Source organism: Citrobacter sp. Cpo100, assembly GCF_030332595.1.
GTDB classification, from domain to species: Bacteria; Pseudomonadota; Gammaproteobacteria; order Enterobacterales; family Enterobacteriaceae; genus Citrobacter; species Citrobacter portucalensis.
Map to the genome: position 1 here is coordinate 345755 of NZ_JAOWHM010000035.1, position 115343 is coordinate 461097.

The following is a 115343-nucleotide window of genomic DNA, read 5'->3' on the forward strand; positions in this document are numbered from 1 at the left end:
CCTTGCAATAAATGCCCGTCAAATCCGTGACGGGCATTTTTCTGAGTTAGTTTATCTTTTCTTTAACAACAAGAGATGTCTTACCAGGTATATTTAACACCAACATTTGCAGACCAGTCTTGATCAACATCGCCACCACCGAGGTAGTTAGCATCGGTGTATGCGCTGAAGTTTTTGGTAAAGCTGAACTGAGTACCCAGTCCAACACGTACCGCAGAACCTTCTACACCGTTGTCGATAGAGTCGCCGTTTACGTCAGAATCGTTGTTAGAGTCGTCGTAAACGTAGGCCAGTTTGAAGTACGGGGTCAGCGCCTGGTCGTCGCTATAAGCGAAGGTATAACCTGCATCGACACCGAGTTCGTAACGCATGCTGTCATAAGACTGGCTATCAACTTTCATGTCGTTGCTCAGCTTATAGTCATCACCAGACTGGAACAGACCGGATACGCTGCCGTATGGCGTTACGTAACCTGCATCACCCAGCTTCAGGTCATAACCCAGTTTCAAGCCAAAGCCCCAGGCGTCAGATGAGGTGCTGCCATCAACATACTCACCGTTGCTCATGTTGGCAGACAGATCGTTGTTGAAGTGAGAGTAGCTTAAGTTACCGTCAACAAAGATGTTGTTGGCAAAGTGAGCAGAAGAGTAGATGTAGGCAGTCTGGCTATCCTGATCCACCTGACCGGTACGGTCGCTCATATCACCTTTCGCGAAGCCTGCTGCAGCACCGACAATCCACTTAGCGTTGTTACCATCAATTTTGGAATCAACACCGACCATGATGCCGTTAACATCCTGATCGTAGTTAATGGTGCCGTTATCTGCATCGAAGCTACCACCGAAGTAGCTTACCCATGCGCCACCGTTATCAACCAGACCATGACGCGCGTTAGTCAGACGAGTACCAACGGTATCTTGTTCCAGGTTCCAGATATTGGTGTTAGCAGACGGAATGCTCAGTGCCATGTTCGCGTAGTCTGTCAGTTCCATCTGCTGCAGAACAACGGTGTTACCCTGCTGCTGTGCCTGATAGGTGTAAGCACCCAGATCAGCTTTGTTAGCTGCAGAGAAGGTCGCAGTGCTGTTCGCGTCGTTAACGTAGACCAGCTCGTTACCTTTGTAATCTGCAACAGAACCTGCGCCAGTCGCGTTGTCGATACGGACTTTATAGTTACCGGTTGCCGCCGCTACATGGTCACCATAGTTATCAACTTCAGACTGATCGCCTGAGGTGTCGGAATCGCCGTTACCGTTGATAGTCAGATGACCATCAGAGTTCATCGCGATCACGCCATAACCGTAGTTAGACTGAGATTTATCGTTAGTGCGATCGTTGTTCAGATCAGCATTCAGCACATAGTCAGTGCTGTTGATGTCGAAAACACCCGCGTTAACATGGTTATAAGCGTCGGTGTAGCTAGTCAGGTTCAGGGTATCAACCTGCAGTGCATTACCGGTACTGTTACCCACATCCAGAACGCCGTTGTTAGTGACGTTAATGGTGTTTGCATATAGCGCAGCATCAAGCACATTCCAGCCTGCCGAAACATCATCGGCGATTGTGACAGTACTGTTGTCGATAGACAGCGTATCAGTTGCAACATGACCATCTTCGTTGATGTTCAGTGCAGAAGCACCGGTCAGAGAGATGGAGTCAGCAACCAGCTCAGAATCACCCACGTTGACGACAGAACCGCTGTTGATGCTCAGGGTATCAATCAGGGAAGTTTTGGTGGTATCCCACTGTGAAGCACCGTTCAGCGTGACGTTGAACAGGCCGCTCTGGTAGACAGCGTTGCCAACTACATGACCATTTTCGTCATAAGAAGTTGTGTCGCTATCAATACCGTAGGTTGAATAAGGCCACAGGCTGTTAGCGGTGATGTCAATCAGCGTAGCGGTGGCTTCAGTACCTACACCGTAAGTAGTGATATCACCAACACCATCACCGTCCAAATCAATGGATCCGGTTTGATGAACTGATTGTGCAGCACCAACCCATTTACTACCATTATTTAAGGTCAAATTCAGACTATCAGTACCATCCCAACCGTTGGTGTCTACATCACTATCAGTGTCACGATAGCTATCCGCTCCATTCGGGAAGAAGTTTTCATCAAAGTTGCTGGAGAAGACGACATCCCCCATCAAAGTTGAGTTGTCAAACGTAGCAGTAGTCTGCATAGCATTATCAGCATTTGGATTCGCAACAACCGCTAATGCAACATCGTCCCATTTGTTTGCAACAGCGGCATCTGCATATCCATCACCATCTGTATCGACAGAAACAAAATTCGCAGTGCCGCTGTAGTCGCTTGCATTGCTGGTGTTACCAAACCAACCGGTGGTGCCTTCGTCAGTCCATGAACCAGAGGTCAGAGTAGAGTCAGTAACAGCGATAGTGTTGTTAAATACTTCACTGCTGTTTACGCCAGTGCTGACGGTATTATCGTCAATATCTGCCCACTCGTAACCCTGAGTCAGGGTAATGCCAGCGACGTGAGAGTTGGCGGAGATAGACAGATCAACTTCTTGATCCAGCGTGATAGCCGTACCCAGGTTATAAACGTCGACAACGTGTGTGTCAGCTGCGTCATTATACGTACCGTTGTAGGTATAATGTTCGTAGTTGTCATCGATAGTTGAATTGATGACGTTCATCGCCAGACGATCGTAGTAATAGTCAGTACCCGTACGGTTAGTACAATCCGTGGTCATACATTCGGATGTCACCATACCGTGAATGGTGCTGTTTTTAATCGTCAGGCTATTGTTATTGCTGTTAGTTGACAGTCCATCATCCAGATAATAAGTAGAAATAACGCCGTTGACAGTGGCGTTATTGATTACCGGATAAATATCACCGTTATAAATACTATCGGTATCGTAATTGTTCCAACCGACATATCCATCATAATAGACGCCATCCGCATAAGATGCGTCATTATAATGAGCAAACGTTGTGTAGGTGGTCCCAGAGATATCAGTTGAAGCATTCGCCTGAGAAGTGATTGCCAAAGTGCAGGCTAATGCTAATTGTGAGACTACAAGTTTCTTTTTCCAAGTGTGCATTTGTCATCCCTCCTCAGGGACGTAATATAGTTGATCCATCAATTATCAATGCAAAGAAAACATTTTATGTTTCGCGGGGAAGATTATGCGGTTTCACAAAGGAAAGGTTCAATTATTCTTTGGTTTAAGTCCGATTACGGACAATAGATATGCAAATTATTCGAAACAGCAAATAAACGTAAAAATCATTTTTATTTTAGACAGTTACATGTAAAACCATTGGCGAAACAATATATTGAAATTATGATTAGCTTAAAAATCAAACGTCAGCAAATAAATACCGTTAAATCTCGCCACTTAATTAAAAATTAAATTAAACTAAATTCACCATAAAACTAATCACTATTTAAAATAGTCATAATTACAAAAATAGAGATAACACATAATACCAAGCATTGGTAACATCAACATAACCTCGGCATAACGCCAACTTTCGTAAACCCCTCGCCCTCAGGTTCGGGTATACTACGGCCTTCGATTCCACAAACATCAGGCATACCATGACAGACCTAATCCAACGCCCTCGTCGCCTGCGCAAATCCCCTGCGCTGCGCGCTATGTTTGAAGAGACAACACTCAGCTTAAATGACCTGGTGTTGCCGATCTTTGTTGAAGAAGAACTCGACGATTACAAAGCTATCGACGCCATGCCCGGCGTGATGCGCATACCAGAGAAACACCTGGCGCGCGAAATCGAACGTATTGCTAATGCAGGCATCCGCTCGGTCATGACCTTCGGGATTTCTCATCACACCGATGAGACCGGCAGCGATGCCTGGAAAGAAGACGGTCTGGTGGCGCGCATGTCGCGTATCTGTAAGCAGACCGTACCGGAAATGATCGTCATGTCCGACACCTGTTTCTGTGAATACACCTCGCACGGTCACTGCGGCGTATTATGCGAACACGGCGTTGATAACGACTTAACCCTTGCTAACCTCGGCAAGCAGGCAGTCGTTGCCGCAGCAGCGGGCGCAGATTTCATCGCCCCTTCAGCCGCAATGGACGGCCAGGTACAGGCGATTCGCCAGGCGCTGGACGCCGCGGGCTTCACCGATACTGCGATCATGTCCTACTCCACCAAGTTTGCCTCTTCTTTCTACGGCCCGTTCCGTGAAGCCGCAGGCACGGCGCTGAAAGGCGATCGTAAAACGTATCAAATGAACCCGATGAATCGCCGTGAAGCGATTCGCGAATCGCTGCTGGATGAAGCCCAGGGCGCAGACTGCCTGATGGTGAAACCGGCTGGCGCGTATCTCGATATTCTGCGTGATATCCGCGAGCGCACCGAGCTGCCGATTGGCGCTTATCAGGTCAGCGGTGAATACGCGATGATCAAATTCGCGGCGATGGCAGGTGCAATAGATGAAGAGAAAGTAGTTATGGAAAGCTTAGGCTCGATCAAACGCGCTGGCGCGGATCTGATCTTCAGCTACTTCGCACTGGATCTGGCTGAGAAAAAAATCCTGCGCTAACCACTTTGTTGCCGAATGGCGACTTCGCCTTATCGGGCCGACAGTTCCAGGCCCGATAAGTAAAATCCCACCAACAATCACCCTGCCCGATAAAAAGGCTGATCCCCGAGGATCGTCGCCCGGTGCATAATACGCCGCTGCGGCAGATAATCCGCATTGGCATAATGTTGCGTGACGCGATTATCCCAAATCGCCACATCGTTGGGCTGCCAGCGCCAGCGCACCTGAAACTCCGGTTTGGTGATATGGGCGAATAAAAAGCTTAGTAACGCCTCGCTCTCTTTTTCCGTCACATCGACAATTCGCGTAGTAAATCCCTCATTCACAAACAGTGCCTGTTTACCGCTTACCGGATGGGTCCGCACCACCGGATGTAGCAATGGCGGATGTTTCACCACCGCATCCAGCCAGCGCTGATGCTCCTCTGGTGTCTTGCGGTATTTATATTCCTGGAACGATTTACGGAAATCATGCTCTGCCCGCAGGCCACTCAGCAAATGACGAAACGGCTCAGACAATGCCTCATAAGCAGCAATTCCGCTGGTCCATAGAGTGTCTCCCCCGGCCGATGGCAGCTCTTTTGCTGCCAGAATCGCCCCGGCAGGCGGCGTGTCGATAAAGGTGACATCGGTGTGCCAGTTGTCGTTATCCGGCGGATTATCGTTATGGGTATCCAGCACGATAATTTCCTCTACCCCTTCGGCATGTGGATAGACAGGGTGAATATGCAGATCGCCGAAACGCAGCGCCAGTGCCCGCTGCTGTTGTGGCGTAATCACCTGCTGCCGCAGAAACACCACCTGGTGGCGCAGTACCGCATGATAAAGCTGTTCAAACTGATTATCGCTCAGCGGGCGCGTCAAATCCGCACCAGTGATTTGTGCGCCAATGTACGGCCCCAGCGGGGTAATGCTCAGACGTTCACTCATTGTACTTCTCCATGCCAGGGCGTCAGGCGACGCTGAAGCGCGCGCAGACCCAGTTCTAAAATAAATGCGATAACGGCAATGACCGCGATCCCTGCCAGCACCACATCCGTTGCCAGAAACTCACCGGCTGACTGCACCATAAATCCTAACCCTCGCGTGGCCGCGATCAGTTCAGCTGCCACCAGCGTCGACCAACCCACGCCAAGCCCGATGCGTAACCCGGTGAGGATCTCCGGTAATGCCCCCGGCAAAATAACAAACCACAGCACCTGCGCACGGCTTGCCCCCAGCGACTGCGCGGCGCGCACTCTCACCTGCTGCGCACTTTTCACCCCCGCCAACGCCGACATCGCCACAGGGGCGAAAATCGCCAGATAGATCAACAGGATCTTGGAGGTTTCACCGATGCCAAACCAAATGACCATCAGCGGTAAATAGGCCAGGGGAGGAACCGGACGATACAGTTCAATGATCGGATCGAGAATGCCGCGCATCGTCGGACTCAGCCCCATCGCGATCCCAACCGGAACGCCCAGCAGCACTGCCGCCAGCAGCGCGATAACAATACGCGTCAGACTCGCCGCCAGATGCTGCCACAGCGTGGCATCCATAAACCCTTGCGGCCCGGCAATGACGATCAGCTTTTGTAAAACCTGTCCCGGCGGCGGTAAAAACAGCGGACTGATTAACTGCAGCGCCGCCACCGTCCACCACACCGCCAGAATGACGGCCAACGTACCAAGGCTTAAGGTAATCTGCCGCGAGAACGGCCAGCGCCAGTTCAGCACCCGCTGGCGACGGGGTTTATCATTAATCACCACGCTCATGAGAATGCCTCCCGTTGTTCAAAGACCCGACCTAACACGTACTCGCGCATGGCGATAAACTGCGGATCGGACTTAATGCTGCGGCTCGACTCTCCGGCCACAAAGCGACGGGCGAAATTGAGCGGCAGACGTTCCAGTACCCGGCCTGGTCCTGGGGACAGCAATACCAGTTCTGTCGCCATAAACACCGCTTCTTCAATATCGTGGGTAATCAGCAGCACCTGTTTGCCAGTCTCATGCCACAGCTTCAGCAGCAGGGTTTGCATCTGCTCGCGGGTAAAGGCGTCGAGCGCACCAAAGGGTTCATCCAGCAGCAACAACTGCGGGTTGGCCGCCAGCGCCCGGGCAATGCCGACGCGCTGACGTTGTCCACCGGAAAGTTGCCAGATAAAGCGTTTTCCCGCGCCCTCCAGCCCGACTTTCTGCAACATCTCCAGAGCAATACGCTGACGCTGCGGCTTGTCCACGCCCGCCAGCTGCAGACCAAAAGCCACGTTGTCCTGGACGTTACGCCAGGGCAGCAGACCTTCGTTCTGGAACACGACCCCGCGATCTGCCCCCGGACCATCAACCCTGTTACCCGCCAGCGTGATGCTGCCATGCTGATACGGCACAAACCCAGCAATCAGATTTAACAACGTGGTTTTCCCACAACCGGAAGGCCCGAGTACCACCAGCAGTTCACCGCTATCGAGCGTCAGGTTGATATCCTCCAGCGCCGGTTTTCCACCGTAGCTGGCGGCAAGATGAGAGATTTGCAGCATCATCGCCTCCTTATTTATTGCACGAAGCGATCGGTCACGTACTGGCTGTAATCTGTCGCGACAGCGGGGACTTTGCCCTGCTCTTTAAGGAACTGCGCGGTGTCGATAATCGCTTTGTTCACCGGGCCGGTTAGCTCAGCGGTTTGCTGTTGCGGTGTCAGGTAAGTGTTACCTTTCACCAGCCCCGGAACATCCGCCTCCGGTACACCGCTCAAACGCGACAGTTTGCTGATATTCTCCGGCTGCTTCAGCCATTCATCAGGATTAGCGATATAAGGCTGCTGGGCATCGATAGCGCTTTTGGCAAAGGCTTTCACCACCTCAGGATGCTTCTCGGCAAAATCTTTGCGCACCACCCACACGTCCAGCGTCGGTGCCCCCCACTCGCCAACCTGCGAGGAGTCGGTTAACACCTTTCCGTCTTTTTCCAACGCGTTGACCGCAGGTGCCCAGACATATGCACCATCAATATCTCCGCGCTGCCATGCGGCAATAATCGCTGGTGGTTGCAGGTTCACAATCTCCACCTGGCCGGGTTTAATCCCCCAATGTTTCAACGCCGCCAGCAGGCTGTAATGGGTGGTGGATATAAACGGCACGGCAATGCGTTTGCCAATCAAATCTTCCGGTTTACTGATGTTTTTCTTCACCACCAGGGCCTCAGAATTGCCGAGCTTTGATGCCAGCAGGAAAACCTGAATAGGCACCTGCTGACTGGCAGCGACCGCCAGCGGGCTGGAGCCAAGATTACCGATCTGCACGTCGCCGGACGCCAGCGCACGAACGATGCTCGCCCCGCTGTCGAATTTGCGCCAGTCAACGGTCGCCCCGCTCTCTTTGGCAAACGTGTTGTCCGCCTGCGCCACTTTGGCAGGTTCGGCGGAGGTCTGATAAGCAACGGTGACGTTCACCGCCTGCGCCTGAAATGCGATGAATGCCAGTGCGGCAAGAAGTGCGTTACGCGATGAAATAGCCATGATTGTCTGCTCCCCTGTCTTGTTATGGAGGCAGTATTTCGTTGCGGCACATTTTGATAAAGGAATTAAAAATTCTGGCTAAGAACAAAGCGTTTTTAGAAAAAAAGCGGCAATAGTTAGCTATTTCGCTCATTACAGAACGTAGGCCGAATAAGGCGCTTGCGCCGCCATCCGCAATCAATGCCTGATGCGCTGCGCTTATCAGGCCTACACTCGCTGTAAATTATTGCGATTTTGTTACATTCGTTACATATCCGCGCCACGATGATTGCCAGCGCGGCGCTGGCAGGCATCATAGAGGCCATTGTCAGCAAGAGAGCAATATCATGATTCATGTTGTGCTGGTGGATGACCATGTGGTGGTGCGTTCCGGCTTTGCGCAATTACTCAGTCTCGAAGACGATCTGAACGTTACCGGTCAGTACAGCAGCGCGGCGGAGGCCTGGCCTGCACTTCTGCATGATGATGTCAGCGTCGCGGTAATGGATATCGCCATGCCGGATGAAAATGGCCTGAGCCTGTTAAAACGACTGCGGGCGCAGAAGCCCGGTTTTCGCGCCATTATTCTCAGCATTTATGACTCGCCCGCGTTTGTGCAAAGCGCGCTGGACGCAGGCGCCAGCGGTTACCTGACCAAACGCTGCGGCCCGGAAGAACTGGTGCAGGCTGTACGCTCAGTAGGCATGGGCGGCCATTACCTGTGCGCCGATGCGCTGCGTGCACTACGCGGCGGCGAGCAGCCCGCGCAGGTTCTGGAAGTTCTGACCCCGCGCGAGCGTGAAGTGTTTGATCTGTTGGTTAAAGGTGACAGCGTAAAAGAGATCGCCTTCAAGCTCGACCTCAGCCACAAGACGGTGCACGTTCATCGGGCGAACGTGCTGGGCAAACTGCAATGCCACAGCACCATCGATCTGGTGCATTTTGCCCTCGACCACCAACTATTGACGGGGCATTAATGTCGCGTAGCCTTCGGCATTGGGTTATTTCTCTGTTTATTCTGCTGGCCTGGGGATCGGGCTGGCTGATGCTGTGGACGCTGGGGTTTTACCTGACCCACAACGGCCAGCAGGCGGCGCTATTTCTGCCGCACGGCGTCTATCTCGCGCTGTTAATTCTGCTTTCTCGCCGTTACTGGCCCGCGCTGATACTGCCGCCGGTGTTGATGTTGTTCTGGCTGCACAGCGAGCAATTACTGAATGGCTATATCCTGCTGGCTGCGCCGTTAATTAGCCTGATTCCGGCGAGCATCGGCCAGTCATACTGGCACCGCTTTCCCCTTTACTGGCAACGCTTAACGCTGCTGCTGGCCGCCGTAACGCTCACCTCATTGCTCAATACCGCCCTGCTTTCACCGTTTATCCAGAGCCCGGCAACGCTGATTGGCCTGGCGTCGTTTACCGGCGGCGTGTTGCTGACGCCGTTTGTTTATCTGATCTATGAATTTCTGCGCCAGCAGCACCGCTATCATTTGCTCGGGCTGGATACCACCAATCCCCCGCTGCGCACCTCGCTTATCATCTGGTGTAGCCTGTTTTTTATTATTGGCATCGGTACTCAGATGGTGCTGTCGCCGGAGATCGAGCGCCTGTTGCTAATCGTGGTGTTTTTACCAAACGTGGTGATGGCGTGGAAATTTGGCTGGCAGGGCGGCGTGTTGTCAGGATTGCTCGGCAGTATGATGATCACTATCGCCCGGCAAATCGGCGTCGGGTTCAGTAACTTACTGGAGCTGGAGATTTTCCTCGCCACCCAGGCTCTGCTGGGTATAGGGCTGGGGATCGCCATCAGCCGCCAGCAGCATCTGGCGCAAAACCTGCACCATTATCGCCAGCGTCTGGAAACCGAGCTGGCGGCGCGTCGCGCGCTGACCGAACAGTTGATCCGCACCGAAGAAAACACGCGCAAAAGCCTGGCGCGGGAACTGCACGACGAAATTGGTCAGAACATCACCGCCATTCAAATTCAGTCGCAACTGGTCAAACGCGCACCGGGTCGTGAGCAAACACTTGAGGCTGCGAATCAAATCAACGACCTGGCCCGGCGTATTCATCACTCCACCCGTCAGCTGCTGCGCCAGCTGCGCCCCCCCGCGCTCGATGAACTGTCTTTTAAAGATGCACTACATCATCTGGTGAATGAATTTGCTTTTGCTGAACGGGGTATTCGCTGCCGCTTTGATTATCAGCTAGAAAATACGCCAGAAAACGAAACGGTGCGCTTCACGCTGTATCGCCTGTTGCAGGAGTTACTCAATAACGTCTGCAAACATGCCGATGCCAGCGATGTGTCGATTACGCTGCGCCAGCGGGAACATTGCTTGTTTCTGGACGTCGCTGACAACGGCGTTGGTATTCTGCCAGAAAAAATTCCCGGTTTCGGTATCCAGGGGATGCGTGAGCGGGTGAGCGCCCTTGGCGGTGAACTGACGCTCGAATCAAACAACGGCACGCGAGTAATTGTTAACCTGCCCACAAATTTGCAACAAACCAGCCGCTAACCAGGAAAAAGTCTTAGTCACTGCGGACTTTCTCTCATCCCCTTTTGCTTTCACTTTCCTATAGTCAGCACAAACGGAGACTGCCATGCATACACGCTCAGCCAGCGAAACAGACCAACAATACCGGGCGCTACGCCCCCGGCTGCTGATGTGTATGGTAATTGGTTACGCCGCGTTTTATCTGACGCGCAAAAGCGTTAACTATGTCCTCCCGGCGCTGCAAACGGATCTGGGTCTGGATAAAGGCGATATCGGCCTGCTTGGGTCACTGTTTTATCTGACCTATGGTCTGTCGAAATTCACCGCCGGGCTGTGGCTCGACAGCCACGGACAACGCGCGTTTATGGGTATTGGTCTGTTTGCTACCGGCGTTTTAAACGTGCTGTTCGCCTTTGGTGAATCGCTGACGCTGCTGCTGGTGGTCTGGACGCTGAACGGATTTTTTCAGGGCTGGGGCTGGCCGCCCTGTGCCCGACTACTAACCCATTGGTACTCGCGCAACGAACGTGGCTTCTGGTGGGGCTGCTGGAATATGTCGATCAACATCGGTGGCGCCATTATCCCGCTAATTAGCGCTTTTGCCGCCCACTGGTGGGGCTGGCAGGCGGCCATGCTGGCACCGGGGATAATCAGTATGGCACTGGGAATCTGGCTCACCCTGCAATTGAAAGGCACGCCCCAGGAAGAAGGGTTACCCACGGTTGGGGAATGGCGGCATGACCCGCTGGAGCTACGTCAGGAGCAGCAAAGCCCGCCGATGGGGCTGTGGCAAATGTTGCGCACTACTATGCTGAAAAACCCGATGATCTGGCTGCTCGGCGTGTCGTACGTATTGGTCTATTTGATCCGCATTGCGCTCAACGACTGGGGCAACATCTGGCTGACGGAAAGCCACGGCGTAAATCTGCTCAGCGCCAATGCCACGGTGATGCTGTTTGAAGTTGGCGGCTTGCTGGGGGCGCTGTTTGCCGGATGGGGATCGGATCTGCTGTTCAGCGGTCAGCGTGCGCCGATGATTTTGCTGTTCACGCTGGGGCTGATGGTTTCCGTCGCCGCACTGTGGCTGGCACCAGTGCACCACTACGCGTTACTGGCAGTGTGCTTCTTTACCGTGGGCTTTTTTGTGTTTGGCCCACAGATGCTAATTGGCCTCGCAGCCGTTGAATGCGGACACAAAGCGGCGGCAGGTTCAATTACCGGTTTTCTCGGGCTTTTCGCCTATCTGGGGGCCGCGCTGGCGGGTTGGCCGCTGTCGTTGGTCATAGAACATTACGGCTGGTCGGGAATGTTCAGTTTGCTCTCGGTTGCCGCTGTATTTATGGGTTTATTGCTGATGCCGTTGCTCATTGCGGGCATTACCCCTTCTCTCAGTCAAAGGATAAAACAATGAAACTGACGCTTACCTCTACCCTGATTGCTTCCGCTCTGACGCTGGCGGCCTTCAGCAACGCAGCCCAGGCGCAGGGCCGTCTGGTGGTGTATTGCAGCGCCACCAACGAGATGTGCGAAACCGAAACCAAAGCCTTCGGTGAAAAATATGATGTGAAAACCTCATTCATTCGCAACGGCTCGGGCAGTACGCTGGCGAAAGTGGATGCAGAGAAGAAAAACCCGCAGGCGGATGTGTGGTACGGCGGTACGCTGGATCCGCAATCCCAGGCCGGTGAAATGGGTCTGCTGCAGCCGTATAAATCACCAAACCTCGAACAGATCATGGAGAAATTCCGCGATCCCGCGAAGGTCAAAGGTAACCTCTCTTCGGCGGTTTACGTCGGTATTCTGGGCTTTGGCGTCAACACCCAGCGCCTGAAAGAGAAAAACCTGCCGGTGCCAAAATGCTGGAAGGATCTGACCAAACCGGAATACAAAGGCGAAATCCAGATTGCTGACCCGCAAAGCTCCGGTACCGCCTACACCGCGCTGGCGACCTTTGCTCAACTGTGGGGTGAAGATCAGGCCTTTGATTACCTGAAACAGCTCAACGCCAACGTCTCTCAATACACCAAATCCGGCATTGCCCCGGCGCGTAACGCCGCCCGCGGCGAAACGGCTATCGGCATTGGCTTCCTGCACGACTATTCGCTGGAAAAAGAACAGGGCGCACCGCTGGAGCTGATTTCTCCATGCGAAGGCACCGGTTATGAAATCGGCGGCGTCAGCATCCTGAAAGGTGCGCGCAACATCGACAACGCCAAACTGTTCGTTGACTGGGTGCTGTCGAAAGACGCGCAAGAGCTGGCGTGGAAGAAAGGCAAATCCTATCAGATCCTGACCAACACCACTGCCGAGACCTCTCCTAACTCGCTGAAGCTCGACGACCTGAAGCTTATCAATTACGACATGGATAAGTACGGCTCGACTGACGTACGTAAGGCGTTGATCAATAAGTGGGTTAGCGAAGTTAAGATGGGTAAATAAGCCCACGTTGCGTTCATTTGCCGGGTGCGGTCTAAACGCCTTACCCGGCCTACATTACCGGAAACGCTATGTCACACACACTTGCACTCCATCCCGTGAAAAAACGGGATGCGATATTTCTTTGGGTTTTGCTCGGCTGGCTGGCGTTTGCCCTGCTGCCTAGCTGGAGCCTGGACTACGGTCTGCTGGAGTCTACGCGGGAAGAAATACTCGCCGCCTACGGCTGGTCGCAGTTCAATATCAGTTGGCTGTGGTATCTGCTGCCAAGCCTGCTGCTGGTGCGCCCATTCCATGAAGCCAGGCGCGAACAGCGCAGCCGCCATTGTCTTGACGCGGGTTGGGCATTTTTCTGTATGGCCTTTATTGTCGCCAGCGCCACCCTTGAGGGTCGCGGCTTAGGCTATGCCACCATCGTGCTGTTTGTGGCGCTTGGCGCAATCATGACCCTGGCGCTCACCCGCCTCGAATGGCTGGGCGGTGACCGTTTCGTCATCGGCTCGCTTACCGCGATTGTCGCGCTGATCGGTATTTTTATCGTCTGGCCAAGCATCGCCATTTTCATTCCGATGTTCACCAACGACGCCGGGGAATTTGCCCCGCTGGCGTTTATGAATGTGCTGTCGCAGGCACATATCATTCAGGTGATCCTCAACTCGATTATGCTGTCGATTGCCGTCGGCGTCGGCTGTACCTTCTTTGGTCTGGTACTGGCTATCTACACCACCCGTATCGCCAGACGTAGCGCCATAATCGGACGTATCTTCTCGATTTTGCCGATCGTCACTCCGCCGTTTGTCGTCGGTTTAGGCGTCACGCTGATGATGGGACGCTCCGGTTACATCACCGAGTTTATGGTCGACTGGTTTGGTTTAACCAACACCAACTGGCTGTATGGCTTTACCGGCATCTGGCTGGCGCAGGTTCTGGCCTTTACGCCGATGGCGTTTATGATCCTCGACGGAGCAATCAAAACCATTCATCCGTCGCTGGAAGAAGCGTCATACACCCTGCGTGCCAGCCGCTGGCAGACCTTTAACGGCGTGTTTGTCCCGCTGCTAAAACCCGCACTGGCTAACGCCTTTTTGATTGTGGTCGTGCAGTCGCTGGCCGACTTTAGTAACCCGCTGGTGCTCGGCGGTAACTTCGACGTGCTGGCAACGCAAATCTACTTCTACATCACCGGTTCGCAGCTTGACTACCAGGCCGCCAGTACGCTGGGTGCCTTCCTGCTGCTGTTTTCGCTGCTGGTGTTCTGCGTGCAGTATATGTGGATTGGTAAACGCTCATACGTCACCGTTTCCGGCAAATCCTACCGGGGCGACGTACAGCCGCTGCCGGTAACGCTGGTATGGAGTGTGGTCGCGCTGCTGGCAGTGTGGATTGCCTTTAACGCCCTGCTCTACGGCAGCATTTTCTACGGTAGCTTCACCGTCAACTGGGGCGTGGATTACACCCTGACGCTGGCGAACTTTACCAAACTGTTCGGTCAGGGGATGAGCGACGGCGCGTGGCCTTCACTGCTCGACACCCTGCTCTATGCCGGGATTGCCGCGCCAATTACCGCGATCTTCGGCCTGCTGATCGCATGGATCGTGGTGCGCCAGCAGTTTAAAGGCAAGAAGACCATCGAGTTCACCACCATGCTGTGCTTTGCCGTTCCGGGCACCGTCGCGGGCGTGTCGTATATTCTGGCCTTTAACAGCGCCCCGGTGTACCTCACTGGTACGGCGGCGATTGTCATTATCTCAATGGTGATGCGTAACGTCCCGGTCGGCATTCGCGCGGGCATCGCGGGCTTGGGCCAAATCGATAAATCGCTCGATGAAGCCTCACTCAGCCTGCGCGCCGGTTCTCTGCGTACTATTACGCACATCCTGCTGCCGCTGCTGCGCCCGGCGATCCTCTCGGCGCTGATTTACAGCTTTGTGCGCGCCATTACCACCGTTAGCGCCATCGTGTTCCTCGTCACGCCGGATACCCGCGTAGCGACGGCCTACATCCTGAACCGCGTGGAAGATGGCGAATACGGTGTAGCGATTGCCTACGGTTCCATTCTGATCGTGGTGATGCTGGCGATTATTTTCATCTTTGACTGGCTGATCGGTGAATCACGTACCTCCCGTTCAAAAGCCAAAAACCAGGCGTAATGGAGCGCACTATGACTCAGAAAAATTTCGTTGAACTGCGCAACGTCACTAAACGATTTGGCAGTAATACGGTAATCGACAATATCAACCTCACCATCCCGCAGGGGCAAATGGTGACGCTGCTCGGCCCGTCCGGCTGCGGCAAAACCACTATTTTGCGCCTGGTTGCCGGGCTGGAAAAACCGAGCGAAGGGCAAATTTTCATTGATGGCGAAGACGTCACCCATCGCTCTATTCAGCAGCGCGATATCTGTATGGTGTTTCAGTCCTATGCCCTGTTCCCGCATATGTCGCTGGGAGAGAATGTCGGTTATGGCCTGAAAATGCTCGGTGTACCGCGCGCAGAGCTGAAAGCCCGCGTCAAAGAGGCGCTGGCGATGGTGGATCTGGAAGGATTCGAAGACCGCTTTGTCGATCAGATCTCCGGCGGTCAGCAGCAGCGCGTGGCGCTGGCCCGCGCGCTAATCCTCAAGCCGAAAGTGCTGCTGTTTGATGAGCCGTTGAGTAACCTCGACGCCAACCTGCGTCGCAGCATGCGCGACAAGATCCGCGAGTTGCAAAAGCAGTTTGATATCACCTCGCTGTACGTCACCCACGATCAGAGCGAAGCCTTTGCGGTTTCTGATACTGTGCTGGTGATGAACAAGGGACACATCATGCAGATCGGCTCACCGCAGGATCTTTACCGCCAGCCCGCCTCCCGCTTTATGGCGAGCTTTATGGGCGATGCCAACCTGTTCCCGGCAACCTTCAGCGACGGATACGTTGATATCTACGGCTATCATCTGCCGCGCCCGCTGCACTTTGGTACACAGGGCGAAGGGATGGTCGGTGTGCGCCCGGAAGCGATCACGCTCAGCGATCGCGGCGAAGAGAGCCAGCGCTGCGTGATCCGCCATGTCGCCTATATGGGGCCGCAGTATGAAGTGACGGTGGAATGGCACGGGCAGGAGATTTTATTGCAGGTCAACGCTACGCGCCTGCAACCGGACGTCGGCGAACAGTATTATCTCGAAATCCATCCGTACGGCATGTTTGTTCTGGCGGATGCGGCATAACGTTTTGTGGTTTTGTAGGCCGGATAAGGCGCTTGTGCCGCCATCCGGCAATGCCTGATGCGCTGCGCTTATCAGGCCTACAGTGAACGATGTAGGCCCGATAAGCTCTCAGTTGCGCGCTTTTAGCGCGGCGATATCCGCAGGCGTGGTGCGACAGCACCCGCCAATTAATCGTGCGCCAGCGGCCTGCCACTGCGGCAGATAATCCGCCAGCTGCGCACAATGCTCACCGTGATGATGCCAGGTTTTGCTCACCGCATCGTACTGCTCGCCCGAGTTCGGATACACCACCAGCGGCAGCGCCGTTAAACCGTGTAAATGCTGCAACGCAGCGGTGGTGTTTTCCAGCGCAATGCAGTTAATGCCTAGCGCCACCACCTGCGGATAACCCGCCAGCAACGCAACCACGTCACGCAGCGGCGTACCGTCGCTCAGGTGCTCGCTGTCGCGCAGGGTAAATGAGAACCATGCCCGCGCACGCGGATATGCGGTCAACAGCTCAGCCAACGCCTCAATCTCGGCGAAATTCGGCAGGGTTTCGCAGGCCAGCAGATCGGCCCCGGCATCCAACAAGGCTTCCACGCGCGGGCGATGAAACGCCTGAAATGCCTCAACGCTACAATGATAATCGCCACGGTATTCAGAGCCATCCGCCAGATACGCGCCGTAAGGCCCGACGGATCCCGCCACCAGCAGCGTTCCCGCCTGCGGGTTCTCTGCCAGATACGCTTCACGGGCTTTACGCGCCAGCTCCACGCTTTTGCCAATCAGCGCTTTCGACTGCGATTCATCCAGACCTCGCGCGGCGAAGCCCGCCGGCGTCGCCTGATAGCTGGCAGTGATCGCGCATTGCGCCCCCGCCCGGTAGTAATGAAGATGCACTTCGCGGATAAGCTCCGGGTTTTCTACCAGCACTTTGGCTGACCACAGGCTATCGGCTAAGTTACACCCTCGCGCTTCCAGCTCCGTCGCCATCGCGCCATCCAGCAGCAGGATATCCTGTTTATCAAGGAGAGCGCGTAACGGATTATTCTGCGACATGTTCTGGCTCCTGTTTTGCGTTTCGGGGTTGAGTAAGGAAATAAGCACCATAGCACAACGCAACAAACGGTAACCCGCACCACAACGCAATTCTCTGCGCTGGATCGAATGCCAGCCCTACACAGGCCACCAGGCACAGCACAAAACCTAATACCGGCACCAGCGGATACCACGGCGCGCGATAATGTAATTCACTCAATGCCTTACCTTGTTGCAGATGACGGCGACGAAAAACAAAATGCGAGGCGCAGATACTCAGCCATACCGCCACCACCGCAAACCCGGAGATTGCCGACAGCGCAACAAATACCGTGTCTGGGGCCACCACGCTGGAAAACAGCGCCAGCACACCACCGAGCATACTGACCGACAGCGCCGTCAGTGGCACGCCGTTTTTCGTTACTCGCGCAAAACAGGCCGGTAGCGTACGTTCATTCGACAACGACCACAGCATGCGCCCGGAGGCATATAACCCGGAGTTCGCTGCAGAAAGAATAGCCGTCAGGATCACGAAGTTAAAAATATCAGCGGCGTACGGGATCCCTACTTTCTCAAACACCAGCACAAACGGGCTTTTCTCCACGCCCGCCTGCTGCATCGGGATCAGCGCCGCCAATACAAACACGGTGCCGATAAAGAAAATAATCAGTCGCGCGATGGTAGTACGAATCGCTACCGGGATAACTTTGCGCGGGTTTTCCGTTTCACCGGCGGCAATGCCGATAAGCTCGGTACCCGAAAAAGCAAAGTTCACTGCAACCATAGTCATCAGAATCGGTAAGCCACCGTGCGGGAACCAGCCTTCCGCCGTGATATTACTCAGCCCCGGCGCGGGCGAGCCATCCTGCATCGGAATAAAGCCGAAAATCGCCGCCCCACCGAGGATGATAAAGGCGATGATAGTGACCACCTTGACCAGGGAGAACCAGAACTCCCCTTCGGCAAAAAAGCGCGTGGAGATAACATTCAGACCAAAAATAATCGCGCAGAACACCACGCACCAGACCCATACCGGCACCTGTGGAAACCAGTACTGCATACAGAATCCGGCGGCGGTAAAGCTCGAACCCAGCGCCACAGTCCAGGTCAGCCAGTAGAGCCAGGCCACGGTATACCCGGTAGCCGGACCAAGATAGCGCGCGGCATAAACGTGAAACGCCCCGGTCTCCGGCATCGCGACCGACAGCTCGCCCAGACACTGCATAACCAGCCAGACCACCAGCGCGCCAATCAGATAGGCCAGCAGCGTTCCCGCCGCTCCAGTGGTGGAGATGATGTACCCGGTATTGAAGAATAATCCTGTGCCAATCACGCCGCCCAAGGAAAGCATAATCAGGTGACGCGTTTTCATTGTGCGCTTCAGTGGCGCATTTTGTTGTGTTGTTTGCATATAACCTTCTAAACGTATGGACATCTAAACATCCAAAGAAGGTTTGTTATACCGCGTTTGTTAACAGAATGCAAAGTCAACCCTGCACCAGACGCAGATGCCCGCGCCGGGCGCTTAATAGCGGGTGGGGATTAATAATCAGATACAAAAAGGGCCGCCAGCTCATAACGCCTCCGTTGCCATGTTTTATCTAAACTTTGGCAACACAGTTGACTGACGGCGTTAACCCGGAAGTGGGAATCAAATCTCCCCACTCCCACAACCGGATGAGTGCTTAAGCACCGCTGGCAGGGATCGGCATCTGTGATTTGCGGCTCATCAGAATAAATACCGCCAGGCCTGCCAGCAAAATGCCCGGCGCAGAAGCCGCCATCACCCCTACCGTTCCGGTACCGAGCGCTAACATTTTCCCTGCCAGCAGCGGGCCGCTCATCGCCCCCAGACGCCCGACTGCGACGGCGGTGCCCACACCTGTGGCGCGGATCTGCGTGCTGTAAAACAGCGGCGCCAGCGCATACAACACGCTTTGCCCGCCGGTGGCGAACATCCCCGCCACAAATCCCGCCATTAGCATGCCGCTCAATGACGACACCGTACCCAGCGCCAGCAGTGAAGCCAACATCCCGGTGTAGATCAGCAGCGACATCACCACCGGGCGCAGTTTATCCATTAACGCCCCGAGAATTAACGTGCCGCTGGCCGCGCCAATTTGCAGAGCAAACATTACGCCTGCCGCCTGCGATGGTCGAAAGCCCTGCTCCACCAGCAGCATCGGCAGCCAGTTGATCAGCATATACACCACCAGCAGGGTGAAGAAATAGCACAACCACAGCAGCAGCGTGGCACTCGCCGTCGCTGGCGCAAACAGGGCACGCAGCGGTGCGGCGGCCACTTGCGTTTGTTGGGTATAAACCTGTGATTCCGGCAGCCAGCGCATCAACAGCGGCACCAGCAGCAGCGGGATCACCCCGCCTACCCAGAACACCGTTTGCCAGGCGGAGGCCAGGCCGCTAAACCCGAGCGCTGCCGCCAGCGCCGCGCCAATCGGCACACCGCAGTACATCAGGCTCACCGCCGTACCGCGAAAACGCGGGCCCGCCGCCTCGGAAGTCAGCGCGATCAGATTCGGCAACGCCGCGCCCAGCCCGACGCCGGTCATCAGACGGGCAAACACCAGCGATGAGAAATCCCAGGAAATCGCCGTCGCCAGCGAGAACAGGCCGAACAGCGCCACAGAGGCAATGAGAATACGCTTGCGGCCATAGCGGTCGGCCAGCATGCCGCCCACCAGCGCGCCGGGCAGCAGCCCGAGAATGCCCGCACTGAAGATCCAGCCCATCTGCATTTTATCCAGCGCAAACGCGTGGGCGATACCGACGGCAGCGATACCGGCGGCCTGTAAATCCAGCCCTTCCATCAGGGCAACTAAAAAGCAAAACCCAACGGTCAACGTCAGGCGGTAAGATGCGGGGGTACGGGTCGTCATAAGATGTCCCTCTGAGGTCACGATGCAGGTGAATCGCGGCTGATACGTTGCCAGCCGCGTAATCATTTTTATTTGCGGTTGCGCAGGTCCAGCGCTACGTCGACGATCATATCTTCCTGGCCGCCCACCATCCGACGTTTGCCCAGTTCCACCAGAATATCTACCGCGCTCAGGTCATAGCGTGCTGCCGCCACTTCGCAATGACGCAGGAAGCTGGAGTACACCCCGGCATAGCCCAGCGCCAGCGTTTCACGATCCACCCGCACCGGGCGGTCTTGTAGTGGGCGCACTAAATCGTCGGCGGCGTCCATCAGTGCGTAGAGATCGGTGCCGTGCTGCCAACCAAGCTTATCCGCAGCGGCGATAAATACCTCCAATGGCGCGTTGCCCGCGCCTGCGCCCATCCCGGCCAGGCTGGCGTCGATACGGTCACCCCCCTCTTCTACCGCGGCAATGGAGTTCGCCACCCCAAGACTCAGGTTGTGATGCGCATGCATTCCGGTTTCTGTTTCCGGCTTCAGCACCGCTTTCAGTGCGCGGAAGCGGGCGCGAATATCGCTCATGTTCATTGCGCCGCCGGAATCGACCACATAAATACAGGTCGCGCCGTAGTTTTCCATCAGCTTCGCCTGCTGCGCCAGGTTCTCCGGTGTGGTCATATGGCTCATCATCAGAAAACCGACGGTATCCATGCCAAGCTCACGCGCATACTGAATATGCTGGGCCGACACATCCGCTTCAGTGCAGTGGGTCGCCACGCGCACTACCCGTGCGCCGGCCTGATATGCATTTTTCAGGTCATGAATAGTGCCGATACCCGGCAGCAACAGCGTGGCAATTTTGGCATGCTTCACCACGTCCGCCGCCGCTTCAATCCACTCCAGGTCGCTGTGCGCACCAAAGCCGTAGTTAAAGCTGGAACCTTGTAAACCGTCGCCGTGGGCCACTTCAATAGAATCAACCCGTGCGTCGTCCAGCGCTTTGGCTATCTGGCGCACATTCTCCAGCGAATATTGATGACGAATAGCGTGCATACCGTCGCGCAGGGTCACGTCAGAGATATAGAGTTTTTTACCGTTCATGCTGCTTCTCCTGCCTGACGAGCGAGGGACTGCGCCATCTTCTCAGCGGTCGCCAGCGCGCTGGAGGTCATAATGTCGAGGTTGCCCGCGTAGGCTGGTAAATAGTGCGCCGCGCCTTCCACTTCCAGATACACCGCGGTTTTCAGCCCAGAGAACTGGCCGATACCCGGCAGATTCACCGGTTTATCCTCCGGGATGACTTCAAACTGGACACGCTGTTTCAGGCGATAGCCCGGCACGTAGGCCTGCACCGCCGCCGCCATCTCATTAATCGACGCTTCAACTTCAACCTCAGAGGCCGCTTCGCTCAGCACATACACCGTGTCACGCATCATCAGCGGCGGCTCGGCCGGGTTAAGGACAATAATGGCTTTGCCTTTTGCCGCGCCGCCGACCACTTCAATCGCCTTCGAGGTAGTTTCGGTAAACTCGTCGATATTGGCGCGGGTACCCGGCCCCGCCGATTTACTGGCGATCGAGGCGATAATCTCGGCGTAATGGACTTTTGCCACGCGAGAAACTGCCGCCACCATTGGGATGGTCGCCTGTCCGCCGCAGGTCACCATATTGACGTTCTGCTGATCAACGTTGGCTGCCAGATTCACCACCGGCACGCAGTAAGGACCGATTGCCGCGGGCGTCAGGTCGATCAGGCGGATGCCAGGTTTAACGGCACGTAGCGCGGCGTCGTTCTTCACATGCGCACCTGCGCTGGTGGCGTCAAACACAATGTCGATATCAGCGAATTCCGGTATGTCGATAAGCCCTTTCACCCCTTCATGGGTGGTGGCAACGCCCATGCGTCGGGCACGCGCCAGGCCATCAGATTCTGAATCGATACCGACCATCACCGCCATTTCCAGATGCACGCCGTGACGCAGAATTTTTATCATCAAATCGGTACCGATGTTGCCGGAGCCGATAATGGCGACTTTACGCTTACTCATGACTGACTTCCTTTTGTAACCGCCGCTGAAAAGGTGGCGGCGACTGAACCAATACCGTCGATATGGGCTTCAAAACAATCGCCCGCATTCACCGCCACCATCGGGCCTAACGCTCCGGTGAGAATAATGTCTCCGGCACGCAGCGGCTCGCCGAGGCTGGCCATTTTGCGCGCCAGCCAGACGGCGGCGTTGATCGGATGTCCCAGGCATTCGCTGCCGCGTCCGCTGGAGACCTCTTCGTTGTTGCGCGTCATTTTCATCGCGCAGTTTTTCAGATCTAATCCTGCCGGACGCTGTGCCGGACCGCCGACCACATACACGCCACAGGAGGCGTTATCCGCCACGGTATCAACAAATTTGATCGACCAGTCGCGGATACGGCTGCCGACCACTTCCAGCGCGGGAAGTACCCACTCGATGGCGTTGTAAAGCTCGTCAAAAGTGGTGTCGGTATTGGGCAGATCGCGGTTCAGCACCAGCGCAATTTCGGCTTCAATACGCGGTTGCAGCACACGGGAAAATGGGATGGTTTCGTTATCGCCAGAACACATATCAGCAAACAGCGTACCGAAGTCCGGTTGATCGACACCCAGCTGTTGCTGCACTTTCGGGTGCGTCAGCCCCACTTTGCGCCCGACCACGCGACGCCCGCGCTCCACGTCGTACTGCACGTTGATGCGCTGAATGGCGTAGGCTGCTTCGGCGTTATCCACACCAATCAATTCACGCAGTGGGGCGATGGCTTCCCCTTTTTCTTCAGCCTGACGTAAATCGGCGGCTAGCTGCTCAAGATTACGATTCGTCATGTCCGTTCCTTAAGGGCGTGCGAGGAAGTTCAGCACCAACTGGTTAAAGGCATCCGCATGTTCCCACTGCGCCCAGTGCCCGCAGTCGCGGTAGATATGCAGCTCAGAACCGGCAATTCCGGAGAGCAGACGCAGACCGGCATCCATCGGTACAAAGCGGTCATTGCGTCCCCAGACAATCAGAGTCTGAGCTTTGATTTCACCCAGACGCGGGCTGAAATCCGGGAACTGTTTCGGGTTGGCCTCCAGACTCTGGACAAAGTTTTCCAGGTGATCGCGACGCGACAGCATGTTATTCAGGCGCGCCTCAAACAACGCCTCGGTCAGGTCGCTGGTGTCGAAGACAAAGATCTCCATCATCAGCTTCAGGTTCTCGATGGTCGGCTCACGATACAGCTGATTCAGGCGCTTGATACCTTCGGTCGGCATCGGGGTAAACAGGCTCATGCCGCCCGTTCCGCCGCCCATTAATACCAGTTTGCCCACACGCTCCGGCCAGCTCAGGGTAAACGCCACAGCACTGTGACCGCCCATCGAGTTACCCAGCAGGTGGACTTTTTGAATATCCAACTGATCGACCACGCTTTTCAGGATGCGGGCGTTGAGATCGGATCGCGAACCGCGGTTAACGATCCCATCGCTTTTGCCCCAGCCAGGACAATCCAACAGGATCACCCGGTATCCGGCCTGTACCAGCGGATCGATATTGCGGCTGAAGTTTGCCCAGCCCGTCGCGCCAGGACCGGATCCGTGCAGCAGCACGACGGTCTCTTCGCCCTGCCCACAGTCATTGAAATGCACGCGTAGGGTTTCGCCTGCTTCCTGCACCTCCAGAAAACGACTGGTAGCGGCTTCGGTTTGCGGTTGGTAAGTCATGATGTTCTCCTGCATATTCAGTTCTGTTTTAGTTCTGTTTTAGTTCTGCGTAGTGGCGCTCAGGGAGCCGAATCCGGCGATCCACTCCGGGATCGGGCGGTAATAACGGCCTTCGCTGCGCCAGTTGCCAAAAGCAGAAATAGCGGCGAAGGCGGCAACCCAGGTTTTCACTTCGTGCGTTGATTTGCCCGCCATCGCGGACAGCTCTTCGTTACTGACCGCATCCAACTCCTGCAAACGCCCCTGCTCAAGCAGGGTCATAAAACGGTTATCCCAGACAGGGTTAAGCGGGTGTAGCGTGTTTTGATCGACCACAAACTTCTCGGCGGCGCTGATCACCCGCTGCTGGCGTAGCTCGCGCTCGTTTTCAGGTAACTGTTTGCCGCTGCCGAGCAGGCGGTCACGCATATGGGCATCAGCCTTCGCCAGCTCCGGTACCGGCGGCTGGTGCGATAGCCCGCCGGAGCCTAAAAACAGCACGCGCTTATTCAGCGAGCTGGCGAAACGGCCAATCGCTTCACCGAGCATGCGGGTACGCTGAAAGCCCGGCAGCGGCGTGGCGACGCCGTTAATAAACACTGGCAGCACCGGCACCTTATCCAGGCCGCCGAGCAAAAACTCCAGAGGCTGCGCGAAGCCATGATCGACCTGCATGTTGTAGGACACGGCGAGATCGATACCGCTTTTCATTACCGCGTGGGCGCAGGCTTCAGCCAGATCTGTCGGCACCGGTAATTCCCCCGCCGCACTACCAAAATCGCCGATCGCTGTAGCTCCAACGCCTAAACAGAACGGCGGCATCACGTCGTAGAAAAATCCGTTGTAGTGATCGGGGGCAAACAGCACGACCAGTTCAGGTTCGAACGCCGCAATACGTGCCCGAGCACTGGCGATCACGCCGTTAACCTCGTCGAGCACAGCCTGTGCCGGGTCGACATAGCCCACCAGCGGCGAGTGGGAAAGACAGTGAAGATAAGCGTGCATATCAGGCAACCTTTTCAACAGGAATGTCGGCAGTAGCGCGAGTGAGCGTCATCACCGACGCCAGTTTATTCAGGGTGCTGCCCAGTGTTTGCGGAATGGCGATGGCGGCCACGAAGCGGTCCGGGCGCATTACTACCAGCGCGGCGCTGTGCTGGGCAAACCACGTGCGCAGGCGGTTTTGCGTATCGCCAATGCGGGTAACGCCGTCGTGGTTATCCTGATCGGTATGTATCTGCGTATCCGGCACGACCTGGATAAAACACGTCCCCAGCGCCTGCCACTGTTGGATCTGCGCCTCGCTCATGCCCCATAGTGGGTTACAGCCCCAGCCAATCACCGCGAAATTCGGTCCGATGACGTTGTCGAGCAACGTCACTTCGCCCGATTCCAGCGTCACCTTCGGCTGGATAAACATCTTGCCGACCGGTGAAGTTTTCGCGTCGCCTTCACGCACCAGCGCCCCGGCGTGGTACTGCGGCATCGGCTTAAACCGCATTTCAAGGAAGTAGCGTTTGACCGGCGGAATATAGTTCAACAGCCAGGAAACCCCATCGCGTACCGCGCCGTGCCAGCGTTTGGGCGGCGCAAGTACGTTGCCAGCGGTCACGGAGAGGTCGATCATCGCTTTGGCGTGGTCGCGGCGTTCCTGCTGGTAGGTATCCAACAGCGCATCGCCGGCTTTACCGTTAATCACCAGCGCCAGTTTCCATGCCAGGTTGAAAGCATCGCGCATGCCGCTGTTGTATCCCTGACCCTGCCAGACCGGCATAATGTGCGCCGCATCGCCCGCCAGCAGCACGCGGTCAATACGAAAACGTTCGGCCAGACGAGCATTATGGGTATACACGCGCTGGCGGATCAGCTCGACGTTGTCCGGGTTCGGCAGCACTTTGCTCAGTAACTGGCGCATATTCTGCGGCTCGCTAAGCTGCGCTTCGGTTTCCCCCGGCATAACCATAAACTCAAAACGGCGCACCGCATGCGGCAGCGCGGCAGAGACATACGGGCGCACCGGATCGCAGCACAAATACACATGCGGCGTGCTGAGCGGATCGTTGGCGATATCCACCACAATCCACTGATTCGGCGCGGTTTTACCTTCAAACGGCACGTTCAGCGAGCGTCTGACGTTGCTGCCGCCGCCGTCGCAGGCCACCAGCCACTGAGCCTTCACCGTTTCACGTTGACCGTCTGGCGCTTTCAGATTTAGCGTCACTTCGCCGTTTTGTTGGCTGAAGGCCTCCAGCTCGCGGGAGAACAGGCAGCGCACGTTGGGAAAACGCGACAACCCTTCCAACATCACCGCGTCCACCTGCGGCTGAATAAACGCATTACGACGCGACCAGCCAAATTCGTCGGTCATCGGCTGGATATCAGCAAAACAGCGGCCTTTCGGGGTGAGAAAGCGCATCGCGTGCCACGGCGTGGTGTGCGGCAAAACGTTCTCGACCAGCCCCACAGACTGCATAGTGCGCAGCGCTTCATCATCAATGCCGATGGCGCGAGGATAGTCGATCAGCGTGTCGAGCTTCTCCACTACCAACACCTCAATGCCCATCTGGCCAAGATAGTTGGCCATCATCAGCCCTACCGGACCAGCACCGGCAATCGCCACCTGCGCGGTATGCTGCACAGCGGGTTGGATATCCGGGTTTTTTGTTGTCATTTCAGAACCTCACGACTCGGACAAAACGCAATTGCGGACCCTGGTGAGGCGCAATCTGTTTTGTTAAAAATATGTGAATAATTTTTTGTTGTGCGGTCAGTATAGAAGCGAGTTTTTGCGCTACAATCAAAACATGCCAGGATGTGCACTAAGTGCACAACGTTGTTTTACCTGTAGATTTGTCAATGAATATGAAAAATGACGAGAGCACTGAGTACAAAACCGTACGCGGATTAACGCGCGGATTAATGTTATTAAATATGTTAAACCGGCTCGATGGTGGGGCCAGTGTTGGCTTGCTTGCTGAGTTAAGCGGCCTGCATCGCACCACGGTCAGACGGCTGCTGGAAACCCTGCAGGATGAGGGTTACGTCCGGCGCAGCCTGTCCGATGACAGCTTTCGCTTAACCATTAAAGTCCGCCAGCTCAGCGAGGGGTTTCGTGACGAGCAGTGGATTTCTGCACTCGCCGCCCCGCTGCTGGGAGATTTGCTGCGCGAGGTCATCTGGCCGACCGACGTTTCCACGCTGGATGTGGACGCGATGGTGGTACGTGAAACCACCCACCGTTTCAGCCGTCTGTCGTTTCACCGGGCGATGGTAGGGCGTCGTTTGCCACTGCTGAAAACCGCATCCGGCCTGACCTGGCTGGCATTTTGCCCGGAGAATGAACGGCAGGAACTGATTGAAATGCTTGCCTCCCGATCGGGAGAAGAGTTCCAGCTTGCGCGCGAGCCGCTGAAGCTCAATGCCATTTTGACCCGCGCGCGAAAAGACGGTTTTGGGCAGAACTTTCGCGGTTGGGATCAGGAGGAGAAAATCGCTTCTATCGCCGTCCCCATCCGCAGCGAACAGCGGGTGATCGGCTGCCTGAATTTGGTGTATATGGCCAGCGCCATGACCATCGAACAGGCCGCGGAAAAGCATCTTCCGGCCTTACAAAAGGTGGCGAAACAGATAGAGGACGGCGTCGAATCGCAGGAGATTTTGGTTGCCGGGAGGTGAGATGGATCACAGTTATGCGGATCATCTGATTGATAGCTGGCATAACTCACTATCCGGCCGATAAAACTCTGTGACCTCTTGCCCAAAAAATATCTTCATTACATAGTGTGCATTCGTTTTCTGCCAGGAGGCTGCATGTTAAAGGTCATTGCTGAGGATTTCATCAAACCTGAGTATATTGAAACTGTTCTCCCGTTGTATCGTGAGCTAATAGCGGCAACGAAGAAAGAACCGCACTGCATTGCTTACGACCTCTATATTGATGAAAAAGATCCGGGGCATTTTATTTTTATCGAAGAATGGCCAAACCACGCGGCTCTCGATGAACATTGTGCCAGCGAGCATTTCCAGCGACTTGTACCATTAATCGATCAATACACGCGCCAGGAAGCACGTTACATACTGATGGATGACGTGGTAAATCCGGCAGTCTCGTGATAATGAAGAAAGTAGTTGGAATACTGTTAATTATGTTTTTGGCAGAATGCTCAACACCAGGAAAGACAGTCTTTTACTTCCCTGGTCGCTGAGGGCTTAAAGCCTCTTCAAAAGAGGCTTTAAGCTTTGCAACAATGCATCCCACGGATTACAAAACGGAATCATCACTGTTCCAGATATTAAGCGCATTTTTACGAGGCCATTTTCATCGCGGCACCAATAACTGCCATACACATACTGCTCGCAAGTAAAACAATAAACCAATATATATAATTATTAAACTTTGTAAATAACCAGATAAATCTAAGCAATGACAATGCAGCAATAGAAATAGAAGACACAAACATTGTAAATATATAAATACCAGAAATTATCCATCCTGCTTCTTCGTAAATACTCTTCATTGTAAAAATAAGGATAGATAAGTAAAATGCTGATAAAGCAAGCCCGCTCAGAAAATCATAATAATCGATGTATGTGATGTTTTTATCTTTCTGCGGAAGAGCTATAAACTTTTCAAATTTCTCATTGTCTACTCGTGACAAAAACCGATTAATTAGCGGAGTAAACATCACTAAAATCATCACCAAATGAATGAATAGTAAAGAAAGTTTAATTCTGTCATCAACCGATTCATTCTGTGGCCAGATAGATATTATTTCATAATCCATTTTTGCAAGGAGAAAAAAGCAAATGGCCGATGGTATATATTCAGAAGATATAGCTTTCCATATTTTTTTAAAAATCACTTATATTACCCCATTAGTTATACCGGTGAATCACTATTAGTTAACCGCGCTACTAATCTGCAAATAGTTGACGATCATATTTATTTAATACGGATAATATATACCTATTCAGAAACGGATTGCTACCTACTAATTTTATCACTACATACCTGAATCACGTAAATTACACATATCAAAAAAAAACCGAAACCCGCTCCTGAAAAGAGCAGCGTTCCGGTTTTTATTCAGTCCGAAGGGTTTCAGACTTTAAGCAGTTTCACCGTCGCGTCGATGTCGATTTCATCTTCCGAGAAGATCAGCGTCGTGCCCTGGAAGGTAGTGATGGCCAGCTTTTTCAGCGTACGCATTTCACCAGGCTTTACGTCTGATTTCGGTCGGATGCTGTTCATCAGCACGCCGACAGACAGCACAGCATTTTCTTTGTCGATACGGGTCTCTACAGGGACTTCTTCGCTGTAGACCAGGAATGACTTGATCGAAGTGAGCTTCAGACGCTCGCCTGCAATATAGATGTACTTGCTGTCTGGTATGACTTTTACCGCGTAGGCAGACAAGCCTTTGTTGTTGGTGGTGGGCTCAAAAGTCACCGCCGCGTCTTTCTTGATCAGCTCAGGATTAGCAACCTTAATCACATGAAAATAGCGGTTGTCGCCGTTTTCATCTTTGATAAATCCAAAGCCTTTATCTTTAAACCACGTTGTGATTGTTCCGTTCATTGCTGTTTCCGCCTGATTAAACCTATTACTTGTAGAGTATACCTACTCAATTTGCGCGCAGTGTAAAACACAGGCCATGTCTTTGGCTACTCGTTACCCCAACGATTGAGGAACTCCGCAATATCATCGATACGCTGAGCGTCGACAGCTGCCACGGTAGCCATCTCCTGCTGCGCTTCTTCGCTGATCTCTTCGTTGTTCATCAAACGAGTGATCAACTGCTGGAAGTAGTGCGCCAGCGCGTCACGTTCTGTGTCGCTCACCGGCTTTGCGGCCTCGGTCGCGTACTCGTCGGCGATATCATAATATTTTAGCGGAATGTCGTTGTTCATCAGTTGCTCCGGGGTAAATGCGTGTGCCAGCAGTTGCCTGCCGCGTCTGGTGTGAATGATAGCATTCTTATTTCATGGTTCGCGATCTGTTTTATTGGTCACTATGCATTACATATATCAATAATGTTTTCCGGCACAACTTCGCATTTAATAAACCTTTCCGTATTTAAATAACAGCATTCTTATTCAGTTCGATATAATAGCTACTTATTAAATAACGAGCCACCAAGGAAATATTAAATTACTTTAATTCTAATTACATTATCGACATCTGTAATCCGCAGTTGGCCCAATCTCATCGCTAGTCGCCCATTTGCCCACATTCATCTTCTGGACAATACTCTACGATGACACCACTGACCCAACACGTGGAGCAAACACCATGAACATCACGCAAATCCGTAACGCTACGCAGCACATCACTTTTGGTGGCAAAACCTTTCTGATCGACCCTATGCTGGCGGCAAAAGGTACTTATCCGGGCTTTGCCGGTACGGCTCGCGCCGAGATCCGCAACCCGACCGTTGATCTGCCTGTCGATATCGACACCCTGCTCAACGTTGATGCGCTGATCGTGACCCATCTGCATGAAGACCACTGGGATGAATCCGCGGCTCGTGTCGTACCGAAAGACAAACCGATTTATGTGCAAAACGATCGCGATGCGCAGGTACTGCGGGAACAAGGTTTCACGCAACTGACCGTACTGACGCAAAACACTGCGCTTGGTGATATCACCCTGCGTAAAACCGGCGGCCAGCACGGTTCGGATCGCGCTTACGCCATCCCGCAAATGGCTGAGCGTCTGGGTGATGCCTGCGGAGTTATCTTCCAGCATCCGGCGGAAAAAACGCTGTATCTGGTCGGGGACACCATCTGGCGCGACGAGGTGGAAACCAACATGCGAACTTTCCAGCCAGGCGTGGTCATTCTGAACGCAGGCTTTGCTCACGTTATCGGGTTTGGCCCAATTATCATGGGCGCGGAAGATGTGCTAAAAACCCACTTCACGCTGCCCGAAGCACAAATTGTGGCGACCCACATGGAGGCGATTAACCACTGTCTGCTGACCCGCGCGGCCTTGAAAGAGTACGCCTGCGACAACCAGATTGCGCAATTTGTTAACGTGCCGGAAGATGGCGAAACCCTGACGTTTTAAACTCCACAGAGGACTCGTATGCAACCGCTTAACGTCGCCATTGTTGCCGTGGAAGATTTCAGCCCGTTTCACTTCTCGGTGCCGTGCATTATTTTCAGCGACAAAGTGGCGACGAAAAAGCGTTTTGAGGTGCAACTGTGTGCAGAACAGCCGGGCATCGTTTCCTCGCAGGATGGCTTCTCCATTAACGCAGCCTACGGCTATGAAGCGGTGGAGGCCGCCGACATTGTGGTGATCCCCTGGTGGGGTACCACGGCACATCGGCCACCACAAAGCCTGCTTGATGCGCTCAATCGTGCGCGACAAAACGGCGCGCAGATTGTTGGGTTATGCCTGGGTGCGTTTGTCCTCGGCTACGCCGGTCTGCTGGATGGCAAACGGGCGGCTACGCACTGGGAGTTCGAGCAGGATTTTCAGGCCCGCTTTCCGGCAGCTCATCTGGATATCAACGCGCTGTACGTGGATGACGACGGTATTATTACCTCGGCAGGCACCGCCGCTGCGCTGGATTGCTGCCTGTACGTCATCCGCCAGCGTTTTGGCAGCACGGTGGCGAATCAGATTGCCAGACGGATGATTGTGCCGCCACATCGCGAGGGCGGCCAGGCACAGTTTATCGAGCAACCGGTGGCGAAAAATACCAAAGATCAGCGCATCAACGTCTTGCTCGACTATTTGCGCCAGCATCTCCATGAATCACATAATCTTGACGAGCTGGCGCAACGGGTGATGATGAGCCGTCGCACCCTCACCCGTCATTTTATGAAGGCCACAGGGTCAAGCGTGGCCGAATGGTTGATTGCCGAGCGCCTGCGCCGTAGCCAGACGTTGCTGGAGTCCAGCCAGTTACCCGTTGAACGCATCGCAGAACAGGTTGGTTTTCAGTCGCCCGTCACCTGGCGCCAGCATTTTAAATCCCACTTTGGCGTTAGCCCGGCTGAATGGCGTAAAACCTTTCGCGGTGATTAGCCTCTTTTTTGCGCCAGCCAGATGGTATGCCCGGTGCAGTGCGGATCTTCCATCACCATCTCGACCACCGCAAAACCGTGTGCTGACAGCAGTGCGCGGTATTCATCCGGCGCGAGGCTGGCGTGAAACAGCGGCTCACCTTCAAATTGCCCCATCGCGATGCCGTTGTCCGTACCGCTGGTAAACATCAGCGCGCTACCGGGATGGCTGAGGCGGTCAAAAATCGGGAACATCTTTTGCTGGTCCTGCTGAGTTAAATGGAAAAAGCTGTCCCAAGCGATCAGTCCATCGAAAGTCTCATTGAGTGCCAACTCGCGCATATCCTGTTCCAGCCAGCGCTGTGCAGGATAAGTGTTTCGGGCCCGCGCCAGCATCGCCGGGGAACCATCAACGCCGGTAAGCTGAAAACCTTGCTGGATAAAATAACCGGCGATCGGCTGACCGTTGCCGCAGCCAATATCCACAATGCTGCCCTGCCCGCCCATCACGGAAATAAATTTATCGAGCCAGCTTTTCTCGAACAAGGTGCGCGAGCGCTGGCTGGCAAAAGCATCCGCATGGCGTCGGTAGATGGACAGAATATTTTTTGCCGCAGAATCGCTCACAATGTCCTCGCTTTTTTCTTCTGTTAGGTATAACGGCGATAAATCCTTCAGCACGCTATCCTCAAACCCTGGAATGCGCCTCGCAGAACCCATGCGCAAATACCCCAAAACCGTCCTGCTGTGGCATCATAGCGCACAGATAACGTCATGACAGGGGTGATAAACGTGAAACCGGTAACGCTATACGATGTGGCAGACCATGCAGGTGTCTCTTACCAGACCGTCTCTCGCGTCGTGAACCAGGCCAGCCACGTTTCCGCAAAAACCCGACAGAAAGTTGAGGCTGCGATGACGGAACTCAATTACATTCCTAACCGCGTTGCACAGCAGCTGGCTGGCAAACAGACGCCACTGATTGGCGTTGTGACGGCAAACCTTGCCCTGCATGCCCCCTCACAAATCGTTGCTGCCATAAAATCCCGCGCCGACCAGTCAGGTGCCAGCGTGGTGATCGCCATGGTCGAGCGCAGCGGCGTTGAGTCCTGTAAAGCCGCGGTCCACAATCTGCTTTCTCAACGCGTAACCGGGCTTATCATCAACTATCCGCTGGATGAAGAAGATGCCATTGCCGTGGCAGCTGCCTGCGGTACAGTGCCGGTGCTGTTTCTCGATGTCTCTGACTTGACGCCAATTAACAGCGTGATTTTCTCTCATGACGACGGCGCGCGCCTTGGCGTTGAACATCTGGTGCAGCACGGACATCAACGGATCGCCCTGCTGAGCGGGCCGCACACTTCCGTTTCGGCAAGGCTTCGGCATGCGGGCTGGCACAAGTATCTGGCACATTACCAGCTACAACCCGTTGTGGAGCTGGAAGGCGACTGGAGCGCGATGTCTGGTTTTCAGCAAACGATGCACATGCTGAATAACGGCAACCTCCCTACCGCCATGCTGGTCGCTAACGATCAAATGGCGCTGGGCGCGATGCGGGCAATCAGCGAGTTCGGTCTGCGGGTTGCAGTGGATATATCGGTAATTGGCTACGATGACACCGAAGACAGCGCCTGTTACATCCCACCGCTGACCACCATCAGGCAGGATTTTCCGTTGCTGGGTGAAACCAGCGTCGACAGGCTATTGCAACTCCCCCGTGGCGGCTCCAGCGTGGGTAATCAACTGCTTCCCGTCACCCTGGTCAAGCGCAAAACGGTTCTGCCTCCCGATACGCAAACCACCACTCCCCAGGCGCTGGCTGATTCACTGATCCAGCTGGCGCGGCAAGTTTCTCAGCTCACACCCAAATTGTGAACGCATAACAATTGTGTGAGTCAGTTCACTTATTGAACGCCCCATCCTTTACAGCAAGGAGCGCTTGTTCGTATTTTGATTGAAATTGTGAGCGAGTAACAAATTCAAACAGGATACCGTTATGAACCTGAACACAGATTCACTCTCCGCTGTTCTGGCCCGCCGCGACTGGGAGAATCCCGGCGTCACGCAGCTCAACCGGCTGGAAGCACATCCGCCGTTCTGTAGCTGGCGCTCAGCGGATGATGCACGTACCAATCAGCGTTCGAGTCAGTTACGCTCGCTGAATGGCCAGTGGCAATTTGCCTGGTTTGCCGCGCCGGAGGCTGTCCCAGAAAGCTGGCTGACAAGCGATCTGCCACAGGCAGACATCATCAACGTCCCCTCTAACTGGCAGATGGCCGGTTATGATGCGCCAATTTATACCAACGTCACCTACCCAATCCCGGTGAATCCCCCGTACGTTCCGGCACAGAACCCGACAGGATGTTACTCGCTCACATTTAATATTGAAGACGCGTGGTTAGAGGAAGGTCAGACGCGCATTATTTTTGACGGCGTGAACTCCGCGTTTCATCTGTGGTGCAACGGTCGCTGGGTCGGCTACGGTCAGGATAGCCGTCTGCCGTCTGAGTTTGATCTTAGCGATTATCTGCTGCGCGGCGAAAACCGTCTGGCTGTGATGGTGCTGCGCTGGAGCGACGGCAGCTATCTGGAAGACCAGGACATGTGGCGCATGAGCGGCATTTTTCGCGATGTCTCCCTGCTGCATAAGCCCACTACGCAAATCCGCGACCTGCGCATTAATACCCGTTTTAATGACGACTTCAGCCGCGCCACGCTGAAAGCGGAAGTCAGAGTGGGTGGCAACGAGAACGAAGATTTACGCGTCACCCTGCAATTGTGGGAAAGTGAAACGCTCACCCACGAAACGACCTCACCGCTCGGCAGCGAGATCATTGATGAACGCGGCGCTTATCATGACCGGGTGACTCTGCGTCTGAACGTCGAAAAACCGGCGCTATGGAGTGCCGAAACGCCCAATCTGTACCGCGCCGTTGTGCAGTTACACACCGCAGGCGGAGTACTGATTGAAGCGGAAGCCTGTGACGTTGGTTTTCGTCAGGTTTGTATCGAAAACGGCCTGTTGCTGTTAAACGGCAAGCCGCTGTTGATTCGCGGTACCAACCGCCATGAGCACCATCCGGTCAACGGCCAGGTGATGGATGAGGCGACGATGGTGCAGGACATCATCCTGATGAAGCAGAATAACTTCAACGCCGTGCGCTGTTCCCATTACCCGAACCATCCGCTGTGGTACACCCTGTGCGATCGTTACGGCCTGTATGTAGTCGACGAAGCCAACATTGAAACCCACGGCATGGTGCCGATGAATCGCCTCACCGACGATCCCGCATGGTTGCCTGCCATGAGCCAGCGCGTCACGCGCATGGTGCAGCGCGATCGCAACCACCCGAGCATTATTATCTGGTCACTGGGCAATGAATCCGGCCATGGCGTCAATCACGACGCGCTCTACCGCTGGATAAAATCAGAAGACCCGTCACGTCCGGTGCAGTACGAGGGCGGTGGAGCTGATACTGCCGCCACCGACATTATTTGCCCGATGTACGCCCGCGTCGATCAGGATCAGCCCTTCCCCGCAGTACCCAAATGGTCGATTAAAAAGTGGCTGTCGATGCCCGGCGAACAGCGTCCGCTGATCCTTTGTGAATACGCCCACGCTATGGGCAACAGCTTTGGCGGCTTCGCCAAATACTGGCAAGCGTTCCGTCAGTATCCGCGCCTGCAGGGCGGATTTGTCTGGGACTGGGTGGATCAGTCGCTGACCAAATATGATGAGAACGGCAAAGCATGGTCAGCCTACGGTGGCGATTTTGGCGACACGCCTAACGATCGTCAGTTTTGCATGAACGGGCTGGTGTTCGCCGATCGCACTCCGCATCCGGCGTTATATGAGGCCAAGCATGAACAGCAGTTTTTCCAGTTCACGTTACTGCCGGGCGCTGAACGCCAGATTGAAGTGACCAGCGAATATCTGTTCCGCCGCAGCGATAACGAAGTTCTGCACTGGTCGATTGCCCTTGACGGCAACCCGCTGGCCGCCGGAGAAATCGTTCTGAATATCGCCCCACAGGGCCGCCAGGTGATTACCCTGCCGAACGTTCCGATGCCGGACACCGCAGGCGAACTGTGGTTGACGGTGCGCGTAGAGCAGCCTCAGGCAACCGCATGGTCAGAAGCCGGGCATATCAGCGCCTGGCAACAGTGGAAGCTGGAAGAGAAGCTCAGCCTGGTACGTCCATCACACGCCAGCAGCGCACCACATCTGGATGTTAGTGAGAGCAATTTTACCGTGGTGGCCAACAACACACGCTGGCAATTCGATCGTCAGTCCGGCCTGCTAACACAATACTGGATTAGCGATGAAGCCCAGTTGGTAAGCCCGCTTATTGACCAGTTCACCCGCGCGCCGCTGGACAACGACATCGGCGTGAGCGAGTCAACCCGCATCGACCCTAACGCCTGGGTTGAACGCTGGAAGGCCGCCGGTCACTATCAGGCTGAAGCAACGTTACTGCACTGTGCTGCCGATACGCTGAGCAATACGGTACTGATCACCACCGAACATGCGTGGCAGTATCAGGGTGAAACGCTGTTCATCAGCCGAAAAAGCTACCGTATTGACGGCAATGGTGAAATGCAGGTAACGGTGGATGTCGACGTTGCCAGCAGTACGCCACATCCGGCCCGCATCGGCCTGAGATGCCAGCTGGTGCAGGTCGCAGAACGAGTGAACTGGTTAGGTCTCGGCCCGCATGAGAACTATCCGGACCGTCTGGGCGCCGCCTGTTTCGATCGCTGGGATCTGTCGCTTGATGAGATGTACACCCCGTATGTTTTCCCGAGCGAAAACGGTCTGCGCTGCGGTACGCGCGAACTGTACTACGGTGCGCACCAGTGGCGCGGAGACTTCCTGTTCAACATCAGCCGCTTTAGCCAGCAGCAACTGATGGAAACCAGCCACCGCCATCTGCTGCAACCTGAGGCGGGCACCTGGCTCAATATTGATGGCTTCCATATGGGCGTCGGCGGCGATGATTCGTGGAGCCCTTCCGTGTCGCCGGAATTCCAGCTGAGCGCCGGACGCTACCACTTCCAGTTCGTCTGGGGCCAAAAATAATAATATAAGCAGGGCAGGTTGATACCTGCCCGCATTTATAGGAAGTCTGTTATGTATTATTTAAAAAACACTAACTTTTGGATGTTTGGCTTTTTCTTCTTCTTTTACTTTTTTATTATGGGTGCGTATTTCCCCTTCTTCCCTATCTGGTTACACGATGTAAACCATATCAGTAAAGGCGATACCGGCATCATCTTCGCCTGTATCTCACTGTTTTCTTTGTTATTCCAGCCAATTTTCGGGCTACTGTCCGATAAGCTCGGCCTGCGTAAACATCTGCTGTGGGTAATTACCGGCATGCTGGTAATGTTTGCCCCGTTCTTTATTTACGTATTTGGCCCATTATTGCAAGTTAATATTTTACTGGGTTCAATTGTCGGCGGGATTTACCTTGGATTTATTTACAATGCCGGTGCCCCAGCGATTGAAGCCTATATTGAAAAAGCCAGCCGCAGAAGCAACTTTGAATTTGGTCGCGCGCGCATGTTTGGCTGCGTGGGCTGGGCGCTGTGCGCCTCGATTGCCGGAATTATGTTCACCATCAATAACCAATTCGTCTTCTGGTTAGGTTCTGGCTGTGCGGTCATTCTGGCATTGCTGCTGTTATTTTCAAAAACAGATGCCCCCTCTTCTGCAAAAGTCGCGGATGCGGTAGGCGCCAATAACTCGGCATTCAGCCTGAAGCTGGCGCTGGAGTTATTTAAACAGCCGAAACTTTGGTTCCTCTCCCTGTATGTGGTCGGCGTTTCCTGTACTTACGATGTGTTTGACCAGCAGTTCGCCAACTTCTTTACCTCATTCTTTGCCACCGGCGAACAGGGTACCCGCGTGTTTGGCTACGTCACGACGATGGGAGAATTACTCAACGCCTCGATCATGTTCTTTGCACCGCTGATTGTGAACCGAATTGGCGGAAAGAACGCCCTGCTGCTGGCCGGTACGATTATGTCGGTAAGGATTATTGGCTCGTCATTCGCCACCACTGCACTGGAGGTCGTTATTCTCAAAACGCTGCATATGTTTGAGATACCGTTCCTGATCGTCGGCTGCTTCAAGTACATCACCAGCCAGTTCGAAGTACGTTTCTCGGCCACGATTTATCTGGTGTGTTTCTGTTTCTTCAAACAGTTAGCCATGATTTTCATGTCAGTTCTGGCCGGGAAAATGTATGAGAGTATTGGTTTCCAGGGAGCTTATCTGGTGCTGGGGATTATTGCGCTGAGCTTCACGCTGATTTCCGTATTTACCCTTAGCGGTCCGGGGCCCTTTTCCCGCGTTTTCACCCCAGCAAGCAAACAAGTTTGAAAACGAATAACAAGGAGGGAATATCTTCGATGAGCATGTCCATGAGAGACAGAATAAAAGCAGGCAAACTGTATACCGATATGTGCGAGGGCCTGCCGGAAGAGAGATTGCATGGAAAAGAGTTAATGTATGAGTTTAACCACACGCGTCCATCGGAGGTTGAAAAGAGGGAAAGACTGATTCGCGAAATATTTGCCTCCGTAGGAGAAAATGCGTGGATTGAGCCCCCCATTTATTTCTCTTACGGCAGCAATATTCACATTGGCAAAAACTTCTACGCCAATTTTAACTTTACCATTGTGGATGATTACACGGTCACCATCGGCGATAACGTTTTAATTGCACCAAACGTCACGATCTCAGTAACGGGTCATCCTGTTCATCATGAATTAAGAAAATCCGGAGAGATGTTTTCCTTTCCAGTCACCATCGGCAATAACGTATGGATTGGCAGTAATGTGGTGATCAATCCAGGCATAACGATTGGCGATAATTCTGTTATCGGCGCAGGGAGCATAGTCACAAAAGACATTCCGGCAGATGTCGTGGCGGTGGGAGTTCCCTGTCGGGTTCTCAGAACCATTAATGAGCGAGATAGAGAGTTCTATTACCAAAATTATAAAGTAGAGCCGTCAATTTAAGCAGTCATGCCGGATAGACCACTTATGCGGTCTATCCGGCATGGAGTTACTCTTCGATCGCCTGACGGATTTGCTGCAACGACGCGGGATCGTCAATGGTCGTTAGATCGCCAGGATCGCGGCCTTCACAGATCGCCTGGATCGTCCGTCTGAGCATTTTGCCAGAGCGAGTTTTCGGCAACTGCGACACAAACCAGACGTGCGCCGGGCGGCCAAAATTACCAATCTGACTGTCCACCAGCGCCATAATCGCCTTCTCTTCCGAATGTGCGATGTCGCGATCTTCAAGGCTGTCGCTCTGCTTAGGAATGACAAACGCGACCGCGACCTGCCCCTTTAGCGCGTCCTTCACGCCGACCACAGCCACTTCGGCAACGTTCGGATAGCTGGAAATACTCTCCTCTATCTCACGCGTCCCCAACCGATGCCCGGCCACGTTGATGACATCATCCGTACGACCAAGGATGAAGTAATAGCCGTCCGCATCGCGAATACCCCAGTCAAAGGTGGCGTACACCTGACGAGAAAACAGCGACCAGTAGGTATTCACAAACCGCGCGTCATCACCCCAGATAGTCTGGATACAGCCCGGCGGCAGCGGCCCTTCAATCACCAGCATGCCCTTTTCATTCGCTTCGCAGGGCTCACCGGTCACCTCATTGAGCAACTGCACGTTATATCCGTACATCGGCACGCCTGGGCTACCCAGCCGCGACGGGCGGTCGTCCAGCCCGCGAGCGATCGCCATAATCGGCCAACCGGATTCAGTCTGCCAGTAGTTGTCGATAACCGGGACGCCCAGCGTTTCCGTTACCCAACTGGCGGTCGGTTCATCCAGCGGCTCACCCGCCAGATACAGCACCTCCAGCGAGGAAAGATCGTGATTGCGGATTTGCGCGGTCGGGAATTTCTTCAGCACGCGGATGGCGGTTGGGGCGGAGAACATCCGGCTGACCTGATACTTCTCAACAATTTTCCACCATACGCCACAGTCTGGATACGTTGGCAACCCTTCGTAAACCACTGTCGCCATCCCCGCCAGCAGCGGGGCATACACGATATACGAATGCCCAACTACCCAGCCGATATCCGACGCGCAGAAGAACACACCGCCCGCTTTACCGCCGAAAATGGTGTCCATCGAGGTCGCCAGCGCGACCGCGTAGCCGCCAACGTCGCGCTGGACGCCTTTCGGTTTACCGGTTGTCCCGGAGGTGTAGAGAATGCAGGACGTTTCGTTCGACTCCAGCCAGGCAACCGGTACCCGTGCGCCGAGATGCTGCTGGCGCAGCGTAGCAAAGTCGAGGTCTCGCCCCTCTACCCGCGCCATTTTCGCCAGACCGCGATCGACTAATACCACATGACGCGGCTGATGCTGCGCCTGGTTGATCGCATCATCGAGCAGCTTTTTATACGGCAGGACTTTACCGCCGCGCGCCCCGGCATCCGCCGACACGATAACCACCGGTCGGGCGTCGTCGATACGCGCCGCTACGCTGTGCGAGGCGAAACCACCGAACACCACCGAATGGATCGCCCCTATACGTGCGCAGGCCAGCAGCGTAATGTGCGCTTCGGCGATCATCGGCATATAAACCAGTACCCGATCGCCACGCTGTACGCCCAGCGACAACAACATCGCCGCCGCGACGTTCACTTCGTCATACAGCTGACGAAAGGTAAACGTGCGTTCTTCTTCAGTTTCTGAAGAAACGGCAATCAGCGCCAACGCATCAGGCTGTTTCTCCAGCCAGCGGTCAATGGCGTTGTGGCACAGATTGGTCGTACCGCCGCAAAACCAGCGGGCAAACGGCGGATTACTGTGGTCCAGCACCTGCGTATACGGCTGCTGCCAGTCAATACGCTGGGCCTGCTCAGCCCAGAACGACTCCGGCTGCGTAATAGAACGTTGATAAAACTCGCTATAAGACATAATGCTCTCCTGTTGAACTTACGCCTTGCCGCACGCAGGTTTAGATTACATAAAGGTCCATATACTCATTGACCGGCATCTGCTCCAGGCGGGCTCTGTCCAGGGAGACATCCAGGATGCGCTGCTGCTGACGGGTCGGGAACTGACGCGCCAGGTTAATTTTGAACTTCTCGACCAGCTTCGGCATACCGTCGTTACGACGGCGCGCATGGCCAATTGGGTATTCCACTACCACTTCTTCAAAGCGTGAGCCGTCGGTGAATTCAAGCGTGATGGCATTCGCGATGGCGCGTTTTTCAGGGTCGTGGTAATCGGCAGTAAAGGCCGGATCTTCGAAGCAGTTAATCTTTTCACGCAGTGCATCAATGCGTTTATCCTGCGCCACGCCGTCTTCGTAATCTGCCGCCGTTAAGCGTCCGAACAGCAGCGGGATAGCCACCATGTACTGGATGCAGTGGTCACGATCCGCCGGGTTATTCAACGGGCCTTTTTTATCGATGATGCGGATACAGGCTTCGTGCGTACGAATGGTCACTTTTTCGATATCGGCAGCGGTCTTACCTGCAGCCTGTAACTGCTCGTACAGCGTCATCGCCGCTTCTACCGCGGTCTGCGAGTGGAACTCTGCCGGGAAGGAAATTTTAAACAACACGTTTTCCATCACGTACGAACCGTACGGGCGCTGGAAGCGGAAAGATTCGCCTTTGAAAGAGACATCATAGAAGCCCCAGGTTTTCGCCGTCAGTGCAGATGGATATCCCATTTCACCGGTTTTCGCCATCAGCGCCAGACGCACAGCACGTGAGGTGGCATCGCCAGCCGCCCAGGATTTACGCGTGCCGGTATTCGGCGCATGACGATAGGTACGCAGCGACTGACCGTCGACCCACGCCAGCGAGACGGCGTTGAGAATTTCATCCCGGTTAAGGCCGAGCATCTCGGCAACCACCGCCGTGGAAGCGACTTTTACCAGCAGGACGTGATCCAGACCGACGCGGTTGAAGGAGTTTTCCAGCGCGATACAGCCCTGAATTTCATGGGCTTTAATCATTCCGGTTAACACTTTTTTCATGGTTAACGGCGCTTTACCCACCGCCACCGCATTGCGCGACAGCCAGTCAGCCGTCGCCAGAATACCGCCGAGGTTATCGGAAGGATGACCCCATTCTGCGGCCAGCCACGTGTCGTTAAAGTCCAGCCAGCGGATCATCGCACCGATGTTAAACGCCGCCTGCACCGGATCGAGCTGGAACTGGGTACCCGGTACGCGCACACCGTTCGGGACGACGGTACCCGGTACAACCGGCCCCAGTAGTTTTTTACAGGCCGGATATTCCAGCGCTTCCAGGCCACAGCCAAGGGTATCAAGCAGGCAATAATGCGCGGTGTCATACGCCACCTTCGAGGTGATCTCGTAGTTCATGACATAATCAACGATATCAACGATTTCACGGTCAAATTCAGGGCGGACGTTCGAAATATGTGCAGACATAGGGTACATTTCCTGTTTTTTTATCTTTAGAGGTTTTGCATTAGCAACGTTTTTCAATCGGGACAAATTCGCGATCTTCCGGGCCGGTATAGTTGGCGGAAGGACGGATAATTTTGTTGTCCTGGCGCTGTTCGATGATGTGCGCCGCCCAGCCGGTGACGCGGGCGATAACGAACAGCGGTGTGAACATTTCAGTGGGGACGCCCATCATGTTGTAAGAGACTGCCGAGAACCAGTCGAGGTTAGGGAACATCTTTTTCGTTTCCCACATCACCTCTTCCAGACGGTCGGCAATGTTGTACATTTTCAGCGAACCGCCCTCCTGAGAAAGCTGTTTCGCCACACGCTTGATCACCTGATGACGCGGGTCGGCGATGGTGTAAACCGGGTGACCAAAGCCAATCACCACTTCTTTGTTTTCAACGCGTTTACGGATATCCGCTTCGGCTTCATCCGGCGTTTCGTAGCGCTGCTGGATCTCCAGCGATACTTCATTCGCGCCGCCGTGTTTCGGCCCACGCAGTGCGCCAATCGCGCCGATAATCGCGGAGTACATATCAGAGCCAGTTCCCGCAATCACACGCCCCGTGAAGGTAGAAGCGTTAAACTCGTGCTCGGCGTACAGCACTAGCGAAATGTGCATCGCCTTTTCCCAGCTTTGTGATGGCTTCTCACCATGCAGCAAATGCAGGAAGTGACCGCCAATAGAATCATCGTCGGTTTCCGGCTGAATGCGCTCGCCGTTATGGCTGTAGTGATACCAGTACAGGAGGATAGAACTGAGCGAAGCCAGCAGTTTGTCGGCAATATCGCGTGCGCCGGAGACGGTATGTCCTTCTTTTTCCGGCAGCGTACAACCCAGCGCGGAAACACCAGTGCGCATCACGTCCATCGGATGCGAGGCGGCAGGCAGCGCTTCCAGTACGGTACGCACGTTAGCGGGCAATCCGCGCAGCGCTTTCAGTTTGCTTTTATAGGCGGTGAGCTCATCGCGGGTGGGTAATTTCCCGTGAATCAGCAGATGCGCAACTTCTTCAAATTCACACTGTTGCGCCAGGTCAAGAATATCGTAGCCACGATAGTGCAGATCGTTACCGCTTTTACCCACGGTACATAAGGCAGTATTTCCGGCAGCGACGCCTGACAGCGCAACCGATTTTTTGGGTTTAATGACATGGGTACTATTTTGCAGGATCGTTGTGTCGCTCATGTTGTCCTCGTCATTATTGTAATATGTAGGGTACTAATTTATTGCCGGATGGCGGCTACGCCTTATCCGGCCTACGACGGTTACTTTTTTGTGTACAACGCGTCGAGTTTCTCTTCGAACTGGTAGTAATTGATGCTTTCATACAGCTCGTTGCGCGTCTGCATAATGTCGATAACGTTCTTTTGCGTACCTTCCTGACGCAGCACGTTGTAAACCTTCTCCGCCGCGCGGTTCATGGCGCGGAAAGCTGACAGCGGGTATAGCGCCATCGCAACGTTCGCGCTGCGCAGTTCATCGGTGGTAAACAGCGGTGTGGCGCCAAATTCAGTAATGTTGGCGAGAATTGGTACCTGTACCGCATCGGCAAACTGGCGGTACATCGCAAGTTCGGTAATGGCTTCCGGGAACAGCATGTCAGCGCCCGCTTCGACATACGCCTGGGCACGATCGATGGCAGCCTCTAGCCCTTCCACCGCCAGCGCATCGGTCCGCGCCATAATCACAAAGTTGGGATCGGTGCGCGCATCAACGGCTGCGCGGATCCTGTCGACCATCTCTTCTTTCGAGACGATCGCCTTGTTCGGGCGATGACCGCAGCGCTTGGCGCCGATCTGATCTTCAATATGCAGCGCAGCAGCACCCGCTTTGGAAATCGACTTGACGGTACGCGCCACGTTGAATGCAGACGATCCAAAACCAATATCCGCATCCACCAGCAATGGCAGCGGGCAAACATCCGTAATGCGACGAATATCAGTCAGCACATCATCAAGGGTAGAAATGCCGAGATCCGGCAGACCCAGCGACCCCGCAGCGACACCGCCGCCGGAGAGATAAATCGCTTGATACCCGGCACGTTGAGCCAGCAGAGCGTGGTTGGCGTTGATGGTGCCAACGATTTGTAATGGGTTTTCTTTAGTGAGCGCAGCGCGAAACGCCAGCCCTGGGGAGTGTAGAGACATATCCCGTCCTCTTGTTATCAACTTGTTATCGTTCGTTGATATTTCTAAAGCAAGGGGTATGCCAGGGAGCTTATTTTCTCTTCAATTTAATTTTTTATCTTTTAAAACAACAGATTAAATCCAATGTTTCTATTTTTGTTGCACAAAAGCGTGTCAGCTATCGTTTCATGAAACGTTCCTTCACGTTTCATTGCAACATTTATGAAACACAACTAAACCCTACTACTCGGTTCCTTAATTTTTGGGGTTAGTTATGGCAGATACGCATCTACCGCCGCGAGTGAACGACGATAAACCGGTTATCTGGACAGTCTCGGTCACCCGCCTGTTTGAACTGTTTCGCGACATCAGTCTGGAGTTCGACCACCTGGCGACCATCACCCCCATTCAGCTTGGTTTCGAAAAAGCGGTGGCCTATATCCGCAAGAAGCTGGCTACCGAGCGTTGCGATGCCATCATTGCGGCGGGCTCCAACGGCGCATATCTGAAAAGCCGTTTATCGATTCCGGTGATCCTGATTAAACCCAGCGGATTCGACGTGCTACAGGCGCTGGCAAAAGCGGGAAAACTCACCTCGTCGATTGGCGTCATTACCTATCAGGAACCCCTCCCGGCGCTTCTCGCGTTTCAAAAAACCTTCAATTTGCAGCTTGAACAGCGCAGCTATATCACCGAGGAAGATGCTCGTGGGCAAATCAACGAGCTGAAGGCTGGCGGTACACAAGCGGTAGTTGGTGCGGGGTTGATTACCGATCTGGCAGAAGAAGCAGGCATGACCGGCATCTTTATCTATTCGGCGGCCACCGTGCGCCAGGCCTTTGTCGATGCGTTGGATATGACCCGCTTGACATTACGCAGAAACGGTCAGTACGCCTCTGGCGATACGTTGCGCACTCGCTACGCGCTCGGAGATATGCGCGGTCACTCTGCGCAGATGGAACAGGTACGGCACACCATTATGCTGTACGCCCGTTCGCGTGCGCCGGTCCTCATTCAGGGCGAAACAGGAACGGGTAAAGAGCTGGCCGCACAGGCCATTCACCGTGAGTTTTTCACCCGTCAGGAGAATCGGCGCGGTAAACCCTCACCGCCGTTTGTTGCCGTCAACTGCGGGGCAATCACCGAGTCATTGCTGGAAGCGGAGCTGTTCGGCTATGAGGATGGCGCCTTTACCGGCTCTCGCCGAGGGGGACGCGCGGGCCTGTTTGAAATCGCTCACGGCGGAACCCTGTTTCTTGACGAGATAGGCGAGATGCCGCTGCCGTTACAAACCCGACTGCTACGTGTGCTGGAAGAAAAAGAGGTTACCCGGGTCGGTGGACATCAGCCGATTCCGGTCGATGTCCGGGTGATTAGCGCCACACACTGTAATCTGGAGCAGGAGATGAAACTGGGGGAATTTCGTACCGATCTGTTTTATCGCCTGAGCATTTTACGCCTCAAGCTGCCGCCGCTGCGCGAGCGGTTGCCCGATATCCTGCCACTGGCGGAAGGCTTTTTAAAACAGTCGCTGGCGGAACTGGACGTGCCGTTTTCAGAGCCTGTTCGCAAGGGGTTGGGATTAAGTCAGCCGACGTTGCTGAATTATGGCTGGCCGGGGAATATCCGCGAACTGCGTAATATGATGGAGCGCCTGGCACTGTTTTTAAGCGTCGAACCGCAGCCAGAGCTGAACGTAGATTTTTTACAGCAGCTGTTACCGGAACTGTCCGTTGTTACCACTACACCGCACATATCATCATCACTGACGCCACAGCAGGTGCTGGCACAATTTGATGGTGACAAAACTGCCGCCGCGCGGTATCTCGGAATTAGCAGAACCACGTTCTGGCGCAGATTAAAAGAAAACCCGCCGGTACAATGACCGACGGGTGTCGTATTTTTTACAGCTACACGTTATTTTTTCTTGTAAATATTCGCTGTGCCATGGATTTTGTTATCCGTTTGGCCGGAGGTTAATACCACCACGTCAGCACCTTTCTCTTCAGCTTTCTTCAGAAGGTCTTCTTTAGCATCCGAAGTAGAGACTTCATTACTCGTTGAAATATCACCGATTTTTGTATACTGAGACTCAACCTTTTCAAACTCAACCTTCGTCATAAATTCCGCGGCGTACGCGTTGGTCACAACAAAAGCTAACGCACCAATAAGTACTTTAATTCCAGTTTTCATATAAAAGCTCCAGATTTTGTTATATATGCCATCATCGACCCCTGAACATTCGACATGCGAGTCAAGGATGATTAATAAGTAGTTCAGCCTGGCAAAAAGATCCAGAGCAGGCGGAAATATAAAGAGATTTTGCGAATCGTTGATAACAGAAAACCTGTGCCGTCGCGTTATCTGACGCGCCAGGTTTGCACAAAATAATCTATGAAGTCATTTGCAAATCTCAGCGCGTTTCACTGCGCAGTGTGAGTGAATACGCAGAATGATGAACACACTAAAATTATAGTGTTAGCTGTCACTTAAGCGCTTACTAATGGAAATGTTGTCTATGGAACCTCTGCACGCCGTCGTTCTTACCATCAGCCTCTTTGTTTTAACCTTTTTTAACCCCGGCGCAAACCTGTTCGTGGTAGTACAAACTAGCCTGGCATCCGGACGACGCGCAGGTGTGATGACCGGTCTGGGTGTTGCCTTGGGTGATGCGTTTTACTCCGGCCTTGGGCTTTTTGGTATGGCAACGCTAATCACCCAGTGTGAAGAGATATTTTCATTGATTAAGATTGTCGGCGGCGCCTATCTGCTGTGGTTTGCCTGGAACAGCATCCGCCATCAGGCCACGCCGCAAATGCCCACTCTACAGCAACCGCTTTCCGCGCCCTGGTATGTGTTTTTCCGCCGTGGATTACTAACGGATTTATCAAATCCGCAAACCGTGCTGTTTTTTATTAGTATCTTCTCGGTCACCTTAAGCGCTGACACACCAACGTGGGCCAGGTTGATGGCCTGGGCAGGCATAATATTGTCTTCCGTTATCTGGCGTATTTTTCTCAGTCAGGCGTTTTCATTGCCCGCCGTGCGCCGTGCTTATGGCCGAATCCAGCGGGTTGCCAGCCGGGTGATTGGCGCCATTATCGGTGTCTTCGCGCTCAGGCTTATTTATGAAGGTATTAGCCATCGATAAGAGAGTTTAACTTGACCATCGTGAGGTAATTGTCCGTAATACCGCCTGAATTTTTAATCGCACGTTGAGTGGCAGTGAGATGGAACAGGTTGAACCGGTAAACGACACATTACTCCTTACAGAATGGCAGGCGCTGATACGACAAACATCGCCTGACGTTCACACGCTCCTCACATCGTTAAGCGATGAAGAGATCCGCCATTTAGTGACCGTTTTTTATGACTATATGCTCTCCCATGCCCAGAGCGCATTGTTCCTCAATACAGAACAGGTCAGTACCCGCCTCAGCGGCAGTATGTTTGACTGGTTACGCAGCGTGCTTGGCAGCGCGCACGAAGATCTACCGCAGCTGCTGGCCAAACAGCGAGAAATTGGCGTGGTGCATGCCCGTATCGGCCTGCCCATCGATCTGGTAAACCGCGGCGCGCGTAAGCTCAAGGATGAGCTGTATCGGGTATTGAAAACCAAAGCTGACGACTCGTCTTCCCTGTTGAGCAATGCTATCTGTTTCAGCAGCCTGGCAATGGATACTGCGCTGGAGGCCATGACCGTCTCCTATTCCCCAAGCCACCAAAACTCTCTGCATACGCAGGAGCAGTATCGCCTGCAGACCATTTACGATGACGTTAACGTCGAGCGCGAACGGCAAATTCGCTCATTTACCGACTGGGAAAATCAGTTTATCTATAACATCGCCATCGGTATGCCTTTCGGTGAGATGGTATTTCTGGCGAATTCTGATTTTGGTATGTGGTTCTCACATAAAGGAAAACACATTCTCGGCAACAGCAATCTGTTGAAAGAAATGGAATCGCTGATAGCAGAGATCGACAACCGCATGACGACCACCTTTTCGCATCAGCATCAGCCAACAGAACCTGAGAGGATGAGCCTGTTGCAGGATGTCCGCCAGCTATCGGCAAAAATCCATTTCCTGCTCGCCTCAATGTTTGACGCACTGGTTAAACAGGAAAATGGTAAAGACTCGCTGACCCAGTTACTTAACCGCCGCTTTATTCCAACCATCATGCGGCGTGAGATTTCGTTAGCGTTACATGCGCGGAAGCCCTTCACCCTGGCGATGCTGGATATCGACTACTTTAAGCAAATTAACGACAACTATGGGCATAATACTGGTGATATGACGCTCAAAAACGTCGCAGCGGTCATTTATGATCATATCCGTAGCAGCGATTACGTGTTTCGCTATGGTGGTGAAGAATTTATGATCCTGCTCGTCGAGTCAGACAAGTCGCAGGCCAGTATTATCCTCGAAACGCTGCGTATGAAGATTGCCGAGATGTGCATGGCGGCATCGGCGGCAGAATCATTGTCTATTACCGTCAGCATTGGTATCGCCGAATATGACTATCATCCCGACTATAAACAGTTGGTTGATAAAGCCGATCGCGCGCTTTATCTGGCGAAAAGTAATGGCCGCGATCGCATAGAGGTATATCAGGAATAATCTTCTCCGCCACAGAGAAATAAATACCCCGTTCAGGGTATTTATCTGATCGGCGATAAATACCGAGCTGTTATTTTTATTCAGGCCTATTTGCGTGATGAAAATAACAGCCACGTAATAAGATGTAAATCAAATACACCAAATCTGAATAGCGCTAGCATATCCCGGTGATGACGCCTTCTGAATGCAGAAGGGGAAATATGAGGGATAGTATAAAACCATGAACGGGAAGAAAAGAACGCGCTGGCAGCGCCGTCCAGGCACGATCGGAGGCAAACTGCCGTGGAATGACTGGCGCAACGCCAGCAGCTGGCGAAAAGCCACCCAGTTTCTCCTGCTGGCTATTAATATTTATATTGGCGTAACGTTCTATTACTGGGTCCGCTATTTCGAAACCGCCGGCACCAGCGTCTATATTCCAAGGCCAGGTGGTATTGAGGGATGGCTACCAATCGCGGGTTTGATGAATATCCGCTATACGTTGGAGACTGGTTTTCTTCCGCCTATCCATGCCGCCTCCATGCTGCTGTTAGTTGCGTTTATCCTGATTAGTCTGTTGTTAAAAAAAGCCTTCTGTTCGTGGTTATGCCCGGTGGGCACGCTGTCCGAACTGCTCGGCAATCTGGGGAAAAAAGTATTTGGTCGCAACTTCACGCTGCCGCGCTGGCTGGATATCCCGCTGCTCAGTCTGAAGTATTTGCTGCTGAGTTTCTTTTTGTATATCGCCCTGTCGATGCCTGCACAGGGGATTCAGTATTTTCTAATGTCGGCCTATGGCATGATTATCGACGTGAAGATGCTCGATTTCTTTCGCCATATTGGCTCCGCTACGCTCATCTTTGTTGTCGTTATCAGTGTCCTGAGCCTGTTTATTCGCAATGCCTGGTGCCGCTATCTGTGCCCTTATGGTGCGCTGCTCGGTCTGTTCTCGCTGCTCTCGCCGTTTAAAATCCGCCGTAACGCAGACAGTTGCATCGACTGCGGAAAATGCGCGAAAAACTGCCCGTCGAATATCCCGGTCGACAGACTGATTCAGGTGCGTACCGTGGAATGCACTGGCTGCATGACCTGCGTTGAATCCTGCCCGGTGGCCTCAACGCTGAGCTTCTCACTGCAAACACCACCGGGGGCGCAAGACAACGGTAAACCGTTATGGCGACAGAGGACGCTATCAGGTGTTGCCATGACGCTACTGGTGCTTGGCATTCTGTTTGCCACCATTGGTTATGCCGTTTATGCCAATGTCTGGGATACGCCAGTGCCCGATCATATGTATTTCCAGCTGATCCCGAAGGCAAAGATGATCGGCCATTAATTTTTTTATCAGTATGTTCAAAACCCTGCCAATTCTGGCAGGGTTTCCCGCCTGTCCTGCCATTTTAAGACAATTGAACTTGTGCCATCGCGCTCTCGTTTATACAACCTTAAATATCATCTGTAATAATTTTTCTATTTTGTTATGGGCGACTGGGATCAAAATAATGAACGGGATAACATCATGACTAAAATAAAACTGGCACTGCTATTACCTCTGTTTCTGGCAGGTTGTACGATGAATGACGGGGAATTAAGAAACGCTTACGCTCAGCATTATCAGCAACCTACCGCTTATGTAGATGCTTATAAACAGAAAATAGCCAGTATGGATATTCATGCGCTGGCCCAATATGCCGCCGCAGAAGATAAGAAAAAAATGCGCGGGCAGCCAAGACTGAAAATCGACGAATTTATTACCATTGAGAACGTGCAGGCGAAAGGAAATCGGGTGGTCTACGATTACTCACTGTCCGAAAGCTGGCTGGCGCTGTCCGCAGATAAACAGCGCGAGAAGCAGACCAATATGAATAAAGACCTGATCTACCGTACCTGCTCGCTGGAAACGGTACGTCTGGCGCAGGCAAAAGGGCTGGAAGAAGAGCATAACTATTACAGCCAGTACCCAGACAAAGTCGCCTTTACGCTGAGAACCAGCACGCAGATTTGTCTGCAGAACGGTTTTACACAATAGCCGCAATCACAAAGCCTGATGCGCTGCGCTTATCAGGCCTACGATTTGCACGCTGCCGTAGGCCGGATAAGGTGCCAGCGCGCAGATTGTATGCAGAACGGTTTTACACAATAACCGCAATCCACTATGCCTGATGCGCTGCGCTTATCAGGCCTACAATTTGCACGCTGCCGTAGGCCGGATAAGGCGCCAGCGCGCAGATTTGTCTGCAGAACGGTTTTACACAATAGCCGCAATCCACTATGCCTGATGCGCTGCGCTTATCAGACCTACGATTTACACGCTACCGTAGGCCGGATTAGGTGCCAGCGCGCAGATTGTATGCAGAACGGTTTTACACAATAGCCGCAATCACTATGCCTGATGCGCTGCGCTTATAAGGCCTACGATTTGCACGCTGCCGTAGGCCGGATAAGGCACCAGCGCGCAGATTTGTCTGCAGAACGATTTTACACAATAGCCGCAATCACAAAGCCTGATGCGCTGCGCTTATCAGGCCTACGATTTGCACGCTGCTGTAGGCCGGATAAGGCGCCAGCGCCGCATCCAGCTAAAACATCAGAATTTCCAGGACACACTGCCGACAATGCTGCGCTCAGCGCCGAAGTAGCAGTATGAGAGCGAGTTACAGGCTGCAACGTAGCGCTTGTCGGTCAGGTTGTTAACGTTCAACTGCGCGCTCAACCCTTTAATGCCGATATTCGTTAAGTCGTAACCAATCACCATATCCACCAGTGTGTAGGACGGCAGGGTGTGAGTATTCAGGCGATCGCTGGTAATACCGTTAACGTAGCGCACACCTGAACCCAACGTCAGGCCGTCCAGCGGACCGCTTTTCACATCGTAGCTCAGCCAGGTACTGGCCTGGTTACGCGGGGCGTACACTGCTCGCTTGCCCTGCTCTTCCGGGCTACTTTTCTTATAGCGAATGTCGGTATAGGTATACGCCGCCTGCAAACGGAAGCTATCCGTCAGTTGGCTAATTGCCTCCAGCTCCACCCCTTCAGATTCAATTTCCCCAATCGAGCGGTACGGATCGGTCGGCTCTTCTTTGGTGGCTATATTCGTCTGATTAATACGGAATACCGATGCGCTGAACTGGCTGTTGAGTCCTTCCGGCTCATATTTCAGCCCCGCTTCCCACTGCTTGCCTTTCATCGGATCCAGCAGATTGCCGTTCTCATCGGCAAAGCTGGTTGGCGTAAAGGCGGTGGAATAACTCACGTACGGCGCAAAGCCATTATCGAACAAGTAGAGCAATGCGGCGCGAGTACTAAAGTTGTTTTTATCCAGATCGCTGCGGGTATCGTTGATCTTATCAATATTAGACACGCTGACCTGATCGTAGCGACCGCCGAGCGTAATACGCCAGCGATCCCATGACATCTGATCCTGCAAATAGTAACCCGTCTGGCGCAGCTTGTGTTTCTCACGCGCATACATGTCGATGTAATCAGGCTTCGCGCCGTACACTGGATTAAAAGCGTCAATCGGCGGGAAAGCGCCGTAGTAACCGGTAGTATTGTTGCTGCGATCCTGATAGTCGATCCCCACCAGCAGACGGTGGTTTACCTGCCAGGTATCAAAGCTGCCGTCAAGCTGGTTATCCAGCGTAATCGCCGACATTTTTTCATCGGAGCCGGAGTAACCGCGATTAAGCTCGGTTTCATTCAGCCAGCCCGCCGCATACACCTGATTCAGCTCAACGTCGGTATGCAGATAGCGCAGCTTTTGCCGCACCGACCAACCGCTATCAAACATATGCTCAATGTTGTAGCCCACCATGTTTTCACGGCGATCGTATTTGTCGTAATCATCCTCGCCTTCGTAAAAGGTGTTGGAGATCTTTTGCCCGTAATGCGGAACCACGGTGCCGTCATACGGCAGACCGGAGTGGCTACCGCCTTCCGGGTCGCGGTGCAGATAGGCCATCAGATCCAGACGCGTCTGGTCGGTGATACGCCAGGTCAGGCTGGGCATCAGCGCGTAACGCTCTTCCTTCAATGGACCAAACTGCGAGTCCGCGTAACGCGTCATCCCGCTCAGTCGCGCCGCCACGCGATCGTTATCATCCAGCGCCCCGGTGACGTCAAACGCCGCGCCGCGCTGGTTATTGTTGCCGGCAAACAGCTTCACCTCACCGCCCGCATCAAACGACGGCTTACGTGAGGTCAGAGCCACAATGCCACCCGGGGAGGAACGGCCATACAGTACGGAAGCCGGGCCACGTACGACTTCGATATCTTCGAGGAACCACGGATCGACCACCAGCGAGCTGTGTGAGTTGGTGTCGCCCATCATCTTCAGACCATCAAGATAGACGTTATCCAGGCTACCGTCAGAAAAGCCACGCAGCACGATGTAGTCAAAGCGGTTGGAGGCGCCAATCTGATTGCTGTACACACCCGGCGTATAGCTGACGGCCTGCCGCACGCTGGTTGCGCCCTGCTCTTCAAACTGTTCACGGGTAACGATCGATACCGACTGCGGCGTTTCAATATCCGGCGTGGCAAGCTTCGTGGCCCCGCTCTGCATCTGCGAGGTGACAACCACCGTATCGTTTTTTGTTGTTTCCTGCGCCAGCAGAGGAAAAGCCACGCTGCCGGTAACCCATCCCACCAGCAGCGCCAAGCGAGTCTTCGCGAACATGAATATCTCCAAAGGCATGTCTAATTGTAAGTGAGAATTATTACCTTTTTGCTGGCGGAGATAGCTATGCCGGATGCCAGGTTGCCTATGCGCAGTGCCAAATTGTCAGGAAATCACGTGCGTAAAACGCAAATATGGATTAGCAAAGTTTGAGCAAATCACCGGGTGAAAAGCCGTAACGGCGACGAAAAGCGGTAGAAAAGTTGGTGGCGTGCTGATAACCCGACATCCAGGCCGCCTGCTGTACGCTATATCCTTCCAGTAGATAGCCGCGTGCACGTTCCAGACGGCAATCGCGCAGGTAGTCGAATACCGAACAGCCATAGGCTGCGCGAAACTTACTGCGCAGGCTGCTGGGACTCATCGCTGCGCGTTGGGCCAGTTCATTAAGGGTGTAGTCATTTTCGGGACTCTGCTCCAGCAGTCGGCGAACGACCTCCAGCCGCTGCTGCTCACCGCTCGCCGCAAGACGTTTACCGCTCTCGACCTGACACACGCTGAGGCCATGACCAAACAGTTGTAATATCAGCCCTTCCAACATCAGCTGACGAGAAACATGGCTAATCGTACTCTGCTGCGCGTACTGCAGCCCGCTGAGTAAAAAACCCGGCACCTGCCAGATAAGCGTCGGCGTCTGGCATCTTTCCCACTCACGCATCAACGATTCGAGCAACCCCGTGCGACACGCGCCGTCGGGATACAAACCGAGCGATAATGTCCGCAGTTTACAATCAGCATGATGACGGGCACGCATCGTCTGGTGCTCACTCAGGCGCGAGCTAAACGCCATGCCGGAGCGCACCACGTGCTCCTGTCCGTTAAGCGTCAGGATCACGCAGCCTTCCAGTACCACCAGCATATACAGAGGGCTGTCGTGACGAGAGGTGGTTTCGTAGGGTTGCAATACCTGTACGTCGGAGTGCGTCACGCACATCCCACATGGGAGAGTCATCTCCTCAATTTCACCTTGCAGAACAGGGCTGCCAGACGGTAAATCCGGCCTTTGTGCCAACTGGGGAAAGCGGTAATCGATCCCGTAGCGCTCACCAAAATCCATAAACTCGCTGACGGAGAAAGTGCGAGCGACGCGTCCGGAGGCATTCAGGGCGGTGGTATTGTTCATGCTGTCTTCTGCACAGAAAATGGGATTAACGGTTTATAACTGAAGCAACATTACCATTACCTGCGCAATACGACAATAATAATGAGAACCATTATCAATATGGGTGATTAGCAGAATAAACAGCTTAATCCAGCCAGTTTAGATCTGCCGAGGAGACACACGGCGCAGCCTCTTTTAACCAGCGATACAGCAGCTCAATATTTCTAAGCCGTGTTGAAGTCTTTGGCCAGACAAGGTAATAGCCCTCGCCAGTCGCTACCGCATCTTTAAACGGTAACGCCAACATCCCTGCCTGAATGGCCGCCAGGCTTAACAGCAGGTCGGCAACGGACACGCCATGACCGCTCATCGCGGCAAGACTGCCCTGCTCCAGGGTGTCGAACACTTTGCCTCGCGCAAGATTCAACGCCGGAAACTTCCCGGTGCGTTGCAGCCACCGACGCCAGTCACGGCGATCCGCTGAGGGATGAATCAGTTCACAGGCAGAAAGATCGCGCTGCGCCTGCACCAGCAGTGCGGGTGAGCACACCGGGATAAGCCACTCCTGAAACAGCAACCGGCTGTCGGTATCGTCACCAAAATGGCCATTCCCTAACAGGATCGCACAGTCATACGGTTCACGACCGAAGGATACCGAATCGGTATCCATCCAGACGCTGGAAATTTCGACAACCGGGGTCGGATGCGCTTCACGGAAATGACGCAGCACGTCCAGAAGCCAGCGCATCGTCAACGTAGACGGCGCTTTCAGCCGTAGCTCATGACTGCTGCTGCGAAAGGCATGACACGCGTGTTCCAGACTCTGAAACCCAGCCGTCAACTGCTGCGCCAGCCCTTGGCCAGAAGGCGTTATCTCGATACGCGGGCCGCTGCGGACAAATAGCTCGCAACCAAACCATGCCTCCAGCGTGCGAATATGACGGCTTACCGCGCCCGGCGTCACGTTAAGTTGAATAGCGGCTTTACTGAACGATCCCAGACGGGCTGCGGCTTCAAAAGCCCTCAGGGCATACAACGGAGGTAGCGTCATTCTCAGCTTCTATGTTGAGTTTTACTCACAGTAGAGCGCAGTTTTATTCGTTTTTCAATGCGCCACGCAGGCGGAATACTGATGGAAAATATCATCAGGATAATCAGGTATGAATTTCACTTTACTGGCTGCCTATAGCCTCAGCGTAGTAACCCTGCAGTTAACTCCGGGTCCTGTCGTGGCGCTGATTACCACCACCGCGTCGCAGCACGGCTATCGCCGGGCCTTTCTCACGCTGATTGGCACTAACGGCGCTTCTTTAGTATTGATTGCTCTGGCTGCACTGATGCTAGCTGGCGTGGTATCAATCTCTGCGATATGGCTTGGCGTACTGGGTCTTGTGGGATCGCTGTATATCGGTGTGATGGCGATTAGCGACCTGCGGGCCAGGGACTCACACCTCGGACTGAGTGCGCCAAAACGCGATAACAGCGGGCTTATCCATGGATTTCTGACAGGGGTCGCTAACCCAAAGGACATTTTGTTTTTCGTAGCGTTTTTTCCCCAGTTCATTGCCATTACGCAAGATTTCACCACCAGCATTCTGACGCTAACGCTGGTGTGGGTTATTTTTGATGTTACGGTGCTGTCTTTTTACATCATGGTTTTCAAACGCTGGATGCCAGAGCGGTTTGCCAGACGCAGCGTTTTTATCTCCTCCCTGTTTCTGCTCGCGGTGGCGGTGTTTGGCATTATTTATAATGTACACGCGCTACAAATGCTCTCACCCGCGATGTGATCCCCAACGAATTGTTCAGCCAGACATCTCATCTTGCACCGGGAGGAATAAAATAAGAACAAATCGACATTAACATTATTAATGGATTTATAAACCAGGATTCAGAAAATATAGACGATAACATTTTCCTGGCGTTCAACTGGCACCCTTACCCATGACAACGCATCAACGGCGACAGGTGCCATTTCATTTTCTAAGCGAAGTAAAGGCGTGTTGCCATCTGGTACAACCGTGCTTTCACCGATCTCAAGAACGCCCCGAAAAGAAATGGACACATTGTCTGGCGTATCCGACAACCTTATCCATTCAGTTGTAATCACTAACTTTCGAGTAAACATTCGCTGTCCTTTGCGCGTGGTATAAATCCGATAATTTCACAGGTAGATCAATACACTCTTTGAACAAACAGAAATTTGTCCCCCATATCAGTTAAGCATTACTTAACTGAAAGAAAATTGAAGTAATAAAACTCATTCGAAATATGTTTCACAAATTCAACCGGCAGGTTATGTTTGATGAACGTTAACTTTGCAAACTCAATATCGCCGTACACTCGAATACAGAAAGGTTTGACTATCTCGCCCTGCACGCCAAAGCACTCCTGAAGCCGGGTGTCATCCATAAAAATAAAGTCACCTTTTCTGACTTTAATACTTTCATGAAGGCCTTGCCACTTCTCCGGAGTGAGCAGAAAGCTCTCCCATCCATTATTTCTCAACACTTCAATCGTGTGAGTAAATTTAAAATAGTCGTTTTGCATTGTCACATCACCACTCGATGTGGCGTACAAATATTCTATTTTAAATTTAAGTTGTGCATTGAGGCTTTTTTTCTTCCCCTCATCAATTAACCACTGAAGCTCACTGACAATGCTCTTCGAAAATATTTTTCTTTTTTTGGCAATAGCCAGCCAATGCATAATGAATAGATGCTCTGACATTTTAGAGTAGATTTTATGATCCTTTATTGCAATACCAATTGCGACTAACGCACTCCAGGTAAAGGCTTCCAGATCATCCTGATAATGATGTCGTAACGTACTAACTCTTCCAGAATCCCTTACCACTTAAACCTGCCCAAATAAATCATCATTGTTATTCCACGTCATTCTTGTATTACTCTATTAAAAAATTACTACAACTAAAATCGCCAAAATATGATCCAGATTAACTTATCCCTATGTAATAAACGTGCAAATATAATACATCATACTTATTAATCATTAATCCGAGGTGGCTCAACAATGACTAATAAGAATAATGCGATAAAGATAAAGGTTAATAATAATCACCAGTAATCAATATCACCTTCTGTGATGAGACCGGTAAACAGATAAAGCAAACTACCGGGCATTCAGCAAGCCGGAAGTTTGCTTAGTACAGACGAAGTTAATAGAAAATACCGATGATCAGGGTATGCGTTACAAAGCCCACAATCAACGGTACGGCGGTACGTTTAACCACATCAAATGGCGTTATTTTCGCCCCACTGGAAACGGCAATCACCACGCCGGAAACCGGTGAAATTGCCCGCCCCATATGTGATGCCTGCTGCATCGGCAGGATCATGGCAACAGCGTTAGCGCCCATACTTGCCGCGATTTGCGGGATCAGCTCAACGAAAGCAAGGAATGGCGCATTACCCGATCCCATAATAATTGCTGCCGCCAGCGTCACCAGCGCAAACACCACCGCCATAGCAAATGGAGGTAATCCCACGTGCTCCGCCATCAGGATTAATTGATCAATGGCACCAATAACTTTAATCCCGTGAGCAAAAACACCTGCCGCAACCAGTAGCCCAACCACCCCGGTAAAGGCGGTGCCCATGCCTTTAAGGAAATGGCTGAATCCTTCGCATACTGACTTTAAATCACGCACCCGCAGCCACTCAATCAACATGCAGACAGCCATCGAAATGAGCACAATGGTGATAATATTCAGGTTAATACCACTGACGAACATTTCCGATGATCCCACCGCCATCAATATCGGAAGCATCGGGAGCAGCGCATAAAAAGCCGGGGCTTTTCCTGAGTCAGTCACCTCAGCGCTACCGATTTCTCGTGGTAGCGTTCCCGCTTTACGGTCGCAATGCCGCTGCCAGAAGAAATGGCAGACGCCCACGACCAGCACGGTTGCCAGCGCTGCGGGTCCCTGGTGGTAAACAACGTATTCCACCACATCCATATTGACCGCTTTAGATCCCCTGATAGCATCGATGGCCGTCGGGGTATACGCCACACCAAGCGAGGTGGCAATAACCCCAGCAGCCGAGGCCGCAGAAAGCCCTAACCCCAGCATAATGGGGAACATCGTCCCCATCAGCAACACGGCAAGCCCGGTAGCGGATGGGATGGCCAACTGCAGGAGGCTGGCGAGCAGATAGGAGAAAAATAGAAGCACATAGGGCGAACGCAGCGCGCGCAAAGGTTTCGTCACGACCCGCACAACCGCTTCATTTGCCCCGATATGATCCATGTAATGCGCAAATCCCATGAGCGCCATAATCATCAGGCCGAGATCGGCAGCACGCGTACTAAAGAGATCGCGCATCACCTCGAAAGGATCGAGAAATGAAATCCCCGTACTGGCAACGCCCTTCGGTAATACAGAACCCCATCCGGTTAACGCCGTACAAATCATCAACACCAGGCCCGCAATGAACAGCACTGGTTCAGCGCGATAACCTTTCAGTATCAGACGCGCGACCACCACGATAACCAGTAGGGCAATTAACACCTGAATCATGACTGAGCTCTCCTCTGCGCGAACTCAGCAAAGGTTTCCTCAATGACCGCTACCACCACATCGCTGGCGGCTCGCAGTGAACGCACCGGTAGATATTCATAAATTGAATGAAAGTTATGAGCACCGGTAAAAATATTCGGGCAAGGTAGTCCTTTCTGCGATAGCACTGCGCCATCATACCCACCACGCATGGCGACAGGTTGCGGGGTAATGCCACACTTCTGATACGCGCGTAACGCAATATCAATCGGGTAGTGTGCATCGCCCTGCAAACTATTGAACACATTGGCATAGCGATCGGTTAAATGGCAGACCACGCTGTTTTCTCCCCACAGCGCGCAGGTGCTGACGGCAAGCTGGCGGATATATGCCATACGCGCCTTATACCCTTCTTCGGTAAAATCCCGGATATCCAGCTTAAGCACCGTACGGGCGCTGTTACCCTGAAGTTGTTTTACCCAGTAATACCCTTCGCGTCCTTCCGTATACTCAGGCGCCTCTCCACCAGGCAGCATCGCAATAAACTTATGCGCCATCAGCAGAGAGTTCTTCAGCTTACCTTTGGCCGACATAGGGTGCGCGGACTGGCCGGTAAAGATGATTTCCGCATCACCCGCGTTCCAGTTCTCATAGACAAACTCTCCAATGCCGCAGCAGTCCAGGGTATAGCCAAAATCAGCGCCAAACGCCGCAACATCAAACGCTTTTGCTCCCCGTAATCCCTGCTCTTCATCAGGAACAAAACCGACCTTCACCGGCCCATGCTTAATCTCCGGATGCGCTACAAGGTACTCCAGGGCATTCATAATCGCGGCGATGGCGGCTTTATCATCAGCCCCTAGCAGACTGGTACCATCCGTCACCAGCAGGTCATCACCGATATAATTTTTCAGTTCCGGGAATTCACTTTCACGCAGATAAATATTCAGCTCCTGGTTCAGACACAAATCCCCACCGCTGTAGTGAAGACGTTGCGCATTTGTGTCCGCGGTCTGTTCTGCGCTGGTATCCAGATGACCAAAAAAGGAAACGACAGGGATGGTGTCATCGGTATTTCCATGTAAGGTCGCGGTCACAATAGCGGTATCCCTGACCTCAATGTTTTCCATTCCTAATGCTTCAAGTTCTACTGCAAGTAGTTTTGCCAGTTCCATTTGACCAGGTGAAGAAGGCATTATCCCATTAGCACCATTTTCCCTTGAGGTCGTGGTATTGATTTTCGTGTAGTTAATAAAGCGTTCAACAATATCCATTCCAGGAGATCCTTTAATGTATCATTTACGTGGTACTGCAAGAGAAGATCTGCATACAGCGTGGGTTGAATAATCTGAGAACAAAATAAAATCAGCGCTCATCCCAGAACGCTGATTTTATGGGTGTTACGACAACGATTTATATAAAGGAAGATAAAAAAGGCCAGTAATTATACCAGTGATTAAAAACTCCTTTTGATTGATAAAATCATATTCCCTGTCTGTTTTTACTACATTTTCCATGGTGTTAAGCTAACAGAAGTCATAAACGGCATTCGTATGTCTAAGGGATAATAAAAATCATTTAGATTCTTGCCCCCGATACCGACACAAGACATACCATCGCTATATTTTTTTAATGAACAAATGCTGTAACAGCAACATGCAACCGTTTGCACCTCTCTACAAATAGCCACTTAACGCACTAAAATCCGTGAACAAAATCACAATTACTTCAAAAGCGAAAATTAACATAACGCTTAAAAACAGACAGTTATAAGAAAAACTATATAATACCCCTATAAATAAAGATGAAATCACACTATTCACCATGAAATAGATTCGTAGCGATACTATTTCAACATTACCGTATGGTTCACAGAACAAAACCTGTCGTCATCACTAATGCAAAACAACAAGAACAATAATATTAAATTATCTATATATGACGATTATCAAAATTATACACAGGCAAAAAAAACCTCTCCCCTGAGAAGAGATTCAGGGCAGAGGTAATACGGGTGTTAAGGACATTTTTATAGTTTTGATGATAACAGAAGAGCTTCTTGCTGGATTGAGTATACACACTTCACGACGTTAAGAAAATTCCTAAAAAGAATTAAAAGAAAACACCATTAAAAATCCTTTTTATAATAAAGACATGTTTATCAAATAAAGCAAAATTAGGATAGGGAAAAATTAAATATCACTAATCTATAGTATGACGCAAGTGGGACTCACAACACATCATTACGGACAATGCCGCTACTGATGATGTCTGAATATTCAATAAATTTAATATATCCATACACCGCTCAGCTAACGAGAGTTAAAAAATTATAAAATAAGCTAAACGCAATTTTTCGTCATAGATCACATTTTCCCGACAGAACGATTCCCCTACTCGCCCAGGCTGGTATGATTCAGCAGGTAAATACCTATCAACTCAACCCGAGGCTTTGATGCTGGAGAATGTAATCATCAGATAATCAGCTTACCGACCTTTTCAGGCCGGACTGGTTATCAATGCGCCGAAATCGAATGCGGACACCGCTGTGTGTTTGCACGTTTTGCACATGATGATTAAACAGGTTTTCCAGTATGAATTTATCCCGTCAGGAACAACGTACCTTACACGTTCTCGCCAAAGGTGGCCGTATTGCTCACGTCCGCGATGCATCTGGTCGTGTCACTTCCGTCGAATGCTATAGCCGCGAAGGGTTACTGCTCTGCGACTGCACGCTCGACGTATTCAAAAAACTCAGAACGAAAAAACTAATCAAATCCGTTAATGGTCAGCCCTACCGCATCAATACCACCGGGCTGAACAACGTTCGCGCCCAACTGGATAATCGCTAAGGAGAGAGAGATGGATATCCCGAAGATTTTTACGATCAGCGAAAGCGCACATCGCATTCATAATCCGTTCACCGCGCAAAAATATGCGACGTTAGGTCAGGTTTTACGGATGCCCCCAGGAACCCGCATCCTGGATCTCGGCAGCGGCTCGGGCGAGATGTTGTGCACCTGGGCACGCGATCATGGAATTTCCGGCGTTGGTATCGATATGAGCCAGTTATTCAGTGAACAAGCCACCCTGCGGGCAAGTGAATTGGGCGTCACTGAGCACGTGCGTTTTATTCATGCCGATGCAACAGGTTATATCGCCGAAGAAAAATTCGATATTGCCGCCTGCGTTGGTGCAACCTGGATTGCCGGCGGCGTTGCCGGAACGATCAAACAGCTGGAACAAAGTCTCAAACCAGGCGGGATCCTGCTCATCGGCGAACCGTACTGGCGTCAGATGCCCGCAACGGAGGAGATCGCTATGGCTTGCGGCGCGACTTCAGTAGCCGATTTTCTTTCTCTGCCGGAACTCGTTTCGTCTTTCGACCTGCTCGGTTATGACGTGGTGGAAATGGTACTGGCTGACCAGGAAGGTTGAGACAGATACGAGGCGGCAAAATGGTTGACAATGCGCCGGTGGCTGGAGGCAAATCCGGACGATGAGTTTGCCGCCGAAGTCAGAGAGCAACTGAGAAGTTCACCAGTGCGCCACGTTGCATTCACCCGGGAATATATCGGGTGGGGCGTGTTCGCACTCATGCAGAGGTAATAAATGCAGTCGGTATAGCCTAGCAGGTTATACCGACTTTTTCATCGCATCATCGCTTACTTCATTAATACTTCAACAAATTTAGCTAACCATTGCGGATGCGCGGGCCATGCTGGTGCCGTCACCAGATTGCCATCAACGTGGGCCTGATCAATGCCAATATCGGCATAATGTCCACCGCTCAGACGAACCTCGGGCGCACAGGCCGGATAAGCGCTACAGGTCCGGTTTTCTAACACCCCCGCCGCCGCTAACAGTTGGGGCCCATGACAAACTGCGGCGATAGGCTTACCGGCAGTGTTGAAATCTTGCACCAGCTTAATGACATCCGGATTCAGTCGAAGATATTCCGGAGCACGCCCGCCGGGGATCAACAGTGCGTCGTAATCGGCGGCCCGCGCCTCGGCAAAATTAGCATTTAACGTAAAACGATGCCCCGGCTTTTCACTGTATGTCTGCGCCCCATCAAAATCGTGAATGGCGGTTTGAACGTAGTCACCCTGACTTTTATCCGGACAGACGGCATCCACACGATGCCCAAGCATTTGCAAAGCCTGAAAAGGCACCATCGTTTCATAATCTTCGACATAATCTCCGACCAGCATCAGTATCTTCTTCATTCACATCCCCCACTCACGGTTATTAATGATGAGAAATAACGGCCATCTTTACTATAGTCCACACGGTTCATGGCATTAATAAATACAACAGAACAATCGGCCAGATCACAATCCACGGCAAGGCCCGTCAGACGAGGGCTCAGAGCCAACGGCGTGCCATATGTTCATGCTGATAAATATAAATTATATATAAATATATAGTTGAGAAATTTTAATAGTCACCAGTTTCACTCATTATATAAAACTAAGAGATTGCAACGTATATCTCCTGTGCTATATTTCGCGTGAAATTTACCCGCGATCACTTTATTTATTATTCAATATTTAAAATACGCAAAATATTTATTATCTATTATTATTTTATTCACCTGATATCAGGTAAAAATACGCAAAGGTTAATCCTATGATGACAAGACGTTCATTCGTCAGACAAGGTCTGGTGACTTCAACGAGTATGCTACTCGCCGGTATGACGGGCTTCAGCTTTAGCCAATTTGCCCGCGCAACAGAGAACCGCCGCTGGCAAATGCCTGATGAAGGCGCACCGCATGCGGCAACCTGGATGGCGTTTGGTGCCAGTGCGGAGATCTGGGAGCCTCATCTGCTACCGGTGGTGCAGGAAAACCTGGCGTTAGTTGCCAAAACCATCGCCGCATTTGAACCCGTGAATATGTTAGTACGCGAAGAAGACAGCGAGCTCGCCGCGCGTCTGTGCGGGCCGTCAGTCAATCTTCTGGTTCACCCAATAGACGATCTGTGGATCCGCGACACCGGGCCGGTATTTGTGAAAAGCGCCAGCGGCGCGCTCGGCGGAGTGGGATTTAATTTCAACGGCTGGGGCAATAAGCAAGAGCACGAACGAGATGCCGATGTGGCTGAATTTGTTACTGATTACGTTCATGCTGAGTTTATCCGCTCGGTGCTGACTCTGGAAGGTGGCGGTATTGAGGTAGATGGTGAAGGTACAGCAATCATCACCGAGAGCTGCGTGCTTAACTCCAACCGTAATCCTGGCGTCAGCAAAGCCGAATGCGAAGAAGAACTAAAGCGACTGCTAGGTCTGGAGAAAATCATCTGGTTGCCGGGTATTGCCGGCAAGGATATTACCGACGGCCATACAGATTTTTACGCCCGATTCACGCATCCGGGTACGGTGGTGGCGGGTCTTGAGCAGGATCCGTCATCCTTTGATTACGCGATCACCCGACGTCATCTGGACATATTACGGGCCGCCACGGATGCCAAAGGCCGACGGTTGGAGGTAGTCACGCTGGAAGGACCTTCTACCATCCGACAGACTTATGCGAGCGATGATTTCGCCGCAGGGTATATCAATTTTTATCTGTGTAATGATGCCGTCATTGCACCGCAATTTGGCGATAAGCGCACCGATCGTAATACCCATGCTATTTTGCAGGAGCTGTTTGCCGATCGTGAAATTATTCAGTTGAATATCGACGGTATCGCTGCCGGTGGCGGCGGTATTCACTGCGCGACACAGCAGCAGCCTCGTTAATGATTAACAATTGAGTGTGTTGTGGGAAGGTGGGGAAACTCACTTTCCTGGCAATAAAAAAATGATTCCCTTAGAAAGATGCCTCCGTAGGTTAAATTTTAATAAACAAAGCACCTAATTAACATTTATGAAATAAATACCATTAAAAGATAACACTTTAATAGCTTTCATCGATCTTTCATGGTATTTATGATCTGCTAAACCTATCGATAAAATCTATCAAAAGATTTATATTGATCGTTATTATCGATCGTATATTCTGTCTTAAATAATGACTTCTGACGCAACTTTTATTATCAGTACAGCCACAAAGATTGTTCTCCCCTGCGTTGTGAAACACAGTGAAATTATCGAGGGTTACATTTAAAAAATCCATATAACATATTTTAGAATAGTTTTCAATTAGCGAAAACATCCAAAAATACACATTTCAAACCTCTAGTCTAACCTGTTTTAAGTAGATGACTTAAATCGAGAACGGTGATAACTCACTGAGAATTGCGAATGATGATATTGCTAAGAAAAACGGAAAGTATAAATTTCATTAATACATTTAGAGACTATTTTTGTGTCGGCATCGCGTTTTTTGCATTACAGCTGGTCGCAGGTCATCTCAGTAAGCAAGAGGATGTTGCGGGTATAACACTGCATTTTTACGATCTCACTTTACCTCTCATTTCTGCACTGCTGGTTTTATACCGGCAAAAGGCACTGCCAATTTTGGCTGCCTTTTTCTTGTATGCGCTTTACTCTTACTCTTTATCTTCGGTATTCACACTAACGGCTCAGCTACTGGCTGCTCTCATTAGCCAGACACTCTACTTTTTCTCGACAGGCAAACGAGGCGCGGTTAGCTTTGGTCGTAGCCAGCTTACAACCCTGCGTATTGTCTGGCTCGTATGTTGCAACGCCTTACTATTCATCTCGATTGATCACTGGTTCCAGTCGAACACTGCCTCTGCACCGCTCGCAAACCTTTTCACACTACAAACATTAATTAACTTACAGTGGCTGATGAACTCTTGCCTGACTGGCATCCCTTTTTGTTATCTGTTGCTTAGAAGCGTTCAAAATCCTGCATGGTGCATTCTATACATTAGACAAGTAAAGGCGCTGATAAAATCCGGCCCTCCTATTCTGTATCAAGTATTATGGCTGGCGCTGTTACTCTGCATTATGTCCGCTTTGATCGTCATCAGAGAAGATATTCTTATATTTACAGACTATTCATTACTGTGGTTACTTCCAGTAATGCTATGGGGAGTGATCTGTATTGGCCATGCTTTGATATCCCCTGTATGGGTAACAATGCTCATCCTGTTGGGATATTATATAAACAGTTATATTCCACCTAGTAACTATAATAATTATGTACATAGTCTCGTGATTTCCTCCACGATAGTGTTTGTCTTTTCTATTACGATTGTTGTTACCGGTGTACTTGTGGTTCATAACCGAAAATATCTCCGCCGCCTCAAACAACTTTTTAGATCAGAGCCTAACACCGGACTGCCTAACTTTCAGGCCCTGCAAATGGACATCCGTAAACACGCAACAGAGTGCTTGTGTTACATCCGTTGTACAGAGTTGAATACGCTGGAGCAAACTCACGGAATAGAATTCCGTTTTGAATTTGTAAAAGCGCTAAGCGCATATGTACGTAAATTGATTAAGGGTACAGGTGACATTTATTACGCACCAGGTCATGGAATAATTCTTCGCCTTAATGCTGTCCCTGACATTCCTGATCTCTACAAAGACCTAAACTCTTTTCGTTTTATCTGGAAGGACTACCAATTAGGGCTATCTTGTGGTATGGCATATACCACCGAGAAAAACCTGATTAAAAATTTATCTCAAGCAATTAAGCACCTTAATACCCAAAGCTATATCTCGTTAATGCAGGGGCAACCGTTGTTACTCAGCCCGCAAGTGCCAGGTGATAAAATTGTCAGCCAGGCTGTCATTCGTCATATGTTGCAAAAGGCAATTGACAGAAAGTCGTTTGAGCTTATGGCTCAACCCATCGTATCAACGATGCTGGTTGTTCAGCCGATCGTTTCAACCACGGGACTGACACGTTATCACGAGATACTTATTCGGATAAAAATGGTTGATGGTAAGTTAATCTTTCCAGACACCATCCTACCGGTTGCTCGCGAGGCAGGATTACTTCCTGCGCTGGATATCACTGTTATAGAGCAAACATTTCGTTTTATACAGTCACGGCAGAAATCTGACCCAAACAGTCACTTCTCCATTAATCTGACGCCTGACTCGCTTAATAAAATTGATTTTCTTGATAATGTTTTCACATTGTTTAGAAAATACTCAATAGCACCTGAGCGTATAATATTTGAAGTTATTGAATCAGATATCATTGACAACGCTAATGTCACTGATGTTCTGAGAGCACTACGTAAAGCCGGTTCTAAAATTGCTATTGATGATTTTGGCACAGGAGCATCAAGCTATTCACGACTACGAACGTTAGACGCAGATATTCTGAAAATTGATGGTTCCTTCATCCGTAACATACTGACCGATGAATTTAGTCGATGCGCCGTCAGATCCTTCTGCGAAGTAGCAAAACTCAAAAACATGGAAGTAGTCGCTGAGTTTGTTGAAAATGAGGAAATTGAAATGATGCTAATTACGATGGGTATTGGTTGGTTACAGGGATACCATATAGGGAAACCCGTTCCTATTGAGTTGGCTGAATTATAATTCAGTAATTATAATAATAATTATATTCCTACATTGATTTACTTACCGGCTCCCGTGCCGGTTTTTTTATTCCCTAAAACAAGCGGGACTTTAATTAAAGCAGGTATGCCGCGACCGTTTGCCGCGACATACCGTGTTTCATTTTTACCTCAACTCAGCCGAATGCTACGGCCTATTCAGCTTCCATCACTCCCAGGCGCGCTCAGATTTCGCGGCGTCAAACTGCGGCGGCGGTTTGCGAAAACGTCCGGTCAGCCAGGCAAGATACACCAGCCCGACGCCGGCCCATACCAGTCCCAACGTCAGCGATGTCACCTCAAGATTCACCCACAGTACGGCAACCGTGGCGGCACCGACCATTGGCAATACCAGATAGTGCAGCTTCTCCTGCCAGGTATGCTTGCGTCCTTCACGACGCCAGAAGTGGTTAAACACGGAGAGATTAACGAACGTAAAGGCCACCAACGCACCAAAGTTAATCAACGCCGTGGCAGTCACCAGGTCAAAAAACAGGGCCGACAGCGCCACAATCCCGACCATGATGACGTTCAACGCGGGAGTACGCCATTTGGGATGGACATAACCAAAGTACTTCTCCGGGAAGACGTTATCGCGGCCCATCACGTACAGCAGGCGCGAAACGCTGGCATGCGACGCCAGACCTGAAGCCAGCGTATTCACAAAGGTGGTACACAGGAAAATAGACTGGAACAGCTTGCCGCCGACGTACAGCGCAATCTCCGGTAGCGCCGCATCCGGGTCTTTGAATCGGCTAATGTCCGGGAAGAACAGTTGCATAAAGAACGAGGCGGCAATGAAGATCAGCCCACCGTACAGCGCGGTAAGAAAAATAGCTTTCGGGATGGTGCGCGCAGCATCCGGCGTCTCTTCAGATAGAGTCGTCACCGCGTCAAAGCCGAGAAACGAGAAGCAGACAATGGTCGCCCCGGTGATAATCGGGATCAAATGCGCATTCTGGCTGATAAACGGTTGCAGCGACCAGACGGTCCCAACCCCTTCCCCTTTGTGCAGCCCCTGTACCACGAGGAAAATGAACACCACGATGATCGCCACCTGCACCAGTACAAAAAGCGCATTGAAGTTCGCTACCAGATTAACGCTTTTCAGATTGGCCGCGGTGAGGATCGCGACGAACATCACCACCCAAATCCATGGCGCAACCCCCGGGAACAGCGCGGAAAGGTAAATTTTCGCCAATAGTACGTTAATCATCGGCAGGAAAAGGTAGTCAAGCAGTGACGACCAGCCGACCATAAACCCGACATGCGGGTTGATCGCTTTTTGCGCATAGGTATAAGCCGAACCGGCCTGTGGAAACTGGCGCACCAGCTTTCCATAACTGATGGCGGTAAACAGTACTCCCGCCAGGGCCAGCAGGTAGGAGGCCGGAACATGGCCATTGCTAATACCCGAAACAATGCCAAAGGTGTCAAACACCGTCATCGGCGTGAGATAGGCAAGCCCCATCACCACCACCTGCCACAGCTTGAGGGATTTACGCAGCTGTGCTTTGCCCGGCTGGGCAGAATGATCCGCAGAAGAGTTAGTCGACATAGTTTTCCTCCCCGCTACGAGTCCAGATCTGCGTTCGAAACGTGGGTACAGCAGACCTGGGTCGTGTCGGGGAGGAATGGCATAAAAAAGGCGTCAATGGGGTACGGCACAGATGCGGTCCGTATTTACTGCGGGAGCCATGAATACTCACGCGGGGCGGGTTTTTAAACATTGGCATCATCACATTTCCTCGTCACAAACTCTGTCGGTTATCTGAAGACCCGTTGTCGCCCGCGCTCCATTACGCGACATCCGGGAAATGGCAGGTATTCCTGCAATTTTTACGGGCTGGCTCCGCTCAGCCCGCATGATGCGACTTCTTTTTCAATGACCTGTACAACGGTCAGGCGTTTTTCAGCATCCACTCAATTTCAGTGTCGGTAATCAGACGTTCAAACTGGATAAGCTCATCGTTTTTACAGGCGTGATACACATGGCTAAACCGCTCACCCAATAGTTCACGCAGACTGTCATTTTGCATAAACTCCCACAGTGCATCGCTCTGGCGAATCGGGAACGGCAGCCCTTCCTGCTCCAGACCGTTACCCTCCACTTCTTCTTGTAACGGCAGTTCGTTATCCAGACCGTGAAGGATCCCCGCCAGGATGGTCGACATCACCAGATACGGGTTGGCATCAGCCCCCGCTACGCGATATTCAACCCGATGGTTATCACGGTCGCCGCAGGGAATACGCAGCGCCACCGTACGATTGTTGTGCCCCCAGGACGCCTGGGTCGGAACATACATCCCCGGCTGGAAGCGGCGATAGGAGTTCACATTCGGCGCCAGCAGCGCCATTGATGCGGGCATCAGATCAATCATCCCGGCAAGCGCACGCTTTAATAACGCGGAATCATCGCCATTCGCATCAGCCAGCACGTTCTCACCTTTGTTATTCATGACGCTGATGTGGATATGCATCCCGCTACCGGCATGCTCCTCATAAGGCTTTGCCATAAACGTGGCATGCATCTTATGTTTCTCTGCCACCAGCCGTACCAGACGTTTCAACGCCAGCGCGTCATCGCAGGCGTCGAGCACGTTGTCGGTATGGTAGAGGTTGATTTCAAACTGCCCAGGGGAGGCTTCAGCCACCGCGCCGTCAGCCGGGATCAGCTGTAAACGGGCCAGTTCATCGATATCGTTCAGCACATCCGCAAAGTGGTTCAGGTTATCAACCGAATAAACCTGACTTTGGGTATTACGATCGTCCGTTCCCGGCGCGCATGGCGGCTGCAGATAACCTTCGGGGTCACGCTTACGATCGAGTAAATAGAACTCCAGCTCTACCGCTACGACGGGGAACAGACCGCGCTGGCGAAGTTTCTGCCAGAGTCGGTTTAGTACGTTCCGCGGCTCAACGTCAAAGGGAGCGCCATCTTCATCCAGCATCGTCAGCATCATCTGCGCAATAAATTCCGGATCGGCAGCCGAAGGGGTTAACGTACCTGCCACGGGTACACAGGTCCGATCCGGTTCGCCAAGCTCCTGGCCTAATCCCGCCTCTTCGACCACATTGCCCAGAATATCCATCGCGAAAACGGATGCCGGGAAATAGCAGCCTTTCTCTAACTTATGCAATCCCGCAACGGGAAGGCGTTTACCGCGAAAACAGCCATTAAGGTCGGTTAACAACACATCCACATACTGCGTATTAGGATAGCGTTCCAGATATTGCTTAACTTCGCGCGCAAACGCGCTACTTCGTCTCTCTTCAGAATGCTGAACAAAATTCTCAACTTCTACGATATTGGTTTCCATGATTCACCGCCGTTGGCCTGGTAAGCTGTTCTGTGATTTGACTGTTAAATATAATGTCCACCCTTCGACTCTGGATGCAAACAAATTGTTTGTCAAATGTTAAATTAAGTTTGCTAGAAGGTTATTCCGCTGCTAGATTGAGAAAATAATGAACGGAATGGCACAACAAGGAACCGTTTGGCAATAATTTATTCCAAAACGTGAGGTCGATCATGGGCAATATATTTGACAAGCCAGTTATTGGTGTAGTGATGTGTAGGAACAGGCTTAAGGGTCACCAGACCCAGACTCTGCAAGAAAAGTACCTGAATGCGGTATTAAATGCCGGTGGATTACCGATAGCGCTTCCCCATGCGCTTGCGGAACCCGAATTGTTGAACGCGCTGTTACCGAAACTGGACGGTATCTTCCTGCCAGGAAGCCCAAGCAATGTGCAGCCGCACCTCTATGGTGAAAATGGCGATGAGTCTGACGCCGATCCCGGGCGTGATCTTCTGAGCATGGCGCTAATTACCGCCGGGCTCGAAAGGCGCATTCCCATTTTCGCCATCTGCCGGGGCTTGCAGGAATTAGTTGTCGCCACTGGCGGGACTCTGTATCGTCGCCTGTGCGATCATCCACAGTTCCTGGAACATCGTGAAGATGCGGAACTCCCGGTGGAGCAGCAATATGCACCATCTCATGAAGTCCAGGTTCAACAGGGAGGATTGCTATCTCAGTTAATACCAGGTTGCAGCACGTTTTGGGTTAACTCCTTGCATGGTCAGGGCGCAAAAACCCTTGGCCCGCAGCTGCGCGTGGAAGCACGCTCGCAGGATGGATTAGTGGAAGCTGCCAGCGTCCATGACCATCCTTTCGCGCTCGGCGTGCAGTGGCACCCGGAATGGAACAGTAGCGAATACGCCCTGTCGCGTTTGTTACTTGAAGGTTTTATCACCGCTTGTCAGAACCACCTCGCTGAAAAACAGCGACTCTGACCACTACAGTTAAGGAAATGCAATTATGAGCGATGACGGCCTGGCGCCGGGTAAACGTTTGTCAGAGATCCGCCAGCAATTGGGTCTTTCGCAGCGTCGTGCCGCCGAACTGTCTGGGTTAACGCATAGCGCCATCAGCACCATAGAGCAGGATAAAGTCAGTCCTGCCATCAGTACGCTGCAAAAGCTATTGAAAGTATATGGGCTGTCGCTCTCCGAGTTCTTCGCGGAACCGGAAAAGCCTGACGAACCGCAGGTGGTTATCAATCAGGATGATTTGATTGAGATCGGGAGTCAGGGAGTATCCATGAAGCTGGTACACAACGGAAATCCGAATCGTACGCTGGCAATGATGTTTGAAACCTATCAGCCAGGCACGACAACCGGGGAGAGAATTAAACACCAGGGTGAAGAGATTGGCACAATACTGGAAGGTGAAGTGATACTGACCATCAACGGTCAAACGTATCCTCTTGTTGCAGGGCAAAGCTATGCCATTAACACCGGCATACCACACAGCTTCAGCAACACCTCGGCAGGGATCTGCCGCATCATCAGTGCCCACACTCCCACCACTTTCTAATAAGTAGCGGCCTGAGTTTCTCAGGCCTTCTTAAATAACGCGCATTAACAGGGTACATCCCTGGGGCATCGTGCAGCCTGATTTTGCCTGAAAAAGATCAGCAACGAACTTTATCTTATTGATATAAAAGGAGTAGCTATGAACTTTCAGAATCTTAAATATTGGCGTGAGAAAGCCAGCCATTATTCACCAGAGACCCGTTTATTTATTAACGGCGAATATTGTGCCGCCGCTGATAACGAAACCTTTATTACGCTGGATCCGGCAGGACAACGTCCTCTGGCTAAAGTCGCCCGCGGTAAAAAAGCGGATGTGGACCGCGCGGTAACCGCAGCCCGTACCGTGTTTGAACGCGGAGACTGGTCGCAAGCATCACCCGCAGAGCGCAAAGCGGTACTGCACAAACTCGCCGATTTAATGGAGCAGCATCACGAGGAGCTGGCGCTACTGGAAACGCTCGATACCGGTAAACCGATTCGCCATAGCCTGCGTGATGATATTCCCGGCGCGGCACGCGCCATCCGCTGGTATGCCGAAGCTATAGATAAAGTCTATGGCGAAGTTGCCACCACCTCGGTGAACGATCTGGCACTGATTGTGCGCGAACCGGTAGGCGTGATTGCCGCCATTGTACCGTGGAACTTTCCTTTGCTGCTGGCCTGCTGGAAACTCGGCCCGGCACTGGCTGCGGGTAACAGCGTGATCCTCAAGCCTTCCGAAAAATCACCGCTGACCGCCATTCGCCTGGCTGCGCTGGCTAAAAAAGCAGGTTTGCCCGATGGCGTTCTCAGCGTTGTTAGCGGGTATGGTCACGAAGCGGGTCAGGCGTTGTCACAACATCCGGATGTTGATGTGATCACCTTTACCGGCTCGACCCGTACCGGCAAGCAACTGCTCAAAGATGCTGGCGACAGCAACATGAAACGCGTCTGGCTGGAGGCCGGAGGTAAAAGCGCCAACATCGTGTTTGCCGACTGTCCGGATCTGCCGAAAGCCGCCGCTAATGCAGCGGCAGGTATCTTCTATAACCAGGGCCAGGTTTGTATCGCCGGAACGCGCCTGCTGCTGGAAGAGAGCATTGCCGACGAGTTCATCGCCCTGCTGAAAGAGCAGGCGAAAAACTGGCAGCCTGGCAACCCGCTGGATCCGGAAACCACGATGGGCACGCTTATCGACAATGCGCATGCCGACACCGTAGACACGTTTATTCGCGACGGTGAAGCGCAAGGCACGCTGGCGCTGGATGGCCGCAGCCATGTACATCCTGCGGCTATCGGCCCGACGATTTTTGTTGATACCGCACCGCAGGCCCACGTCAGCCGCGATGAAATCTTCGGCCCGGTACTGGTCGTCACCCGTTTTAGCAGCGAAGCCGAAGCTCTGGCGCTGGCTAACGACAGTGACTACGGCCTCGGCGCCGCGGTCTGGACCCGCGATTTGTCGCGCGCCCACCGTATGAGCCGTCGCCTGAAAGCCGGCTCAGTCTTCGTGAATAACTACAACGACGGTGATATGACCGTGCCGTTCGGCGGTTATAAGCAAAGCGGTAACGGACGCGATAAATCCCTGCATGCGCTGGAAAAATTTAGCGAACTGAAAACCATCTGGATCTCCCTGGAGTCTTAATCATGACTGAACATACCAGCAGTTATTACGCCGCAAGCGCCAATCAGTACGAACCGTTTCCGACCCTTAGCGAATCGGTTAGCTGTGATGTTTGCGTCGTGGGCGGTGGTTATACCGGACTCTCCTCCGCCCTGCATTTAGCGGAAATGGGTTACGACGTGGTGCTACTGGAATCCGCGCGTATTGGTTTCGGGGCCAGCGGACGTAACGGCGGTCAGTTGGTGAACTCCTACAGTCGCGATATCGACGTCATCGAACGTACCTATGGCCCGGACGCCGCTAAAATGCTCGGTGGAATGATGTTTGAAGGCGGCAATATCATCCGCGAACGCATCAAGCGTTATCAGATCGAATGCGACTATCGTCCCGGCGGGCTGTTTGTAGCGCTGAACCACAAACAGATGGAAACGCTGGAAGAGCAGAAGTCGAACTGGGAACGCTACGGCAACACGCAGCTTGAACTGTTAGACAGCAGTGAAATTCGTCGCGAAGTCAGCAGCGATCGTTATGTCGGCGCGCTGCTCGACCACAGCGGTGGTCATATTCACCCGCTGAACCTGGCGATTGGCGAAGCTAACGCCATTCGTCTGAACGGCGGACGCGTCTACGAACAGTCGCCAGTCACCCGTATTCAGCACACCAGCCCGGCGGTGGTCAGCACTGAAAAAGGCCAGGTGACGGCCCGCTTTGTGATCGTCGCGGGCAACGCCTATCTCGGTGACAAACTGGAACCAGCGCTGGCAAAAAGCAGCATGCCGTGCGGCACGCAGGTGTTAACCACCGAACCGCTGTCGGCGGAGATGGCGCGCTCGCTGCTCCCGAAAAACTACTGCGTGGAAGATTGTAACTACCTGCTCGATTACTACCGTCTGACCGGCGATAACCGCCTGCTGTACGGCGGTGGCGTAGTCTACGGCGCTCGCGATCCGGACGATATTGAGCGTCTGGTGATGCCGAAACTGCTGAAGACCTTCCCGCAATTGCAGGGGGTAAAAATTGATTACCGCTGGACCGGTAATTTCCTGTTAACGCTGTCTCGCATGCCGCAGTTCGGCCGTCTTGATACCAACATTTACTATATGCAGGGCTACAGCGGCCACGGTGTGACCTGTACTCACCTGGCAGGACGCCTGATTTCCGAACTGCTGCGCGGGGATGCCGAGCGCTTTGACGCGTTCGCCAAACTGCCGCACTACCCGTTCCCGGGAGGCCGCAGCCTGCGCATTCCGTTTACCGCCATGGGGGCGGCATATTACAGCTTACGCGATCGCCTTGGGGTTTAAGTTCTTCCGCGATAAACCCGACGCACAGGGCGATCCCCCCTGTGCGTTTTTTTATTCCTGGAAAGCGAAAAACAGATAACAGGTACGAAAATATCGCAATAGGACATAACCACACTCTTTGCATTGTTTCTCCCTTCCGATCGGATACGCTTTTTTAGATATCGCTGGCGGCATGCGCCAGAACTCAACGGGGGAAGAAACGCGTGTTATGAATACGAATAACGAGGAGACCTTTTATCAGGCGATGCGCCGCAAAGGCGTAAGCAGACGCAGTTTTCTCAAATATTGTAGCCTCGCGGCTACATCGCTGGGGTTGGGAGCCGGAATGACGCCCAGAATTGCCTGGGCGCTGGAGAACAAACCCCGGATCCCGGTAGTCTGGATCCACGGGCTGGAATGCACCTGCTGCACCGAATCATTTATCCGCTCCTCTCACCCACTTGCCAAAGACGTCATCCTCTCCCTGATTTCCCTCGATTACGACGACACCCTGATGGCCGCCGCCGGAACGCAGGCCGAAGAGGTATTTGAAGACATTCTGAGCCGCTACCACGGCCGATACATTCTGGCAGTCGAAGGCAACCCTCCGCTGGGCGAGCAAGGGATGTTTTGCATCAGCAGCGGGCGTCCTTTTATTGAAAAGCTAAAAAGAGCCGCAGCAGGTGCCAGCGCGATTATCGCCTGGGGAACCTGCGCCTCCTGGGGCTGCGTGCAGGCTGCCCGGCCTAACCCTACCCGGGCTACGCCGATCGATAAGGTGATCACCGATAAGCCGATCGTGAAAGTGCCCGGCTGCCCGCCGATTCCGGATGTCATGAGCGCCATCATTACCTACATGGTGACATTTGATCGTTTGCCTGAACTCGATCGTCTGGGTCGTCCGCTGATGTTCTATGGTCAGCGTATTCACGATAAATGCTACCGCCGCGCCCACTTTGACGCCGGGGAGTTCGTTGAGAGTTGGGACGATGACGCCGCCCGCAAAGGCTATTGCCTGTACAAAATGGGCTGCAAAGGGCCAACCACCTATAACGCCTGTTCCACCACTCGCTGGAATGGTGGCGTTTCCTTCCCCATCCAGTCCGGCCACGGTTGTCTGGGATGTTCGGAAAACGGCTTCTGGGATCGCGGTTCGTTCTACAGCCGCGTGGTTGATATTCCACAAATGGGGACGCATTCAACTGCCGATACCGTGGGCCTCACCGCGCTAGGCGTCGTGGCGGCCGGTGTCGGTGTTCACGCAGTCGCCAGCGCCGTCAATCAACACAACCGCCACAAACAGCAACTAGCCGACGCCGGACAACAGTCTCCAGACAATAAGGATAAACAGGCATGAGCAATTCGTATCAAACCCAGGGATATACGGTCAATAATGCCGGTCGCCGCCTGGTTGTCGACCCCATCACGCGCATTGAAGGCCATATGCGTTGTGAAGTGAACATTAATGAGCAGAACATCATCACCAACGCGGTTTCCTGCGGCACTATGTTCCGCGGGCTGGAGATCATTCTACAGGGGCGCGACCCGCGCGATGCCTGGGCATTTGTCGAACGAATTTGCGGAGTGTGCACCGGTGTACATGCGCTCGCCTCGGTCTATGCCATTGAGGACGCTATTGGCATAAAGGTGCCCGACAACGCCAACATCATTCGCAATATTATGCTGGCGACGCTGTGGTGCCACGACCATCTGGTGCACTTTTACCAGTTAGCCGGAATGGACTGGATTGACGTGCTGAATGCCCTGAAAGCAGACCCGCGCGCCACATCGCAGTTGGCACAAAGCCTTTCAGCCTGGCCGATGTCTTCTCCAGGCTACTTCTTTGACGTCCAAAATCGCCTGAAGAAATTTGTCGAAGGCGGTCAGTTGGGGATTTTTCGCAACGGTTACTGGGGACATCCGCAGTACAAGCTGTCGCCAGAGGCCAACCTGATGGGCTTTGCCCACTATCTGGAAGCGCTCGATTTTCAGCGCGAGATCATCAAAATCCATACGGTGTTTGGCGGTAAGAATCCGCATCCGAACTGGATTGTCGGCGGGATGCCGTGTGCTATCAATATCGATCAGAGCGGCGCGGTAGGCGCAGTCGATATGGAACGCCTGAACCTGGTGCAGTCGATCATCACCCGCACCGCTGATTTCATCAACAACGTCATGGTGCCTGACGCGCTGGCTATCGGCCAGTTCAATAAACCCTGGAGCCAGATTGGCACCGGGCTTTCTGATAAGTGCGTCTTAAGCTACGGCGCGTTCCCGGATATCGCCAATGACTTCAGCGCGAAGAGCCTGTTGATGCCTGGCGGCGCGGTGATTAACGGTGATTTTAACAACGTCATGCCGGTGGACCTGGACGATCAGCAGCAAATTCAGGAGTTTGTCGATCATGCCTGGTATCGTTATCCGGACGATCAATTAGGTCGTCATCCGTTCGAAGGGATTACTGAACCCTGGTATAACCCGGGCGATGTCAAAGGCAGTGATACCGATATCAAGCAGCTCAACGAACAGGAACGCTACTCGTGGATTAAAGCCCCGCGCTGGCGGGGACACGCTATGGAAGTTGGGCCGTTGGCGCGTACGCTGATTGCCTATCACAAAGGGGATGCCGCCACGATTGAATCCGTGGATCGCATGATGTCCGCCCTCAAGCTGCCGCTGTCGGGTATGCAATCAACGCTGGGACGTATTCTGTGTCGCGCGCACGAAGCGCAGTGGGCCGTGAGCAAGCTGCAATATTTCTTCGACAAGCTGATGACCAACCTGAAAAACGGCAATCTGGCTACCGCAAATACCGAAAAGTGGGAGCCTGAAAGTTGGCCGCAGCACTGTCGCGGGATCGGTTTTACCGAAGCGCCGCGCGGAGCATTAGGCCACTGGGCATCGATTCGCGACCAGAAGATCGACCTGTATCAATGCGTGGTGCCGACCACCTGGAATGCCAGCCCGCGCGATCCAAAGGGACAAATTGGCGCTTACGAGGCGGCGCTGATGGGCACCCAAATGGCGATACCGGATCAACCGTTGGAGATCCTGCGCACCTTGCACAGCTTCGACCCCTGCCTGGCATGTTCAACCCACGTACTCGGCGACGACGGCAGCGAACTTATCGCCGTCCAGGTTCGCTAAGCGTTAAGGAACGGAACGATGACTGGAAAAACATCCCTACGCGTCAGGGAGGCGCGTGATACCGCCACCAGCCACTATGTGTTTGAAGCGCCAGTACGCTTGTGGCACTGGCTGACGGTGGGCTGCATGTTGGTGTTGATGGTGACCGGATACTTCATTGGCCGACCGCTGCCGTCGGTCAGCGGTGAGGCCACTTATCTGTTCTATATGGGCGACATTCGGCTGGTGCATTTCGCCGCCGCCATGGTGTTCACGGTGATACTGCTGATGCGCATTTACTGGGCCTTCGTCGGTAACCGTTATTCACGCGAACTGTTTATCGTGCCGGTCTGGCGGCGCAGCTGGTGGCAGGGGGCGTATTCTGTGGTGCGTTGGTATCTGTTTCTGGAAAAAAAACCGGGAGATGATATCGGTCATAACCCCATCGCACAGGCGGCGATGTGCGGTTATTTCCTGCTTTCCGTTTTTATGATCCTCACCGGTTTTGCCTTATACAGCGAACATAGCCAGTACGCCATTTTTACCCCTTTCCGCTATGTGACAGAGTTTTTCTACTGGACCGGCGGGAACTCTCTCGATATCCACAGCTGGCATCGGTTAGGGATGTGGTTCATCGCCGCCTTCATCGTAGGCCATGTGTATATGGCGATTCGTGAGGACATCATGTCTGACGAAACCGTCATCTCAACCATGATTAACGGCTTTCGTAGTCATAAGTTTCCCAAGGGTCAGCACGATAAGGAGGCGTCATGAGCGAACCTAACGTCATCGTGATGGGCTTAGGCAACCTGCTGTGGGCAGATGAAGGGTTTGGTATTCGCCTCGCTGAGCGCCTGTACGCTCATTATCACTGGCCTGAATCGGTAGAGATTGTTGACGGCGGCACGCAGGGACTGAATCTGCTGGGCTACGTTGAGCAGGCCAGCCATTTGCTGCTGCTTGACGCCATCGACTACGGGCTTGAGCCGGGAACCCTGCAATCTTACGCCGGAGACAAAGTCCCGAGTTACCTCAGCGCTAAAAAAATGAGTCTGCATCAGAACAGCTTCTCTGAAGTGCTGGCTCTGGCGGATATTCGCGGCCATCTCCCCGCGCACATCGCTCTGGTGGGACTACAGCCGGTACAGCTGGACGACTATGGCGGCAGCCTGACCGACATCGCGCGCGCTCAGCTCCCGGCGGCAGAACAGGCCGCGCTTACGCAACTGGCCGCGTGGGGCATTGCGCCACAGATAAGCGATGAAACGCGTTGCCTGAACTATGACTGCCTGTCGATGGAAAACTATGAAGGCGTGCGTATTCGCCAGTATCGCGTAACGCTGGAGAGATAATTAACATGTTGAATGACCAACCGTTTTCTGCGCTATGGCAGCGAATGCTGGCTAAGGGCTGGCAACCGCTGAGCGCATCTGAACTGGATGACTGGATAACCCGCGTGCGTAATGGCGTGGTCCTGCTCAGTAGCGATCCTCGCCGTACACCGGAAGTCAGCGATAACCCGGTCATGATTGCCGAGTTGCTCCGCGAGTTTCCCCAGTTTGACTGGCACATCGCCATGGCGGATCTTGAACACAGCGAGGCGATCGGCGATCGCTTTGGCGTGTTCCGTTTTCCGGCTACCCTGGTGTTTACCCAAGGTGAGCTGCGCGGCATTCTCAGCGGTATCCACCCGTGGGCCGACTTGCTCAACCTGATGCGTCCCCTCGTTGAAGAACGTATACCGCCGGAGTCTGCATGATGAGCGATTCCTTTTTTCATCTGCTGGGGCCAGGAACGCAGCCAGGTGATGACTGCTTCAGCATGAATCCCTTGCCCCTCACCTGCCAGGTCAACAGCGACCCCAGCATGGCAACACTGGAAAACTGTCCGCACAGCCCGGCGGTGATGGCATTGTTAGCCGATGTGTGCCACCAGCTCACCCAGAGAATTCCCGCCAAACAGGATGTGCTGGGATGGGATTTATCCTCGCTCAATGCAGACGATCTCACCTTTCTGAATACGCTACTCGGCGAAGGCGAAGTTTCCGTGCGCATTCAGCATGCTGACGGCAGGGCGAGCGAGATTCAGGAGTCGATTTTCTGCGGTATCTGGCGGGTGCGTTGTCAGGATGACAAGGGGCAATGGCAGGAACATCTGGAAGTAGGCAGCGCACCACGGGCACTGTGGCAGGCGGCAACAATCAATACGCTGCCGGACGATAGCCTGCTGCCTCCGCCTATAGATGGGTTGATGAATGGCCTGACGCTGGCCCAGGAACTGCTGGCGCACGTGCGCAATCCGGCAGCGCAACCCCATAGCATTAACCTCACCCAACTGCCGATTAGCGACGCGGATCGCCTGTTCCTCGCCCGCCTGTGCGGCGAAGGGCACATTCAAATCCGCACCATCGGCTACGGCGAGAGCCAAATCGACGCCACGGCGCTGCGCCATGTCTGGCATGTTCGCTGTCTGGATACCCTGAAAGGGCTTCTGCTTGAGAGTTATGAGATCTGTCCGTTGCCGGAACTGGTGTTGGCCGCACCGGAAGATCTGCTCGACTCGCTCGAGCGCCTGAATGAAGTCTGCGGCTGGCTGGCATCCGGCCCGCCTGCCTGATCCCCTCTTTAGACCCGCGTACTTTTCTACTGCGGGTCTGACGTTTTCTTCCTTACCTATTCACTCTCTAATGCCTGATGGAGTTCGCATGTGGGACGTCATTGACCTATCGCGCTGGCAGTTTGCGCTGACCGCGCTGTACCATTTTCTGTTTGTTCCCCTGACGCTGGGGCTGATTTTTTTGCTAGCCATCATGGAAACCCTGTTCGTGGTGACCGGCAAAACAGTCTACCGCGACATGACGCGTTTCTGGGGAAAGCTATTCGGTATTAACTTTGCGCTCGGCGTGGCAACCGGCCTGACCATGGAGTTTCAGTTCGGTACTAACTGGTCGCTCTATTCCAACTATGTGGGTGATATTTTCGGTGCCCCGCTGGCGATGGAAGCCTTGATGGCCTTCTTTCTTGAATCCACCTTCGTGGGGCTGTTCTTCTTTGGCTGGCAGCGCTTAAACAAGTATCAGCATTTACTGGTGACCTGGCTGGTTGCGTTTGGCTCTAACATCTCGGCCCTGTGGATCCTCAACGCCAACGGCTGGATGCAGTATCCGACAGGCGCTCGCTTTAATATTGATACCCTGCGCATGGAGATGAGCAGCTTTAGCGAGCTGGTCTTTAACCCCGTCAGCCAGGTGAAATTTGTGCATACCGTGATGTCTGGTTATGTCACCGGCGCCATGTTTGTGATGTCCATCAGCGCCTGGTATTTGCTGCGTGGTCGCAATCGCGAGTTCGCCCGGCGCTCCTTCGCGGTGGGTTCCGTCTTTGGCACGCTGGCTATCCTCGGCACGCTACAACTGGGTGATAGCTCAGCCTTTGAGGTCGCCCAGCTCCAGCCAGTAAAACTGGCGGCAATGGAGGGCGAATGGCAAACCGAACCGGCCCCCGCGCCCTTTCATGTCATCGCCTGGCCGCAGCAGGAGCAAGAGCGTAACGCCTTTGCCGTGAAAATACCGGCCCTGCTGGGTATTCTGGCGACCCACTCTTTGGATACGCCGGTTCCGGGGCTGAAAAACCTGATGGCGGACGCGCTCCCACGCCTGCAGCGAGGCCGGGAGGCATGGTTACTGATGCAGGAAATTGCCAAAGGTAACCGAACGCCTCAGGTACTGAACGCTTTTCACGCTGTGGAGAAAGATCTGGGTTACGGCATCCTGCTGGCGAACTACGCGCCTGACATGAACCACGTTACGCCAGCGCAATATCAGGCCGCGCAACGCGGCGCCATTCCGCAAGTGGCCCCCGTGTTCTGGAGCTTTCGCATCATGATTGCTTGCGGTTCGCTGCTGCTACTGGTGATGGCGATTGCGTTGATACAGACCTTACGCTGGCGTATCGACCAGCATCGCTGGGTACTGCGCATGACGCTGTGGAGCCTGCCGCTACCATGGATTGCCATCGAAGCTGGCTGGTTTATGACGGAGTTTGGCCGCCAGCCGTGGGCGATTCAGGATATTTTGCCGACATGGTACGCCCACTCCGCGCTGAGCGCAGGCCAACTGGCCTTCTCGATGGGGCTAATTCTCACGCTTTACACCCTGTTTTTAATTGCTGAGGTCTACCTGATGCAGAAATACGCGCGCCTTGGTCCAGATGCAATGCATAACCAGCAACCAACGCAACAACAGGGATAAAGGAGACAATCATGTTGGATTATGAAACGTTGCGGCTCATTTGGTGGCTGCTGATTGGCATCATTCTGGTGGCCTTTATGGTCACTGACGGGTTTGATATGGGGGTCGGCTGCCTGTTACCGCTGATCGCGCGAAACGATGATGAGCGTCGGGTGTTGATTAATAGCGTCGGGGCGCACTGGGAAGGTAACCAGGTGTGGCTCATTCTGGCGGGCGGTGCATTATTCGCGGCCTGGCCGCGGGTCTATGCCGCCGCATTTTCGGGGTTTTATGTAGCGATGATCCTGGTGCTGTGTGCTCTTTTCTTTCGCCCGTTGGCCTTTGATTATCGCGGCAAAATAGCCAATGCGCACTGGCGTGCTATGTGGGACACCGGGTTGGTTATCGGGAGCCTGGTCCCTCCTGTTATCTTCGGCGTCGCGTTCGGCAACCTGTTCTTGGGCGTACCTTTTATCTTCACACCACAGCTTCATGTGCAATACCTGGGCACTTTCTGGCAGTTACTCTCCCCCTTTGCGCTGCTGTGCGGCGCATTAAGCCTGATGCTGGTTATTCTGCAAGGGGGCGTGTGGCTCCAGTTGAAGACCGACGGCATTCTTCACCAACGCGCGCTCTCTGCTACCCGTCGTAGCGCAATGCTGGTCGTGCTCTGCTTTCTGTTAGCCGGTTACTGGCTATGGACGGGGATCGACGGCTATGTGCTACTTAGCCAGGATCCGAATGGTCCTTCCAACCCGCTGTTAAAAATGGTAACGACCTCACCGGGCGCGTGGATGGCGCACTTTTATCAGTCACCACTGCTGTTAATTATTCCGCTGCTTGGCATGATTTTCCCGATGCTCGCGATCTATGCCTGCGGGCAACGTCGGGCCGTATGGGGATTTCTGTGCGCTTCACTGACCCAGGCCTGCGTGATCTTCACCGCCGGAATCACCCTGTTTCCGTTTGTGATGCCTTCAAGCGCGTATCCGCTCTCCAGTCTGACGGTGTGGGACAGCACTTCCAGCCAGATGACGCTCAGTATCATGCTGGTTATTGTGCTGATTTTTCTACCGATCGTTCTGCTTTATACCGTGTGGAGTTATTACAAAATGCTGGGACGAATCAATGTAGAAACGATCCGCCGCCACAATCACGAACTTTACTAGGGAGGACCGTACGATGTGGTATCTGTTTTGGTTTGTCGGCATTCTGCTGATGTGCGCACTCTCCACGCTGGCACTGGTCTGGCTGGAGTCGCGGCAGAAATAATACTGCGCGTGCGCTACGCTTTCTGGCTCTCCGGTTTATTCGGGGAGCTTTTTTATCCCCTTTCCATCAGCTCGCCAAGGCGCCGAATCTGCCGTCCCTGGCTATCGAAATTACGCTCATCGAGCCACAGATCGTAGGCAGGTCGAAGTATCGGGTACTCACCGTCAATGATTGAGTACCATGCGGTATCTCGATTACGACCCCGGGTAACGATAGCCTGCCGAAATATACCTTCAAAACTGAAGCCAAAGCGCTCCGCCGCCCTACGGGAAGGCTCATTGAAGGCATCACATTTCCATTCAAAACGGCGATAACCCAGATCCTCAAAAACGTACTTTAAAAGCAATGATATGACTTCCGTTGAAATTCGCGTGCGTTTCATGCGTACGGAGTAAGAAACATGCCCTACCTCAATCACACCATTTGCGGGATCAATACGCATCAGTGCAAACGTACCAACAGGCTTCATACTGGTTAAATCGATCACGGCAAAATGCATCGGATCTGTCTGTTCTTCCATGTTTTTTAAATAAACCAGGAAGGCATCAAAAGTTTCAAAAGGCCCGACCGCCAGATATGTCCAATCACGACAATCGCTTGCTTCGCAGTACGCTTCATACAACTCTTTTGCATGACGTTCGTTGTTAATGCGTTCAAGCTTACAATAGCGACCTGTAATTTGCTGAGCCTGTGGAAAGGGTGCGCCTTTCCAGTCAGACAAAGTCATACCTACGGGTTGTTGGAATTGATTAAAGACGCCCGGCATATCTGTACCTCTTACAAAACAGAACTAAACCAGCGCAGGGTATGATCAAACTGAGCGGCCCAAAAGAACCACAATGCGTGTTTTTAACGGATCCACACTCTTTAATTGTACAAAAAACAGACGCTATATTTTTGCCTGTAGCGAAAGAAACGTATTTACTGCATTAATGCTAAGAGCTGAATAAATTATAATTTAAATAACCTGAGCCAAACGGCGAATCCCATCAACAATTGCCTCTACCGGATGATTTGCAAAACCAATCAAAATCCCCTGTCGTGAGATATCGCTCTGGTAATAACGACTTAGTGATAGTATTCCCATCCCTAGTAATCTGGCTTGCTCCTCAACTTCATTTCCGGTTAATCCGTTTTGTAGCCAGCACACAATATGGACGCCAGAGTCAGAAGGCTGCACAATCATTTTATCAGCCAGGTATTCTTGAATAGCATTGACCAGCGCAGTTCTTCTTTCATAGCATGCCTTACGAATTCGGCGCACATGACTGGCATAGTGACCATCCTCAATAAAATTCGCCATCACAGCCTGTTCAAGATAACTGGTGCCAAGATCGGAAAAATATTTCGTCACCATAATCTGTTCTTGTAAACCCGGCGGGACAACTAAAAAACCTAAACGGAATTCCGGGTACATCATTTTAGAAAATGTTCCGGCGTAGATTACGCGTTGATTCTGATCTAATCCTTGCAGAGCTTGTAAAGAACGGTCGGCATAACGGAACTCGCTATTATAGTCATCTTCAAATATCCATGCCTGATTCGACTTCCCCCATTCCAGCAACTCAAAACGTCGGGATAAACTCAACGTTCCACTTAATGGATATTGATCCGACGGGACGACATAGGCCAGCTTAGCGTCAGGAAAATGATCAATACCATAGCGGACGTTCATTCCCTCGCTATCTACCGGTACCGGCCTCACCATCGCGCCAACTGACATGAAGGCTCCGCGGGCGCCTTTGTAACCCGGGTCGTCCAGCCAAACGTCACTTCCTGCCGACAGCAATGCTCGTGCAGTAATGTTCAATGCCTGTTGAATACCATTTACGATGATTATCTGTTCTTCGTTACAGTTCACTCCACGCGTTGTTTTAATGTAGCGGCAAACCGCTTTTCTCAATGGAAAGTACCCGCAAGGATGAGTGTGAGCGCCCAGTTGATGCCGGGATTGTCTCCAGACACGTTGCAGTAGCTTTCCCCATAACGCATGCGGGAAGAGATCCGTACACCCGACACCAACCGCAAATAGGCGGTTCATGCCGCGCCCTTCATACTCATTTGACCACAAATCGCGAACAGGATTATTTCGGCTGTGAACCTGTTCATCAGGCGAGACGACGCTCCCCGACGCTATCTTTGGATAGCTATTGCTGATACTCCGATCCGGAATATTATGTGAGACATATGTTCCAGACCCTTTACGGGTCTGGATATACCCTTCATCTAATAGCCTGTCATAACCGGCGATCGCTGAGTTTCGTGAAATTGACATCATCTCGGACAATGCCCTGGTTGACGGCATTTTTGTTCCTGGCGGCAATCGCCCTTCGAGGATGTGATCGCGGAGGATGTGGTAAACCTGCTCCTTAACCGCGCCTTTTCCTAAAACAAATCCTTGAAATAAAGGCGCATTGTTTTTCTTCATTGTATTAACCTTTATACTAAAAGTGGATCCTATCAATATATCGAAAGTGTCTCTTTACGAGAATTTATAAAGTTCTTAGTATCATCATACTAACACATTACTCGTATAAAATATCAGGATATATATGACTAACATGAATACCGTTACTATTGAAAGTGCAGAACAAAAAGACTACGCCTGCTGGCTTCCTTTATGGATAAACTATCAAACATTTTATCGCACTAAAATTTCAGATGAAGTAACAAAATTAACGTGGGAGCGTTTCCTTACCCCGAGCGAACCTGTTTATTGTGCTGTTGCCAAATATGATGGAAAAATAGTGGGACTGGTGCATTATCTCTTTCATCGTTCAACATGGGCAGAATCCAACTATTGCTATCTCGAAGATTTATTTGTTAGCGAAGAGGTACGTGGCCAACATATCGGTAAACAGCTTATCGAGTATGTCCAACAACAAGCCAAAAAACACCACGCGTCAAGATTATACTGGCATACGCATGAAACCAATCTCCGTGGACAACGTCTGTATGACTGGGTGGCCCAAAAGAGCGGGATGATCGAATATCGTATGTAAGGATAATAATACTCAGGATAGTATTTAATTATTCAGTACTAAAAATAAGCCTCTGAGTAGATATACTCAGAGGATGTCTCGGTGACAAATCCCCCCAACCTGAATAAGATAAGGAAAAAAACCAGCGATAAGCAAATTCTTAAGAATCAAAAAGGTAAAGAGCCAGCATGGCAACGATAAAGGATGTTGCAGAGTTAGCGGGAGTGTCCACCGCAACAGTTTCACGTGTTATTAATCAAACCGCATGGGTTAAACCCGTGACGCGTGAGCGTGTTGAAAAAGCCATGCGCGAACTGAACTATCATCGCAATGCCGCCGCTATTGCATTAGCGAAACGCAGCGGTGACATGCTCGGGTTATTGACCGGCAATCTTGCCGATCCCTTTTTTGCCAGGCTTGCCCGAGGCGTGGAAGAAGTATCACGCCAGCAGCAATTTCGGCTGATGGTATGCAGCGGTGGCCACGATGAAGGAATGGAAAAATCAGGACTCGATTTTCTGATAAACCAGGGCTGTGAAGCTATTGTGGTCCATGCCAGTAGGCTGTCGGAAAAGGAACTGTTGCGATATGCCGCTCATTTTCCTGCCATGGTGGTCGTGAACCGCTATATTGCCGGGATGGCCAATCGCTGCGTGTGGCTGGAAAATAGTCAAGCAGCCAAAACAGCCACGCTACATCTCCTGGAACAGGGGCACCGTTGTATTGCCTGCGTGACAAGTGACTTACCGATTATCGATCGCCGTGAGCGACTGGAAGGCTATTGCCAGGCGCTGGCTGAATATGGCATTACGCCAGATAAAAACTGGGTGATTAGCGTGCCCTTTAATGAAGAAGGTGGCGAACGCGCTGCACATCAACTGCTTAATTGTGGCATTCCTTTCACTGCAGCGGTGACATTTAATGATGTGATGGCCGCCGGGATTATGCGCATCCTCCATCAGCAGGGAATTACACTTCCGCAGCAGCTTTCGATCGTTGGATTTGATGATGTGGTGATGGCCCGCTATCTCTATCCCGCACTCACAACAATGCATTATCCCGTTGAGCGCATGGCTCGCTGCGCTTCGCAGCTGGCGATACAGCTTTTTAAGGGCGCAACTCAGCGTCCCAGCGTGAATAGTTTCACTGCGGATTTAGTGATCCGCGATTCTGTTCTTCCCCCCTCTCTCTGAAATCAATGCGTAAATCGTCAAGCCCCTGAATTGTGATCGACTTCAAGTTTAACGTCTTCATGTAATCGCTTACATGAGGGCCAATGAGCGATCACAGTCAGGCAAAAGGGTGTTCTCTACTCTTAAGCGACCTTACAGACTGGAGATTCATGAATGAATGCCTCTCAAAATCAGAAAAAAACACTCTCATTTGGACTGGCAGTGATCCCTATTTTAGCCATGCTACTGCTGTTAATTATTGGCTACGGCATCATGGGGCTACGTATTGAGCCTTTGTTGCTATGTTCTGCTGCAGTCGCCGCGGGTATGGCCTGGTGGCAAGGGTATTGCTGGGAAGACATCATTAATTCGGTGGTTGATAAACTCGCCAAAGCAATGCCGGTTATCATGATTCTTATCTGTGTTGGCGGCCTGATTGGTACATGGATGTTCAGCGGCACCATCCCTTACATGGTGTACTGGGGACTTAAACTCATCAGCCCCGAATACATTCTTATCGCCGCGTTCTTTTTGACCAGCGTCGTATCGGTGTGTACCGGAACCTCCTGGGGTTCCGCCGGAACGGTTGGCGTTGCATTGATGGGCGTTGCCGCCGGACTGGATGTCTCGATGGCAGCAGCGGCAGGTGCCGTTGTTTCTGGCGCTTACTTCGGTGACAAGATATCTCCGCTGTCAGACTCCACCAACTTTGCGGCCATTGTTGCAGATACCACCCTTTTCGAGCATATCCAGCACTTATTGTGGACCACCATTCCCAGCTTTCTGCTTGCCGCCGTGGTTTATCTTATTGCCGGCCACAGCAATATGCTCGGCGAGGTCGCCACGCCACAACGGGTTACCGACATTGTCAACGCTCTGGAGTCGCTATACCACTTCAATATCATTCTGATTTTGCCGCCGGTTATTGTGTTGTGGGGCGCGATTCGTAAAAAACCGGTCATTCCTTTAATGCTGAGTGCATGCGTATTAGCCCTGATTCTGGGCGTTGTCATGCAAGGACTCAGCATCAAGCAGGGACTGGATGCCTTTATAGATGGATTCAACATTACTATGTTCCCGCAAGGGAGTGAGGGCATTATTGCTGATGTTCCGCGCCTGCTGAACCGCGGCGGAATGTTCTCAATGATGAGCACTATCCTTCTGGTATTTTGCGCATTCTCTTTTGCCGGTGCCTTAACGTTAACGGGCGCACTCAACATTATCATTAACCGCTTACTGACGGTCATTCACAGTGTCGGTCAGTTAATTGCGGCAACCATTGGTACCACCCTTCTGGTGACCGGAGCGACGAGCGACGGCAAGCTGGCTCTTCTGGTTCCAGCTGAACTGTTTAAAGACGCATATCGTCGTATGGGACTGGATACCAAAAATCTGTCCCGCACCATTGAAGACGCTGGCACCGTTATTGAGCCGTTGTTGCCGTGGACCGCTGCCGGAGTTTATATGGCCACGACATTAGGAGTGAGCACGCTGGATTTATTGCCATGGGCGATTCAGTGCTATGCCGCAATCTTCTTCGCCTTGATTTACGGTTTCACGGGAATCGGTATTGCGAAGGCGCCATCAGTGGCAGAAACAGAAAAAAATATTACGGCAACAGAATAGGGAGAGCATGTAATGGATTTTAATAAGATTATCGATCGTCACGATACCGCCTCGTTGAAATGGGACTTTATGGCGCGATATTTCGGCGAGGATACACATCAACTGTTGCCAATGTGGGTGTCTGATTTTGACTTTACTTGCCCGCCCGCTGTTCAGGAGGCATTAACTCACCGCGTCGGGCACGGTATTTTTGGTTACAGCGAACGACCACAAAGCTACTTTGATTCATTAATTTCATGGTTCTCAACCCGGCATCAGCTGGAAATCAAGCAAGAGTGGATCTGCAGTATTGAAGGTGTTGTTCCGGGATTATCGCTACTCGTACAAATGCTAAGTCAACCCGGTGAAGGCGTGGTCGTTCAGGGGCCTTATTATGGTTCATTCGCTAAAATTATCTCTCTGAACGGCAGACAGCTGCTGGAAAATCCGTTGTATGAGGACCCGGCTACCGGTTATCAAATGGATTTTGCTCACCTGGAAATGTTATTCCGGACTGAACGTCCGCCGTTGATGATTTTATGTAATCCGCATAATCCAACCGGTCGTTGTTGGACTGCACAGGAGCTGGAACAGCTACTTACGCTATGCGAGACCTATGATGTAACGTTGCTGTCTGATGAGATATGGGCAGATTTATTGCTTCCTGGAGAACAATTTACTTCAGTTCTGCATCTGGGAGAACGCTGGCATTCGCGTGTAATTTCAGCTACTTCAGCCAGTAAAACGTTTGGTTTGTCGACATTGCGTATTGCTAATTTTCTGATACCGGCACCGGCATTGCGTGAACACTTTTTACGCCGTCTGGATGCGCATGGACTGGATGTATTCAATGCGCTATCCGTCGAGGCGAGTACGGCTGCATGGCAACATGGTGCACCATGGTTAGACGATTTACTTGGCTATCTGGCTGAAAATCGACGCTGGTTTATTCAACAAATTGATGAATATCTCCCATGGGCTCGGGTTGTTCCTTCCCAGGCAACGTATCTACTGTGGATAGATTGCAAAGCGCTTGGACTGGATGATGAGCAGCTCAAATGGGTAATGCTTGATGTTGCCGGTATTGCGCCTTCAATGGGAAATGGCTTTGGTCCTGCTGGAAAAGGTTTTATCCGCCTGAACATGGGATGTCCACGCGCCTACCTCGAAAAAGCGGTAGAGGGATTGAAGCGTATTGCATTTACATCCTGTTGAATCTGCTCAGTAAACGAATCGGCCCTGGCGCAGGGCCGCTCGATATTATCAGCCATTTCGACGAGGCCTGATTAACGGCCTCTGAACTACCAACCAAGAATGGCGATACGGAGAACGTGGTGCAGGTTACCCGAAAAATAAGATGTGCGCTGAAAACCGCAGTAAACGGGCTTTGCGTTGATTTCGGTAGACCTGGAAATAGTTTGAAATGGTGCCGATAATAGGAGTCGAACCTACGACCTTCGCATTACGAATGCGCTGCTCTACCAACTGAGCTATATCGGCCCTGATAAGGACATGCCCACGAATGTGAACACGGGGTAGAAGGTTAAAACTAACCGGGCGATGCGTCAATGGCCTTGCGAATCAAACGCCTAATTTTGCATCATCCGGTTTCAATAACGCACGAATCGTGTCGTCACAGGTGTCCTGGTACGCGGCAAGGGAATTCTATAACCAGCGGCGAACACGCTGCTCATAGCGTATCCATTCCGGCCCGAAATGTTTTCGCAGTTGTTCCTCTTCAAAATCAATATGTAATCTGGCAACCACCAGTATAAACAGCGGTGCAGCCAATATTCGAATCAGGCTACCAACGTAGAGAGAAAAAGCTAACTGGAGTCCACTCATTCCAAGATAGATTGGATTGCGGCTCCAGGCATAACATCCGCCAGTAACAAGCGTGGTCGATTTCTCTGCATGCAGTGGGTTTAGCGTCGTACGTTTCTTCCGCATCTGCCACGCGGTATGCAGTATCATCGCCAGACTGACGCTAGCCAAAAATGCACTTATTACGATAGTCACCGCGCCAAATGTGAAACGCGGGATCGCCGTCAACGCATCCGCGATGAGGAATAATAATAGGATGAGTGGTGGTGGAAGCCAGACTCTTAATTTTGTCAGGAAATGACGCATGGCTGCGGGCAAACCTCAGTACCTGTTTGATTAACGCTGATATCACTATAAATACCCCGTTTAAGATACATAAACAAACGGTGCGTACTTCACTGTAGGACTTTTTACTTAACCAGACAGACAGGCAGCGATGCAAAGACGCCAATACCAGAGGCGTCTGCCCCTGGTGTTCAGGAAAAAATCATGCTGCAGGCCATGTCAGCTCAGAGCACATACTCGTTTAAAGGTTTTACCCTTCATATGTAAAAACCGTGTCAAAAATGAATTACGTAGATAAAGGTGAATCCGACGCTGATTCAAACAAATCTACAGACTGCTGGTAATACCGGATAAAATCATTAAATGTCACTGGCGGTAGAAACTGATACCCCTGCAGATAGTCAACATTATTTTTTCCCAGCCATTGTTGCTGATAGTCATTTTCAACGCCCTCGGCCACCGTACGTAACCCCAGAAGTCCTGAAAGGTGAGTAATTGACTCGAGCATAGGGATATATTGATCAACCTCTTTAATTTCCTTAATGAAGCTTTTATCAATTTTGATTACATCCAGGTCTAACTCATTGAGATAGCAGAGATTAGCGTATCCAGTACCAAAATCATCCAAAGCAAACAACACACCTTTATTTCGTAACGAACGAATAAGTTCTTTGATTGCAGGAGTGATCGTGAACGTCTGGTTCTCTGTTATCTCTATCATCAATTTTATCGGCAGACCTTGCGTTATCTCCATAAAATTAAGGCATTCCCAATAGAATACGGGATTATTTAAACCTGACGGACTGACATTAAAAGAAACGAACAGAGTTTTATTAATGCTTGCGCCTCCAGAGACCAGATTGCGCGCAACAGCGGTCATTAAATAGCTAGTTAACTCATTGATTAAGCCACTTTTTTCAGCCAATGGAATAAACTCTCGCTGAGAAATAGCATAGTTATGTCCCTGTGGCCAACGAGCCAATACCTCAACACCACAAACGTCGCCCCTGATATTCACGATGGGCTGAAAATAAGGAATGATCTCCTCATTCCTTATTGCCATACTCAGTCTACTAGTATCCGAAACATCATATGCGTCAGTGTAAACTGCATCCCCATTCACATTATTATTGATTATAGAGCTTTCATTTAATAAATTATTTCGGGTTAAAAAGATAACAGTTTCATTAAAATTGGAAAAGCCGAGGCGAGCAGTAATTTTATCCCGATATCGATACACTGACTTAATTGTTAGCGAATTAGCAATACAGAAATCATGCAGTTTTTCTTTTGTGAATGATGAATACAGCATTTCTTCTTCAAATTCAGTCAAGTTAAAAGTAAACATCGGTGAATCTTTATTGACTTCCACAACTTTGTTAGGTGCCAATAGACTCTCTTTTAATTGAGCGATCAACTGCTCCGACAATTCACCCCCATTGATAAAGGAATAGTCTTCATATCCCCGATTAACAGGCAGGGTTTCGCACATCCGCAGAACAATACAGTGTATGTTGATGAACTGTGTACTGTTTCTCTGAAGCCATTTTTTGACCAATAATAATGGCAACCGGTTATCGATCACCAGCAAGCAGGACGGATATTGCGACATAACTGACTGCGTGCCAGAAATAAATGTCCGTGCATCGATCAATACCAGATTTGGTAACCATGCTTTTATTCCTGAAAAAAGGAAAGTATCATAACTGAGCAGAAAAATTTTTTTCGTATTCATAGTTATCACCAACTTAAATTTATGGCATAGCAGGTCCCTCGCTCTATTCACGAGAGAATATACAACACCTTCGACCTCCAATAATCATAAGGCGATTCGTGATATAACTTTATCCATAAGCCATATCACATAAATTCAGAATTTATAATCACAGTTATCCATATGAGTATTCTCATCACACCGTAAATTCCATTTAAAAATTGAAAAAGAAAAAACTCCATTTCTTAATCAGTACAAATCCCTTTACTCACTTTCACTTCATTACAAAACAAAAAGTTATAAATACAAAATTTACAAAACATATAACTACAATGACCAACAGAATAACATATTACCGTAGTTTATGCTGACCGACAAACTAAGAGAGGATGTCGTAGATCTTGTATTCATAAACATTTCCGGCAATATGCACGACATATTGTTTCATCGACTCTAAATTTATTGCTACATTTTCTATAGCGAGTGACAGTATAGGTTCAATATATAATCAGGGCATATTGGTTCAGACCCAACACCTCTAATGATTAATTTTTGAGCAACCCTGACCCACGGGTAAGTATTTCTGCAACGCTACGATAAATTTCCGGTTTTTTGTTTTCAACTCACTACTATGCCAGGTTTCCCCCGGTAACACATAACGCATGGTGGCTTCATCATCAGTTGAGTGACACCCCTGGTGTACGATAATTTTGAAAAAAGTATTCCCTGTGTTTTTCAACGTCCCGTTTATCTCATCAATGGTGTAGGCCAGGTTCATTTTCCTCGGACGAACGACCAATATGGTATCCATAGCGATCACCGGGAGAGCCTGTCCGCCTTTCCCTTGATTACGCTCGGTAAACAGCGTTATCGGCATTTCACGAAACAGTATTCGGTAATAGCGTTCTTTATCATCCTGCGGGCCACGATAGAAAATCTTAAAAAACTCACTTGCCTGCGGTGCCAGTGAAAAACGGAGCGGAGTAAACAAAAGTTCGCCTTCGGCAATAGCACTTCTGTTTTCACCTCCCGGTCCCGGTTTATCTATTTTAACTGCACTAATACTGTACACGTTCTGTTTCTGGCTATCGTTATAGATTCGTTTACTGATAAATGATTTATCCGATGGCATCTCATAAATAGTCGACTCCAGGTAGACGGCGTGAGCGGAGAACACCGTTAGCCCGGAAAGCAAGACCAATATCCATCTTAGCGCCAAACGACAGTGGCTCATGGCGTCACTCCCACCCAATTCGCCGTCACTTTTATCTCTCCGCTGGCACTGACAACACCTTCCCAATCCGCACCGGAAACGGTCAACATCGAACGCGAATCATTCATTGGGAAAAGCAATTTTAAATCAGTCGCAAAGTAGGTTCCATCATCTGTATTATTTGCGTCCCAGGGCGTCTGTTGCCATTGCGCATCTCTCATGCTGATCGCCGCTTCACTACAGCTATTTCGTTTCTGTACCACACCACCCGACTGACTGTTGTACTGAAGAAAGGCGGGAATTGGGACAGATAACCCACCTTGCGTAGAAGTGAACAGGCAATAAGGCACATTGTTTATCGTCGTACTTTCCCCAATAACTTGTGCGGTAATGCTATCAGCCTGACGAGGCCCCGAGACCGTCACGGTGTAATCCATCTCAATCGGAGCGGTCTCGCCAATTGTGCCGCTGCCGCTTGCCGAGGTGCTGTTATCCGATGAGATAATACTGATCCCATATTCCTTTGGAACAATATTGAGCTGTAGCGAAGGCGTAAACTGGTAATACCCCGACTCTGGCGTCACGCTATTTGTAAAAGCAAATGTAAATGGTTGGCTGTTGGTGATACTGACGCCACGATCCACCATATTTTTCAGGAATGTTTTCGACAGAAAAACATAGACATACTCACCACTATTACTAAAAATATTATAATAAACCGACGTCGAGCTAAAGTTAGTCCAGGTTTGACCATCACCAGAATATTTTATTGTGGCAGCCGCAGGCGTAAAACCGAGCAAACCGCTATCCGCGTACATACGAATACGTAGTGAAGCCGTCAGATTGCTGGTTTGATTTAAATTATATGAAATCATCTTACAGATAACACCATCTTCACGACTGACCACACCCAGCTCACAATAACCACTATCTTTAGTGATGCTCGGGGTGCCATCACTGGCAACCCATAACTCCTGAAATGCATTGGTAGAAACCAAAGATAAATGACCTATTTTATTTAATGTATAAGGTCTGATATACCAATTACCGCTGCTCTGGTCTTTACAACGTTGCCCAGCCGCATAATCATAGTCAATCGTGGTTCGACAAAAATTAAGGTTATATGTCTCTGCGCTTCCGACCGACATATTGCGAAAGTATTCATACGCCGAGTCTGTCAGCGATGCAAAACCATAATATCCACCGGCTATCCCGGATCCGGTTGCTTTGGTGTGATAAAAACCAAATTGATCGGTTAGCTCGGCAGCAATATAGCCAGATGCAGGGCAATTAGCACCAGTGGTGCAACGAATACCCCGGAATGGTTCACTGATTGGTGAATTATCAATCCACATATCTTTATAATATGAGGTATTGGCTACCCAACCAACGATACCCATATATCCCAGGCTATCCTGGTCGTTTCCATATTTTACCCAGGTGTTCGACCCACTAATGCGAGGATCGAGAGAGGACGGGGTAATAAAGTATTCGTTATCAACATTGTTTTCTATAAACAAATAGTTGTTGTTGACCGCCGCCTGAGTGGAAGCCGAGAGCGCCCAGGCGGATGGAGATAACGCGGCAAAGACACAGCCGAGAATAAGGGAAAGAGATTTATTCATTATTAATACCTTATCGTTGTGCCATCGTGGTTTGCGTTGCACATTTCACATCGCCAACCCACGCAGCGCCGCGTGCTTTTTCCAGATCCAGATCGGCTTCACATACCCTGCCATTGGCAGAAATTAACGTAATAACCGGATACTTTTTATCAATATCGATAGCAAACTCACCTTTTGCATCCGTACGTGTTTTACCGATGTGGTTATGAATATCGGTATTTGTAGCCAACTGTCCATCGGGATAACGAATGCGACCGAATACGGTGACCATGCTTTTCACTTCAGGGTTGATAACTCCCACGTTACCCGGATATAGCGTCAGTTCCTGTTTGCGCCCTGAAACAATATCGAAGCTGTCTTCAGAATTTTTATCATTAAGGATCTCCAGCTTGTACTGAGCATAGGGCGGCAGTGCAATGAAGTTTGATTTACCGCTGAGACGATAATTGCGGTTATTAATCTTCGCAGCCAGTTTCCCCTCGCCGGTCAAATCTGTTTTTACGATAACGCCAGAACGCTGCCTCTCTTTACTCAGACCGAAGTCTTTACCTGCCCATGCCAGAGAACCTTGGGAAGAGAAGTTCATATTGGTGGAGTTGTCAGCAGAACGTGTTACCGATACGGTGCCAGCGTTATATTTCGTGTCATAACTTAGATTGCCGTTTACCGAATAATTATTGTCGTAATACTGTTCACCACTCAGACGCGTTGATGCAGATAATCCGACCGATTTAATCGGCCCTTCAGCATACTGTTTTCGTGCACTGAGATTACCCTGGGTGCTGCCATAGCGATCTCGGGAGACGCCCATGCTCAACCAGGTCGCCAACGGCAACGATAAGTCCAGGCTGACATAACGTTCCTGTCGCCCATCGTCATTTCGGTTGTTGTAGTAATAACGCTGAATTCCTGCACGTAACCCAATCGTGGCATACCTTCCAGAATAAAGAGTCGTGTTGTAATCCAGATTACGGTATTTATTGCCTGAGTAACGATTCTCCGTCTGACTAACAGTGAGTGAACCACCATGAGGAATAAACTTTCCGAGGTTAAGAGTTCCGCCAATGGAATAGTTATCACGCTCCTGCATAGGCAAGCGATCGCCAATTTTACTGTCTTCACGAGATGCCCAAAGGGAACCATATCCCTCAGGGACATTGAGATTAATGTTACTGATGTTTCGCCATGATGAATCGTTCGCTACCAACATCTGATTGCCAATACTGACGTATTCATTCACATTCAGCGTGACATCCGTTTCATTAACCGCATTGTTATCAAAACCGTAGATCGTTGATTTCAGGCCCAGTCCCGACAATATCGCCAGCGTCACCGATGCGGCCCCCCCGGCAATCCAGGTCTGCTCATTACCCAAATCCTGATAGTGGTTACGCTTATAGCTCACCCGATCATAATCCAGCGAACCCCCAAAAAACTGCCATGAGAGCTGATGAACTCCGGCAGCTTGTTGGCGAGCAAAGATCTTATTAACCCGGCTGACACGACTATTAATTGTCCGCCCATTGACCACGATATCTACCGTGACGTCGTACACACCATACGGAAAGCGACTGGTATCAATTTCATAGCTGCCCATATTAAAGTTCTGCACGCTGAGCAAACGTCCATCGCGGAAGACATGAACCTCACCAGCGGCTGGCAAAAATACGGTAATCGGCGTGAGTGAAAGCGCGGTATTCTCAACAACCGTACTTCCTTTGTTCCCGTAGCTCGCACCGTAAATTTTCCCACCATTCAGCGCATTCAGGCTGGCAATAGACTGGACATTCCATGTATCAAGCATCCCCAGCGCCAGTCGATACCCTTCATAATCGCGCTCATACATCGCACGATAAAGTTTACTGGTACCATTGCTGTCACCGATACCGTAAAACGAACCGTTAACATTAATGTGGTGCTCCCGCAGCGATGTTGTATTGTCCATCGTCAGATAGCTGCGGGTACTGCTGCCATTTCGGTAATCGTTGTAGTAGGTACCAAAGTTGTAGTTCAGGACGTTAGACAGAGTTTCAACGCTGGAAGGCCCAAGCAAGCTACTGCGCGCGACAATCGCTTCAGTTAACGCATCTTTGCTGACAATCATCTCCAGGTGAAATGATGAGACATTAAGTTGCAGTCGAGCATCATCTGACAGTTCAATATTCGTATTATCGTGAAACTTTACATCACGGATTTTTTCCACTAACGCGCGGGTTTTCTCGGATAACACAGCATTATTGGGCAATTCAGCAAGAGTCAGTGCTTTAACTGTAATATTGCCATCAACAAGCGAAATCACCGCATCGGCAATTTTTTGCTGACTTTTCTCATCAGTCTCGTTGTAACGGATATAAACCGGCACCGTCATTCCCTGCTCCAGTGAACGGGCGAAAGCGCTGGGAATAACGTAATTACCCACTTTTACTGGGGCTGCATGTGAAGTTCCTGGTGTCAGCGCAAGAAAAAGACAAATGCTACCGCCAACAATATATGTTGTTGTCATATGCATCCTTACAATCCGGTATTTTTATTTTTCCCGTACAGATGGCTGCTATTGACCATCACTTCACTGTAATAAACTGCTTACCGTGCCAGATACCGATGCGTGAGCGGCTATTACTAATGTCGGTGAACTGCAGTTTTATTTTTGTACCTGGCATAATGTAATAACGTTCACGACAGCCCCGCCCCTGATCGCGAGCATTATCTTTGCAAGCCCCATAGGCGATTACTCGAAATGAAACATTGCCAGTATTGCTAATAACATCACCATTACGGTTATATTCAAAACGCTCTTTTCGCGGCGCAACGACCAGGATTGTGCCAATTTCTGCTGACGCTGTCGCAACAGCTAATTTATTGGCCCGGGTTTCCGCGCTCTCGGTGACTGGCTCATCTATCCATTGCAGACGATAATAACGCTCGACATCATCAACTGGCCCTTTATAAAAGAAGCGAAAAACATCCTTTGCCTGACCAGGCAGAATTAGATTGGCAGGCGTAGAGAGTAATTCCCCGGAATTAACGGGTTTTATTTCGACTCCGCCCGCTAAAGGTGATGACAGTTGTTTTACCGATACGCTGACATAACGAGCCGAATCTGTCGTATTAGTGATTTCTTTCGATAATGAACTCTCAGTAGAAGTCATTATCGACGTGATATCACCGACGTTAATTGCCCAGTTGGAAAAAGATATTACCAACCCTACCAACATTGCTGCCGGTAAATATTTATTCATGACACCATTCCTGATAAGTTCGGGAGAAGTTCTCCTCCCGAACTTTTATTTCTTAGGCGGACGGAGTCGTCCAGGTTGCATTGAACTGTACTTTTACATCCCCAGTCCAATAGCCGTCTGGCAGTGCAGAGTAATCCGTTACCGGCGTGCTACCATCAGAAGTCGCAGACGCAATGGTGAATTTGAAGTTGGATTGATCGCTGACGCGGTCAGCACCGTTGTAAGCGCCATCAGCCATCAGGCTTTCAAGACCAGAAGTCGAGCTGGAATTTACCAGGACAGTATCTGATGAATTAGTCAACGCGGTGCCATTCCATGCCACCCCTACGTTCAGGGTAGACGCATCACCACTGGCGTTGGCCAGAGTATTGCTAATAATCTGAGCGGTCAGTTCAAAATCAGTTGCCGTTTCCTGGCCCTGAATAGTCACATCAAACGCGCCATCCTGGGAGTTGAAGCCATTCAGACCTTCCGCATACTGGAAAGTCAAAGAGTTCAGCGGAGTGACGACCAACATGCTGGTGGTATCTTTTGTTGCCGTCGCGTCCCACGAGGCCGTTGCAGAAGCAGTGACATCTGCCATTGCATTTGCCGCAACAAATACAGACGCCAGAGAGGTCACTAATAATAATTTTTTCATTTTTATCTTCTCCTAAGAACAAACTCACCACCGAGTCTTATTATTAAGTCACTCCAGCGGTTCCATTAATTGCGAGCCAGAATTGCCGCGCCCAAAAATTATCATTTGAATTAAGTAACATCTCAACAAACCCTGAAACGCAAAAATTACAAAAAGACTAAGAATTTTCCCACTAAAACGATAATCTAAGAAGTTTCCTAAGTTTAATTTACTTAAATAACACCATGAACCAGAACTATCACCCAAATAAATAAGACAAATCAAACAATTCATCTTTTTTATGTTTTTGATAAATATCAAAAAGATCATACAAATACCACGAGAGCAAAACCCTTACAAAACATAAAGATAATTAACACCTCCATAGTTTCTCTATAATGCTTATTATTTGTTGCAATTATGCTAAATTTTTAACGCCGCAAGAAAATTCTCATGATATATCCATTTGCGAGGGAATATTCTTATAAAAAAATCATTCACCTACAGAAACTACATTCTAATTGATAATTATTTGACAAAATTAAAACCAGGAATTTTCCATATAAAATGAATATTCCTGGCTTATCAGGAGAGATAATGATTATCGTTAAATAGAAAATTAGATAAAACGTTTTAAACCAAGATAACTATTAATAGTTACGGTACGTACCCTATGTAAGGTAATCAAATTCTGCTGTTCAAGTGATTTTAATGAGCGGCTAACGGTTTCAATTTTAAGATCGAGATAACTGGCAATTTCCTCGCGAGAAAATGGCAAGCGAAGCGTCGTTTCTGGCCTGCCGATGCGCAAATGCATCTCGTAAAATTCCACCAGGAAAGCCGCGATCCTGGCCTCAGCATGTTTATTCGCATAGCGCCGCAGTTTTTCAACAATGAATCCATTATCCCTGCAGAGAAACTTGATGACTGCGGCAGCAACCGAAGGCTCCTTCTCTGCTACCTTGAACAACCGCGCAATATCAATGTGGCAAACTTCCGCAGCCGTTGCCGCCTTAATCGTTGTCAGGTACTTCCCCTCTTCGACAGCATCCAGCGCCATGATATCTCCCGGAACATAAAAGCGGCTGATAAAAACGTTATCGCCACATTCCACGCTGGACTTGCAGTACCCCTCATGGATAACAAAAAGCATATCCGCGGTTTCATCCTGCCGAGCGAGTATCTCCCCAGCTTTAAACCGCCTTCTTTTGTCTATTAATTTGTATTGATTATCACGATCAATCGCCGCTCCCTTTGGGCACAGCGAACAATGACGGGGAGGAAACGGGTTGCCAAGCGGCACAACAGGAATGCTAAGTTTGTGAATATCCGATTTCACGCAACAACTCCTCATAAAAATGAGATTGATTCTAATAGATCGGGCCATGGGAACAATACGTGAAACGAAGACCAGGAAAATTCATGCAGGCAGGGAAAATTCTGTGATCCGCAGCCTTCCAGGCGCCAGAGAATGCATAGGTCAGAACCAGACGGGTGCGGATGATGTTAAAAACGCAGGATAAAAAATGCGGCAGCGGGGTGAAGATTAGAATTAACTGGGTGATGCCTTAATAGCTTTTTAAATCAGATGGCTATTATTACATCACCCAGTTTCATTTACGCACGAATCGTGTCGTCACCGAAGCCAACCCACTTATATGTGGTCAGTGCTTCCAGTCCCATTGGGCCACGTGCGTGCAGTTTTTGCGTGCTCACCGCCACTTCCGCACCCAGTCCGAACTGGCCGCCATCGGTAAAACGAGTAGAGGCGTTTACATACACGGCAGAAGAGTCCACTTCATTCACGAAACGGTTGGCGTTGCTGAGCGTGCGCGTCAGTATGGCGTCCGAGTGCTGGGTACCGTGTTCGCGAATATGGGCGATAGCACCATCCATATTTTCGACCACCACAACGTTCAGATCCAGAGACAGAAACTCGTTATCCAGCTCTTCCGGTTTTAGTGGCACCAGTTTGGCAGGGCCATGCAGAACCTGCATCACAATTTCATCACCGTGCAGCGTAACACCGCTATCCGCCATCTTTTGGCTTAACGCAGGCAGGAAACACTCAGCAATATCCTGATGCACCAGCAGAGTTTCTACAGTGTTACAGGTGCTTGGACGCTGGGTTTTGGCGTTAACGATAATCTTCAGGGCCGGGGCGATCTCCGCGGTATCATCAACATAAATATGGCATACGCCAATACCGCCGGTGATGACCGGGATGGTCGACTGCTCACGGCACAGCTTATGCAGACCCGCGCCACCGCGAGGGATCAGCATATCGATGTACTTATCCATCCGCAGCATTTCAGCGACCAGCGCGCGGTCCGGGTTATCAATTGACTGTACGGCAGCCGCGGGTAAACCGCAGGCTTCCAGCGCCTTTTGGATAACAGCCACGGTGGCGGCGTTCGTCCGGTAGGTCTCTTTCCCACCGCGCAGAATCACCGCATTGCCGGTTTTCAGGCACAGTGAGGCAACGTCAACGGTGACGTTTGGACGCGCTTCATAAATCACGCCAATCACGCCCAGCGGGACGCGACGACGCTCCAGACGCAGACCGCTATCCAGCAGGCCGCCGTCAATCACCTGCCCTACCGGGTCGGCGAGATTACAGACCTGGCGTACATCGTCAGCAATCGCTTTCAGACGCGCCGGCGTCAGCGCCAGGCGGTCGAGCATCGCTTCGCTCAGGCCGTTGGCTCGCGCCTGCTCAACATCTTGTACGTTCGCGCTGAGGATGCTTTCCGTTTGCGCTTCCAGCTCATCAGCAATGGTTTCCAGTACGCGATTTTTTTCGCGACTGGAGAGCAGCGCCAGCTTGTATGACGCGGCTTTGGCAGCAATGCCCATTTGTTCCAGCATATGCCTGTTCCTTAACGGGTGATCATGTCGTCGCGATGGACAGCAACCGGACCGTATTCATAGCCCAGGATGGTGTCGATCTGTTGTGAGTGGTGTCCGGCAATACGGCGCAGCGCGTCGCTGTTATAGCGGGTGACGCCGTGGGCAATATCGCGCCCTTCGAGATTGCAGATGCGGATCACTTCACCACGAGAAAAGTTACCTGTCACGCTTTTAATGCCTTTTGGCAGTAATGAGCTGCCGCGTTCCAGAATTGCTGCGGTCGCGCCCTCATCGACGGTAATCTCTCCGGCAGGCGGAGCGCCGAAGATCCAGCGTTTACGGTTCTCCAGCGGAGAGGCTTGAGCATGAAAACGCGTCCCAACGGAAACGCCTTCCATCACGTCGCCAATCACGCCCGGCTTGCTGCCTGCGGCAATAATGGTGTCAATCCCGGCGCGGCATGCGACATCGGCGGCCTGCAGTTTTGTGCCCATGCCGCCGGTTCCCAGACCTGAGACGCTATCCCCGGCAATGGCGCGCAGCGCATCATCAATGCCGTGCACGTCTTTAATCAGCTCAGCCTGCGGGTTGGTGCGTGGATCGGCGGTGAACAGCCCCTGCTGATCGGTCAACAGCAGCAGCTTATCGGCTCCAGCCAGAATTGCCGCCAGCGCGGAGAGGTTGTCGTTATCGCCGACTTTAATCTCGGCGGTCGCTACGGCGTCATTCTCATTAATGACAGGAACAATGTTGTTATCCAGCAGCGCGCGGAGCGTATCGCGGGCGTTGAGGAAGCGCTCTCTGTCTTCCATATCTGCACGCGTCAGCAGCATCTGCCCGATATGAATACCGTAAATCGAGAACAGCTGTTCCCACAGTTGAATCAGTCGGCTCTGCCCGACCGCCGCCAACAGCTGTTTCGAAGCTATCGTTGCCGGGAGCTCCGGGTAACCAAGATGCTCACGTCCGGCGGCAATCGCACCAGAGGTAACGATAACAATACGATGCCCTGCGGCATGGAGCTGCGCGCACTGGCGAACCAGTTCTACGATGTGGGCGCGGTTCAGGCGGCGGGATCCGCCCGTTAACACACTGGTGCCAAGTTTTACCACCAGCGTCTGGCTGTCACTCATGATTCTCTGCCATTCAAAATTGGGGAAAATGATATCAAACGAACGTTTTAGCAGGACTGGCCCCGGTTGCCAACAACCAGCGCACAAAGCATGAAATTTTATTGCGCAGGATCAGCAAGCGTAGCGGCAGATTTTGACGCATTTATTACAGAAACAAAAAAACATCCTTTTTTAAAAATATTCTTACTTTGTCATAAAACGTTCATTGCCAGACGTTAAAAACCCTCCTGTCTTTTAACGGGGATCACACCCAGTGAATATTAGCGCGTACTTTTAATCAGGAATGAAAATGAAAAAGAGCACTCTGGCATTAGTGGTGATGGGAATTGTTGCGTCGGCATCCGTACAGGCAGCGGAAGTGTATAACAAGAACGGCAATAAGCTGGATTTGTACGGCAAAGTAAAAGCCATGCATTACATGACGGATTATGACAGCAAAGATGGTGACCAAAGCTATATCCGTTTAGGTTTTAAAGGTGAAACGCAAATTAACGATCAACTAACCGGTTATGGTCGTTGGGAAGCAGAGTTTGCCGGCAATAAAGCTGAAAGCGACTCTAACCAACAAAAAACACGTCTGGCCTTCGCCGGTGTGAAATTAAAAGATTTTGGCTCGTTTGATTATGGTCGTAACCTGGGTGCGCTGTATGACGTGGAAGCCTGGACCGATATGTTCCCGGAATTTGGTGGCGACTCCTCCGCACAGACCGATAACTTTATGACCAAACGCGCCAGCGGTCTGGCAACTTACCGTAACACCGACTTCTTCGGCGTCGTGGATGGCCTGGATCTGACCCTGCAATACCAGGGTAAAAACCAGGATCGCGATGTGAAAAAACAGAACGGCGACGGTTTTGGTACTTCTGTTACTTATGACTTTGGTGGCAGCGATTTCGCGGTGAGCGGCGCTTATACCAACTCCGATCGTACCAACCAGCAGAATCTGCAAACTCGCGGTACGGGTGATAAAGCTGAAGCCTGGGCAACCGGCTTAAAATATGATGCTAACGATATTTATATTGCGACGTTCTATTCTGAAACACGCAATATGACGCCAATTTCCGGCGGCTTCGCCAATAAAACACAGAACTTCGAAGCGGTTGTTCAGTACCAGTTTGACTTTGGTCTGCGTCCGTCACTGGGTTATGTGCTTTCTAAAGGGAAAGATATTGAAGGCGTCGGCAATGAAGACCTGGTGAATTATATCGACGTGGGCGCAACGTATTTTTTCAACAAAAATATGTCCGCGTTTGTTGACTATAAAATCAACCAGTTGGATAGCGATAATAAACTGGGCATCAACGATGATGACATCGTTGCTGTCGGTATGGTCTACCAGTTCTAATTATACCCGTCATATTTCAAGCTGCATGTGCGTTGGCTTTCCTCGCTCACCCCAGTCACGTACTTATGTACGCTCCTGGGGATTCGCTGCGTCGCCGCCTTCCTGCAACTCGAATTATTTAGGGTATAGCATAAAAAAATGCCGGATGGGGTTGCGCCGCCATCCGGCATTTTACTGTTCATTATGCCGTTAACTTAACCGGTTCATCCTTAAAGTCGTCAGCAGGTTCCAGCGCCAGATTCAGCGTCGTTAACAAGCCACGTAATTTTTCATGGAATTCACGTAAGGTGTATTCCAGTCGCTCTACCACTTCAGTCTCTTTCACCGGCACCGCCGTCCAGTTACCGTCTTTATCAAACAAACCAAACTGATAGCTGTACGTGAAACGTTTTTCCTGCGCCTCCAGTTCCATCCACCAGCCCCAGAACTCGCGTTTCTCAGGGGCGGGTTTCACGTTGACGCAAACAGCCAGACAATCGAAAAAAAATCGATTATCTTCGCACTGCCCTTCCCGGATATACGGGCCAAGCGCGGTGAATTTCTTGATCAATCTACTTTTCGGATGCCCACTCGGTAACGTCATTACGATCTCCTTAGGTGAAGCACCTGTTTTACCAAATCGCTAAAATTTAGCAAACTTTTAACACAATCTCTGATTGATCCAACCGGTTATTTCCTGCAGCCCTTTGTCAAAATTGCGATACACCGGGTTGAAGGGGATCTCCAGTAGCTTACCGTCTGAAGATGAAGATGTGATTAAACGTGACTCTTCTTCCGGGCTAAACGGGTCGTTCTTCCAGAATCCTGAGAGCATTGGCGTCGGGCAGCGTCGACCCAGCAGGCCCTGCACTTTTAATGAATAGCGATTAAGCTCAACGCGCAGCGCTTCATCGGAGGCGTCGTGCATCCCCAGGCGGCTGGCCAGAACGTCAAGGTACATTTCCGGGACGCTCGCCTGACGCTGCGGGTCGCTAAGCAGCGCATGAACCACTGGCCCCAGACAGGCCACCGCCTTCAGCCGTGATGATTCCAGATACGCCAGGCGTACCGCCACGTTAGCGCCAAAGCGGAAACCGAAGGCCGCCACGCGGGTGTGATCCACCCAGGGAACATTAGGCAGCGCTTTTAATACATGCTGATGCAGCAGGCTGGAATCCTGAGTCAGTTTCCATTTTGACGAGAACCCAACCGACGGCATGTCCAGCGTCAGCATGGCTATACCCCGTGGGGCAAAATAGCGCTCATACAGGGTGTAGTAATCCGTTTGCATGGAATCGAGACCACCACACATCAGCACCGTCGGGAACGGACCGTCACCTTTTGGCATATGTAAGAAGCCGGTGATCGGCGCACCGCCAGCGACGGGAAACTCCATCTCACGCAGCGTGCCCGGCAATCGCTGTGCGGCCTCTTCATAGGCGCGATTCGCCAAAGCCTGTGCCTGCTCTGCCAGCTCATCGCCTTTCAGGTGTGGGTAAGCGGCAATGTTGTACAACGTAGACGCATGCAGCCAGTGGCGTCCGCTCACCTGCGGATCCTCTTCCATAGACGCTTTCTGTTGCCAGTCCATCGCCTGCTTCGCCCACTCATAGATCCAGTTCCCACCGCGATAGCCGATAACCGTATCGTAGAGTTCTTTATCTGTACGCTCGGCTTCGCTCATCACGATACGTGCCTGCACCTCAAGGATTTCGCGTGGGTCGACGCCGCGCCAGATCCACATCAGGCGATTCACCATGCGATACCAGTGCGGAATGGTTTTGCCATCCAGGGCAGATTGTACGGACGGCTGCGCGCCGTGATTAAAACGACGAACCAGTGTTGACGTTTCAGGGTGTTTGAAGCGGGGTTTAAACAGGACTTCGCTGAGGTTAGCCTGTGACATGATTGCAGCCTCCATGAGTACTCACTAAGGCATAGTGTAACCTGACACAGCACAAAAAGAACAACGCCCGGCAGTTGCCAGGCGTTGAAAACTTTTTAGATTAGCGACCAGAGATCGGCGGGACGAACACCACGCCCATATCCCACGGCTGCTCAATCCAGGTATCCTGAGGGATATCAACAACATAATCATTCACCAGCGGGCGACCAGCCGGCTTAGCGAAGATAGTGACGAAATGCGCTTTAGGATACATTTCGCGGATCGCAACGGCGGTACCTCCGGTGTCAACCAGGTCATCGATTACGATGAAACCTTCACCGTCGCCTTCGGCACGCTTCAGCACTTTCAGTTCGCGCTGGTTGTCGTGATCGTAGCTGGAGATGCATACGGTATCGACATGACGAATACCCAATTCACGCGCCAGCAATGCGCCCGGCACCAGACCACCACGGCTAACGGCAATAATGCCTTTCCATTGTTCAGAAGGCATCAGGCGGCTTGCCAGTTTACGTGCATGGATCTGCAACATGTCCCAGGTGACGACGTATTTTTCGCTCATGTGAAGTGTCCCAGCCTGTTTATCTACGGCTTAAAAAGTGTTCGAGGGGGAAATAGGTTGCGCGAGATTATAGAGATCTGACGCACTAAAAACCAGTGTTTCGCGGAATCCGCGCCTCTTTTTGCATGCTTTATGCTAGCCGTCAGCGGAGAAAGTGGTATTCTCAATCGCATCGCGCAAGCCTGACTTGTGGTGTTTTTAATTCTGCTAACCCCGTGGCCTGCAAGCAAGTTTTGTAGGACATCGCCAAGGAGACTCAACGTGTCTGAACTGTCTCAATTATCCCCGCAACCGCTATGGGATATTTTTGCCAAAATCTGTTCTATTCCTCATCCGTCCTATCATGAAGAGCAGCTCGCTGAACACATTCTGAGCTGGGCCCAAGAGAAAGGTTTCCACGTCGAGCGCGATCAAGTCGGTAATATCCTGATTCGCAAACCCGCTACCGCAGGCATGGAAAACCGCAAGCCGGTCGTTCTGCAGGCGCACCTGGATATGGTCCCACAGAAAAACAACGACACAGTGCATGACTTCACTAAAGATCCTATCCAGCCTTATATTGACGGCGAATGGGTGAAAGCCCGTGGCACCACGCTGGGTGCGGATAACGGTATCGGTATGGCGTCTGCGCTGGCCGTTCTGGCTGATGACAGCGTGGTACACGGTCCGCTGGAAGTGCTGCTGACTATGACCGAAGAAGCGGGTATGGATGGCGCGTTTGGTCTGCAGGCTAACTGGCTGCAGGCAGATATCCTGATCAACACCGACTCAGAAGAAGAAGGTGAGATCTACATGGGTTGCGCAGGCGGTATCGACTTTACCTCTAACCTGCCGCTGTCCCGTGAAGCAATCCCGGCTGGCTTCCAGAGCTTTAAGCTGACGTTAAAAGGCCTGAAAGGCGGTCACTCCGGCGGCGAAATCCACGTGGGTCTCGGTAACGCGAACAAACTGCTGGTACGCTTCCTGGCGGGCCACGCTGAAGAGCTGGATCTGCGTCTGGTTGATTTCAACGGCGGTACGCTGCGTAACGCGATTCCGCGTGAAGCCTTTGCCACACTCGCCGTGGCTGCAGATAAAGTTGATGCGTTAAAAGCGCTGGTCAACACCTATCAGGAAATCCTGAAAAACGAACTGGAAGCCAAAGAGAAGAACCTGGCTCTGCTGCTGGATGCCGTAACTCAAGACAAAGCCGCGCTGACCGCTCAGTCTCGCGACAGCTTTGTGCGTCTGCTGAACGCCACCCCGAACGGCGTAATCCGCAACTCTGACGTCGCCAAAGGCGTGGTAGAGACCTCTCTGAACGTCGGTGTTGTCACCATGACTGACGACAATGTTGAAATTCACTGCCTGATCCGTTCCCTGATCGACAGCGGTAAAGACTACGTGGTGAGCATGCTGGATTCACTGGGTAAACTGGCTGGCGCGAAAACCCAGGCAAAAGGCGGATACCCAGGCTGGCAGCCGGATGCTAACTCTCCGGTTATGCACCTGGTTCGTGAAACCTATCAGCGTCTGTTCAATAAAACGCCGAATATCCAGATCATCCACGCTGGTCTGGAATGTGGTCTGTTCAAGAAACCGTATCCAGATATGGACATGGTTTCGATCGGGCCAACTATCACCGGTCCACACTCCCCGGATGAGCAGGTTCATATCGAAAGCGTCGGCCATTACTGGACGCTGCTGACTGAACTGCTGAAGTCTATTCCGGCGAAGTAAGATTCTGCGCTAAATGCCGGATGACGCTACGTTTATCTGGCCTACATGCTGATTTGTAGGCCGGATAAAGTTGTTACGTAGCCATCTGGCCTGCACGCTGATTTGTAGGCCGGATAAAGTTGTTACGCAGCCATCTGGCCTGCACGCTGGTTTGTAGGCCGGATAAGGCGTTTACGCCGACATCCGGCAATTGTTCTGAGTCACAGCCCCAACAGTAGCTGTCTTTCCATTTGTGGATCCAGCAGCGTGACGTGTAATCCCACCAGCCTGACACCTCGCCCTCCCCTACGCTCGTCCCAGGTCTTGCGCGCTGTCGTAATTAAGTCATCTTTATTTAAGCGCGGCCAGACGTGCTCCTGCGTAGTCTGCTGAAAATCATTAAACTTGAGTTTTATCCCCTGGCGAGCGATCAGCAGATCCGGCTTTACCTTTGCCAGACGCCGTTCCAGTTCGGGATAGAGCCGTTCAATTATCGCCTCACACTCCGACCACTCGTGAATATCTTCCGCCAGCGTACGCTCCACGCCGACGGATTTACGCAGCCTGTCGTTGTTGACGTCCCGCTCGTCAATCCCCTGACTGCGCTCCCACAGCACACGACCAAACTTGCCGAAGCGTTTGAGCAGCATTGCCAGGTCGTATTTTTGAACATCTTCGCAGGTACGTAATCCCATTGATTCCAGCTTAGCGGCGGAGACTTTGCCAACGCCGGGAATTTTGCCTAACGGTAATGTTCTGAGAAATTCAGGAACATCGGCAGGGGTAATCACATATTGCCCATTGGGTTTGTTGAGATCGGAAGCTATTTTTGCCAGAAATTTTACCGGCGCAATTCCGGCAGAGGCGGTTAACTGTAACTCGTTAAAAATTGTCTGGCGGATTTCCTGAGCGATCAGCGTAGCTGAGCCGTGGCAGTGGGTGCTGTCGGTCACATCCAGATAGGCTTCATCCAGCGAAAGAGGTTCTATCAGCGAGGTATAGCGGGAGAAAATAGCCTGAATCTGGCGGGAGGCTTCTTTATAGGCCTCGTAACGACCAGGTAATAAAGTGAGATGCGGACACAGCTTTAATGCCATTCCCGTTGGCATTGCGCTACGCACGCCAAATTTGCGCGCCGGGTAATTGGCCGTGCTGATGACCCCCCGACGTTCTCGACTGCCGCCAATAGCAATGGGAATATCACGCAGGGCGGGGTTGTCGCGCATTTCCACCGCCGCGAAAAAGCAGTCCATATCGACATGTATGATTTTACGCATCGTTTGTCTCCCACATCACTGTTTAAGTATACAGTATTTTTATGTTGTGAGAAGTCTGGTTGTACCTAATGCTGGGCCGTTCCTGACCCATTATCCATCCAGCACGAATAAGACCCAATGAAGCGCAGTAACCAGCAAAATACGCCAGTGTCTGACTGCCTTTAAGCGCAATTTTCCGTATAAAGAAAAACTAAAGTGTAAACGCCGCACGAGAGACTTGCGAAAAACTCTCTTGGTGCTAATGTGAGCGCTCCAGATCCAGATTTATCCGATTTGGGGATTCTTTTTGCCGTCCTGGCGTGTGTGATCGTTTTATCAAGGAATAAGCAGTATGCGTAAAATCGCATTTTTTCTTGCGATGCTTTTATTGCCGTGCGTTTCATTTGCCGGTTTGCTGAGCAGCAGCAGCCCGACTACGCCTGTCAGCAAAGAATATAAGCAGCAATTAATGGGCTCCCCCGTTTATATCCAGATCTTCAAAGAAGAGCGAACCTTGGATCTGTACGTCAAGATGGGCGAACAGTATCAATTGCTCGACAGTTATAAGATCTGTAATTATTCCGGTGGCTTAGGTCCGAAGCAGCGTCAGGGTGATTTCAAAAGTCCGGAAGGATTTTACAGCGTACAGCGTGGACAGCTGAAACCGGATAGCCGCTTCTATAAAGCGATTAACATTGGTTTCCCTAACGCCTACGACCGCGCACACGGTTATGAAGGTAAGTACCTGATGATCCACGGTGCCTGTGTTTCCGTCGGCTGCTACGCAATGACCGACAACGGCATTGATGAGATTTTCCAGTTTGTGACCGGTGCTCTGGTGTTCGGGCAGTCCAGCGTACAGGTTAGCATTTACCCGTTCCGCATGACCGATGCCAACATGCAACGCCATAAGTTCTCGTATTACAAAGATTTCTGGGCCCAGTTAAAGCCGGGATACGATTACTTTGAACAAACACGTAAACCACCGACCGTTTCCGTCGTCGATGGTCGTTACGTCGTCAGCAAGCCGTTGAGTCACGAAGTGGTTCAGCCGCAACTGGCATCAAACTACACGCTCCCCGAGACAAAATAATGCCCACTCGCCTGGCATAATCTTTTGCCAGGTTTCATTGCCGGTTAACGGTTGAGTGGCAATCACGGTGACCACATCATTGGGTGTGGTCTCTGAGCTAAAATCGATTTCCACGTCCTGATCCAGCAATGTCGCCACGCCAAACGGCGCACGACGCGTGATCCAAAACAGGTTGGTCGAACAGAAGGCCATCACATAGCGTCCGTCAGACAACAGCATGTTGAAGACGCCTTTCTCCCGCAGCTCTCCTGCCAGCATTGCGATGTATTTAAACACTGCCGTCATATTGCCCGGCGTGCGCGGATAACGCTCCGTCAGCTTATGGAGCAGCCAGCAGAAAGCTTTTTCGCTGTCGGTTTCCCCGACCGGACGGAAATTTCCGGTTTCCAGCGATTTATAGCCACTGAGCTGTCCATTATGAGCATAGGTCCAGTTGCGTCCCCACAATTCGCGGGTAAAGGGATGGGTATTTTCCAACGCCACTTCGCCACGGTTCGCCTGACGAATATGGGCAATCACGGAACAGGATTTGATGGGGTAGTCTTGTACCAGTTTGGCAATAGGCGAATTAAAGCTGGGTTGCGGATCTTTAAACGTACGGCAGCCCTTACCTTCATAAAACGTAATACCCCAGCCGTCTTTGTGCGGCCCGGTCCCTCCGCCGCGCTGAACCAGTCCGGTGAAGCTAAAACAGATATCGGTTGGCACATTGGCGCTCATCCCGAGCAGTTCGCACATACATCACCTACCTTAAAACCGTGAACTGCCTGATGGCGCTGCGCTTATCAGGCCTACGTGGCACTCATGTAGGCCGGATAAGGCTTCAGCCACCATCCGGCAATCGTCTTCTTATGGTTTAACCATCTCTTTTTCGATCAGCTGGATCAGGATATGGATCACTTTGATATGAATTTCCTGAATACGGTCAGCGTAGCCAAAGTGCGGCACGCGAATTTCGATATCCGCGCTACCCGCCATTTTTCCGCCATCTTTACCGGTAAGGGTGATCACTTTCATCCCTTTCTCACGCGCTGCGGCAATCGCTTTAATTACGTTACCGGAATTACCCGAAGTAGAGATGCCTAGCAGGACATCACCTTCACGACCCACGGCTTCTACGTAGCGAGAGAACACATAATCGTAACCAAAATCGTTGCTGACGCAGGAGATATGGCTGACGTCAGAGATAGCGATAGCAGGGTAACCAGGACGGTTTTCACGGTAGCGTCCGGTCAGCTCTTCGGCAAAGTGCATCGCGTCGCAATGGGAACCGCCGTTACCGCAAGAAAGTACCTTACCGCCCGCTTTAAAGCTGTCTGCCAACAGGACCGCCGCGCGCTGAATGGCGTGAATATTGGCGTCATCTTTAAGAAAATTAGCCAGCGTTTCCGCCGCTTCGCTCAGTTCGTTACGAATAAGATCCTGGTACATGAGGATATCCTTCAGCATGAATGTAAATGACAAGATGCAGTGTACCGGATAGCGCTACCAGCGAGAAGTACAAGCCACAGGAATGGTCATAATGACTGCAAGTGAATCATGCAAGGAGAATATTTTATCTTTGAACAGGGTTACGTTCACCTTATGTTCATCGCTACTCTGATATCGCTATTTACGTGAACGTGCAAGGGTGGCTCACCGCCACCACCCTTGCAACCCGGGCTCCCGGCGGGAAAATCGTCGCTATGCGATTCATTCGTCTTATTCCGTCTGCCTTTCGGGTCGGGGCCGAGCCTGCATCCCTGCAGGCCATCCCCTCCGTCCGCATCCCTGCGGACGACCCCGGTCAGCCGTCAACGCCTCATCAATTTTCAGCCGGACCGAGGGTATCGCTTCAACGCTCTTAATTTCAGGTGTTTCTGTTTCGCTGTTTGAAAAAACGGCGGCGATGATCAGGTGTGGGCTGGTCCGGCTGAAAATTGCCGACGTGTTTCCGTAAGGCCGGGAGAGCCAGCATGGATGCTGGCTCAGGGCGCGTTTTGCAGGGACGCTACCTCGCGCCCGGCCCGGTAGCCTGAAGGAATAAGCGAAGGGTATTGCGCAGCAACAATTTTCCCGCCAGGAGCCGGGATTGTTAAGGGTGCAGCGATAGCCCCCTTAACACGTTCACAAATATTGGTGCTGCAGAGTGGCGATAAACGCAAAGTGAACGGAACAATTTCTCAGAATTAACACGTTCATTACCTTAACAACGCATGTTGATATTTCCTACTACAGAAAATTATCCAGACAGGAATGGCTACGGCTTTTGATTTTTTGTGCCGGTTAAAACAGCAACAATGTGAGCTTTGTTGTAATTATTTTGTAAACACATTGCTAAAAGAATTTACATCCACTACAAACATATCATCACAAGTGGTCAGACCTCCTACAAGCAAGGGAGCTTTTCGTTATGATGATTTTGAGTATTATCGCTACGGTTGTTCTGCTCAGCGTTCTGTTTTATCACCGCGTGAGCTTATTCCTCAGCAGTTTAATTTTGCTCGCCTGGACGGCTGCGCTTGGCGTGGCTGGCCTGTGGTCAGTCTGGCTGCTGGTTCCTCTGGCCATTATCCTCGTGCCGTTTAACTTTACGCCGATGCGCAAATCCATGATCTCTGCGCCGGTGTTCCGCGGCTTCCGTAAAGTCATGCCACCGATGTCGCGTACTGAGAAAGAAGCGATTGATGCGGGTACAACCTGGTGGGAAGGTGACCTGTTCCAGGGCAAGCCTGACTGGAAAAAACTGCATAACTATCCTCAACCGCATCTGACCGCTGAAGAACAAGCGTTTATTGATGGTCCAGTGGAAGAAGCGTGCCGCATGGCGAACGACTTCCAGATCACTCACGAACTCGCGGATCTGCCGCCGGAACTGTGGGCATATCTGAAAGAACACCGCTTCTTCGCGATGATCATTAAGAAAGAGTACGGCGGGCTGGAATTCTCAGCATATGCTCAGGCTCGCGTTCTGCAGAAACTCTCCGGCGTTTCCGGGATCCTGGCGATCACCGTTGGCGTACCTAACTCATTAGGCCCAGGCGAACTGCTGCAACATTACGGCACCGAAGAGCAGAAAAATCATTACCTGCCGCGT

96 protein-coding genes, 1 tRNA gene and 1 pseudogene (1 of these 98 cut by a window edge) are annotated in these 115343 nt (G+C 51.6%); 46 read left to right on the forward strand and 52 right to left on the reverse strand.

Going from position 1 to position 115343, the window contains the following annotated elements:
• Nucleotides 1–80: 80 nt before the first annotated feature.
• Nucleotides 81–3074 carry an autotransporter adhesin EhaB gene (gene ehaB, locus OGX96_RS14120; RefSeq protein ID WP_286583371.1) on the reverse strand — a complete coding sequence of 998 codons (2994 nt, stop codon included), beginning with the start codon at nt 3072–3074 and terminating at the stop codon, nt 81–83.
• Between the two features lie 500 nt (nt 3075–3574).
• Between ehaB and hemB the strand changes: the two genes are divergently transcribed.
• Nucleotides 3575–4549: a porphobilinogen synthase gene (hemB, locus tag OGX96_RS14125; RefSeq protein WP_286583374.1), complete on the forward strand. Its 975-nt coding sequence runs from the start codon at nt 3575–3577 to the stop codon at nt 4547–4549.
• 77 nt (nt 4550–4626) lie between these two features.
• On the opposite strand, the gene tauD is transcribed toward hemB, so the two are convergent.
• The 4 genes from tauD to tauA are packed head-to-tail and all read right to left on the reverse strand — an operon-like array spanning nt 4627 to nt 8046.
• On the reverse strand, nt 4627–5478 hold the full coding sequence (gene tauD / locus OGX96_RS14130; RefSeq protein WP_286583379.1) for a taurine dioxygenase: 852 nt from the start codon (nt 5476–5478) through the stop codon (nt 4627–4629).
• Complete coding sequence (gene tauC, locus OGX96_RS14135; protein WP_008783892.1) at nt 5475–6305, reverse strand: taurine ABC transporter permease TauC; 831 nt, start codon at nt 6303–6305, stop codon at nt 5475–5477. Before tauC ends, tauD begins: the two co-directional genes overlap by 4 nt.
• On the reverse strand, nt 6302–7069 hold the full coding sequence (gene tauB / locus OGX96_RS14140; RefSeq protein WP_048235995.1) for a taurine ABC transporter ATP-binding subunit: 768 nt from the start codon (nt 7067–7069) through the stop codon (nt 6302–6304). The genes tauC and tauB overlap by 4 nt, the downstream gene beginning before the upstream one ends.
• 14 nt (nt 7070–7083) lie before the next feature.
• The gene (gene tauA / locus OGX96_RS14145) at nt 7084–8046 is read right to left on the reverse strand and encodes a taurine ABC transporter substrate-binding protein (protein ID WP_286583383.1); all 963 of its coding nucleotides are present in this window, start codon (nt 8044–8046) and stop codon (nt 7084–7086) included.
• 326 nt (nt 8047–8372) lie between these two features.
• Between tauA and OGX96_RS14150 the strand changes: the two genes are divergently transcribed.
• The 6 genes from OGX96_RS14150 to fbpC all read left to right on the forward strand — a co-directional run bounded on the left by OGX96_RS14150 (nt 8373) and on the right by fbpC (nt 16166).
• Entirely contained in the window at nt 8373–9002 is a 630-nt protein-coding gene (locus OGX96_RS14150) for a response regulator transcription factor (RefSeq protein WP_153686875.1), read from the forward strand.
• A complete protein-coding gene (locus OGX96_RS14155; RefSeq protein WP_032942497.1) occupies nt 9002–10543 on the forward strand; it encodes an MASE1 domain-containing sensor histidine kinase in 1542 nt (513 codons plus the stop codon). Before OGX96_RS14150 ends, OGX96_RS14155 begins: the two co-directional genes overlap by 1 nt.
• Before the next feature lie 85 nt (nt 10544–10628).
• Complete coding sequence (gene uhpC / locus OGX96_RS14160) at nt 10629–11933, forward strand: MFS transporter family glucose-6-phosphate receptor UhpC (RefSeq protein ID WP_286583387.1); 1305 nt, start codon at nt 10629–10631, stop codon at nt 11931–11933.
• Entirely contained in the window at nt 11930–12961 is a 1032-nt protein-coding gene (locus tag OGX96_RS14165) for an ABC transporter substrate-binding protein (protein WP_057067130.1), read from the forward strand. The genes uhpC and OGX96_RS14165 overlap by 4 nt, the downstream gene beginning before the upstream one ends.
• Before the next feature lie 68 nt (nt 12962–13029).
• Nucleotides 13030–15108: an ABC transporter permease gene (locus OGX96_RS14170; RefSeq protein ID WP_286583391.1), complete on the forward strand. Its 2079-nt coding sequence runs from the start codon at nt 13030–13032 to the stop codon at nt 15106–15108.
• Between the two features lie 11 nt (nt 15109–15119).
• The gene (gene fbpC / locus OGX96_RS14175) at nt 15120–16166 is read left to right on the forward strand and encodes a ferric ABC transporter ATP-binding protein (RefSeq protein ID WP_000192349.1); all 1047 of its coding nucleotides are present in this window, start codon (nt 15120–15122) and stop codon (nt 16164–16166) included.
• 108 nt (nt 16167–16274) lie between these two features.
• Here the strand turns inward: fbpC and mmuM are convergent, their stop codons facing one another.
• The 9 genes from mmuM to OGX96_RS14220 all read right to left on the reverse strand — a co-directional run bounded on the left by mmuM (nt 16275) and on the right by OGX96_RS14220 (nt 26444).
• Complete coding sequence (mmuM, locus tag OGX96_RS14180; RefSeq protein ID WP_286583394.1) at nt 16275–17207, reverse strand: homocysteine S-methyltransferase; 933 nt, start codon at nt 17205–17207, stop codon at nt 16275–16277.
• A complete protein-coding gene (mmuP, locus tag OGX96_RS14185) occupies nt 17194–18597 on the reverse strand; it encodes an S-methylmethionine permease (protein WP_001373486.1) in 1404 nt (467 codons plus the stop codon). Before mmuP ends, mmuM begins: the two co-directional genes overlap by 14 nt.
• Nucleotides 18598–18871: 274 nt before the next feature.
• Complete coding sequence (gene mhpT / locus OGX96_RS14190) at nt 18872–20083, reverse strand: 3-(3-hydroxy-phenyl)propionate transporter MhpT (RefSeq protein ID WP_286583397.1); 1212 nt, start codon at nt 20081–20083, stop codon at nt 18872–18874.
• Nucleotides 20084–20151: 68 nt separating this feature from the next.
• Complete coding sequence (gene mhpE, locus OGX96_RS14195) at nt 20152–21165, reverse strand: 4-hydroxy-2-oxovalerate aldolase (RefSeq protein ID WP_286583399.1); 1014 nt, start codon at nt 21163–21165, stop codon at nt 20152–20154.
• Nucleotides 21162–22112, reverse strand: a complete 951-nt coding sequence (mhpF, locus tag OGX96_RS14200) for an acetaldehyde dehydrogenase (protein ID WP_286583401.1) — start codon at nt 22110–22112, stop codon at nt 21162–21164. The genes mhpE and mhpF overlap by 4 nt, the downstream gene beginning before the upstream one ends.
• Nucleotides 22109–22918 carry a 2-keto-4-pentenoate hydratase gene (mhpD, locus tag OGX96_RS14205; RefSeq protein WP_286583403.1) on the reverse strand — a complete coding sequence of 270 codons (810 nt, stop codon included), beginning with the start codon at nt 22916–22918 and terminating at the stop codon, nt 22109–22111. Before mhpD ends, mhpF begins: the two co-directional genes overlap by 4 nt.
• A 9-nt stretch (nt 22919–22927) precedes the next feature.
• Nucleotides 22928–23794, reverse strand: a complete 867-nt coding sequence (gene mhpC, locus OGX96_RS14210) for a 2-hydroxy-6-oxonona-2,4-dienedioate hydrolase (RefSeq protein WP_079935123.1) — start codon at nt 23792–23794, stop codon at nt 22928–22930.
• Between the two features lie 39 nt (nt 23795–23833).
• Nucleotides 23834–24778: a 2,3-dihydroxyphenylpropionate/2,3-dihydroxicinnamic acid 1,2-dioxygenase gene (gene mhpB / locus OGX96_RS14215; RefSeq protein WP_048236000.1), complete on the reverse strand. Its 945-nt coding sequence runs from the start codon at nt 24776–24778 to the stop codon at nt 23834–23836.
• 1 nt (nt 24779) lies between these two features.
• Nucleotides 24780–26444 (reverse strand): bifunctional 3-(3-hydroxy-phenyl)propionate/3-hydroxycinnamic acid hydroxylase, encoded by a 1665-nt coding sequence (locus OGX96_RS14220; RefSeq protein WP_286583406.1) that lies wholly within the window; start codon nt 26442–26444, stop codon nt 24780–24782.
• Between the two features lie 191 nt (nt 26445–26635).
• On the opposite strand from OGX96_RS14220, the gene OGX96_RS14225 reads away from it, so the two are divergent.
• Nucleotides 26636–27448, forward strand: coding sequence for a DNA-binding transcriptional regulator (locus OGX96_RS14225; RefSeq protein WP_048226474.1), 813 nt, complete (start codon nt 26636–26638; stop codon nt 27446–27448).
• Nucleotides 27449–27583: 135 nt separating this feature from the next.
• Nucleotides 27584–27886 carry a putative quinol monooxygenase gene (locus OGX96_RS14230; protein WP_008783873.1) on the forward strand — a complete coding sequence of 101 codons (303 nt, stop codon included), beginning with the start codon at nt 27584–27586 and terminating at the stop codon, nt 27884–27886.
• A gap of 191 nt (nt 27887–28077) precedes the next feature.
• Here the strand turns inward: OGX96_RS14230 and OGX96_RS14235 are convergent, their stop codons facing one another.
• The 3 genes from OGX96_RS14235 to OGX96_RS14245 form a co-directional block, all read right to left on the reverse strand.
• Nucleotides 28078–28635, reverse strand: a complete 558-nt coding sequence (locus tag OGX96_RS14235) for a hypothetical protein (protein WP_239693729.1) — start codon at nt 28633–28635, stop codon at nt 28078–28080.
• A gap of 239 nt (nt 28636–28874) precedes the next feature.
• On the reverse strand, nt 28875–29351 hold the full coding sequence (locus OGX96_RS14240; protein ID WP_003830914.1) for a cold-shock protein: 477 nt from the start codon (nt 29349–29351) through the stop codon (nt 28875–28877).
• Nucleotides 29352–29437: 86 nt separating this feature from the next.
• A complete protein-coding gene (locus OGX96_RS14245; RefSeq protein WP_137377066.1) occupies nt 29438–29683 on the reverse strand; it encodes a YmjA family protein in 246 nt (81 codons plus the stop codon).
• Between the two features lie 382 nt (nt 29684–30065).
• Here OGX96_RS14245 and OGX96_RS14250 point away from each other — a divergent pair, with 382 nt between their 5' ends.
• Nucleotides 30066–30842, forward strand: coding sequence for an MBL fold metallo-hydrolase (locus OGX96_RS14250; RefSeq protein WP_032942484.1), 777 nt, complete (start codon nt 30066–30068; stop codon nt 30840–30842).
• 18 nt (nt 30843–30860) lie between these two features.
• Nucleotides 30861–31811: a GlxA family transcriptional regulator gene (locus tag OGX96_RS14255; protein WP_118262414.1), complete on the forward strand. Its 951-nt coding sequence runs from the start codon at nt 30861–30863 to the stop codon at nt 31809–31811.
• On the opposite strand, the gene OGX96_RS14260 is transcribed toward OGX96_RS14255, so the two are convergent.
• Nucleotides 31808–32416, reverse strand: a complete 609-nt coding sequence (locus OGX96_RS14260) for a class I SAM-dependent DNA methyltransferase (RefSeq protein WP_167820255.1) — start codon at nt 32414–32416, stop codon at nt 31808–31810. The genes OGX96_RS14255 and OGX96_RS14260 overlap by 4 nt on opposite strands.
• A 165-nt stretch (nt 32417–32581) precedes the next feature.
• Between OGX96_RS14260 and OGX96_RS14265 the strand changes: the two genes are divergently transcribed.
• From OGX96_RS14265 to lacA, 4 genes are all read left to right on the forward strand, one after another.
• Nucleotides 32582–33664 carry a LacI family DNA-binding transcriptional regulator gene (locus OGX96_RS14265; protein WP_071444598.1) on the forward strand — a complete coding sequence of 361 codons (1083 nt, stop codon included), beginning with the start codon at nt 32582–32584 and terminating at the stop codon, nt 33662–33664.
• Between the two features lie 121 nt (nt 33665–33785).
• Nucleotides 33786–36869 carry a beta-galactosidase gene (locus OGX96_RS14270; protein ID WP_286583411.1) on the forward strand — a complete coding sequence of 1028 codons (3084 nt, stop codon included), beginning with the start codon at nt 33786–33788 and terminating at the stop codon, nt 36867–36869.
• A gap of 51 nt (nt 36870–36920) precedes the next feature.
• On the forward strand, nt 36921–38174 hold the full coding sequence (locus tag OGX96_RS14275) for an MFS transporter (RefSeq protein WP_111466016.1): 1254 nt from the start codon (nt 36921–36923) through the stop codon (nt 38172–38174).
• A 29-nt stretch (nt 38175–38203) separates the two neighbouring features.
• Nucleotides 38204–38815 carry a galactoside O-acetyltransferase gene (gene lacA, locus OGX96_RS14280; protein ID WP_286583412.1) on the forward strand — a complete coding sequence of 204 codons (612 nt, stop codon included), beginning with the start codon at nt 38204–38206 and terminating at the stop codon, nt 38813–38815.
• Between the two features lie 46 nt (nt 38816–38861).
• Here lacA and prpE read toward each other — a convergent pair whose 3' ends face one another.
• The 4 genes from prpE to prpB form a co-directional block, all read right to left on the reverse strand.
• Nucleotides 38862–40748: a propionate--CoA ligase gene (prpE, locus tag OGX96_RS14285; RefSeq protein WP_219988137.1), complete on the reverse strand. Its 1887-nt coding sequence runs from the start codon at nt 40746–40748 to the stop codon at nt 38862–38864.
• A gap of 40 nt (nt 40749–40788) precedes the next feature.
• A complete protein-coding gene (locus tag OGX96_RS14290; protein WP_048214832.1) occupies nt 40789–42240 on the reverse strand; it encodes a bifunctional 2-methylcitrate dehydratase/aconitate hydratase in 1452 nt (483 codons plus the stop codon).
• 40 nt (nt 42241–42280) lie between these two features.
• A complete protein-coding gene (gene prpC, locus OGX96_RS14295) occupies nt 42281–43450 on the reverse strand; it encodes a bifunctional 2-methylcitrate synthase/citrate synthase (RefSeq protein WP_032942476.1) in 1170 nt (389 codons plus the stop codon).
• A gap of 80 nt (nt 43451–43530) precedes the next feature.
• Complete coding sequence (prpB, locus tag OGX96_RS14300; RefSeq protein WP_003830903.1) at nt 43531–44412, reverse strand: methylisocitrate lyase; 882 nt, start codon at nt 44410–44412, stop codon at nt 43531–43533.
• A gap of 253 nt (nt 44413–44665) precedes the next feature.
• On the opposite strand from prpB, the gene prpR reads away from it, so the two are divergent.
• On the forward strand, nt 44666–46276 hold the full coding sequence (gene prpR / locus OGX96_RS14305) for a propionate catabolism operon regulatory protein PrpR (protein ID WP_286583415.1): 1611 nt from the start codon (nt 44666–44668) through the stop codon (nt 46274–46276).
• Nucleotides 46277–46308: 32 nt separating this feature from the next.
• On the opposite strand, the gene yahO is transcribed toward prpR, so the two are convergent.
• Nucleotides 46309–46584, reverse strand: coding sequence for a DUF1471 family periplasmic protein YahO (yahO, locus tag OGX96_RS14310; protein ID WP_032942474.1), 276 nt, complete (start codon nt 46582–46584; stop codon nt 46309–46311).
• 325 nt (nt 46585–46909) lie between these two features.
• Between yahO and OGX96_RS14315 the strand changes: the two genes are divergently transcribed.
• From OGX96_RS14315 to OGX96_RS14330, 4 genes are all read left to right on the forward strand, one after another.
• Nucleotides 46910–47542, forward strand: coding sequence for a LysE family transporter (locus OGX96_RS14315; protein ID WP_032942473.1), 633 nt, complete (start codon nt 46910–46912; stop codon nt 47540–47542).
• Nucleotides 47543–47621: 79 nt separating this feature from the next.
• Nucleotides 47622–49010, forward strand: coding sequence for a diguanylate cyclase (locus OGX96_RS14320; RefSeq protein ID WP_286583417.1), 1389 nt, complete (start codon nt 47622–47624; stop codon nt 49008–49010).
• Nucleotides 49011–49230: 220 nt separating this feature from the next.
• Nucleotides 49231–50325: a 4Fe-4S binding protein gene (locus tag OGX96_RS14325; protein ID WP_286583420.1), complete on the forward strand. Its 1095-nt coding sequence runs from the start codon at nt 49231–49233 to the stop codon at nt 50323–50325.
• Between the two features lie 183 nt (nt 50326–50508).
• Nucleotides 50509–51018 carry a hypothetical protein gene (locus OGX96_RS14330; protein WP_225623040.1) on the forward strand — a complete coding sequence of 170 codons (510 nt, stop codon included), beginning with the start codon at nt 50509–50511 and terminating at the stop codon, nt 51016–51018.
• A gap of 558 nt (nt 51019–51576) precedes the next feature.
• Here the strand turns inward: OGX96_RS14330 and foxA are convergent.
• The 3 genes from foxA to OGX96_RS14345 all read right to left on the reverse strand — a co-directional run bounded on the left by foxA (nt 51577) and on the right by OGX96_RS14345 (nt 55820).
• Nucleotides 51577–53685: a ferrioxamine B receptor FoxA gene (gene foxA, locus OGX96_RS14335; RefSeq protein WP_103014994.1), complete on the reverse strand. Its 2109-nt coding sequence runs from the start codon at nt 53683–53685 to the stop codon at nt 51577–51579.
• A gap of 121 nt (nt 53686–53806) precedes the next feature.
• Nucleotides 53807–54790 (reverse strand): helix-turn-helix transcriptional regulator, encoded by a 984-nt coding sequence (locus OGX96_RS14340; protein WP_071444609.1) that lies wholly within the window; start codon nt 54788–54790, stop codon nt 53807–53809.
• A 124-nt stretch (nt 54791–54914) separates the two neighbouring features.
• On the reverse strand, nt 54915–55820 hold the full coding sequence (locus OGX96_RS14345; protein ID WP_048236016.1) for a LysR substrate-binding domain-containing protein: 906 nt from the start codon (nt 55818–55820) through the stop codon (nt 54915–54917).
• A 109-nt stretch (nt 55821–55929) separates the two neighbouring features.
• Between OGX96_RS14345 and OGX96_RS14350 the strand changes: the two genes are divergently transcribed.
• The gene (locus tag OGX96_RS14350) at nt 55930–56559 is read left to right on the forward strand and encodes a LysE family translocator (protein ID WP_286583424.1); all 630 of its coding nucleotides are present in this window, start codon (nt 55930–55932) and stop codon (nt 56557–56559) included.
• A gap of 101 nt (nt 56560–56660) precedes the next feature.
• Here the strand turns inward: OGX96_RS14350 and OGX96_RS14355 are convergent, their stop codons facing one another.
• The 4 genes from OGX96_RS14355 to pepT form a co-directional block, all read right to left on the reverse strand.
• Complete coding sequence (locus OGX96_RS14355; RefSeq protein ID WP_020996594.1) at nt 56661–56897, reverse strand: hypothetical protein; 237 nt, start codon at nt 56895–56897, stop codon at nt 56661–56663.
• 98 nt (nt 56898–56995) lie between these two features.
• Nucleotides 56996–57625, reverse strand: coding sequence for a DUF2913 family protein (locus OGX96_RS14360; RefSeq protein ID WP_048226383.1), 630 nt, complete (start codon nt 57623–57625; stop codon nt 56996–56998).
• Between the two features lie 322 nt (nt 57626–57947).
• Nucleotides 57948–59309 carry a C4-dicarboxylate transporter DcuC gene (gene dcuC / locus OGX96_RS14365; protein ID WP_003830889.1) on the reverse strand — a complete coding sequence of 454 codons (1362 nt, stop codon included), beginning with the start codon at nt 59307–59309 and terminating at the stop codon, nt 57948–57950.
• The gene (gene pepT / locus OGX96_RS14370; RefSeq protein WP_286583427.1) at nt 59306–60562 is read right to left on the reverse strand and encodes a peptidase T; all 1257 of its coding nucleotides are present in this window, start codon (nt 60560–60562) and stop codon (nt 59306–59308) included. The genes dcuC and pepT overlap by 4 nt, the downstream gene beginning before the upstream one ends.
• 1320 nt (nt 60563–61882) lie before the next feature.
• Between pepT and OGX96_RS14375 the strand changes: the two genes are divergently transcribed.
• Both OGX96_RS14375 and OGX96_RS14380 read left to right on the forward strand, forming a co-directional pair.
• The gene (locus OGX96_RS14375) at nt 61883–62140 is read left to right on the forward strand and encodes a YjhX family toxin (protein ID WP_003021255.1); all 258 of its coding nucleotides are present in this window, start codon (nt 61883–61885) and stop codon (nt 62138–62140) included.
• A 10-nt stretch (nt 62141–62150) separates the two neighbouring features.
• Nucleotides 62151–62897 (forward strand): annotated as a pseudogene (locus tag OGX96_RS14380) (SAM-dependent methyltransferase).
• 56 nt (nt 62898–62953) lie between these two features.
• On the opposite strand, the gene OGX96_RS14385 reads toward OGX96_RS14380, so the two are convergent.
• Nucleotides 62954–63517 carry a DJ-1/PfpI family protein gene (locus OGX96_RS14385; RefSeq protein WP_003830885.1) on the reverse strand — a complete coding sequence of 188 codons (564 nt, stop codon included), beginning with the start codon at nt 63515–63517 and terminating at the stop codon, nt 62954–62956.
• A 403-nt stretch (nt 63518–63920) separates the two neighbouring features.
• Between OGX96_RS14385 and OGX96_RS14390 the strand changes: the two genes are divergently transcribed.
• Together OGX96_RS14390 and OGX96_RS14395 are read left to right on the forward strand one after the other, a co-directional pair.
• On the forward strand, nt 63921–65033 hold the full coding sequence (locus OGX96_RS14390) for an agmatine deiminase family protein (protein ID WP_198801629.1): 1113 nt from the start codon (nt 63921–63923) through the stop codon (nt 65031–65033).
• A 504-nt stretch (nt 65034–65537) separates the two neighbouring features.
• Entirely contained in the window at nt 65538–67760 is a 2223-nt protein-coding gene (locus OGX96_RS14395) for an EAL domain-containing protein (RefSeq protein WP_198801628.1), read from the forward strand.
• Nucleotides 67761–67946: 186 nt separating this feature from the next.
• On the opposite strand, the gene OGX96_RS14400 is transcribed toward OGX96_RS14395, so the two are convergent.
• Nucleotides 67947–69335, reverse strand: a complete 1389-nt coding sequence (locus OGX96_RS14400) for an APC family permease (RefSeq protein WP_048236023.1) — start codon at nt 69333–69335, stop codon at nt 67947–67949.
• Between the two features lie 343 nt (nt 69336–69678).
• Nucleotides 69679–71097 carry a glutamine synthetase family protein gene (locus tag OGX96_RS14405; RefSeq protein WP_003830879.1) on the reverse strand — a complete coding sequence of 473 codons (1419 nt, stop codon included), beginning with the start codon at nt 71095–71097 and terminating at the stop codon, nt 69679–69681.
• Between the two features lie 212 nt (nt 71098–71309).
• On the opposite strand from OGX96_RS14405, the gene puuD reads away from it, so the two are divergent.
• The 13 genes from puuD to cbdX all read left to right on the forward strand — a co-directional run bounded on the left by puuD (nt 71310) and on the right by cbdX (nt 84171).
• On the forward strand, nt 71310–72074 hold the full coding sequence (gene puuD, locus OGX96_RS14410; RefSeq protein WP_003830878.1) for a gamma-glutamyl-gamma-aminobutyrate hydrolase: 765 nt from the start codon (nt 71310–71312) through the stop codon (nt 72072–72074).
• Nucleotides 72075–72099: 25 nt separating this feature from the next.
• Nucleotides 72100–72657 (forward strand): HTH-type transcriptional regulator PuuR, encoded by a 558-nt coding sequence (gene puuR / locus OGX96_RS14415; protein WP_003830877.1) that lies wholly within the window; start codon nt 72100–72102, stop codon nt 72655–72657.
• A 138-nt stretch (nt 72658–72795) separates the two neighbouring features.
• Nucleotides 72796–74283: an aldehyde dehydrogenase PuuC gene (gene puuC / locus OGX96_RS14420; RefSeq protein ID WP_048236025.1), complete on the forward strand. Its 1488-nt coding sequence runs from the start codon at nt 72796–72798 to the stop codon at nt 74281–74283.
• 2 nt (nt 74284–74285) lie between these two features.
• Nucleotides 74286–75566 carry an NAD(P)/FAD-dependent oxidoreductase gene (locus OGX96_RS14425; RefSeq protein ID WP_148362390.1) on the forward strand — a complete coding sequence of 427 codons (1281 nt, stop codon included), beginning with the start codon at nt 74286–74288 and terminating at the stop codon, nt 75564–75566.
• 208 nt (nt 75567–75774) lie between these two features.
• Complete coding sequence (gene hyaA, locus OGX96_RS14430; RefSeq protein ID WP_153687903.1) at nt 75775–76902, forward strand: hydrogenase 1 small subunit; 1128 nt, start codon at nt 75775–75777, stop codon at nt 76900–76902.
• Nucleotides 76899–78692, forward strand: coding sequence for a Ni/Fe-hydrogenase large subunit (gene hyaB / locus OGX96_RS14435; RefSeq protein ID WP_032942453.1), 1794 nt, complete (start codon nt 76899–76901; stop codon nt 78690–78692). The genes hyaA and hyaB overlap by 4 nt, the downstream gene beginning before the upstream one ends.
• Before the next feature lie 18 nt (nt 78693–78710).
• Nucleotides 78711–79445 (forward strand): Ni/Fe-hydrogenase b-type cytochrome subunit, encoded by a 735-nt coding sequence (gene hyaC, locus OGX96_RS14440; RefSeq protein WP_198801626.1) that lies wholly within the window; start codon nt 78711–78713, stop codon nt 79443–79445.
• A complete protein-coding gene (gene hyaD, locus OGX96_RS14445) occupies nt 79442–80023 on the forward strand; it encodes a hydrogenase 1 maturation protease (RefSeq protein ID WP_286583432.1) in 582 nt (193 codons plus the stop codon). Before hyaC ends, hyaD begins: the two co-directional genes overlap by 4 nt.
• A 5-nt stretch (nt 80024–80028) precedes the next feature.
• Nucleotides 80029–80430, forward strand: a complete 402-nt coding sequence (gene hyaE, locus OGX96_RS14450; protein ID WP_048236031.1) for a hydrogenase-1 operon protein HyaE — start codon at nt 80029–80031, stop codon at nt 80428–80430.
• The gene (locus OGX96_RS14455) at nt 80430–81287 is read left to right on the forward strand and encodes a hydrogenase expression/formation protein (protein WP_286583484.1); all 858 of its coding nucleotides are present in this window, start codon (nt 80430–80432) and stop codon (nt 81285–81287) included. The genes hyaE and OGX96_RS14455 overlap by 1 nt, the downstream gene beginning before the upstream one ends.
• A gap of 88 nt (nt 81288–81375) precedes the next feature.
• Nucleotides 81376–82920 carry a cytochrome bd-II oxidase subunit 1 gene (appC, locus tag OGX96_RS14460; protein WP_286583435.1) on the forward strand — a complete coding sequence of 515 codons (1545 nt, stop codon included), beginning with the start codon at nt 81376–81378 and terminating at the stop codon, nt 82918–82920.
• Between the two features lie 11 nt (nt 82921–82931).
• Nucleotides 82932–84068, forward strand: a complete 1137-nt coding sequence (gene appB, locus OGX96_RS14465) for a cytochrome d ubiquinol oxidase subunit II (protein ID WP_286583439.1) — start codon at nt 82932–82934, stop codon at nt 84066–84068.
• A gap of 13 nt (nt 84069–84081) precedes the next feature.
• Nucleotides 84082–84171, forward strand: coding sequence for a cytochrome bd-II oxidase subunit CbdX (gene cbdX / locus OGX96_RS14470; RefSeq protein ID WP_003830863.1), 90 nt, complete (start codon nt 84082–84084; stop codon nt 84169–84171).
• A 52-nt stretch (nt 84172–84223) separates the two neighbouring features.
• Here cbdX and OGX96_RS14475 read toward each other — a convergent pair whose 3' ends face one another.
• Both OGX96_RS14475 and pdxR read right to left on the reverse strand, forming a co-directional pair.
• The gene (locus tag OGX96_RS14475; protein WP_286583441.1) at nt 84224–84937 is read right to left on the reverse strand and encodes a GNAT family N-acetyltransferase; all 714 of its coding nucleotides are present in this window, start codon (nt 84935–84937) and stop codon (nt 84224–84226) included.
• Between the two features lie 192 nt (nt 84938–85129).
• Nucleotides 85130–86599, reverse strand: coding sequence for a MocR-like pyridoxine biosynthesis transcription factor PdxR (pdxR, locus tag OGX96_RS14480; RefSeq protein WP_286583445.1), 1470 nt, complete (start codon nt 86597–86599; stop codon nt 85130–85132).
• Nucleotides 86600–86723: 124 nt separating this feature from the next.
• Between pdxR and OGX96_RS14485 the strand changes: the two genes are divergently transcribed.
• The 4 genes from OGX96_RS14485 (at nt 86724) to OGX96_RS14500 (ending at nt 91144) form a co-directional block, all read left to right on the forward strand.
• Complete coding sequence (locus tag OGX96_RS14485; RefSeq protein ID WP_191238834.1) at nt 86724–87173, forward strand: GNAT family N-acetyltransferase; 450 nt, start codon at nt 86724–86726, stop codon at nt 87171–87173.
• A gap of 167 nt (nt 87174–87340) precedes the next feature.
• Complete coding sequence (locus OGX96_RS14490; RefSeq protein WP_286583447.1) at nt 87341–88345, forward strand: LacI family DNA-binding transcriptional regulator; 1005 nt, start codon at nt 87341–87343, stop codon at nt 88343–88345.
• A gap of 153 nt (nt 88346–88498) precedes the next feature.
• A complete protein-coding gene (nhaC, locus tag OGX96_RS14495; RefSeq protein ID WP_008783827.1) occupies nt 88499–89950 on the forward strand; it encodes a Na+/H+ antiporter NhaC in 1452 nt (483 codons plus the stop codon).
• Nucleotides 89951–89962: 12 nt separating this feature from the next.
• Nucleotides 89963–91144, forward strand: a complete 1182-nt coding sequence (locus OGX96_RS14500; RefSeq protein ID WP_137377047.1) for a MalY/PatB family protein — start codon at nt 89963–89965, stop codon at nt 91142–91144.
• Nucleotides 91145–91353: 209 nt separating this feature from the next.
• Here OGX96_RS14500 and OGX96_RS14505 read toward each other — a convergent pair.
• The 11 genes from OGX96_RS14505 to proB all read right to left on the reverse strand — a co-directional run bounded on the left by OGX96_RS14505 (nt 91354) and on the right by proB (nt 104431).
• Nucleotides 91354–91429: transfer RNA gene (locus tag OGX96_RS14505), tRNA-Thr, on the reverse strand.
• Between the two features lie 165 nt (nt 91430–91594).
• Entirely contained in the window at nt 91595–92059 is a 465-nt protein-coding gene (locus OGX96_RS14510) for a methyltransferase family protein (protein WP_286583449.1), read from the reverse strand.
• A 265-nt stretch (nt 92060–92324) separates the two neighbouring features.
• On the reverse strand, nt 92325–93773 hold the full coding sequence (locus OGX96_RS14515) for an EAL domain-containing protein (RefSeq protein WP_149607815.1): 1449 nt from the start codon (nt 93771–93773) through the stop codon (nt 92325–92327).
• A gap of 517 nt (nt 93774–94290) precedes the next feature.
• Complete coding sequence (locus OGX96_RS14520) at nt 94291–94986, reverse strand: fimbrial biogenesis chaperone (protein ID WP_149607816.1); 696 nt, start codon at nt 94984–94986, stop codon at nt 94291–94293.
• Nucleotides 94983–96590 (reverse strand): fimbrial adhesin EcpD family protein, encoded by a 1608-nt coding sequence (locus OGX96_RS14525; RefSeq protein WP_191238840.1) that lies wholly within the window; start codon nt 96588–96590, stop codon nt 94983–94985. Before OGX96_RS14525 ends, OGX96_RS14520 begins: the two co-directional genes overlap by 4 nt.
• Nucleotides 96591–96600: 10 nt before the next feature.
• Entirely contained in the window at nt 96601–99093 is a 2493-nt protein-coding gene (locus tag OGX96_RS14530; RefSeq protein ID WP_286583451.1) for a TcfC E-set like domain-containing protein, read from the reverse strand.
• Nucleotides 99094–99151: 58 nt separating this feature from the next.
• Entirely contained in the window at nt 99152–99829 is a 678-nt protein-coding gene (locus tag OGX96_RS14535) for an EcpB family pilus assembly chaperone (RefSeq protein WP_286583456.1), read from the reverse strand.
• A gap of 52 nt (nt 99830–99881) precedes the next feature.
• The gene (ecpA, locus tag OGX96_RS14540) at nt 99882–100469 is read right to left on the reverse strand and encodes a common pilus major fimbrillin subunit EcpA (protein WP_286583458.1); all 588 of its coding nucleotides are present in this window, start codon (nt 100467–100469) and stop codon (nt 99882–99884) included.
• A gap of 598 nt (nt 100470–101067) precedes the next feature.
• Entirely contained in the window at nt 101068–101787 is a 720-nt protein-coding gene (locus tag OGX96_RS14545; protein ID WP_286583461.1) for a Crp/Fnr family transcriptional regulator, read from the reverse strand.
• Nucleotides 101788–102065: 278 nt separating this feature from the next.
• Nucleotides 102066–103316 (reverse strand): glutamate-5-semialdehyde dehydrogenase, encoded by a 1251-nt coding sequence (gene proA / locus OGX96_RS14550; protein WP_286583463.1) that lies wholly within the window; start codon nt 103314–103316, stop codon nt 102066–102068.
• A gap of 11 nt (nt 103317–103327) precedes the next feature.
• Complete coding sequence (gene proB, locus OGX96_RS14555; RefSeq protein ID WP_003031373.1) at nt 103328–104431, reverse strand: glutamate 5-kinase; 1104 nt, start codon at nt 104429–104431, stop codon at nt 103328–103330.
• A 289-nt stretch (nt 104432–104720) separates the two neighbouring features.
• Here proB and phoE point away from each other — a divergent pair, with 289 nt between their 5' ends.
• Nucleotides 104721–105776 carry a phosphoporin PhoE gene (phoE, locus tag OGX96_RS14560; RefSeq protein WP_153687913.1) on the forward strand — a complete coding sequence of 352 codons (1056 nt, stop codon included), beginning with the start codon at nt 104721–104723 and terminating at the stop codon, nt 105774–105776.
• A gap of 181 nt (nt 105777–105957) precedes the next feature.
• Here the strand turns inward: phoE and crl are convergent, their stop codons facing one another.
• The 3 genes from crl to gpt form a co-directional block, all read right to left on the reverse strand.
• Entirely contained in the window at nt 105958–106359 is a 402-nt protein-coding gene (crl, locus tag OGX96_RS14565; RefSeq protein WP_008783790.1) for a sigma factor-binding protein Crl, read from the reverse strand.
• Between the two features lie 57 nt (nt 106360–106416).
• A complete protein-coding gene (frsA, locus tag OGX96_RS14570) occupies nt 106417–107661 on the reverse strand; it encodes an esterase FrsA (protein ID WP_048214870.1) in 1245 nt (414 codons plus the stop codon).
• Between the two features lie 100 nt (nt 107662–107761).
• A complete protein-coding gene (gpt, locus tag OGX96_RS14575; protein ID WP_003031380.1) occupies nt 107762–108220 on the reverse strand; it encodes a xanthine phosphoribosyltransferase in 459 nt (152 codons plus the stop codon).
• Between the two features lie 261 nt (nt 108221–108481).
• Between gpt and pepD the strand changes: the two genes are divergently transcribed.
• Nucleotides 108482–109939: a cytosol nonspecific dipeptidase gene (gene pepD, locus OGX96_RS14580; protein ID WP_008783788.1), complete on the forward strand. Its 1458-nt coding sequence runs from the start codon at nt 108482–108484 to the stop codon at nt 109937–109939.
• 200 nt (nt 109940–110139) lie between these two features.
• Here the strand turns inward: pepD and dinB are convergent, their stop codons facing one another.
• Nucleotides 110140–111195: a DNA polymerase IV gene (gene dinB / locus OGX96_RS14585; protein WP_003830824.1), complete on the reverse strand. Its 1056-nt coding sequence runs from the start codon at nt 111193–111195 to the stop codon at nt 110140–110142.
• A gap of 331 nt (nt 111196–111526) precedes the next feature.
• On the opposite strand from dinB, the gene dpaA reads away from it, so the two are divergent.
• Nucleotides 111527–112267 carry a peptidoglycan meso-diaminopimelic acid protein amidase gene (gene dpaA, locus OGX96_RS14590; RefSeq protein ID WP_003830823.1) on the forward strand — a complete coding sequence of 247 codons (741 nt, stop codon included), beginning with the start codon at nt 111527–111529 and terminating at the stop codon, nt 112265–112267.
• On the opposite strand, the gene OGX96_RS14595 is transcribed toward dpaA, so the two are convergent.
• Nucleotides 112238–113005 carry a class II glutamine amidotransferase gene (locus tag OGX96_RS14595; RefSeq protein WP_003031388.1) on the reverse strand — a complete coding sequence of 256 codons (768 nt, stop codon included), beginning with the start codon at nt 113003–113005 and terminating at the stop codon, nt 112238–112240. The two genes, dpaA and OGX96_RS14595, sit on opposite strands and share 30 nt — an antisense overlap.
• Nucleotides 113006–113116: 111 nt before the next feature.
• Nucleotides 113117–113698, reverse strand: a complete 582-nt coding sequence (gene lpcA / locus OGX96_RS14600; RefSeq protein WP_003031390.1) for a D-sedoheptulose 7-phosphate isomerase — start codon at nt 113696–113698, stop codon at nt 113117–113119.
• A gap of 961 nt (nt 113699–114659) precedes the next feature.
• On the opposite strand from lpcA, the gene fadE reads away from it, so the two are divergent.
• A protein-coding gene (gene fadE / locus OGX96_RS14605) for an acyl-CoA dehydrogenase FadE (protein WP_003830821.1) crosses the window boundary here: on the forward strand, nt 114660–115343 show its beginning. The gene runs 1761 nt beyond the window's last position; only the first 684 of its 2445 coding nucleotides appear in the window; the start codon lies at nt 114660–114662; the stop codon falls past the right edge of the window.

What these genes read in the sequence shown, in the direction of transcription:
- hyaD (WP_286583432.1), top strand. Translation starts at nt 79,442, where the DNA reads ATGAGCGAACCTAACGTCATCGTGATGGGCTTAGGCAACCTGCTGTGG.
- cbdX (WP_003830863.1), top strand. Translation starts at nt 84,082, where the DNA reads ATGTGGTATCTGTTTTGGTTTGTCGGCATTCTGCTGATGTGCGCACTC.
- OGX96_RS14315 (WP_032942473.1), top strand. Translation starts at nt 46,910, where the DNA reads ATGGAACCTCTGCACGCCGTCGTTCTTACCATCAGCCTCTTTGTTTTA.
- proB (WP_003031373.1), bottom strand. Translation starts at nt 104,431, where the DNA reads ATGAGTGACAGCCAGACGCTGGTGGTAAAACTTGGCACCAGTGTGTTA.
- OGX96_RS14165 (WP_057067130.1), top strand. Translation starts at nt 11,930, where the DNA reads ATGAAACTGACGCTTACCTCTACCCTGATTGCTTCCGCTCTGACGCTG.
- mhpF (WP_286583401.1), bottom strand. Translation starts at nt 22,112, where the DNA reads ATGAGTAAGCGTAAAGTCGCCATTATCGGCTCCGGCAACATCGGTACC.
- OGX96_RS14455 (WP_286583484.1), top strand. Translation starts at nt 80,430, where the DNA reads ATGAGCGATTCCTTTTTTCATCTGCTGGGGCCAGGAACGCAGCCAGGT.
- mhpE (WP_286583399.1), bottom strand. Translation starts at nt 21,165, where the DNA reads ATGAACGGTAAAAAACTCTATATCTCTGACGTGACCCTGCGCGACGGT.
- lacA (WP_286583412.1), top strand. Translation starts at nt 38,204, where the DNA reads ATGAGCATGTCCATGAGAGACAGAATAAAAGCAGGCAAACTGTATACC.
- pepT (WP_286583427.1), bottom strand. Translation starts at nt 60,562, where the DNA reads ATGGATATTGTTGAACGCTTTATTAACTACACGAAAATCAATACCACG.
- OGX96_RS14170 (WP_286583391.1), top strand. Translation starts at nt 13,030, where the DNA reads ATGTCACACACACTTGCACTCCATCCCGTGAAAAAACGGGATGCGATA.
- OGX96_RS14290 (WP_048214832.1), bottom strand. Translation starts at nt 42,240, where the DNA reads ATGTCTGCACATATTTCGAACGTCCGCCCTGAATTTGACCGTGAAATC.
- mhpD (WP_286583403.1), bottom strand. Translation starts at nt 22,918, where the DNA reads ATGACGAATCGTAATCTTGAGCAGCTAGCCGCCGATTTACGTCAGGCT.
- fbpC (WP_000192349.1), top strand. Translation starts at nt 15,120, where the DNA reads ATGACTCAGAAAAATTTCGTTGAACTGCGCAACGTCACTAAACGATTT.
- ecpA (WP_286583458.1), bottom strand. Translation starts at nt 100,469, where the DNA reads ATGAAAAAATTATTATTAGTGACCTCTCTGGCGTCTGTATTTGTTGCG.
- appB (WP_286583439.1), top strand. Translation starts at nt 82,932, where the DNA reads ATGTTGGATTATGAAACGTTGCGGCTCATTTGGTGGCTGCTGATTGGC.
- OGX96_RS14320 (WP_286583417.1), top strand. Translation starts at nt 47,622, where the DNA reads ATGGAACAGGTTGAACCGGTAAACGACACATTACTCCTTACAGAATGG.
- OGX96_RS14490 (WP_286583447.1), top strand. Translation starts at nt 87,341, where the DNA reads ATGGCAACGATAAAGGATGTTGCAGAGTTAGCGGGAGTGTCCACCGCA.
- OGX96_RS14530 (WP_286583451.1), bottom strand. Translation starts at nt 99,093, where the DNA reads ATGACAACAACATATATTGTTGGCGGTAGCATTTGTCTTTTTCTTGCG.
- OGX96_RS14270 (WP_286583411.1), top strand. Translation starts at nt 33,786, where the DNA reads ATGAACCTGAACACAGATTCACTCTCCGCTGTTCTGGCCCGCCGCGAC.
- OGX96_RS14520 (WP_149607816.1), bottom strand. Translation starts at nt 94,986, where the DNA reads ATGAGCCACTGTCGTTTGGCGCTAAGATGGATATTGGTCTTGCTTTCC.
- mhpB (WP_048236000.1), bottom strand. Translation starts at nt 24,778, where the DNA reads ATGCACGCTTATCTTCACTGTCTTTCCCACTCGCCGCTGGTGGGCTAT.
- OGX96_RS14375 (WP_003021255.1), top strand. Translation starts at nt 61,883, where the DNA reads ATGAATTTATCCCGTCAGGAACAACGTACCTTACACGTTCTCGCCAAA.
- OGX96_RS14340 (WP_071444609.1), bottom strand. Translation starts at nt 54,790, where the DNA reads ATGAACAATACCACCGCCCTGAATGCCTCCGGACGCGTCGCTCGCACT.
- OGX96_RS14500 (WP_137377047.1), top strand. Translation starts at nt 89,963, where the DNA reads ATGGATTTTAATAAGATTATCGATCGTCACGATACCGCCTCGTTGAAA.
- crl (WP_008783790.1), bottom strand. Translation starts at nt 106,359, where the DNA reads ATGACGTTACCGAGTGGGCATCCGAAAAGTAGATTGATCAAGAAATTC.
- OGX96_RS14405 (WP_003830879.1), bottom strand. Translation starts at nt 71,097, where the DNA reads ATGGAAACCAATATCGTAGAAGTTGAGAATTTTGTTCAGCATTCTGAA.
- OGX96_RS14245 (WP_137377066.1), bottom strand. Translation starts at nt 29,683, where the DNA reads ATGAACAACGACATTCCGCTAAAATATTATGATATCGCCGACGAGTAC.
- nhaC (WP_008783827.1), top strand. Translation starts at nt 88,499, where the DNA reads ATGAATGCCTCTCAAAATCAGAAAAAAACACTCTCATTTGGACTGGCA.
- OGX96_RS14390 (WP_198801629.1), top strand. Translation starts at nt 63,921, where the DNA reads ATGATGACAAGACGTTCATTCGTCAGACAAGGTCTGGTGACTTCAACG.
- proA (WP_286583463.1), bottom strand. Translation starts at nt 103,316, where the DNA reads ATGCTGGAACAAATGGGCATTGCTGCCAAAGCCGCGTCATACAAGCTG.
- OGX96_RS14230 (WP_008783873.1), top strand. Translation starts at nt 27,584, where the DNA reads ATGTTAAAGGTCATTGCTGAGGATTTCATCAAACCTGAGTATATTGAA.
- dinB (WP_003830824.1), bottom strand. Translation starts at nt 111,195, where the DNA reads ATGCGTAAAATCATACATGTCGATATGGACTGCTTTTTCGCGGCGGTG.
- gpt (WP_003031380.1), bottom strand. Translation starts at nt 108,220, where the DNA reads ATGAGCGAAAAATACGTCGTCACCTGGGACATGTTGCAGATCCATGCA.
- OGX96_RS14475 (WP_286583441.1), bottom strand. Translation starts at nt 84,937, where the DNA reads ATGCCGGGCGTCTTTAATCAATTCCAACAACCCGTAGGTATGACTTTG.
- dcuC (WP_003830889.1), bottom strand. Translation starts at nt 59,309, where the DNA reads ATGATTCAGGTGTTAATTGCCCTACTGGTTATCGTGGTGGTCGCGCGT.
- hemB (WP_286583374.1), top strand. Translation starts at nt 3,575, where the DNA reads ATGACAGACCTAATCCAACGCCCTCGTCGCCTGCGCAAATCCCCTGCG.
- OGX96_RS14345 (WP_048236016.1), bottom strand. Translation starts at nt 55,820, where the DNA reads ATGACGCTACCTCCGTTGTATGCCCTGAGGGCTTTTGAAGCCGCAGCC.
- OGX96_RS14325 (WP_286583420.1), top strand. Translation starts at nt 49,231, where the DNA reads ATGAACGGGAAGAAAAGAACGCGCTGGCAGCGCCGTCCAGGCACGATC.
- pdxR (WP_286583445.1), bottom strand. Translation starts at nt 86,599, where the DNA reads ATGAAGAAAAACAATGCGCCTTTATTTCAAGGATTTGTTTTAGGAAAA.
- OGX96_RS14150 (WP_153686875.1), top strand. Translation starts at nt 8,373, where the DNA reads ATGATTCATGTTGTGCTGGTGGATGACCATGTGGTGGTGCGTTCCGGC.
- appC (WP_286583435.1), top strand. Translation starts at nt 81,376, where the DNA reads ATGTGGGACGTCATTGACCTATCGCGCTGGCAGTTTGCGCTGACCGCG.
- OGX96_RS14255 (WP_118262414.1), top strand. Translation starts at nt 30,861, where the DNA reads ATGCAACCGCTTAACGTCGCCATTGTTGCCGTGGAAGATTTCAGCCCG.
- prpR (WP_286583415.1), top strand. Translation starts at nt 44,666, where the DNA reads ATGGCAGATACGCATCTACCGCCGCGAGTGAACGACGATAAACCGGTT.
- tauC (WP_008783892.1), bottom strand. Translation starts at nt 6,305, where the DNA reads ATGAGCGTGGTGATTAATGATAAACCCCGTCGCCAGCGGGTGCTGAAC.
- foxA (WP_103014994.1), bottom strand. Translation starts at nt 53,685, where the DNA reads ATGCCTTTGGAGATATTCATGTTCGCGAAGACTCGCTTGGCGCTGCTG.
- puuC (WP_048236025.1), top strand. Translation starts at nt 72,796, where the DNA reads ATGAACTTTCAGAATCTTAAATATTGGCGTGAGAAAGCCAGCCATTAT.
- OGX96_RS14400 (WP_048236023.1), bottom strand. Translation starts at nt 69,335, where the DNA reads ATGTCGACTAACTCTTCTGCGGATCATTCTGCCCAGCCGGGCAAAGCA.
- OGX96_RS14395 (WP_198801628.1), top strand. Translation starts at nt 65,538, where the DNA reads ATGATGATATTGCTAAGAAAAACGGAAAGTATAAATTTCATTAATACA.
- OGX96_RS14595 (WP_003031388.1), bottom strand. Translation starts at nt 113,005, where the DNA reads ATGTGCGAACTGCTCGGGATGAGCGCCAATGTGCCAACCGATATCTGT.
- phoE (WP_153687913.1), top strand. Translation starts at nt 104,721, where the DNA reads ATGAAAAAGAGCACTCTGGCATTAGTGGTGATGGGAATTGTTGCGTCG.
- puuD (WP_003830878.1), top strand. Translation starts at nt 71,310, where the DNA reads ATGGGCAATATATTTGACAAGCCAGTTATTGGTGTAGTGATGTGTAGG.
- frsA (WP_048214870.1), bottom strand. Translation starts at nt 107,661, where the DNA reads ATGTCACAGGCTAACCTCAGCGAAGTCCTGTTTAAACCCCGCTTCAAA.
- mhpC (WP_079935123.1), bottom strand. Translation starts at nt 23,794, where the DNA reads ATGACTTACCAACCGCAAACCGAAGCCGCTACCAGTCGTTTTCTGGAG.
- OGX96_RS14355 (WP_020996594.1), bottom strand. Translation starts at nt 56,897, where the DNA reads ATGTTTACTCGAAAGTTAGTGATTACAACTGAATGGATAAGGTTGTCG.
- dpaA (WP_003830823.1), top strand. Translation starts at nt 111,527, where the DNA reads ATGCGTAAAATCGCATTTTTTCTTGCGATGCTTTTATTGCCGTGCGTT.
- hyaB (WP_032942453.1), top strand. Translation starts at nt 76,899, where the DNA reads ATGAGCAATTCGTATCAAACCCAGGGATATACGGTCAATAATGCCGGT.
- OGX96_RS14225 (WP_048226474.1), top strand. Translation starts at nt 26,636, where the DNA reads ATGAAAAATGACGAGAGCACTGAGTACAAAACCGTACGCGGATTAACG.
- mmuP (WP_001373486.1), bottom strand. Translation starts at nt 18,597, where the DNA reads ATGCAAACAACACAACAAAATGCGCCACTGAAGCGCACAATGAAAACG.
- OGX96_RS14525 (WP_191238840.1), bottom strand. Translation starts at nt 96,590, where the DNA reads ATGAATAAATCTCTTTCCCTTATTCTCGGCTGTGTCTTTGCCGCGTTA.
- OGX96_RS14240 (WP_003830914.1), bottom strand. Translation starts at nt 29,351, where the DNA reads ATGAACGGAACAATCACAACGTGGTTTAAAGATAAAGGCTTTGGATTT.
- OGX96_RS14535 (WP_286583456.1), bottom strand. Translation starts at nt 99,829, where the DNA reads ATGAATAAATATTTACCGGCAGCAATGTTGGTAGGGTTGGTAATATCT.
- hyaA (WP_153687903.1), top strand. Translation starts at nt 75,775, where the DNA reads ATGAATACGAATAACGAGGAGACCTTTTATCAGGCGATGCGCCGCAAA.
- mhpT (WP_286583397.1), bottom strand. Translation starts at nt 20,083, where the DNA reads ATGACGACCCGTACCCCCGCATCTTACCGCCTGACGTTGACCGTTGGG.
- tauD (WP_286583379.1), bottom strand. Translation starts at nt 5,478, where the DNA reads ATGAGTGAACGTCTGAGCATTACCCCGCTGGGGCCGTACATTGGCGCA.
- prpC (WP_032942476.1), bottom strand. Translation starts at nt 43,450, where the DNA reads ATGAGCGACACAACGATCCTGCAAAATAGTACCCATGTCATTAAACCC.
- hyaE (WP_048236031.1), top strand. Translation starts at nt 80,029, where the DNA reads ATGTTGAATGACCAACCGTTTTCTGCGCTATGGCAGCGAATGCTGGCT.
- ehaB (WP_286583371.1), bottom strand. Translation starts at nt 3,074, where the DNA reads ATGCACACTTGGAAAAAGAAACTTGTAGTCTCACAATTAGCATTAGCC.
- lpcA (WP_003031390.1), bottom strand. Translation starts at nt 113,698, where the DNA reads ATGTACCAGGATCTTATTCGTAACGAACTGAGCGAAGCGGCGGAAACG.
- yahO (WP_032942474.1), bottom strand. Translation starts at nt 46,584, where the DNA reads ATGAAAACTGGAATTAAAGTACTTATTGGTGCGTTAGCTTTTGTTGTG.
- OGX96_RS14350 (WP_286583424.1), top strand. Translation starts at nt 55,930, where the DNA reads ATGAATTTCACTTTACTGGCTGCCTATAGCCTCAGCGTAGTAACCCTG.
- OGX96_RS14155 (WP_032942497.1), top strand. Translation starts at nt 9,002, where the DNA reads ATGTCGCGTAGCCTTCGGCATTGGGTTATTTCTCTGTTTATTCTGCTG.
- tauA (WP_286583383.1), bottom strand. Translation starts at nt 8,046, where the DNA reads ATGGCTATTTCATCGCGTAACGCACTTCTTGCCGCACTGGCATTCATC.
- hyaC (WP_198801626.1), top strand. Translation starts at nt 78,711, where the DNA reads ATGACTGGAAAAACATCCCTACGCGTCAGGGAGGCGCGTGATACCGCC.
- OGX96_RS14485 (WP_191238834.1), top strand. Translation starts at nt 86,724, where the DNA reads ATGACTAACATGAATACCGTTACTATTGAAAGTGCAGAACAAAAAGAC.
- OGX96_RS14425 (WP_148362390.1), top strand. Translation starts at nt 74,286, where the DNA reads ATGACTGAACATACCAGCAGTTATTACGCCGCAAGCGCCAATCAGTAC.
- OGX96_RS14385 (WP_003830885.1), bottom strand. Translation starts at nt 63,517, where the DNA reads ATGAAGAAGATACTGATGCTGGTCGGAGATTATGTCGAAGATTATGAA.
- uhpC (WP_286583387.1), top strand. Translation starts at nt 10,629, where the DNA reads ATGCATACACGCTCAGCCAGCGAAACAGACCAACAATACCGGGCGCTA.
- tauB (WP_048235995.1), bottom strand. Translation starts at nt 7,069, where the DNA reads ATGCTGCAAATCTCTCATCTTGCCGCCAGCTACGGTGGAAAACCGGCG.
- OGX96_RS14250 (WP_032942484.1), top strand. Translation starts at nt 30,066, where the DNA reads ATGAACATCACGCAAATCCGTAACGCTACGCAGCACATCACTTTTGGT.
- OGX96_RS14330 (WP_225623040.1), top strand. Translation starts at nt 50,509, where the DNA reads ATGACTAAAATAAAACTGGCACTGCTATTACCTCTGTTTCTGGCAGGT.
- OGX96_RS14275 (WP_111466016.1), top strand. Translation starts at nt 36,921, where the DNA reads ATGTATTATTTAAAAAACACTAACTTTTGGATGTTTGGCTTTTTCTTC.
- prpE (WP_219988137.1), bottom strand. Translation starts at nt 40,748, where the DNA reads ATGTCTTATAGCGAGTTTTATCAACGTTCTATTACGCAGCCGGAGTCG.
- OGX96_RS14515 (WP_149607815.1), bottom strand. Translation starts at nt 93,773, where the DNA reads ATGAATACGAAAAAAATTTTTCTGCTCAGTTATGATACTTTCCTTTTT.
- puuR (WP_003830877.1), top strand. Translation starts at nt 72,100, where the DNA reads ATGAGCGATGACGGCCTGGCGCCGGGTAAACGTTTGTCAGAGATCCGC.
- OGX96_RS14510 (WP_286583449.1), bottom strand. Translation starts at nt 92,059, where the DNA reads ATGCGTCATTTCCTGACAAAATTAAGAGTCTGGCTTCCACCACCACTC.
- mmuM (WP_286583394.1), bottom strand. Translation starts at nt 17,207, where the DNA reads ATGTCGCAGAATAATCCGTTACGCGCTCTCCTTGATAAACAGGATATC.
- prpB (WP_003830903.1), bottom strand. Translation starts at nt 44,412, where the DNA reads ATGTCTCTACACTCCCCAGGGCTGGCGTTTCGCGCTGCGCTCACTAAA.
- OGX96_RS14220 (WP_286583406.1), bottom strand. Translation starts at nt 26,444, where the DNA reads ATGACAACAAAAAACCCGGATATCCAACCCGCTGTGCAGCATACCGCG.